Raw genomic sequence first — 114922 nt, forward strand, 5'->3', positions numbered from 1 at the left:
TAAAGGCCTTCCAGATGCGCGCAGGCGCGTCGCCGCCCGACAGGCCGGTGCGGTCCTTGTCATCCGCCTCGGCATAGACCCACACGCCCGCGACGATGCCGCCGGCCCAGCCGACGAATACGGCATTGCGGTTTTGCTGGCTGGTGCCTGTCTTGCCGAAATTCGGGATGCCCAGCCGCGCCGCCTTGCCCGTGCCGTCGTTCACTGCCGCGCGCAGCATATCGGCCATCTGGGTGCGCACCCGCGGGTCCAGCCGGTATTTGCCCGAATGGTCGATCCACTGCCCGTCGGCATCGACGACCGCATAGGGCACCACCGGATATTCCCCCCGCGCCACGCCCGCATAGGCCGCCGTCAGTTCCAGCAGCGACACATCCGCCGTGCCCAGCGGGATCGAGGTATCGTTGGGGTCCATCTGCGCCGAAATGCCGAAGCGCTGCGCCAGATCGACGACTGCATCGCCGCCGATCCCTTCATAAAGGCGCGTTGCCGCCACATTGCTCGATTTCGCAAAGGCGCGTTCCAGCGTGATATTGCCTTCGTAATGCTCGCCCGAATTGCGCGGGCCACCGGCCAGCGGCGTATCGGCCACGACGGTTTCCGGCGTCATCCCCGATTCCAGCGCGGCGAGCCAGACGAATATCTTGAAGGTCGACCCCGGCTGACGCCCTGCCAGCGCATGGTTGAACTGGTTCGAATTATAATCCTTGGACCCCACCATCGCCAGCACCGCGCCATCGGGCCGCATGGCCACGATGGCGACTTGCGCATCGCCCACATTCACCGATTTCACCGCCGCTTCCGCCGCGCGCTGGATATCGACGTCGAGCGTCGTGGGGATGATCCGCGCATCGGGGTCATAGCCTTGCTTGGCCGCCTCTTGCCGGATCCAGTTGGTGAAATGGGCATAGCGCGGCAGATCGCGCTCACGCGTAAGGCGGAACTGCGCGGGGCCGATGGCGCGCGCCTCGGCAGGGGTCAGATAGCCTGCGTCGACCATGGCCTGCTTTACAACCGCCGCGCGTTTCCTGGCCGCTTCGGGGTGAAAGCTGGGCGCGTAATTGCTCGGCGCCTTGGGCAGCCCTGCCAGCACCATGGCTTCGGCCGGGGTCAGCGCTTCGGGCGCCTTGTCGAAATAGCGCAGGGATGCGGCGCGAATGCCATAGGAACGGTCGCCGAAATAAATCTTCGACAGGTAACGTTCGAGAATCTCGTCCTTGGTCAGCCATGCTTCCAGCCACAGCGCCGTCGGTATTTCCAGCAGCTTGCGGCCCATGGTCTGGTCGTGCGTGAAATAGGTCACCTTGGCCAGCTGCATGGTGATCGTCGAACCGCCCTGCCGCGTGCCCGAAAACAGGTTCGACACGAAAGCGCGCGCCATGCCGCGCGGATCGATGCCCCAATGCGACCAGAACCGGCGATCCTCGGTCGCGATAAAGGCGTTCACCACGTGATCGGGCAGCAACTCCGCCTCTACCGGCGCAAGCACGACATCGCCGCCCCGCGCAATCGGTTCGCCCTTCTGGCTGACCAGCACATAGGGATCGCCATGCGGCTCCAGCGTGCGTTCCACCGGCTTGGTCAGCGCAAGCCAGCCGACCAGCGCCAGCACCGCCACCGCCGCGCCGATCGCCAACCATTTGATGAACAGATAGGCCAGCCTGAACGGAAGGACGAGCAGCCACAGGCACCCCCTGGCCGTGCGCCCGGCCAGCGACCGCCCCCTCGGTTCGGGCGGAACGGCATCGCCGTCCAGTCCGTCGAGGTCGTAATCTGCCTCGGTCCTGTAGAATTCCTCGTCCAGCGAATCGGGTTCCGCCCCGCGATGGCGGCGCGAACTGGCGATAAGGTCCCGTGCCTGAGAGAGGAGATCGCGGTTCTTCACGCTGGCGAACTAGCAGCCGCAATCTTTCGCGGCGATGAGCGGTGGCCGGTAGTCGACAGCTTGTTGAAAGCAAATTGGCATCACGCGCCCAAGGCTAAACCCCTGCGCGTGCTGCACAAGTGCCGTTTATCGAGCCATATGGGCCGTTGATTGGCCCGAACGCACGCGTTTCAGGCGCGCCCGACCACGCTTTCGGGCAGATCCACGCCGAACACGCGCTGGTAATATTCGGCCACCAGCATACGCTCCGTCTCGTCACATTTGTTGAGGAACGAGAGGCGGAAGGCGAAACCGATATCGCCGAAGATTTCCGCGTTCTGCGCCCAGCTGATCACCGTGCGCGGGCTCATCACCGTGGAGATGTCGCCATTGATGAAGCCCTGCCGCGTCAGATCGGCCGTGCGCACCATCTTGGCGAGCGTTTCCTTTGGCGTATTCGGCACCTTGGTGGACACGATGTTCACCTCGGTATCCTCCGGCAGATAGTTCAGCCCGACGACGATGTTCCAGCGGTCCATCTGGCCTTGGTTGATCGCCTGCGTACCGTGATAAAGCCCGCTGGTATCGCCCAGCCCCACCGTGTTGGCGGTGGCGAACAGGCGGAAATACGGGTTCGGCCGGATCACGCGGTTCTGGTCCAGCAGCGTCAGCTTGCCCGCGGTTTCCAGCACGCGCTGGATCACGAACATCACGTCAGGACGGCCCGCATCATATTCGTCGAACACCAGTGCGGTCGGCGTCTGCAGCGCCCATGGCAGCAGGCCTTCGCGGAATTCGGTCACCTGCAGACCGTCACGCAGAACGATGGCATCGCGGCCGACAAGGTCGATACGGCTGATATGCGCGTCGAGATTGATACGAACGCAGGGCCAGTTCAACCGCGCCGCAACCTGTTCGATATGGGTCGATTTACCCGTGCCGTGATAGCCCTGGACCATCACGCGGCGGTTAAAGGCAAAGCCCGCAAGAATCGCCAGAGTTGTGTCCGGATCGAAGACATAAGCGTCGTCCGTGTCGGGCACCCGTTCATCCGCACGGGAAAAGGCAGGCACTTTCATATCGATGTCGATCCCGAACGTCTCGCGGACGTCAAGCTCGATATCGGGGGCCTGCAGCAGGGTTTCGTGGCTGTTGGTGTTCTGGATCAGTTCGTTCATCGCGGGCACGGGTTATACGCGCCGATGCTGGCGGGCAAGGGGCTTGCTGCAACCGCGTTTATCGCATTGCGGTATCGTCAGGCGGCGCGATCTTGGGCGGCAGGGAGAAAACGGCGGCAAAGCGCAGCGCGGCGTCGCGGTCGCCATGGATCGACAGGCCGGTCGTGGCGGCCACTTCATCGGGATCGCGCTTGCCATAGAATAGCGGCAGGATCGCGCCTGCGGCAGGCGCGCGGAAAAGCGCATCGACCCCTGCCAAATCCTCGGCGCGGCGTATGGCCAGCTTGCCATGGGCCAGTTCGGCGATGAAACGATCGGCTCCAAAATCGAACCCGATCCGCGCCGCCAGCCCCGCCGCTTTTGCCGGATCGAACATGGTGCGCAGCGACAGCATCGCCGACACCGACGTCAGCGGCAGGGTCGGATCGTGCAAAGGCGAACGGACCGACCAGCGGCCCAGTTCCTGCATGAAGGACTCTGCCATATAGCCCCATTCGGTCAGCTTATAGACCTGGCTGGCGGCGGGCGGCGGCAGTTTCCGGCGGATCAGCACGCCCAGTTCCTCCAGCCGCGTCAGACGCTCTGTCAGCACCTTGGCACTGATTCCGGGCAATGCGGCGCGAATATCGGAAAAACGGCGCGCGCCCAGCATCAGTTCGCGCATGACATGCATCGACCAGCGTTCGCCGATCAGTTCGAACGCAAAGCTGGCAGCGCAGGCATCAGCATACCAGCGGCCATGTGCCGAAGGGGCCGTAGCTGTAACGGGTTCGGCCTGCCGCGCATTACTTTCATTTTGAAACTTCATGGTTGCTTTTTGTAACTCATGACCGCACGACTCGCAAGCAGAGGGCGCTGCGGCGATTCGTGCGCAGGCCCGAAAACAGCGGATAGAGGAGCCTGCATGCCCGTCACGCCCGACGCCGATATCGAGATCACCGGCTATAACTGGGTGCCGCCCTTTGCCGCCGGTTTCGTTCGCGATCTGCGCGCACGCTGGTTCTGCGAAGAGGTCGGCCTTCCCTATCGCCAGCGGCTTATCAGCGTGATGGACAAGCCTGCCGACTGGCGTAGCGAGCAGCCGTTCGGCCAGGTGCCCGTCCTGCGCGATGGCGAAATCCATCTGTTCGAAAGCGGCGCGATCCTGCTGCATCTGGCGGAAAAGACGGGCCGGCTGCTGCCCGCGGCAGGTCAGGCGCGGGCCGATGTGCTGTCGTGGCTGTTCTCCGCCTATAACAGCGTGGAGCCGGTGCAGTTCGAATTGACGGCGATAGAGGTGTTCAATTCCGACAAGGAATGGGCAAGGCTGCGCCGCCCCGAGGTGCAAAAGAACCTGCACAAGCGACACAAGGCGTTGGGAGAGGCCTTGGCCCACCGCGACTGGCTGGGGGGCGATTTCTCTATCGCGGACATCGCCATGGTTTCGGTCCTGCGGTCGAGCGCGCCGCTGGACGCGCTTGGTAATCACCCGACACTGACCGCCTATGTCGAACGCGGCACGGCGCGACCTGCATTCCAACGCGCACTGGCCGACCAGATGGCCGGTTTCGACGACCGGTTCGCACCGAAGAGGGAGAAAGCGTGATGTATATTCAGGGCTTTGTGATTCCCGTACCCGCTGAGAAGAAGGGCGCCTATCTCGCGGTTGCCGACCGGTTCGACAGCTGGCTGATGGAACACGGCGCGACCGAAGTGGTCGAGGCATGGGAAGAGCGGGTGGAGGACGGCAAGCAGACCGATTTCCGCCGTGCCGTCGCTGCGGTGGAGGGTGAAAAGATCGTCTTCTCATGGGTAATCTGGCCCGACCGCGAAACGGCCGAAGCCGCCGAAAAGGCGATGGAAGGCGATCCGATCATGGCCGAAATGGGCGATATGCCGTTCGACGGAAAGCGCATGATCTGGGGCTGCTTTACCCCTATTCTCGAACGGGGTCGCTGAAACCCCGATCCGAAGCGGGAGAGAGCAAATGGGCAACCGCCATGGAGAGCCGGTCTGGTACGAGCTGATGTGCCGCGACCTTTCTGTCACCGAGCCGTTCTATGCCGCCGTCGTGGGCTGGACTTTCGCCGATACGGGCATGGATAACGCGCCGGGCTATCGCTTTATCAAACATGGCGCGGGCGATTACGACGCCATGGGCGGTGCGCTGGCCCTCACCGACGACATGCTGGCGGGCGGGGCAAGGCCGATGTGGGCGGTCTATTTCGCGGTTGAGGATGTCGATGCGAGCGTCGCCGCCATCACCGCACGGGGCGGCAGCGTGCTGATGCCCGCCTTCGATCTGGAGCATGTGGGCCGCATGGCCTTCGTCGCCGATCCGCAAGGCAATCCGTTCTATGTGATGCGCGGTTTTTCCGACATGGAAAGCAGGGTTTTCGGAGAAACCGGCGCGGATACCGGCCTGTGCGGCTGGAACGAGCTGATCACTCCCGAAATCGAACCGACGCTGGGCTTTTACCGCGATATCCTGCGTTTCGACACCGACTAACGCATGCCGATGGGCCCGGAAATGGGCGATTACGTGTTCCTGAAAACGGGTGAGAGCATGATCGGCGCGGCCATGATGAAAACGCCCGACAGCCCCGCAGGCTGGCGCTTCTATTTGGTGATTATATATTTTGCAAACAGAGGGTGATTGTCACAGCGGCGGCGATAATCGCTAAAATTGCCGTAGTGACAACATCGAACCAGAATAGAATCGGATTGTTGGTCCGTGAACTATCGACAAAATATTCAAAAGTGGCCTCGCCGCTCTTGATCGCTTGATATGCAAACCAAGTGAGCACAACCGTTGCAGCGGCCCCAAGCAGCCCCCAGCCCAAATCACTCACTGTCAGAATGATCCGGCTTGCGCTTCGAAACCTTCTCTAGCTGCTTATCCCAATGAGCCTCGTTCTCGTCGCATTCGAGTTCGCGGGCGAGTTCTTTGAATTTGTCGGATTGACTCTTTCCGTCTGATTTCGTTGCTTCTGACATATGCATCTCGTCTATATTGATGATTCTTACGAAAAGCCTCGGCAAATCTATTCTGCGGTAGCCATTCCAGCGAACCGTTGGGGTGCTTGCTTTGAAGAAATTAAAGCTTGGCGCAGAAAACTCAAAGCGAGTGACGGGATACTTATCACCAAGGAGTTCCACGCCACCAGCTTTTGTGCTGGCCGTGGAAGGCTTGGCCCAGAAATTGTCGGGAAACACAGGCGATCCAGAATTTTCCGCGAGGCCCTTACCCTCTTAAACGGGATGGAAGGCGTCAAGGTTTTCAACGCCTGCCGCTCGATTAATCTAGACTGGACTATGGAGCGCCTTCTCACTCGAATAAACAAAACGATGCAGGCATGGGATAGTCACGCGGTTTTGATGTTCGACGAAGGCAAGGAAGCGGAGATTACCCGTCTGCTGCGGCGCATGGGGGCATTCAATCCGGTTCCCGTCTATGTAGCGCCTGGCGTCACCGAACTTCGCAATTTGAAACTGGACCGTATTCTGGAAGACCCAGTGTTCAAGGATTCGTCTCGCTCATATTTCGTGCAAATGGCTGATTTTGTAGCCTATGCGCTTCTCCGGAAGGAGCAACCGCTCGCTTCGAAGAATGCCTACGGATATCATGAATGCTTCGACCTTATCGCTGATGTCGTAGCCAAAGAGGCGAGCCTGTCGGATCCGATGGGGGTGATAAGGTAAGGGCGATCCCAAAGGATCGCCCTAGAGAAGCAGGGCCTACACCGGCCGCTAAAGAACGGTTCAGTCCTGCGATTTCATCGTAGCAATAGGCAAGGGTAACTCAAGCTGAACCTCATCAGCCTGACTCGTTTCCGATTCAATTCGCCGCAACAGGCCCCCCATAAGTGAGGCGCTTGCCGACGATGCCCCGAAGGGCACTCCCAGCACGATCAGTATCGTTGAAGCCCAGCTTCGCACGGTTGTTATAACGGAACTCGTATTCGGCCAGATAGCGGTGCAGATGCTGCTCTCCGCAGTGATGGTAGATACCCTTCATGCCGCGCTTGAAGATGCTGAAATAGCCTTCGACCGTGTTGCTGTGGATGCTGCGATCCTCAAGGTTCACGTATTCGCCGCGACCATGGCTGGTAGTGCCGTGGGCCGCGAAAAACTTGCCAGCGTCACGATAGCCGCTGTGCTCGTCCGTCATGATACGCGCTTCGCGTTCCACGTTGGCAATCACCAGCGGCATCAGAGTTTCAGCGCGAACGTCGTCGATGACCATCGTGCGGGCCTTGCCGGTTTCACGATCCACCAGCGCCAGAACCTTCATCTTGTGGTGAAAGGCGCGGCGCTTCTCCATGCCCTTCTTGCGACCAATGAACGTCTCGTCCACTTCGACCGTGCCGCCATTGCCGCCCATCAGGGTCGTGTCGCCATCACGCATCGCTTCACGAATGCGGTGCAGGAGAAACCACGCGCTCTTGTAGGTGATTTCCAGCGTCCGGTGCAGTTGGTGGGCGCTGATACCCTTCTTGCTGCTCGTGACGAGGTAGACGGCCTGCAACGCCTTATGGAGCGGCAAGCGCATATGCTCAAACACCGTGCCGATCTTCACCGTGAACTGCTTTTTGCAGTCGCCGCAGCGGTGGAGGCCGTGACGGATGCGCTTGGCCGGGTTGGCCTTTACGCTCGTGATGCGATCGGTGCCGCCACAGTGCGGGCACACCGGCTCTCCGGCCCAGATGATCCGCTCTAGATGGGCAAAGGCCGCATCTTCGCTGTGGAACTCGGGGCGGGAAAGAGCAGACATTTCAATAACTCCGTTGATGCAATCCTTATAGCATCAAGCGGTGTGTTTGCAAAGTATATAATCGCCTTCTATTTCCGCATTGCCGATATCGAGGCTGGCAAGGCCGCGGTCGAAGCCAATGGCGGGACCGTGGTTTTCGGGCCGATGGAAGTGCCGGGCGATGAAATGATCGTCATCGCGCTCGACCCCGAAGGCACGATCTTCGGTCTTGTCGCACCGAAGAAGGACTGACCCATGGCCGACATCAGTTTCTTCCATAATCCGATGAGTCGGGGCCAGATCGCCCATTGGGCCCTGCACGAGGCGGGGATCGATTTCGACATCGTGCCGGTGGAGTGGGACGCCAAGCCCGAAACTTTGCTGGCCGCCAACCCGATGGGCAAGATCCCGACCATCGTCCACCACACGCCGTCCCGCGACATCGCCGTGACCGAAGCGCCCGCGATCTGCCATTATCTGGCCGTAATCGCCCCCGACAAAGGCCTGCTGCCGCGCGAGGAAGAAAGCGGCGACTACTTTCGCTGGATGTTCTTTGCAGCGGGACCGCTGGAACAAGCCGTCATCGCCAAAAGCATGGGTTGGGATGTGCCCGATGGCCGCGCCGGCATGGTCGGTTTCGGCAGCTATGACCTGACGGTCGCCACGCTGGAAGACTGGCTGGCAACGCATGATTACGTCTGCGGCACGCGTTTCACCATGGCCGATGTCTATGTCGGTTCCGCTGTCGACTGGGGGCTGGCATTCGGCACATTGCCCGACCGCCCCGCCTTTGCCGCCTATGCCGAACGGCTGCGCGCCCGCGACGCCTATCGCGCAGCCAAGGCAAAGGACAATGCCGCCATCGCGGAGAAGCAGAATGGCTGACATCGCCCACGATCCGGCCAGCGCCAGCGCGACCGTGTGCCTCTGGTTCGATGGCGAGGCAGAGGCCGCCGCGCATTTCTATGCCGCCACCTTCCCCGACAGCGCGATGGGCAGCATCCAGCGCGCGTCTGCCGATTTCCCGGGCGGCAAGGAGGGCGATGTGCTGGTGGTCACGCTGAAAATCTGCGGCCTGTCGTTCCTGCTGCTGAATGGCGGGCCTGCCTTTCGACCCAATGAAAGTTTCTCGCTGCAGGTCCACACCGACACGCAGGAGGAGACCGACCGGCTGTGGACTGCGATCACCGGCTTTGGCGGGCAGGAAAGTGCCTGCGGCTGGTGCAAGGACCGGTGGGGATACAGCTGGCAGATTACGCCCCGCGCACTGACCCGCGGCATGGCCGACCCCGACCCCGCCGCCGCGAAACGCGTGATGGAAGCGATGATGACTATGGGCAAGATCGACATTGCCGCGATCGAGTCTGCCCGGCGCGGTTAACGGGGGCCCGAGGTCGTCGCAGACAGACGGAGATACGCCATGCACGAGCTGACAATCACCCGCCACATCGCCGCGCCGCCCGAAACCGTCTGGGCGGTGATGGCCGACCGGCAGGAGGAGTGGTGGTGCCCCAAGCCGTGGTCGATCACCATGATCGCGCAGGAACGCCGCGCTGGTGGGCGCAGTGCGATGGTGATGCACGGCCCCGATGGCGAGGAAATGCCACAGGAAGGCGTGATGCTTGAATGGGTCGATGGCGTGCGCTTTACCACCACCGATGCGCTGCGGATCGATCCTGCAACGGGCGGCTTCGTTCCGGCGGACCCGTTCATGATCGGTTGCTGGGAAATCGCGCCCGACGGGGCGGGCACGGCCTATACCGCCAGCGCGCGGCACTGGAGCGCGGAAGCGATGGAGAGCCACCGCGATATGGGGTTCGAGGACGGCTGGCGCGCCTGCGCCGACCAGCTTGCCGCCATTTGCGAGGCCGAGAGCGCCCGCAGCTAGGCGAAATGACGCGCCTTGCGCAAATGCTGATAGGCATCGACCACGCCCTGCAGCCGCTGTTCATGGCTGCGGTCGCCGCCATTGCGGTCCGGGTGATAGCGGCGCACCAGTTCGGAATAGCGGCGGCGCAGCGCCGGCCGGTCGGCATCGTATGACAGGCCCAGCACATCCATGGCTTCGCGGTCGGCACCCGACAAGCCCGAACCGCGCGCTTTTTCGGCCCGCTCCCAATCCTGCCGCGCCCGGCTTTTGATATTGCGCGCGCGGGCGGAGATCGCATCGAGCGGATCGTCGAAATCGGCCCAGCGCGGCATGCCGTCGATGCCGGCGGTGGCGGAAAAGGCGCTGCGACCGCGCGATCCCCCTGCCGCCCAGCCATAGGCGGGCGATTGGGCGTCGAGTATCTCGTCCGCGCTCATCCCGTCGAAAAAATCATAGCCCGCATTGAACGCGCGCACGTGATCGAGACAGAACCAGCGCCACTCGCCCGGCCCGTCGAATCCCGACGGGCGCGAACCCGGCGCGCGGAATTCGCCTGCCTCTTCGCAACCCGGCGCATCGCAGCCGCGCCCCTTATTCTCGAATCGCCCGTGGAACCTGTCTTGCTTCATCGCCCTTGAGATGAGGGCGCGAGCACCCAAATGGAAGCCCCCGAAGCCGACACGAAAGCCAATCCATGCCCGAAACCGGACCGATCGAAGGCGAGATCCGCCAGCTTTTGACCGATGCCTTTACTCCCGAAACGCTGATCGTTTCGAACGACAGCGCGATGCATTCGGGCCATGCGGGCGACGATGGCAGCGGGGAATCGCATTTCTCGGTCCTGATCCGTGCCGCCGCTTTTGACGGTGTGGGCCGCTTGCAGCGCCAGCGCATGGTGCTGGCCGCGCTGGGCGATATTCCCGGCCAGCGGGTCCATGCCTTCGCCATCAGGGCGCTTGCACCTGCCGAGCCGCTACCCGCCTGATTCGCGCCATTCCCAACCGCGCGGCGCAGGCGTATCGTGCCGCCTTATCCGGCAGACCGATCAGGAGCAGGCCGAGTCATGAGCGAATTGTCACCCGAAACCGCCATCGCCCTGCAAGTCGATCCGGTCGGCCACGATCTGGGCGCGTTCGACGTGCGCCAGGCCGTGCCGCAGCCGAAATGCCGCATGGTCGGGCCGTTCGTGTTCATCGACCAGTTCGGCCCGGCGCAATATGACATCGGCAAGGGCATGGATGTACGTCCGCATCCGCATATCGGTCTGTCGACCGTGACCTATCTGATGCAGGGCGCCATCGATCACCGCGATTCGCTGGGCAGTTTCGCCACGATCCGCCCCGGCGCGGTCAATCTGATGACGGCGGGCAGCGGCATCGTGCATTCCGAACGATCCCCCCAATCAGAGCGCGATGCGGGCGGCAAAATCTATGGCACGCAGACATGGCTGGCCCTGCCCGAAGCGCTGGAGGAAACCGCCCCTGCCTTCGAAAGCGTGGCTGCAGGCGATCTGCCGGTGGTCGAGGATACATGCGCCAAGGCCCGCGTGATCATGGGCAGCCTGTGGGGCGTGACAGCGCCCACCACCTGCCACGCCGCCACGGTCAATGCCGACATCATCCTTGGCGCGGGCGGCGCGATGCCGATCGATGCCGATGCCGACGAACGTGCCCTGCTGCTGGTCGAGGGTGAGGCGGAAGTCGATGGCGAACCGCTGGCCCTTTTCACGCTGGCCGTCTTGCGCCCGGGCCGCGCCATGGTCCTGCGATCGGGCAGCGGCGCGCGTGTCGTGCTGATGGGCGGAGAGGCGATGACCCGCCGCCACGTCTGGTGGAACTTCGTGTCGTCGTCGCGCGATCGGATCAATCAGGCCAAGGACGACTGGCGCGCGGGCAGGTTCCCCAAGGTGCCGGGCGACGAGGAAGAGTTCATCCCCCTGCCCGATGTGCCGAAAACCGTCAGCTATCCGTAACGCCCGTTCGCGACATACCCATTCGATTGCGCATTTCCGCCGCATTGCGTAGAGGGCGGCCATCATGACCCAGCCGCTGACTTTCGCCGTGCCCAAGGGCCGTATCCTCGACGAAGCGCTCCCTTTGATGGCGCGTGCCGGAATCGTGCCCGAGGCGGGGTTTCACGACAAGAAGAACCGGTCGCTGTCCTTCGCCTGCGAAGACCCGTCGATGCGGCTGATCCGCGTGCGCGCATTCGATGTCGCCACCTTTGTCGCCCATGGCGCGGCGCAGGCGGGGATCGTGGGCTCCGACGTGATCGAGGAATTCGACTATCCCGATCTTTACGCGCCGGTCGATCTGTCGATCGGTCATTGCCGCCTGTCCATCGCGGAACCCAGGGATGCGGCCCCGACCGAATTGCGCAATGCCAGCCATTTGCGCGTCGCGACGAAATACCCGAACCTGACCCGCCGCTGGTTCGAAGCGCGCGGCATTCAGGCAGAATGCGTCAAGCTGAACGGGGCGATGGAGCTGGCGCCGATGCTGGGCCTTGCCAACCGGATCGTCGATCTGGTCTCCACAGGCACCACACTGCGCGAAAACGGGCTGGTCGAAACCGCCGAGCTGCTGCCGGTTTCGGCACGACTGATCGTCAATCGTGCGGCGCTAAAAACCGATAGCGCGCGTCTGGGCCCGCTGATCGAGAAATTCCGCGCACTGGCCGCACAGCCGCTGGAAGCCGCGTAAATGAAGCGTCTGAAATCCAGCGATCCCGATTTCGCCAAGGCCTTTGCGCGCATCGTCGCCGACCGGCGCGAAGCGGATGACGATGTCAGCCGCGATGTCGCCAATATCATCGACCGCGTGAAAGCCGATGGCGATGCGGCGCTGGCCGATTACACGACCCGATTTGACCGGTGGACCCCCGCCAGCGATGACGACTGGCGCATTTCGAAAGAGGCTTGCGAAGCCGCTTTTCACGCGCTGGCGCCCGGACTGCGCGGCGCGCTGGAAACCGCGGCGACCCGCATCGCTGCCTATCACCGCGAACAATTGCCCGCGCGCCGCGATTACCGCGACGATCAGGGTGTCCGGCTGGGCGCGATCTGGCGGCCGGTGGATGCGGCAGGCTTGTATGTCCCCGGCGGGCGCGCGGCCTATCCCTCATCCTTGCTGATGAATGCGATCCCCGCCAAGGTCGCCGGTGTCGAACGGCTGGTGATCGCAACGCCGACGCCCGGCGGACAGGTCAACGATCTTGTGCTGGCCGCCGCGCATCTGGCCAGCGTGGACGAGATCTGGCGCATCGGCGGCGCACAGGCGATCGCCGCGCTGGCCCACGGCACGAAACGCATCGCCCCCGTCGATGTCGTCACCGGCCCCGGCAATGCATGGGTGGCAGAGGCGAAGCGCCAGCTTTACGGCACGGTCGGCATCGACATGGTCGCAGGGCCCAGCGAAATCCTTGTCATCGCGGACAAGGATAATCGCGCGCGCCACATCGCTGCCGATCTGTTGAGCCAGGCTGAACACGATCCGATGGCGCAATCGATCCTGATCACCGACGACAATGATTTTGCCGACCGCGTGGCCGATGCCGTCGGCGTGGAACTGGCGCAGCTGGCCACCCGCCGCGTGGCCGAAGCGAGCTGGCGCGACCATGGCGTTATTATCGAGGTCGCCTCGCTCGACGAAGCGCCCGCGCTTGCCAATGCGCTGGCGGCAGAACATGTCGAGTTGGCAGTGGCGAACCCCGAACCCATGCTGGAATCGATCCGCCATGCAGGCAGTGTGTTCATCGGCCGCCACGCACCCGAAGCAGTGGGCGATTATGTCGCAGGCCCCAACCACGTGCTGCCCACGGGCCGTCGCGCGCGTTTCGCCAGCGGGCTGTCCGTGCTCGATTTCATGAAACGCACCAGCTTTATCGAACTGGATGAAGGCGCGCTGGCCGCCATCGGCCCCGCCGCCGTCGCACTGGCCGAGGCAGAGGGACTGCCCGCGCATGCCCGATCGGTCGCCCTGCGTCTGGAAGGAGCTAAGAAATGAGCCTGTCGCTACACGCCGCCACTATTCCCGCCTTCGTGCGCATGCTGGCCAATATGGACCATCTCATCGGCAAAGCCGAGGCATGGTGCGAGGCGAACGGCAAGACCGAAGCCGATATCTGCGCCGCACGGCTGGCCGAGGATATGCTGGATTTTGCCTATCAGGTGAAATCGACCGTGGTGCATTCGGTGAAAAGCATCGACGGCATTCGCGCAGGCGTTTTTTCGCCCGATCTGAGCGAGCCGCCCAAGGATTTCGCAGGGCTTCGCGCAATGTTGGCCGAGGCCCGCGAACAGCTTGCCGCGTTGACCGTGGAGGAGATGGACGCCATTGGCGCGGCCGATATGGAATTCCGCATCGGCGACCGGCTGGTGGTGCCCTTTACGGGGCAGGAATTCCTGCTGTCGTTCTCCATCCCCAATTTCTATTTTCACGCGACAACCGCCTATGACATTTTGCGCCAGATCGGCGTTCCCATCGGCAAGCGCGACTATCTGGGACCGGACTGGACCAAGAAATGAATGCCAAATCGCAATCCCGCTCTGCCGCCCGCCTTGCCGCGGTGCAGGCGCTGTATCAGATCGATATGGAAGCAACGCCGCTTGCCCGCCTGCTCGACGAATTCCACCAGCACCGTCTGGGAAAGGAGATCGAGGACGAGCAATATGCCGATGCCGAGGTCGCGTTCTTCGACGATATCGTAAAAGGCGTCGATGCGCGGCGTGAGGAGATTGACGGACTCATTGCGGGGAAACTGGCCGAGGGCTGGTCGCTGGGCCGGCTGGACAAGACCATGGTGCAGATCCTGCGCTGCGGCACCTATGAACTTCTGGCGCGGCCCGATGTGCCCAAGGCGGCGGCGATCACCGAATATGTCGATGTCGCCCATGCCTTTTTCGAAGCGCGCGAAGCGAAATTCGTGAACGGCCTGCTCGACGCCATCGGCAAGGACGTGCGGGCCTGAGCGGTTCCGACATATCCGGCGAGGAAGCGTTCATCGCCGCCCTGCGCGAACTGGCGCATGATCCGGCGGCGCGCGGGCTGATCGACGATGCGGCGGTGCTGGATGGCACCGGCCCCATGGTCGCCACCCATGACACCATGGTCGAAGGGGTTCACTGGCTGGCAGGGCAGGACCCTGCGGATGTGGCGTGGAAACTCGTCGCTGCGAACCTGTCCGACCTTGCCGCCAAATGCTGCCGTCCGGCGGGCCTGCTGCTCAGCTTCATGCTGGGCGATGCGCATTGGAACAGCCGTTTTCTGGCCGGTCTGGGCGATGCGCTGGCCGCATTCGATGCGCTGCTGCTGGGCGGCGATACGGTATCGCCCCCTGCGCCCGATGCGCCCAAGGTGATCGGGCTGACCGCACTTGGCCGCCCCATACGCGATCCGCCGCCGTCGCGCGCCGATGCGCAGGCTGGCCAATCCCTGTGGCTTACCGGCCGGTGCGGTGCGGCGCTCGCGGGGTTCGAGGCTTTGCGCGCGGGCAGCAGCGACGATGCGCTGACTGCCCCCTTTCGCCGCCCTGTGCCGCGATTGGCCGCGGGGCAGGCGCTGGCCGCAGCGGTCTGCGCGATGATGGATGTGTCCGACGGTCTGCTGCTCGATGCGCAGCGCATGGCCGATGCCAGCGGCGTGACCATCGCCATCGAAACCCGCCTTGTCCCCGTCCACCCCGCCCTTGCCCGCCGCAAGCGCGAGGCGATGGCATGGGGCGACGATTACGAACTGCTGTTCACCCTGCCCCGGGACGCGCACTGCCCCGTGGCCGACGATCCGGTCGGTGCCACCCGCATCGGCACGATCCTGCCGCGCGGCGCGCATAGTCTTTTGCTCGACGGATCACCTCCGCCTGCGGGGCTGTCGCTGGGTTACCGGCACGGCGAATGATGAATGTGCGCTTGCGCAAGATCGTTTAGCGTGTAGCTTTCCCCGCCACGACGCCCGCAAAAGGGCGCGATAAACATAGGAGGGGATGCGAAGTGAACCTTGTCACGATCGCGATTGCACTCGGCCTTTTGGCCGTCATCTATGGATTCGTCACCAGCAGACAGGTCCTGGGCGCGGACGCAGGGTCCGCGCGCATGCAGGAAATCGCCGCCGCCGTGCAGGAAGGGGCGCAGGCCTATCTGAAGCGACAATATACCACCATCGCGATTGTCGGCGTGGTGGTTGCGGTGATCGTCGGCGTGTTCCTCGGGCCGGTCAGCGCGACAGGCTTCGTCATCGGCGCGGTCCTGTCGGGCGTAGCGGGCTTTATCGGGATGAACATCTCGGTCCGGTCGAACGTGCGAACCGCCGCTGCCGCGCAAAAGGGGCTGCAGAACGGGCTGACACTGGCGTTTCGCGCGGGAGCGATCACCGGCATGCTGGTCGCGGGCCTTGCCCTGCTGGCGATTGCGGTATTCTACTACTATCTGACCGCCATTGCCGGTTTCGGTGTGGGCACAGAAGACCGCACCGTCGTCGACGCGCTGGTCGCGCTGGCCTTCGGCGCGTCGCTGATTTCGATCTTCGCGCGACTGGGCGGGGGCATTTTCACCAAGGCAGCCGATGTCGGCGCCGATCTTGTCGGCAAGGTCGAGGCGGGCATCCCCGAAGACGACCCGCGCAATCCCGCGGTTATCGCCGATAATGTCGGCGACAATGTCGGCGATTGCGCGGGCATGGCGGCCGATCTGTTCGAAACCTATGTCGTCACTGTCGGTGCGACCATGGTGCTGACGGCATTGTTGCTGGCCGATACGGCGGGTGCCTTGCTGGGCAATCTGATGGTGCTGCCCCTGCTGATCGGCGGGGCCTGTATCCTGACTTCCATCGTCGGCACCTATTTCGTGCGGCTGGGAGGCGGGACCAATATCATGGGCGCCATGTACAAGGGTTTTCTTGTCACCGCAGTGCTGTCGATCCCCGCCATCTGGTTTGTGATGCAAATGGCTCTGGGCGACATGAACAATGTCATCGGCGGTCAGACCATCAGCGAAGCCATGCTGGTGGTCGAGGACGGCAATATCGCCGAAGAAGGCCTGTCGGCGCAGGTCGCGGGCTTTACCGGATGGGACCTGTTCTGGTGTTCGATGCTGGGCCTTGTGATCACGGGGCTGATCATATGGATCACCGAGTATTACACCGGCACCAATTATCGCCCTGTGAAAAGCATCGCCAAGGCATCGGAAACGGGACACGGAACCAATGTCATCCAGGGGCTGGCCATCAGCCTTGAATCCACCGCGCTGCCCACCATCGTGATCGTGGCGGGCATCATCATCGCCTATCAGCTCGCGGGCCTGATCGGCATTGCCTATGGCGCGACCGCGATGCTGGCACTGGCGGGGATGGTCGTGGCGCTGGATGCCTATGGCCCCGTAACCGACAATGCGGGCGGCATCGCCGAGATGGCGGGGCTGGACGATGATGTGCGGGCCAAGACCGACGCGCTGGACGCGGTGGGCAACACCACCAAGGCCGTGACCAAGGGCTATGCCATCGGATCGGCGGGGCTTGCCGCGCTGGTGCTGTTCGCGGCCTATACGACCGACCTTGCCCATTTCTTCCCGAACCTCGACGTCGATTTCAGCCTTGAAAACCCCTATGTCATCGTCGGCCTGCTGCTGGGCGCGTTGCTGCCCTATCTGTTCGGCGCGATGGGGATGACCGCCGTGGGCCGCGCGGCGGGCGATGTGGTCAAGGATGTGCGCGACCAGTTCGCGGCAGACCCCGGCATCATGGCGGGAACGTCAAAGCCCGATTATGCCAGAACGGTCGATCTGGTGACCAAGGCCGCGATCAAGGAGATGATCGTGCCCTCGCTGCTGCCGGTGCTGGCGCCGGTTGCGGTCTATTTCGTGATCACGCTGGTCGCAGGCGCGCAGAACGGCTTTGCCGCGCTGGGCGCGCTGCTGCTGGGCGTGATCGTGGGCGGCCTGTTCGTCGCGCTGTCGATGACGAGCGGCGGCGGCGCGTGGGACAATGCCAAGAAATATATCGAAGACGGCAATCACGGCGGCAAGGGGAGCGAGGCCCACAAGGCCGCGGTGACCGGCGACACCGTGGGCGATCCATACAAGGACACGGCGGGGCCCGCCGTGAACCCGATGATCAAGATCACCAATATCGTCGCCCTGCTGCTGCTGGCGGCACTGGCGGCCTGATCGCGCCGCAAGGCAAGGGAGCCCCCGTCCGGCGCGGTCCGGGCGGGGGTTCTTCTTTGCACGGGCGATTGACGGAAACATCATGCGGGGCCATGCGCAATCTATGGAAGACGACGACAATCCCATGCCCGATACGATGAGCGAGGCGGAAAAGACCGCCGCCATCGTTCGCCTGCTGACATTGGACAAGCAGACCGACAACCATTTCCTCGGCCATCGCAAGCCGGGGGGCGTCGGTCGCATCTTTGGCGGACAGGTGGTCGCGCAGGCCATGGCCGCCGCGCAAAGCACGGTCGATCCCGCGCGCCGCCCCCATTCGCTCCACGCCTATTTCCTGCGCGGCGGGGACGAGGATTATCGCATCGAATTTTCGGTCGAACGCGATTTCGACGGCGGCAGCTTTTCCAATCGCCGCGTGATCGCGGCGCAGAACGGCGTGCCGATCCTGAACCTGACGGCATCGTTCCACCGGCACGAGGACGGGCTGTCGCACCAGATGCCGATGCCCGACGTGCGCATGCCCGAAGAGCTTGAGACCGAGGAAGAGGTGATGGCGCGGCTGGCGCGCCCGATCAAGGAGATGATCGCCTTTCGCCGCAACCGCGCCTATGAAATCCGCATGCCGCCCATCACGGCAGAAGGGACATTGCACGACCGCGACCATGCCTATTTCTGGTTCCGGATCAAATCGCCCCTGCCAGACGATATGGCAATGCACCGGCTGGTGCTGGCCTATTTGTCCGATTACGGCCTGCTGTCCGCGCCGATGACGGTGCACGGGCGGGCATGGTGGCGCGGCGGGTTTCGCGGTGCCAGCCTCGATCATGCGGTCTGGTTCCATTCCGACGCGCGGATGGACGACTGGGTGCTCTATGCGATGGATTCGCCGTGGTCGGGGAATGCGCGGGGTTTCGGGCGCGGCATGTTCTTTACCCGCGACGGTCAGCTGATCGCGTCGACCGCACAGGAAGGGCTGATGCGCGTGGTCGAACCCAAAAGCGCATGAAAAAAGGGCGCTGCCTTTCCGGCCGCGCCCTTTCTCTCGAGGAAGTCCTCAATCCTTAGTCGATCTTGGCCAGACGCGCCTTGTTCGTGCTGTTGCTGCCATTCGCCTGCGCGATCGGGATACAGCCATTGCCCCTCGCCTTCACGGCCGAGCACATGGCATTCGCGCCCTGACGGTCGAAACCGCCTGCGGCCACGCGCCAGTAATCCTTGCCGTCGACAGTCGCCTTGGTGATCACCGGCTCTGCACCGCGCAGATTGGCATAGCGCGACTGGAACACTTTCCATCCGGCATTGGCCTGCTCGACACTGGCGTAAGAGCCAAGCTGCGCAATATGCGTGCCGCTGGCGGCGGGCGTTGGAAGCTGCGGCTTGGGTGCGGGTTTCGGAGCCGCCTTGGGAGCGGGTTTCGGCTGGGCCGCGGGCTTGGCCTGCAGAGCGGGCGCAGCCGCCACACGAACCGGTTCCGGCGCGGAATTGGCCACGGGCGCCGCTTTTGGCGCGGCTTCGGATGTCGCTGCCGAACTTGCGGGCAGCGAGGCGACCACTACCGGCTTCGGCGCATTGCGCGACGAAGGGACCGCTGCGGGAGCGGGCTTGGGCGCTTCGACCGGTGCGGGCTGCACCACTGCCAGCGAAACCGTCGACGGCTGGGCCGGAACGGCAGGCTTGGGATCTGCCTTTACGGGCGGCAATTCGGCATCGACCGGTTCGGCCGCGGCGACCATCACCGGCTTTGCCGCCGGAGCGGGCGCAGCCGCCATTTGCGGGGCCGGAGCCGCCTGCGGCATCGCGGGCGCCGAATTCGACAGCGCCAGATGCTGCGGCATGCCGGTATCGGCCACGGCCTCTGCCCCCATCAGCGCGGCGACGCGCTGGGCATAAAGGTCGGGACGGGCTGTGCTGGCCCATTCGGTCATGCGGTCGCCCAGCTCCCCTGCGGGCACATCCTGTGCCGCCATGGCGCGCGCCTCGCGCCAGCGCCCGTCGAGAGCGAAGGCATAGGCCAGATTCTGCCGCGACTTGGGCGTGTTATTGCCCGCGCGGATATCGGCAGAGATAATCTCCACGCCGCGTGCGGTTTCACCCGCCAGCGCCAGCGCCAGACCGCGATCGGCCGCGGGAATGGCGCTGCCCTGCATATTGATGGTGCCGACAGCCAGCCGGTTCTCGCCCGAACCCGCTTGCGCCAGCGCCAGCATCAGCGCGGTGCGCGGCGAGGCATCGCCGAGTTCCACCGCTGCCGCCAGCGAATCGCGGGCCGACACCATGCGACCGGCCTTGAGATAGGCCTGCCCCAGCAGCACGCGCATTTCGGGGTCGCGCGGGCTCTCTACCACGGCGCGCTCGGCATAGGACACGGCCTTGTCGGCGTTTTCCTTGGCCAGCGCGGCCTCTGCCTTTTCGGCATTGTCGCGCGCGACGGCACCCATGGGGAGCGCCATGGCAGTCGCGCCAGCCAGCGCGATGATCAGGGCGTTGCGGCGGATACGGGTCTTCATGATAAAGTCCTTACCTATCGCTGGCGGTCAGGCATTGCCCATCACGTGCGACGACGTGAAACCGCTTTTGGGCGTGGTGTCGACATAGCGCAGGATCGCACGCTCGGCGATCTCCACATCGCTGCATCCTTCGCGGGCGGCAGCATTGGCGATCTTTTCGCGCATGGCATGATCGGGATGCACCACCAGAACGGGGCCGCGACCGAAGATCATGGCGAACAGATGCACGAACATGGCGCGCACATGGCCCAGCAGTCCGACGGGCGATTCGATTTCTTCCGCCACCGGTTCGGGCCGCGTGAAGGCAGGCTGTTCAAAGCTGGCCGTTGCGCCATTTGCAAAGGCGGGTTTCGGCGCAGGCGCCGCCGCCTCGCGCAGGCGGTTCTGCATCGCGCCGACAGGATTGGGCGCGGCGACCGGCGCGGGCGTCCAGCCCGGTTCTGCGCGCTGGTCCTCGTCATAACCCTCGGCTTCGTCCCAATCGTCTCCGTTGGAATGGAGATAGAGCGAATCGGCCTTGTCGCTAACAGGCGTCAGCCCGATGACGCCATGGCTCTGGCCGGGCGCGTTGGCAGGCGTGTCGCCCATGTCGTTCCAGCCGCAATCGTCCTCGGCACCCGTCAGCCAGCCCGAAAGCCCGGCCATATTGCCGCTGCCGAAACCGGCCTGCTGAACCTGCGACTGGCGGCGCATGGCGGGTTTCGCCGCGCCTTTCTTGGCCAGCAAACCTGCGGGCATGGCGTCCATGGTCACTCCGTTCATCATCGCCCCCCGATCACGAACCGGCCGCGCGGCGACCGAAACCGCCACCCGTGCGCGGCGTCCCGATCGCCGGGGCAGCGCCCTGCTGGCCGGCGAACACATTGCGGCGGAAATTCTTTTCCAGACGCTCGGCAAGGAAGGCCCAGAGTTGTTCCATCTCCTGCGCCGAACGGCCGTGCGGATCGATTTCCATCACGGTGCGGCCATCGATCATCGAAGCGGCGAAATCGGTGCGGTGATGCAGCACCACCGGCGCGACCGTACCGTATTGCGCCAATGCGGCGGCGGCTTCCGAGGTGATCCGCGCCTTTGACAGGGCAGAGTTCACGACGAACACCAGCGGCTTGTTCGCACGGGCGCAAATATCGACCGTGGCGCCCACGGCGCGCAGGTCATGCGGGCTGGGACGGGTCGGAACGACGACCAGTTCCGCGACCGAGATCACCGACTGGATCGCCATGGTGATCGCGGGCGGCGTGTCGATAACAGCCAGCTTGAACCCCTGTTGGCGCAGCGTCGCCAGATCGTTTGCAAGGCGGGCCACGGCGGTCTGGGCGAATGCGGGGAATTCATCCTCGCGCTCGTTCCACCAGTCTGCCAGCGATCCCTGGGGATCGATGTCGATAAGCACGACCGGACCGGCGCCGGCGCGCTGGGCCTGAACGGCCAGATGGCCGGACAGTGTGGTCTTGCCAGAGCCACCCTTCTGTGAAGCCAATGCGAGAACGCGCACCAAGAATCCCCCTGAACATTGCGGTCGAACGCCAATCTTGCCGTTCAAACCTAATTTTGGGTTAACCGATGGCAATATTCCCCAAGTTCCGATGTAAAAAGTGAGTCACAAGGGGGCCGCGCGGGCATGGAAATGTCGATTCCGGACGTGCTGTTGCAATTCACTCGCAGAGGTCTTGCTTTTGATATCCACTCGCATTAGTAAGGGATTCGAGAACAGCGAGAGGGTCCTATTCCACGATGATCATCTGCATCTGCAATGCCGTTCGTGAAGGCGATCTACGGGCTGCCGCACGCAGCTGTTCGGGCGATGCGGAAGCGGTCTATCGCTGCATGGGTGTCGAGCCGCAGTGCCGCCAGTGCCTGGACGAGGCTGCCGATATCTGTATGGAAGAGCGCGTCTGCGCGGCGTAATCCTTCCCCACCCTATCCAAAACCCGCGGAAATCCTGCTAATTCGAACGTCTCGCAACAGGCGTTTATGCTTGCATGCCCGCCCCGCCTTGCGCGATTAGAGGCGTGACGCGGCCGGTCCGACCGGCCATGCAATGCCATCGAATGCAAGGAATACGGCCATGAAAAGCGATCCCAAAGTCGTCGAGTACCTGAACAAGGCGCTCACCAACGAGCTGACGGCGATCAACCAGTACTGGCTGCATTATCGCACGCTGCACCATTGGGGCATGCGCAAGCTGGCCGATTACGAACGCCACGAATCGATCGACGAGATGAAGCACGCTGACGTTCTGGCCGAACGCGTGCTGTTCCTTGACGGGCTTCCCAATTTCCAGGCGATCCACAAGCTGAAAGTGGGCGAAACGGTCGAGGAAATCCTGAAGGCAGATCTCGCGCTGGAAATGGAGGCGATCCCGCTGCTGCGCGACGCCATCGAATATTGCGAAAAAGTGCGCGACTATGTCAGCCGCGAGATTTTCGAACGCATCCTTGAGAGCGAGGAGGAGCATGTCGATTTCCTCGAAACGCAGTTCGACATGATCGAACGCATGGGCCTGCAGAACTATGTCCAGCTGCAAAGCCAGCCCGCTGGCGACGGCGAGGCATAAGAGGTTCTTGTGACCGCAACGGGGGCAATGTGACATCGATCGGCGAGCCGCTGAGAAAGCAGCGGCAAAGCCGGTTCAAGGGTGCGATGATCCTCGCCATGGTGCTGCTGGCGATTACAGTGCTGGCCGCGATCTGGCTGGCGATCGCCGCCGATGCCCCCACGATCGTCGAAACAGACCCCGAAACCGGCACGCTGGTCATTTCCGGCCCCGAACAGGAATTCGTGGGCCGCGTGGACGGACGTTATCAGGGCCAGAACGTGTCGGTCATCGGCCTGCCAGCCTATGGCGAGCTGATCGAAAATGCCGAGGCATTGGCGGCAATCTGCGCATTGCGCTCCGATCCCACCGCGCAATGGTCCGAAAACAGCGAGTCCCTGCGCGTCCATCTCAACGGGCCCGAACTCGACCGCTATTGCGTTACGGGGCCTTAGCTCGCGGCTATCAACGGCCCCGAATACGCCCTGCTGGCGCCTGCCATTCCCGAAGACCACGCGCGCATTTCCTCTCCCGAAGATATGCTGCGCCGCTTTGCCGCCCCGACCCCGCGGCTTCTGGACCTTAGTTGCGGTGACGGCCGCGCATTGGATGTCCTGCCCACGATTGCGCCGGGTCTGGATTATACCGGCGTCGACATTGAAACCTCGCCAGAGGTGGACAGCCGGACACGCAGCGATGCCCGCTTCGTAACCTATGACGGCGTGGCGCTACCCTTTGCCGACTCCAGCTTCGACACGGTCTATTCCAGACAGGTTTTCGAACATATCCGCCACCCCGACAAAGTCGCGGCCGAAGTTCTGCGCGTGCTGAAACCCGGCGGCTGTTTTGTCGGATCGCTGTCTTATCTGGAACCCTACCACTCGTTCTCCATCTTCAATTTCACCCCTTGGGGCGTGCATTGCCTGCTGATCGATAATGGCTTTGAACTTCTGGAAATCCGCCCTGGAGCCGAAGGGTTGGGCATGATCATGCGTCAGATCACCAATCGAAGGCTGTCCGGGTTGAAACTGCCCTATCCGATGATCGACATGGCCGCGCGCGTGAAGGGCTGGACCGCGAAGGAGCGCAACTATCTGAAGCTGAGGCTGGCGGGCCACATCGTTTTTGCCGCGCGCAAGCCTGCCTAGTCCTTGTTGGCGTAAGGGTTCTTTGCGCTGCGCAGCATCAGACGCACCGGCACGGCGCCAAAGCCCAGTTCGCGGCGGATGCCATTGACCAGATAGCGGCGGTAGCTTTCGGGTACATCGTCAAGCCGCGTGCCAAAAATCACGAAGCGCGGCGGGCGGGCGCCGACCTGCGTGATATAACGCATCTTGATCCGCTTGCCGCCGGGCGCGGGTGGCGGATTGGCGGCAAGGGCATCGTCAAACCAGCGGTTCAGCGCCGCCGTCGGCACACGCCGGTTCCACTGGTCGCGAATGTCAAAGGCCGCCTGCAGCAACTGGTCGGTACCCTTGCCGGTCTTGGCCGATACAGCCACCAATGGCACGCCGCGCACCTGCGCCAGCCCTTCGTCCAGCGCGGCGCGGATGCCGTTGAACAAGGCCGACGGCTCTGCCGCCACGTCCCATTTGTTGATGGCGACGATCAGTGCGCGCCCTTCCTCGACCGCATGGGCCGCGATTTTCAGGTCCTGATGCTCCAGCCCCAGGGTCGCATCCAGCAGCAGCACCACGACTTCGGCGAAATCGACCGCGTGGCGCGCATCGGCCACCGCCATGCGCTCCAGCTTGTCGGTCACGCGGGCACGTTTGCGCATGCCGGCGGTGTCGATCAGCTTCACGTCGCGGATCTCACCATCGCGCGGATCGGTCCAGTGCCAGTCGATGGTGATCGAATCGCGCGTAATTCCAGCCTCGGGACCCGTCAGCAGCCGGTCTTCCTGCAGCAGCCGGTTGATCAACGTGGACTTGCCCGCATTGGGGCGGCCCACAATGGCCAGCTTCAACGGGCCCAGCGGCTTTTCCTCACCGTCATCTTCAACCGGAAATGCTTCTTTCGGTTGCAGCGGGTCGAGGATCGGCAATATCGCTTCGAACAGATCGGCCACGCCTTCGCCGTGCTCGGCCGACATCGCCACCGGATCGCCAAAGCCCAATGCGAAGCTTTCATACAGGCCCGCATCGCCCGCGCTGCCCTCGGCCTTGTTGGCGACCAGCACCACCGGCACGCTCTGACCGCGCAGCCAGCGGGCGATTTCCTCGTCCAGCGGTGTCAGTCCCGCGCGCGAATCGATCACGAACAGCGCCAGCGCTGCGCCGACCAGCGCCGCCTCGGTCTGCTTACGCATCCGTCCGGGCAGCGTTTCGGCCTCGTCATCCTCCCAACCGGCGGTATCGACGATCTGGAATTTCAGGCCCAGCAGCTCCGCATCGCCGAAACGGCGGTCGCGCGTCACTCCCGGCTGGTCGTCGACCAGCGCGAGCTTCTTGCCGACGAGCCTGTTCCACAGGGTCGACTTGCCCACATTGGGGCGTCCGATAATGACGACTTCAGGGAGCACGGGGGACAGCATGATGCGAGAGGTGGCGTTTATCGCGCCACCTTGCAACTCAATTGCACGGCAGCGCCGATGTTCAGCCGGCTTTCGCGACCGGAGCGTCTTCGCCCAGATCCTCGAACCAGGCCTCGACCGGGCCGTTCAGCTTGATCGTCAGCGGGCGACCCTTGCGGTCCATGGTCTTGCCCGCCTGCACGCGGACCCAGCCCTCGGAAATGCAATATTCCTCGATATTGGTGCGCACGGCGCCCTTGAAGCGGATGCCCACGCCGCGACGCAGCACATCGCCATCGAAATGCGGGCTGCGCGGATCGATCGCCAGATGGTCGGGCGGCACGTCGGGCCCGGTGGTGGCCGTTGCGGCTTCGGGCGCGGAATCGGGAGTGGTGTTGTCTTCGGTCATGTCGGTTCGGGCCTCTAGCGGTAACGGGGTGCTTGTCAACGACTTCACGCTCTGGCAAAGGCGCGCCTCTGCCGACGCAAGGGTGATTCTTCTCGCCCCTTATGACCGTCAGCGGGCGCGTAGCTCAGTGGTAGAGCACACCCTTCACACGGGTGGGGTCGCAAGTTCAATCCTTGCCGCGCCCACCATCTTTTCAATGACTTAGAAGAGATGGGCAGCGTTTCCATGAAAAAAACATGAAAAACTTGGGTGGACATCCGCGAACATCGGCGGGGACCTCGGCGCGATGAGACTTCAAGCAATTGCCGGATCGATCGACCTGCATAGCCGCAGCGAACCAGAGGGTTACCGCATTTTCACGATTGGCTGACAAACATGCCCCGTCAAACTCGAGAGAAAGCATGTCAGCCCATCAACCAGTCCTTCCGGCCAAGGCCATTGAGCTCGTTAAGTCCAGAAATCTCGAAAAAGCTGATGATTTGTTAGCCGATTTCGCCGCGGCCGGTCTGATCAAAACCTATGCTCTCGTGCGAGAAATAAGACCCGCTGGGGGTCCGACCAAGGTAGTGCGCGATGCTCAGATTCCGGCTCAAGATTGGGAGAGGATTGTAGCATCGGATAAGATTCAAGCCGCCCTAAACGGTGGAACGGTTCGGCTAGAAGGCTCGCCTCTGCAGGGAGGCGCGCCGTCAGTCCTCATAACCGGAATCAGCTTTTCCGAAGCTGCGCTCGTCAAAGTTCTTGATAGGTATTGCGTGGGTTTACCTGCCGGTGCGTCAGAGCAAGCTAGCGGCTGCGATGCGCGCGCTACGACGAAAAACATCGTTCCATGCATTGAAGCTTCCGAGCCAAAGAAGGAAGACGTGCAACCGATCAGGCCTGGGGACCTTACCGCGTCGGTCGCTCAGACTGAACAGGCGACTGGGTTGGGTCGGACGACAATCGACAAGCTTATGCGAGATGGCACGCTGGTCAGGAAAAAAGTCGGCAGACGAACTCTGATCACGGTCGAAAGCATCGAGCGTTTGGTCGGTGCAAAGGTGGCCTGACAACTAAATGCGATAGTTCTCAAGTCCGCTTTGCGCCCCATTATCGGACGTTAAGCAACTCAGCGTTTATTCGCAAAAGCTGCCATTGCGCGTGCCGCATCATTCGACCGATCTTGCGTCAGTCGCCGTGCGCGTTGCCAAAAGCCATGGAAAAAAGATTCCGTGTCAGAAAGCCTGAGATTCTTATCTCTTGTGGCTAAGGAGATGGCTCAAAGCTTTGCTAACTCAGCAACTTACTCGTAGCGCGCGTTTCGATCGACAATTTTTTGCCGATCGCTGGAATTGCGACTTCATGGATATCCTTTCGACGTTATAAAAGCTCTTCGCGGAGATCGGCAATGGCTGCCGGACCCGAAGAGGTTAGCAGGCCGGCATGGCAATACGGATCGACATCACTCCGAATGGACGGATGACCCTTCCCGCCGAAGTCCGCGACCGCCCCGGTCTGTCCGTGGGCGGAACGGTCTATCTCAGCCAAACCGACGATGGTGTCGTGCTACGAACTCTGGCCCAATCGGTCGCTCCTGCACAAGCGCTTGCCCAGATGTACACCGGTAAGAAACCCGGCAGTTCCGTCGATGATTTCCTAGTCCGACGTCGCAGTGAGAGCGGCGACTGACAGAGGAGCTCCCTTCGCGATTTGCTTTTGGATTGCAGTCAGCCCGGCAAAAGCGCATCGACGAGCCGTTCGACGGTCTCGGCCACTCCATCCTCATTCAGGGCCATCCGGACGAACGCGCGTTTCGTCGTGAAATAGGCTTCCTCGGGCAAATTTACGCGCGCCGCGACCTCCGCTGCATGTAAGGCAGCGTCGGCAAGCTCGCGATGAATGTTGTCTTCAGCGTCGTATTCCGGGATCGGCAGGGTCCAGACCAGATTGTCGAAGTCGCGGGGATCGCGTTGTCCGACGGGCTGCAGATCCTTGACCCGCTCGAGGACAAGAGCGCTGTTCAGGACCGCGGTCACGTAGGCTGCTTCATCGAGACTTCTCGCGGCTGCCCAATACGCTTTGTGATCGACCACGGCTTCGTTATTCTCGATCCAGCACGCACTCAATCGGGTGCCCGCCTTTGTATAAAGAATGCGGATACCAGCGAGTTCGCCTTGCGACCTCAGACCGCCCATCGCGTCGCTGCGTTGCTCCAGCGTCATTCGCGGTGAGCCGTCGACGTTCTTGTTGCTGTGTTCGTTCCACTTGTTTTCTGCGTCCCTCAACCATCCCGCCAGACCCCGATGACCGGCGGCGTCGGCCTCAATTGACGAAAGCACGCCGTTCGGTCCGAGTGGAACGACCGCGGTGACGAAGGAAAGCGTCCGATACGGTGCGACGGTCTCCCCTAGAGCGACAGTTCGCACAAATTGACGCTCGACCGGACCCTCCGGGGGATCGAGGGTGTTCCAAGGCGCGCGATCCAGATTGCCAATCCGACCACGCAGGCGCGGTGCATCCCTGCGGCTGCGCAGGCGTCCGCCCTCGACCGGCTCGGCCAGGAAGAACCGACGCGGCGTCAACGTCGCACCTTGCCGGAAGCGCTGGCGATACGGCGAAGCGGCGAGGAGGGTTCGCGCACGGGGCCAGTTTGTCCGCGAATGCACGAGTACGGCGTCGGCTTCTGCCTCGCTGGCGTCCCGGCGAGGAAGGACGCCGACCCAGCGATCGATCTCAATCGGCATGGCCGCGTCACTGTCGCGCGTGCCGAACAGCACGCAGGTGCTCGTCGTGCTCGAGCCCGACTGAGCACCAAAGATCGGCCAAACGCGTTCGAGGCCCCATCCCCCGGTAACTGCTACCCTGACGTTGGCGAGGCTTCCATTCCGAATGGCAGCGAATACCGGTGCGTTGGTCAGCGCATAGGGAAGCACCATCGCGATCCGACCGTCATCGGCGAGATAGCGCTCGGCACCGCGCGCCCAAAATAGCGCGCACATGTCCTGATGCGTCGCGAGACTGCCGCCGACCCAAAGGTTGTAGCTCGCGAGCGCGTCACGCAGCCGGTCCTTCATCGCCGCGCTGAGGTGGCGGTAGACGATCCACGGCGGATTCCCGATCAGAACGTTCGCTCGGTTGTTCGGATGCGATAGCCAGACAGGTCGCAGGAGGTTACGGAGCACGAAGGTCCAGATGCCGTTGCGTCCGCTGACATAGAGATCCTTCAATTGCGCGAACGTCTCCGCCAGCAGCGCCGCGTCGGCGTCGTCCGCTCCGGCGCGGGCGATGGCCTGCCCGACCTGGTCGGGCTCGGCGAGCGCCTGCAGCCCGCGATTTAGCTCGTCGAGCGCCGCCTCGAACAGATATTGGTCGCTGGCGACGCCGGCGGGAATACGCAGCGGCGGTCCGTCGGGCACCTCGACCAGAACTTCCGTCGAGCGCCCGAGCGGCCGCAGGTTCCACTGCATCGCGTCACCCATGAACACCGGAACGCTGAGCGAGGCCGGGCGATGTTCGAGGAGCTCGCCGAGCGCGAGCAGCCAGGTTACCCGCGCTAGGGTGACCGCGACCGGATGGACGTCGAGCCCGAACACCTTGTCGGCTGCCGCCGCGACGATGTCGGCGGGAGCCATGTCGGCGGTCCGAGCGGTCGTGACGAGATGCCGAAGGGCTTGGAACAGGAAGGTCCCCGAGCCGCAGGAAGGGTCTAGGACACGTTCGGCTAGCGGGTCGTCGACGGCGGCCCGGACGACGCGCGCCGCGAGCCAGTCCGGGGTGTAGTACTCGCCGAGATCATGGCGCTCGTCGGGATCGATCAGGCTCTCGTAGAGGCTCTTGAGCACGTCGATCTCGACGTCGCGAAGCCGGAAGCGGACGGTCTCCGAGGCGAGCGAGCGAACGAGGTCGGCGCCGCCCTCCGCGAGCAACGGCCAGTCGAAGAAGTCCGCTTCCACCGCGCCGACGATGCCCTCGTCTGCCAGCAACCGGCCCGACAGCACGGCAGGCGCATCGTCCACGGGCAGGTCGAGGACGCGCGCGGCGATCGCCTTAACTAGTATGGTCAGATAGGTGTGCTGGAGGAACAGCGCGTCGCTGCCTACGTCGTCGCCGTAAACTTGGCGCAAGAGACCGTCCCACAGATCGCGCTTGAGGCGTACTTCCGGGTGGTCAGACAGCTCCTCCCACAGTGCCGCCAAACGGTTGCGCGCGCGCCCAAAAGCTAGGCTATGACGGCCGAAGGCGAGCGTGATCGCCATCGGCGTCGGCCGGACATCCGGCTGTGGCGCAATCAGCGGTTCGAGCCAGCCCAGCAGCCGCTCGGGGTGTTCCGGATCGACTTTGTAGCGGCCGAGCGGAAGAAAAGCGCCGTCTTCGAGCGTGTAGGCGAGAATGTCGGCGCCGTCGGTCGCGAGCCCGACCGGCGCGTGATCTGACCCGCTGCGGCTCGCCGCATCCTCCAGATAGGCCGGCATCCGCGCGAGGACGTCGCGCTCCTCGTTGCGCAGGTCGGACTTCAACTCGATTACGGTGACACCCCAGGCGACGTCTACACGGCCGCGATTGTCAATCAGGTAGCGTTCGTGCTCGAGTTCGGCGAAGCGCGCGTCGAACCCGTCGCGAAGCAGCTCGGTGATGAGGCCGCGTAGCGCTTCATGGCGCGGGCGCGAGGCCATGGCCGAAACGATCTCGGGTAGCCGGATTTGGCGCCAGCTATTGGGCATAAGCTCTCACAGTCATTGCGCTTTCATTGCACAGCGCAGAGCGAAAGCGTAGAAGATGGGGATGGCACACGCACAGGCAGACATGTTCGAGGACGCTCCGCGCGCACGCGAAGCGGTGCCGCCAGCTGTCGCCACGCGAGTGCGAGAGCGTTTGACCGCGACGTTGGCGCGCCTCGAGGCCGAGACAGTGTTTCCCTGGGCCGACGAACTCGCGGCGATCCATGAGGAAAATGGTTTTCGGGAAGCCTCGAAGTCGCTGGGCACTGAAGGAGAAGCTCTTTGGCAACGGTTCGACGCCGAGATGGACCGCCTCTACGCTACGATCAAAACGTAGCATCTCGCGCCATCCAGTCAGCCTGATCGGTTCGCTAGGGATCACTGCGCCGCGAACCTGTCGAAGGTATCTTCAATTGGTTCTTCGTCATTTTGCCAGACGGACTGCCGCTCGAAATGCAGCAGCGTAAGTTCCTGATCGTAACGATCCGAACGCAGGCACATCTCGACGACCGGCTCAGGAAACCAGGTTCCGCTCTCCTGTGGAATACCAACCTTCGCTTCCTCGGAAAACGAGCGCGTCACCGCAGTGGCCAGCGCAGGCAACTGACAAACCTCGTTCTTCGTGCGCAGGAAGCGCCCCGAACGGAATGCCGCCTTGCTCGATTTCGCCCAATGCGCGAAACCTTCGTTCGAGACCACGAGCATCGCACGGGTCTCGGTGTATTCGAGCCAACGCAGGATAACGGCGGTTAGAGAGACTCCATAACGCTGGGCTAGTTCGCTCAGAGCCGCAAAATTCGGTTGCGCCCTTGCAGGCATCTGTAACCGGAAATCGTGCAATGGCATCAGAATGTCCGCTGCAAAGATATCCGCTTCCTCTTCTATGCCGCTACCACCGCGTTGAACGACCGCTTCTTCATCGCAGTAAATCGCATGATCGAATTCCGGATCGTTCTCAATCGCAGTTCGGTGAAGCACAAAATGACCAAATTCGTGCCCAATGGTAAAGGCGCGCCTGCCTTCCGATTGTCCGCGATTATACATGATGGCCCACTGACGGGGGGCACTGTCGCTACAAACAAGCGCACCGACGCATCCCGCGATATCGGCCTCTTCTACACAATGAATGGGGCCGTCCGGCGCGACGTTTCGAGAGTACTCCATCGCGAGCTCAGCGACATCCACGGGAGCGCGATCGAACCTATCCTCGCCCAGGACGGCGTCGAGCATCTTCGTGATCCGCGCCGCTTCTTTATGAGGACGCGCCGGGGCCGCGCTCTTCATGTGTTTTTCTTCGCTCCGAGAATTTTGGCCATATCCCGCAGCTGTCGGCGGGTTTCGGGAGGCAGTCCGCTATAAGATCGGAAAAAGGCCTTGTCCTCTGCCGTCTGGAGTGTCTGCTCGTCGCTCCCAAGCAGGTAATCCACCGTGACTCCTAGCGCTTGGGCAATGACGGCCAATTTCTCTGCCGATGGGCGGGGCGGATTCTTGTTTTCCAGTTCCCAGATGTAACTTTTCGATGATGATGTAGCCTGCGCGAGCTCGTCAAGCGTCAGGTCGAGGGCGAGCCGGCGCTCCTTGATCCGGTCGCCGAACTTGATTGCCATGCTGGATCCTTGGGCTGTTCGGAGTAGCATAACACTACAGCCCTTGACACCGAATAGCAAGACACCTAGCTATGTTCGGAGTAGCGATACATAGCGTATCTGCGACGAGAACATGGATTGCTACAACCCGGAGGTTTCAGTGAACGCACCAGTCCAGCTGCAAGGACGCAACCCCTTCGACGATCCGCTCGATCGCATTCTAGCGGAAATCGCCCTGAGCGCTCAACTTCCGCCCTCGCTCCATCGGCAAGCGGGAGGTCGCTATGGGGCCGTTCGCAAGCATCTGGAAGCGGACCCCGGGTTTGAGGGTCATATAGAGCACTTCTATCCGCAAGGTTCGATGGCGATCGACGCGACAATCTCGAACCGCGGGACTGATGACGAGTACGACCTCGATATCATCTCCCAACTCGGCGGTCGTTTCCGGACCATGGATCCGCTGTCCATTTTGCTCGAACTCGAACGAGCTCTTTCTGATTACCCCGTGCAGAAAGTGGTGCGCCAGACGCGTTGCGTCACGCTTTACTACGCCGACCGGATGCATCTCGATGTCACTCCGGCGTTGCGGGTCTACGGCGCCCTAGATCGAGAGAGCTTGATCACCCATGCCAAAGGCCCTCGGATGTCTGCCGACGACCGCTTCGTCGACATGAATGCCTTCGGCTTCGCGCAGTGGTACTGCGCTCGCACGCCGCTAGAACTTCGCATGGCGAAGGCGATGCACGAGCACTGGCTTCGTCTCGAGAAGAACGCGGTGCAGGCCGATGCCGAGGTCGACGAGGTTCCCGATCAATGCGATTTCATCGTCAAGAATACAGCGACACTGGCGCTGCAGTTGCTGAAGCGGTTCCGCAATATCCGCTACGCCAACTATGATGGCCGCATACCGCCGTCGGTGATGCTTTCCTATTACGCTGGCATGGCCGCTAAGCCCGACATGACCCTGTCGGACATGCTCATCCGCCAAGCCAAGTGGATCATCGGCGAGATCGAAGACGCGAGTCGCTACTCTCGCAAGCTCCATGTTTCGAATCCGGTCTGCGAAGACGACGTCTTTACGGATCGTTGGCCCGCCACCATCGCACAACAGGATGAGTTCGCAGGACATCTCAAGGAACTCGTCGCCGGACTGGAATCCGTTAAGCGCGGCGACCTTTTCGCCGATCGACTTATGGAATGGCTGCGAGACCGATTTGGCGATCGGGTGGTGACCAAGGCAGCGGATCGGATGGCCGACGAGATTGGTGGCGGCGTCCAGGCGGCCGAGCAGCGTTATACCAGGAAAGGGGGTTTGCTTCTGCCGACAGCGGGGGTCACGGCTGCGGTCGCCAGTCCTGCCATCGCTAGCGCCAAGCCGCACCACTTCTACGGCACGCTGATCTGATGAATGATCGTGTGCTCACCATTGACGAGCAACGTGATCGCATGAAGGCGGCATGGCCCATGTTCGCTGTCCGCGCTCTTGACCGGACGACTCAATCGGCGCGCTGGGTCGGTGAAGTACGTCCGCAATTTGCGCGGTTCACATTGGAGTTTCGCTACCGGCTGGGCAGTTTTCCTGACGTGCGCGTGCTCAAACCGGCTTTGGTTCGCCTTCCCGACAATGTCGAAGGCCAGCTCCCGCACGTTTATCCGCCTGCGGATGATCCTACTCTTTGTCTCTTCGATCCGGCGCTCGATCAGTGGGGTCCGGCGATGGCTCTTTCCGAAACGACGGTACCGTGGGCATTCGACTGGATCGCCTGTTACGAGATGTGGCTGATGACCGGACGCTGGACCGGAGGCGGACGGCACGGCAGCGCGGTTCCCGATCTGGATGTGGCCTGATGTACGTCCCACCTCGCAGGTCGGAAGGGACGATAGAGCATACGCGGCTCAAGCAGCCTTGGCCGAAGGACCGCCTCTTTCGTATCCTTTCGATCGACGGAGGGGGGATCCGGGGCGTATTCCCTGCTGCCTACCTCGCCGAGCTCGAACGGCGGTTCTTGGGTGGTAAGCCGGTCGGTCGCCATTTCGATATGGTGGCAGGAACGTCCACTGGCGGCATCATAGCCCTTGCTCTAGCCAGCGGCATGAGCGCGGCCCAAGCACTTCAAGTCTACGTCGAGCGCGGTGAACGAATCTTCCCGACGCTCTCGGGCTGGCGCAGTTGGAGAAGGATGCTCCGCTGGATTTGGCGTCCCAAGCACGACCCCACAGTCCTGAAAACTGAATTGCTCAAGGTGTTCGGTGATAAGCTCATCGATGACGCAGGCATCAGGCTGGTAGTCCCGAGCTTCGAAGGGCGGCACGGCGAACCATTTCTCTACAAAACGCCGCATCATCCGGATTATCAGAAGGATCGCCACCGCAAGTTCGCGCACGTGGCCCTCCATACTACTGCGGCGCCCTCCTACTATCCCGGCGTAGAGGATGACGGCTACGTCATGATCGACGGCGGGGTTTGGGCGAACAATCCGGTTATGAACGCCGTGATTGATGTCCTGGCCTGCTACGACGTGCCCAGAGAGAATATTCGGGTTCTGAGCATCGGGACCGGCGATGGTACCTTCACGGTGCCGGACGCAGTGCGCAATGGCGGGGCTCGGCATTGGGCGGTGTTGCGGGCATTCACCGCCGCTGCACGCGCGCAATCGCTTAACGCGCTCGGGCAATGCTATCTGCTGATTGGTAAGCCGAATGTCGTCAGGATCGATCCGCCGGAATCGGAACGACCTATTCCCCTCGATGACGTCCCACGCGCCCTCCAGGAATTACCCCATGTTGCGCGCAGCTTGGCCGAAGGCTCTGGAAGACATGTGACCAAGGTGTTCTTTCGCGATGTCGCGGATCCTTTTATCCGAGCCCCATCACCAGCAAGCCCCGAATAGAGAGCCGTTGCGGTGCGCTAGTTCGGTCGTCGGCCGAAGCGGCAATTGAGAGGGTCGGCCGATCAGCAGGATCGCTGGCTCGGCCGACCCAGCGTTTTATTGGACCTCGTCGGGCCAATCGTCATAGCTGTCCGGCAGATGGCTCAGATCCTCGGGTGGCTTAGCGAATGATTCCCACTCTTCCGCCGTCATCATGTCGGTCCGAACGCTCTTCTGCAGCTGATCGTCCCACTCGGTAATGGCAGAGATGCGGACCAACATCACCTCGACCTCGCCCCTGTCGAATATTTCGAATGTCCGCGTTTTCGCCAACTTGATGTAGTGGCCGAGATCTTGCGCGAGCTCGTCCACCGAAATGCGGAAACATGCATGTGGTTTCATGGGATCAGAACCGTTCGATTGTGTACAACAATCCCGCCGACCGCGGAGCCGCGTGGGCGATGCAGTCGGGCAGGCGAAAGGTTCGTGAGAGTGATAGCCAATCGGGCATGGAAAGAAAGCCCCCCTCGCAGCTTGCGATGAAAGCGCGCGCGCTCTTCTAGCGTTCGAGCTGCCGGATCAAATATGCGGCACCAGTGGGTGTGACATCGACCGCGATCGCCAGCTTGCGACGGGTGAGCGACGGCAGCGCCATGCGCAACTCGGCCGCTTCGGCGAGCCGACTGCGTTTGGTTCGCTGGAAGCGCGTGCGCAGATCGCCCAAATCCCGCTCCATCCGACAAAGCGACCGATAGGCGGCGGGCGCTTGTTCGGCGATGCAGTCCGCGACCGCCGCGGTCCATTCCTTCGCCGAGCCGCACAAGAACTTCTGCCGCGGCACGAGCGAGGGAAGCGTATGCGCCGACAGTCCTGACCGCCGCAACATGGTCGGGACCAAGAGGTAGGCGAGCCAGGCCTTGGGATGGTCGTGGTCGAAAGAGATCTCGCGCCCGTCCGACAGCCAGGCGACCAAGCGGGTGTGATCGTCGGACTTGTCGATCAGTCGGCCCATCTCGTTCATGCGCGCGCCGATTGATGCTAGCGACGGCTCGAGACCAGACTCCTCCGCCATCCGTCGCAGCGCCCGCCACAGCGGGCCGTAGTGCACGAGATCGGCATTCGCCCAGATCGACGCTTCGCGCTCCGGATCGATTAGCGAACCGAGCAGACGGCGGACTTGCCGGGCATGTGGGCCACGGTCGGGTTCGAGACTCTCAAGGAAATAATGGACGATCGCGACGACGCTGAATGGATCGTTGCGCCCGTCACCGCTACGCGGCGGTAGCCCCGAACCGGCGACCCAGGCTTCGAGGTGGTTCGCGTCGATCGGCACGCCGGCGTTGCAGGCGGATATGGCGGCGCCCTCGAACCGCGCATGTATGGTCCAGGCGATCCGCGCAGGGCTATGGGCGAGGCGTCCATCGAGTCGTCCGAGGGCCAGAAGAGGGTCTTGCCGTTCCATATCCACGTCGTCGAATATCCAACGATTCTAGGCGCGTATGGATTCCGCAGGAAAGCAAAAAGCGATGTTGCTTTCCCTTGCCCATACGGTTCGCAAGTGGACATGTGATAAAGAGTACTTATCACATGTTGCGGGGTGTGCTGTTTGAGTTAGTTTTATGCCGGCATGTCCGATATCTCGCCCCCCTCCGCGTTGCCCGGTAGCGCTCTCGCCGCGCTCGAAACCGACCTCGCGCTCGCGCTACGCGCGCCGAATGTCGCCGTCGATCGCGAACTGCTCGCCGCTTACGTCGATGCGGCCTCGCCGAATTCGATCCGCGCGCTGCGGCAGGATGTCGAGGCGTTCGACCTGTGGTGCCGCCGCAGCGACGCTCGCGCGTTTCCGGCAACGCCCGGGATGGTCGCGGACTGGCTGAAGCATCGGGCGAGCGAGGGTGCCGCGCCCGCCTCGCTGGTGCGGTACAAAGCATCGATCGCCAAGACGCACCGGCTGCTCGACCTCGACGATCCCACCAAGCACGAGATCTGCCGGCTCGCGATCGCGGCGCATCGCCGCAATGTCGGCTCACGGCAATAGCAGGCGCGGCCGCTGCGATTTCGCGGCGCGGTCAAAGATCCGGTGCAGGCCACACCGCGCGGCATCCATATCCGCGCGATCCTCGGGGCCTGCGATAATACACCCCGGGCTGCGCAATCGCGCGCTGCTCTCGGTCGCCTACGATACCGGCCTGCGCGCGAGCGAGTTGGTCGCCGTCGCAGTCGAGGATATCGTCGAGGCGCTCGATCCCGATGCACGTCTACTGCGGATCGGGCGGCACAAGGGCGACCATGAGGGTGAAGGCTCGACCGCCTACCTCTCGCCGCGCAGCGTACAGGCGCTCCAAGCTTGGCTGCATGCCGCCGACATCAGCGAGGGTCCGGTGTTCCGGCGCGTGATTGTGCGGCGCTACGCCGATCGGCCAGCGCGCAGGCGAATCGATCCAAATACAATCTCAGGGCGCGCGATCTGGGATCCGCGCAAGTTCGCGGCGAAGGCAGCGGTTGCGGCGCGGACCGAATACAATGTGGGCGAGAAGGCACTGCACCCCGGCTCGGTCACGCCAATCGTGCGTGGCATGATCGCTAGCGCAATCGATGCGGGCGCGTTCGGCGATCTCGACAAAGAACAGGCGAGGAAATTGGTCGCAGGATTCAGTGCGCATTCGACGCGGGTCGGGTTGAACCAAGATCTGTTCGCGATCGGCGAAACGCTCGCCGGGATCATGGATGCGCTGCGGTGGAAGTCGCCAAAGATGCCGCTAGCATACAACCGCAATCTTGCTGCCGAAGCTGGCGCAGCAGGTCGGCTACTATCGAAGCTAGATTAGGTCGTTCGGCGAGCGGTGTTTCGCAGCTGACACCGGCAGCTTTGCGCCCCCATTCCAGACGTAGACGTCCCAGATATCGCCTCCTGAAAACAGACATCCCCGGCGTCATTCCGGCAAACAGCAATGAAAGCTACTTGCTCGCAATTTGGTCCCGCGTTGTTTGGTTTGGCAAACGACAACGATCCAGCGGGCTGTGGCCTTTTCGAGCACAGGGTCGGAGATTAATTCAATTTGTAGAGTGGCGCTAGGATCCCCAAGCCTGAAATCCGTCGCCCGCTTGCGAGACGTGCAAGAACGGGAAGATGCTGGTTGCACACGCTTTTATTTTCTCTACTCTCCGATCTGGGCGCTTAGCACATCAACTGAGGATCAGTCCGACCGCACCGCTGCCGACAAAAGCGGTCATGGGGCGAGGTCTTTCTTGCGGGGATGAGGGAAGTAGACATCTACAATGCGCGATGACGCTAAACTCCCCACCAAACTCTCACCTGATGGCCTGCTGATCGGCTATTCGCTCGAGGCGGATAAACATCGTCCGGTTATGGGTTTTCAGTTTGGTGAGGCGATCGAGGACGAAGATCGCGACGATGACATGCTCGAACCGGTCTTGCATACTGGAGACGGTCATCTGATCACGCTCGCTCGGACCGGAGCGGGCAAAGGCGTGGGCTGTATCATTCCTGCTCTTTTAAGATATCCCGGACCGGCCATCGTCATCGACCCCAAAGGCGAGAACTATCAGGTCACCGCACGTCGTCGCCGCGAGCTGGGGCAGAAAGTGCTCTTGCTCGATCCCTTTGGAGTGACGGGAGAAGAAACAGGGGCGCTTAATCCGCTCGACCTGATCGATCACCGCTCTCCAGAGGCGGTCGACAGTGCCGCGCAACTTGCCGAGCTGATAGTGACCAAGCAGCACACGCAGGACCCGTTTTGGGACAGCCGAGCTTATTCACTCATTACGACCATGCTACTCTTCGTGGCCTCCGGAAGGCCGCCTGTTCTGCGCAACCTGCAAGAGATGCACTACCTGCTCAATCAGACAAACGAAGATATGGACTTCACTTTCAAGGAGATCCTAAAGAGCCCGCTTCCCGCTGTCCGGCAGGGCGGTTCAATCAAATCGACCGCCGAGGCAAAGGTTTGGGCCTCGATCTTGTCGACCGCGCAATCGCACACCGATTTCCTGCGTAGCGCCGGGGCGCAAGCTACGCTTGGCCGCTCGACGATTGATCTTCAGGCGATCACTCGTGGCGATCCAATTTCCATCTATGTTGTGGTTCCGCCCGAAAAGCTCGAAAGCCACGGCAAACTCCTCCGCCTATGGATCGGAGTCATGATGGCGGCCATAACCCAGCGCTCGCGGCGTCCCGAATTGCCGACATTGTTCATCCTCGATGAAGCCGCGCAACTCGGCCCGCTCAAGCAACTTCGTCAGGCGATCACGCTGCTTCGGGGGTATGGCTTGAGAACCTGGAGCTTCTGGCAGGATCTCAGCCAGCTGCAAATGCTGTACCCGCACGATTGGAAGACTATGATCAACAACTGCGAGGTGTTGCAGGCCTTCGGGTTCGCCAATGCGCGCGTCGCCCGCGATGGTGCCGAGCTGACAGGTTACGAGGATTGGCGCGTCCTTCAGGATCTCGAATTTCCTGAAATGGTTCTTGCAATAGCAGGGGACAAGCCAGTCATCGCGCGCAAGCCCAACTATCTCGAAGACCCCGCATTCGTGAGCCAGTTCGACGATAACCTGTTCTACAGCAAGACCCCGCAGGACCGGCGGGAGACGAGGGCGCCCACCCAGCCCGCGAAACGTGGAAGCCTGGCTGAGCTGAAGCGGCAACGGGCTCGCGAGAAGGCCGAAGCGGCGCTGGGGCGACAGCCTTCCGCAAGCGAGGTGCTGGACGCCAAATTCGACCTGTCAGGCCCAGAATTCACGCCCCCGGAAGACATCCCTGACCCCTTCGCCATGCCGGACGATGACGGTCCCCATAATGGCACCGATGATGATGATCGCATCGGGGAGGACGACGGGAAGCGCGGTGCCCCGGACGACGATGCCAGCGATGGTGCGAAACCTTGATCGACAAGGAAGAGAACCCGGTCGCGGTGGGCTTTATCGACGGACAGAACCTTTTCATGCAGGCGAAGCGTCTGTTCGGCTATCGCACACCCAATTTCGATCCGTTCACGCTCCATCGCGAGATCTGCGAAGTCGCGGGTTTCGTGCCCGGAGCGGTGCGCTTCTACACCGGCATGCCGTCGGCGCGGCGCCAGCCCCGCTGGCACGCCTTCTGGTGCAACAAGACGCAGGCGATGGAGCGCATCGGCGTGAATGTGACTACGCGCCCCCTGCGCTACCGCAAACGAAGCATCTTCGATGACGACGGCGATGTCGAGTTCATGGTTCAGGCAGAGGAAAAGGGGATCGATATCCGCATCGCGCTCGACCTTGTGCGGATGGCGAGGCGGGCCTGTCTGACTGACGGACCACAGTGAGGAGAAAACATGCAAGTTGATCGTATCTTCCTCAGTTCGACCTTCCTCGACTTCGCTTGGGAACGCGAGTTCCTCAACACCGAGCTGGTGCCGGCACTGAACGAGGAGTTGCGGAGTGAGGGACGGGAGATTGACCTGCTGGACCTGCGCTGGGGCGTGTCGCGCGATGCCGGCCTAGATAATCATGCGGTCGATATCTGCATGGCCGAGATCCGCCGCAGTCGCGCGTCGGGCGCACGACCCTATTTCCTCTATCTCGGCAGCGACCGGCCCGGCTGGATCCCCCTGCCCCGCCTGCTCGGCGAAGCGGATCATAGCGCCATCCTCTCAATCCTCGGCGAAGAGGATGACGAGGCCGTCAGGCTGTTCGATGAGCTCTACCGCGCCGACGCCAATTTCATCCAGCCCACCCGCATCCTGCGTAATCGCGAGACTTTCGAGGATATGCAGGGCCTCAACTGGACGCAGGCGGAGGAGCGCATCCGCAGCGTAATCGATGCGCATCTCGATCGCCTGTCGCCCGACCTGGCGCAACGCCTGTCGACGCCGGTCACGATGCAGGAACTCGCGCTCGGGCTCAGTCTCGTCGACGGGGATGCCGAACGGATCGGCGCGATGTGGCGAAGCGAAAAAAGCTCGCTGTTCGGACGCATGGCTAAGGCGAAGTCTCCGCACGATGGCCGCTGGCGCCAGCGCGTCGAGCGCATGTTCGCCGACAAGGGCGCGCGCATCGAGAATCTTGAGCGCTCGGGCGACGGCGACAAAGCCTATCGCGCCGCGTTCGAACAATGGGCGCGCAAGGTTCTGCTGCATGCCTCCAGCGGACACGATGCCGCCGAGAGCGCAGTTGATCCGACTGCGGGACCGGCGGCGCTCATCGAGCGTAAATGCGTAGCGCCACTGGCTGAGCGTCTCGGCCAAACGACCGGACAGCCATTGCTGGTGTTCGGGTCCAGCGGCTGTGGCAAGAGCATCGTCGTCGATCAGCTCGTCGAGCGAATGCCGGACGCCATCGTCTTGCGTCCGGGTCGCGAAAGGCAACGGCTCGACGGCGATGGCTTCGCCCGGCTGATGGGCAGCGCTGTCGGCGACGGCGTCGACCAAAGCGGCGAAGCGTCCGAGGCTTTGGCGGCGCTGCGGCGGCGGCTCGAGCGACCTTTCTCGAGCAATGTGCTACTGGTCGTCGACGGGCTCGACGAATGCGACTGGCGCGATGTCGGCGAAGCCGTTTCGTGGATCCCGGCCGAACCGGGCGAGCGTCTCACCCTCGCCATCACAACCAGCGACGAGGGTATTCGCGACGCCTTTGCCGACATTTTCCCGCACGACGCCGTGATCCCGCTCGCCGAATTCGACGAGGAGGAAACGCGGCAGGCGATCGAGAGCTTTTTGGGAGCCGACGGGCGGCAACTGCAGCCGGGGCAATTTGCGACCCTGTTCGAAGGTCTGGGAGACATGCCCGCCAAGGCCGTCGCGACACGCATCGCCTCGACAATCGCGCGCTCGCTCTCCGACGAGGATCTGCTCCAGCCGACCGATGCGCGGCTGGAGGCATGGGTCGCCAGCTGGATCGAGCATCTCGTCGATCGCGAGGGCCACGGGCGGCGACTTGCCGAGACGGTTCTCGCATTGTTGGCGGCGGCGCGCCGAAGCGTTGCCGAAGCAACGCTGTTCGAGGCGGTCCGCGACGATGCCGCGATCATGGATTGGTTGCGCCGATCCTTCCCCGACGGAATCGCGCTGGACACGCTACCGAGAACCGCGTTTAGCAGGCTGGTCGGATCGCTTTCTCCGCTGCTGGAGATGACCGAGCGGGGTGGCGAACTGCATTACGCGTTCGTGCACCAGGCGCTGAAGCGGGCCGTCTGGGAGCGCGTTGGTGAATCGTGCGGTCAGTGGGCTCACGAGCGGCTTTTCAACCTCGCCGCCGACCGGATCGAACTGTCGAGAACAGAAGGATACGAGGAACCCTACAGCCTTTCCGAAATCGTATTCCAGGCCGCCGCCCTCGGCACGCCGTCGCGTGAAAGACTCGAAAAACAACTGCTTGATCCGCACTTCATGGCGGCCAAGACGGGGCGGGCGATGCTCGCCGATACGCTGGCCGAACTCGATGCCTTGCGCGCCGCCGACTGGCTCGGCTCGCCCGTAATCCGCCAATATGCCGAGATGATCGGCGAGGAACGGCATAATCTTGTTCGGCTCGAGGATGCCAGCGAACGAGCCCTCTACCTGCGCCAGCGCGTCGGGCGCGATTTCGCTTCGAACCCGCTGCGCGGCCATTTCCGCGAGGACGAGAGCGTCGCGCGGCTATGCTTCCAATCTCCGCGCATTCCGGGTGTGCGGGTGGCGGACGCCGTTTCGCCGCGTCATGTGTCAACGGCGGCGTAAAAGTCGTCCATTGGGCGGAGCAAAACCAGGCCACTTGATCCGGGTGTTGGCGAGCGCCGGGAGGGCGTAGCCCGAGCGGGGGTCGCCAACACCCGGATTGCCGTTTCTGTCAGGGGTTGGGACGTGCTTTGCGTGCCTGGCTCTGGGCCAGGCGATAGCTCTCGCCGTTCATCTCGAGGATGCTGACGTGGTGGGTGAGCCGGTCGAGGAGCGCGCCTGTCAGGCGCTCGGAACCGAACGTCTCGGTCCATTCGTCGAACGGCAGGTTGCTGGTGATCAGCGTCGAGCCGCGTTCGTAGCGCTGTGAGATCAGCTCGAACAGCAGTTCCGCGCCGGTTTTGGAGAGGGGCACGAACCCCAGCTCATCGATGATGAGAAGCTTATAGCCGGTCATCTGCTTGTGTAAGCGCAGTAGGCGGCGTTCGTCGCGTGCCTCCATCATCTCGCTGACCAGCGCGGAAGCAGTGATGAACCCGACCGTCAGGCCCTTCTGGCAGGCCGCCAGGCCAAGACCGATCGCGACATGGGTCTTGCCGGTCCCCGACGGGCCAAGGGCGATGACGTTCTCGCGACGGGTAATCCAGTCACAACGCGCCAGTTCGAGCACCTGCATCTTGTTGAGCTTCGGAATGGCGGCAAAGTCGAAGCTGTCGAGGCTCTTGGCGGCCGGGAACCGCGCGGCCTTGATCCGGCGCTCGACCATCCGGCGTTCCCGGTCGATCAGTTCCAGTTCGACAAGCCGAGCAAGGTAGCGGACATGATCTACGCCCTCTGCTGCGCATTGCCGGGCCAGCTTGTCATGCTCGCGCAGGAAGGTTGGCAGCTTGAGCGTCTTGAGGTGGCTGGCGAGCAGCAGTTCGGGAGCTTGGCTGCTCATGCCGCTGCTCCGCCGGTCAACAGCCGCATGTACGAGCGCGCCGATGTTGTCTCCACTCTGGCCCTGGGCAGGTAGGGATAGATCGCCATGTCCAGTCGGGGCGGGCGGCGCTCCACCCGGCATAACAGGAGATGCTTCACCGCATCGAAGCCGATCGCGCCCATATCAAGGGCCTGCTTCACCGCGCCATGCAGATCGGCCAGAGCGAAGCTCTCCAGCAGGCGCAGTACCTGCACATATTCGCGCCGGCCATGCTTGCCCATGCGCGTCTCCATCAGCCGGCGCAGCGTTGTAAATACCTCGGGCAGGTCCCAGCCCTGCAATGGTGCGGCCTGATCGAGGGCATTGATCTTCTGTTCGATCAGGGGAAGGTAATGGATCGGATCGAAGATCACATCCTCGCGCTCGTAGCTGCGCACATGGCGGGCAATGATCTCGCCCCGGCAACCGATCACCACCTCGTCGACATAGCCCCTGATCCACACCTCCTGGTGGCCGAAGCGCACCGGCACCGAGTAATCGTTGGTCCGGTAACGCACCAGCGCCTGCGATGAGACCTGGCCGCTGGTCTGGTCACAGGCCTCGAAGGGGGAAGCCGGCAGTTCCTGCATCGCCGCCAGATCGCGCCGCAGCCTCTCGCCAATCGTCTCACTCTCGCCCCGCAGCCGGTCGTTCTGCCGTTTGCGGCATTGCTCCTCGAGCCACAGGTTGAACGCCTCCCATGTCGGGAACCGGGGGATCGGCACCATGAAGTTGCGCCGGCAATAGCCGACAAGGCCTTCAACGCCGCCCTTATCGTTACCCTTGCCGGGGCGGCCGTAACGATCACGGATCAGGTAGTGCGACAGGAAGGCGCTGAACAGCCTCGCGCGCAGCCGCGTCCCGTCAGGCAGGATCTTCGAGACCAGGCAGCGGTCGTTGTCGTAGACGATCGACAGCGGCACCGCGCCGAAGAACGCAAAGGCGTGGACATGGCCGTCCATCCAGGCCTCGGCAACGGCAGCCGGATAGGCGCGTACGTAGCAGGCGTCGCTGTGCGGCAGATCGAGCACGAAGAAGTGCGCCTTCTGCTCCACCCCGCCGATCTCGACCAGAGCTTCTCCAAAATCTGCCTGCCCATGGCCGGGTGCGTGTGCCAGCGGCACGAACATCTCCCGGCTGCGCTGATCCCGATCCCGGATGTAATCCTTGATGATCGTGTAGCCTCCGGTGAAGCCATGCTCTTCGCGAAGGCGATCGAACACACGCTTCGCCGTATGGCGCTGCTTGCGCGGGACCGACCGGTCCCCATCCAGCCAGCCGTCGATGATCGGTATGAACGCTTCCAGCTTCGGTCGCCGCACCGGGGCGCTGCGACGGTAACCGGGCGGCTCGGAATACGACAGCATCTTGCGGACCGTGTCGCGCGATATGTTGAAATGCTTCGCTGCCGCCCGGGCGCTCATGCCGCCCGCGCAGGCAAGACGAACCTTCAGGTAAAGTTCCACGGTGTAAATCCCTCATCCCTCCTCGCCAGCATCGCGAAAAGGGAAAAAGTGGACGACTTTTACGCCGCCCGCAGCAGCACTTCGCCGCCGCTACCGTGGTCTAATTTTGCACCGCCGTTCTCAAACCCCTGGTACGCGAACGTTGTGGCGGCTGCCTGCGCGGCCCGCTCACCCACTGCATCATTATCCTTCGCGATGATGATGTGGCGCACGAAATCCGGCAGGACGACATGGCGAAAGTTCGCTGCACCCAGCACTGCCCATACCGGTTCGCCGAGCGCCATCGTGAGAGCGAGGCCATCTTCGATGCCCTCGCACAGGATGAGCTGATCTTGTGCCTCACGCAGGCGCACCGCGCCGCCGGCAAGGCGGCCAAGCGCCATACGCGGATGCGCGATTTCAGCCTTTGTGTTCCCGGTAGGGGCGAGGAAGGTCCGCATGACGGCCTGAAGCGAACCATCTGCTCCTTGGACGCGCGCCACCATGCAGGGGTGGAATGCCCCTTCAGCCTTCAGGCGTGCGAAACGCAGGTTAAGGCCGCAGATATCGGGGTCGAGACCACGACTGCGAAGGTAGCGTTCCGCCGGCGTTCCGGCGATGGGGGTGCTGCGCAACCAGGTCTTCTGAGCGAAAACCTGGTTGGGATTAGCGTTATCGGCTTCGGCCGCGAAACCTCTTTCGTCACCATTGTCACTTTTGTCACGGCGGTGCGCATCGTGGTCGCTAGATGTGCCTCTACTCGTTTTCATCGTTGGTCCTTTCTGCCGCCATTGGCGCGGCAGAAGACCAGGTAGAGGTCAGAAAATCGCAATAAAACAACAATGAAACGGCTATGGAAATAGCAACTTCGGGTTTTCGTTTTCTTCAATCATTGCAAGGGGCGGCGCCCCCGTTTTGCGCGCACCGGATCATCTGCAATGGCCTTACGCCAAGCTTGATCGAAGCCGAATGGGTTAAGCTTGTCCTGGAAATGGAGGAGTGCATCATCGCGGAAATCGCGTTTCTTTTTTCGCCTTTCAGGATCTTGGGCGAAGGCCTCCTTGAGCCAGTTGGCACACTGGTCCGAGATGCCCACTTTGTTATCGATGCGCCCAGGAGCGCGGGGGCTGATGGCATCGTTTGCCGCAATCGGCTCGAGTTGCAGGTGCCGCACCATTTCGGCTTCGTGAATCTTCAGCTCGAAGAGCTCGACCTTCCAGAGTTCCACAAAGGGCTCCGTGCGCGCTTCGACAGGCGGAGCGAACTCGTCAATGACCGCGAAGAAGCGGTCTTCACCAAGAAGCAGCCGCCCCGTCCTGAGCCGCCATACCCATTTAGGCACTGGCCAGTTGTAACGAATCTTTTCGCCTGAGGCACAATGAAAGTGGGCCGTGCGAGCTTGTACGCGGACCAGATCGGCCTGGAAACCAATCAATAGTCGCGCTTGGGGATCCTCGATCCGGGAAGCAGGAACGCTCGATAAAAGCTTCAGCGCCTCCAGCGAGCGGATCCACGGAACTTGACTTTTCGCAATCACCTTTCGCGTCTCCCGATCGGTACTTTCCCATGCAGAAGCAGTTTGCCTAGCTGAAGATGCATAACCCTTTACTATTGCCCGGGCCCTCATGGCGAAACGCGGGACAATAGTGACAATAGTGACAATAGTGACAATAGGGGACAGAGGCCACCGGTGTCGGGCGAAGTCAGAACCAAGTTCGCGTTTGTTCAGAAACCTCTCCGGCGACGAGGTTCCGACGCCTAGTCACCCGTCTGGCGTTTCATCCTCTCGAAGCGCGCGAGGACCTTGTGCGCGTTATCATTGGACGTCCGCATAGGTTCGATATGCTCGATGCTGCGCTGAATTTCCTGTTCCAGATTGCTGTTATCATCCACTTGGGCATACAGCATGTCCATGAGGCAAGCGGCTCGCTGCGTGTGCAATATGGTCCGGTAGATCGCGTCCATATTCCATCTCAGGGCCCGATCAATCACGTCGACAGCGACCGCCGGGTCATCAAGATCGCGCAAGCATTTCGCGCATTCGATAGCCAGCACCGGATCGAGCGGTACGTCGTCAGGCATCAGTCCGACCCAGTGAACGAAAAGCGCGCGCCGCCCCTCATCCGACGGTAGATCACGCACCCGCCTGATAATCTCCTTGCGATCTTTTGCGTCAGGGACGCGCATCGAACGAAAAGCATTCGCGAGGAGCGCTGCACCAGCGCGGGTGCCGATCCCCGAGATGCCCCGGGTTGCAAGCAGATCAGCGTCTCCAGGAACCGGGCGATCAGCCGATGCAAGAACCTGCAGCAGGTCCTCGCTGGCATCAACACTCCCTCGCGCGACACTCACAGCGCGCTTGATACCGTTGGCATCTACCAGCAAATTGTCCCGCTGGTTCGCGTCCGTCCCGGTGATCTCGAACGCCTTCTCGCTACCATCCGGCACGAATTCACAGCCCACGAGCGCTTGGCACACCGCCGGCGCGTGACTTGAATCCAAAGCCGCCTGAATTGTGATACCGCTGATTTCACTCATGAATTTAGCACCCTGTCTTCTAGCTCTGTGTTATCCGGCGAGGGCAAAGGATGTGTTAATCATGCGACCAAAATTTATCGCACCGGCATGAAACCGATCAACAGGAGAGCGGCGCAGCTTATCGCGCTAAGCAAGGCTTTGAGGCGATGCAGACATTACGTACTCTGGGATTACTTGCTCTTTAGGAACATCGCCTCAGGACAAACGCCCTGGATCCGGCCCATCACTGGCGAAGAGCCACCTTCTTTTGTTCTTAAGAAATTTACCTTGATTAAGCGCAGGGGGTGCTCGGTCCGTCGCGCTGCGGTCGCTCCCGCCGAGGCTTGCGAGCGGCACGGCTGTCAGGGCGCCCAACACAAGGTTCTAGCCACCGCGGCGACACCATCGTCTTAGCGATGCTTGCACATCACTCCGATGACGGGAGCAGCGAGTGCCAAAATGATCTTGGCCGTGTCACGGTGCATGGGATCTTTCCACCCCTGCATCTCGCTTGGCGCCTCCAGATAACCGCGACTGGCGAGATTCTGGACGATCTCCTGGCTGTCCGTGCTGTGTATGTAACATTGCGGTGCTTCCACGCGGGCATCGGCGAGCAACACGGACAATTCGGCTACCGGGCGGTCGACAGTATCAATCTCGTCCGGCGATCTTGTCAGTGACCAAAGCATGACCTTGAGAGCCCCCAGGACACGTTCAAAGTCCTTCGGAGTCGCAACGCCTTCAGCCACCCTCGCCTCAATGATGGATTCTAACAGATTGCCGAGCGTGTCGAGTGTTTTATCGAGTTCCATGAGTCCTTGTAGGATGGGCTGTGCGCTCGACCAACCTCTTTACCGCAGCGCATGACAATCGAATTTGTTACATCGATAGAGTGCGCGATAAAATTGGTTCCCTTACAACAACCGGATGGTCTCAATAAGCCGTCGCGCTCGTTCAGAGGCGCGGTCATACATAAGGTTCAGCCTGGGCGCTTCATCTAAAGTAATCTTCAATGTTACCCATCAGCGCCTATGGCGCAGGTTTGAGGTTGTAAATTAGGGAAGGTTCGGGCTTCGTCGCAGTAACGAAGGAACGAAGACTATGCCCAAATCCTCGGATGCAAAATCCCTTGCCTAGAAGGTGGTAGAGGACATCCGCCGCAAGACCCGCCGACACTTCTCTGCTGAAGACAAGCCTAGGATCATGCTTGAAGTCTTAAGTGGAGACGACTCCATTGCCCAGCTTTGCCGCAAGGAAGGTATTGCCCAGCCTGTACTACACCCGGTCGAAAGAGTTCATGGAGGCTGGTATGCGTCGCCTTGCGGGTGACATCGCCCGTGCCGCCACCACGGATGGGGTGAAGGATTTGCGCCGCGAGACCCGCGATCTGACGGAATGTGTGGCTGACCTCACTCTTGAGAAGCGTCTGCTCCAAATAAAAGCATGATCGCGGATGGGTGAGACGACGATCGAAGAATTCCCTGTGACGTGACCCCCAGCTTTCCCCCAGCTGGGATTAGAGCCTAGCCGCGTTGTTGCGCATGAGCGCGGTTGAAGCAATGGGCTGCGTAGCGGAGCCCGAAGGGCGTAGCGAAGCAGGCCATTGCTTATCCAGTTCGGCGGCGAACGCCGCCGGTGTTGCGTAGCCAAGGGATGAGTGTGGTCGCTCCCGATTGTAGTCATCCACCCAGGCCGCGATCTCGACACGGGCATGGGCCATGCTCAGGAACAGCGTCTCGTTGAGTAGCTCGTCGCGCATGCGACCGTTGAAGCTCTCGACATAGCCGTTCTGCATCGGCCTGCCTGGGGCGATGTAATGCCACTCCACGCCGATCTCACCACACCATGCCAGCACGGCATTGCTCGTGAGCTCTGTCCCATTGTCGCTGACGATCATGCCCGGCTTGCCCCGCTGTGCGATCAGCTCGGTCAGTTCACGCACCACGCGGCGACCGGAGATCGAGGTGTCCGGCACCGCTGCCAGGCACTCCCTGGTCACATCATCGACCACGTTGAGCACCCGGAACCGCCTGCCTGACGCCATCTGGTCGTGCACAAAGTCGAGGCTCCAGCGCTGGTTCGGCAGCGCCAGCACCGGAGCTGGTGCCCTCGTGCCAACAGCACGCCTGCGGCTTCGTCGTCGCCTGACCGCCAGCCCTTCCTCCTTGTAGAGCCTCTGGGTCTTCTTCCGGTTGATCATGATCCCCTCCCGACGCAGCAGGATATGTAGACGCCGATAGCCGAACCGCCGACGCTGGTTGGCCAGCTCGCGCAGCTTCTCGCGCAACTCGGCATCGTCGTCCCGCGTGGAACGGTAACGCACGCTCTTGCGATCGGCATCAATGACACTGCACGCCCGCCGTTCGCTCATCCCGTGGCACGCCTGGAGATGAGCGACAGCTTCCCGCTTCACGGCGGGCGTCAGAACTTTTTTGCCAGGAGATCCTTCAGCGCGGCCTTGTCCAGCATCGCATCGGCCAGCAACCGCTTGAGCTTCGCGTTCTCGCTCTCGAGTTCCTTCAGTCGGCGGGCATCGGATACCTCCAGCCCGCCATACTTCGACTTCCAGTTGTAGATCGTCGCTTCCGACACTCCGTATCGACGGGCCAGGTCGGCGGTCTTCGCACCCGCCTCCGCTTCCTTCAGCACGCCAATGATCTGTTCCTCGGTAAACCTCTTGTGCTTCATCGTCCGTCCTTCTGTCAGGGCCGGACTCTAATCATACTTGGAGGAAAATCAGGGGGTCACGTCACCTGCTCTACCTTCCCAATGAATATTCAGCCGCGCAGGCACTGGCATCGCAGCTGCGTGCCGCTAACTCCGACGGGATCATCTATCAAAGTGTTCGAGATAATCGGGGCGAATGCGTTGCCGTTTTTCGGCCACGGCTACTCTCAAACTGCCGCCAAGAGCGAAATCTTTTCTACGTTTGGGACGGCAAGGGGATTTCGAAGCTCTTTGAAAAAAGCAAATTTACCGAGGCTGCTCGTTTCTCGATTAAGCCCCCCCCCACAGCCTTCAGGATTGTGCAGCCGGTTGGGACCGCATGCTGCAACAACGGCCCATGCGAGATCAGGCCAATCAACTTCAACGCGTTTTCCAACGATTTGCTTGCCTCTCTACGGCAGCAAGCTTCGTCGCCGGCCATCCAAGGGTCAGTAGAAAACTGTCAAGAAGCTCTGTAGGCTCTTCAGCCTCGAGAGCGCGGGCGTTGTTCCAACGCGTCATGTCATCGGGGGCCAGTTCGCAAACCTCGGCCTCCAGCGCTAGGAGCTGGGTCTTCCCATATCCACGCAATGGAATTGCCACTGCGGCGCAGTGACTACGGATAAAAAGACGACGGAGCTCCTTCGATATTGGTCCATCGGCGGGGCAGGTCCCTGTATCCTTGCGACTATGGAACATGCGCCCAGCATTGTAGACCGTCGAGAACTTGTGGCTGTTCCCATCCCCGGCGGCATGCCGTCTGAAGATGCGGTCGTTCAGGCACTTTGCAGTGATCCCTATGTATCGCGGTCGTCCTGAATGATCATAAAGCGCATAGATCCCAGGTCCGGCCGGGACATCTGCAAGGCAAACTGGCGCTGCGTTCATTAGCGTGTCGAGGCATTTCGAGCCATCCCAACTGCGGGCAACTTGCCTAACCAAATCCGCTGACATCAAGCAGCTCTCCTTTCAATTCTGCTGCCACCAACGCCCTTGAGGATCGTGAAGCCTGTTGGCACGGCCTGCTGAACCAGTGGCACATGCGAGATCAGACCCACGGCGCGGCTGGCGCCGACAATGTCCTGGAGAACCTGTAGGACGCGGTCCAAAGTGCCGGTATCGTTCTCCGTATCGAGACTGCCGAACCCCTCATCAATAAAGATGGTGTCGAGGCGAATGGCCCCGTGGCTTGCTTCGACGATGTCGGAAAGCCCAAGGGCAAGCGACAAAGCGGCAATAAAGGTCTCACCACCAGAAAGTGTCGTCAAATCGCGAGCTCGACCCGTCTCAATGTCATGTACGCGAATATCGAGCCCGCGTTTCGAACGACCGCCTGCCGATTCCACATCGCGCTCGAGACGATAGCGGCCTGATGTCATCGGCTCGAGACGCAGATTGGCAGCCTCGAGCACTTGGTCGAACATTGCGCCAATGGCAAAGCTCTCCAGCGTTGTGTTCATTTCATTCTGCCCTGAGAAGGCGTCAGCGAGCGCGCGAAGCGGACCCGTCTCCTCTTCCAAGCGGCGGAGACGTGCCAACTCTTCCGCGAGCACATTCTTGAGGCTCTCCAACTTCTCGAGATTCGCCCTCATAGTGGCTGCGAAATCCACGGCCTCGTTCGCTGCCGTACGCGCTGCATCGCGCGAACCTTCGGCTGATGCGAGATCAGGGCGCTCAATTCCGGCGATCGCATCCGCTGCCTGCTTTGCAGCGCCCGTCGCCTCGCGCAGCGAGGTTTCGAAGTCCTCGACGGTTGCTGTCAGATCGTCGATTTCAGGGATGTGCGCAGCAAATTGCGCGTATTGTTCCGGTGACAGTCCTAGCTCAGCGAGCCTGGTCGCAAACTCATCCCGGGCGACTTTGCACCGCTTCTCGGCATCGATCTTCGTTTTCTCGGCGTTCCTCAGGTTGGCATTCGCAGTGGCGACAAGCTCACGCGCTGCCTGGGCATTGGCTTCAGCATCCGCCAAGGCCTGCTGTCGTTCCGCTATGGTTTCGACCATCACATCGCGAGCCGCATTCAAGCCGGCCTCATCGCGGTATTGCTCCGGCACACCAGCGATCTGATCCTCATAGGACCGACATGCAACTGCCTCAGCCGTTGTGGCAGACTGAAGCTTCTGCTGAGCCTCGGACAAGGCCTTGGCCGCGAGCTCCAATTGCTCTTTTGCCTCATCCATGGCCAGCTGAAGCTTCTGGATTTCGCCCGCCTCGCCCAGCCCGCTCAGTTCGGCATCAATCACTTCGAGCTCACGCTCAAGAGATGCGACGTCCGCTTCCGGCACTTCAATTTCCGAGAGAGCCTTCTCCCTGTCGGCTACCCGGCTCCGCGCAGAGCCGTGCGCAACCCTTGCCTCTTGGAGGTCGCCCGTGGCGCTCGAAAGCGTCTCGCGCGCACTCGCCAGCTCTTCATCGAGAGCATCGGGGTCGCCTTCCCCCAGAGCGGGGTGCGGGTGTTCGTCCGCGCCGCACACCGGACAGGGTTCTCCATCGACGAGGCGATGCGCCAGAATGCTCGCCTGCGCCGAGAAATATGCCGTCTCGGCACGGGCATAGCTCTCGCTGGCGGCGGTATGCGCGTCTTCCGCAGTTGCCAAATGCTTGGCGGCATTCCCTGCGCTCGCTTGCGCGGTTTTCAAAGCGTCCGCGGCTTTTTGGTATGCTTTCGCATGCCGCAGACCGGCATCGAGCGTAACCCGCTCACTTCGAAGCGCTAAACGCCTCAATTCGCTCTGCCTTGCTTGACCGAGGGTTGCCTCGCTTTCCTTATGGAGAGTGGTCAACCGGTCTACTTCAAGTGAGGCTGTATCACGCGCCTGCTCAGCCGCGACCTTTTCAGCAACCGCCTCTTCCATTTTGTCCCGCAGGTCCGACGCATCGGCCAAGGCTTTCTCGTACCGGTCAAGCTCGGCCTTCTGCCGCTGCAGACTGTCAATTTCTCCCGATCGATTTCGCTCGGCTAGCAGCGCAGCCTCGGCTTGTTTCAATCTGTCGGCTGCTTCAGCCGCTGCCGAAGAAACGCCTACCTCATCTTGCACGGCTTCGTTCAGCCGATCACTGGCCTCAGCTATTGCCTGCGCCTTGTCTGCGGCACGCTGAGCCTTCCGCGCGTTGTCTCTGCGAAGACGTATTTCGGCAATCTCGGCCTCCCGGCCCTCAAGAACCGTCAGCTGTTCCTTCGCGCGATTCGCTTCGACAAACCGCGCGTCAATGGCTTGGGCAGCGGCGTACGCCTGGTCGGCACTTGCAGCCGCCTTCTCCTTTTCCGCGCTTTCGCACGCCGCCTCTCGGCTCCTGGCCTGCGCCGCCTCAATCCCTTCGTCGAGCTCGTCGGAACTGTTAAAGCCCTCCGCCACCAACCGGCGTGCATGGACGCTGTAGCCATCCCGCACCTCGCGCTTCGCAGCGCTGGCCTCTTCCTTGAGGCGATCGGTGATCGATCGATACAGGCTGACATCGAACAGTTCGCGAAGGATCTTCAGCCGTTCGCTGCTGTCGGAGGTCAGAAACTTCTCAAATCGGCCCTGCGGGAGCAGGACGATCTGCCGAAACTGGTCGGCTCCATAGCCAAGGAGCGCGCTGACCTGGTCGGCGACCTGTCCGACCTTCTTCTCGGCAAGGATTACCCCGCAACCATCAAGGTTGATCATGTCGACCTCAATACCGGTCACATCGAAGAGCCATGCTGCATGTGCCTGGCTGGTCTCGCCTTCACCCCGCATCTTGGGCCGGGATTGTTCCGGCTGGCGGCGCACCAGATAGCGTTTGTCACCAAGCTCGAAGACGAAAGCGACCTCAGTTGGCATCTCTGCCGATGCATGCGCCGAGCGCAGCGTGGCTGTCGGCTGCTCCTTCTTGGCTGCCTCTCCAAACAGCGCGAAGGTCATAGCACTGAATATCGAGGATTTGCCCGATCCCGTGGGCCCGTAGATGCCAAACAGACCGGCATCGGTCGCGTCGCGGAAATCAATCGTCTGTGTTCCGGCGTAGGGCCCGAACGCATCCATTTTCAGCTTGATCGGCCTCACGCTGCGCTCTCCTCATGGTCCGCATCAACCAGGAATTGGTCGATCAAATGCTGTTCGGCATCCCCGGGTGCCTCATCGCGCACAAACTGAAGAAAATCGGCAATGATCGACTTGGGGTCGGTCAGCACCGGCTCGCTTTCGCTCCGCTCCTGCTGCTCCCGCTCACTGTTCCGATCGTAGGTCAGCTTGACCGCATTCGGGAATTTCTCCCGGATCCGCTTCATCGGATCGATCTGCGGCGTCTCGTCCGTGAGCACGACACCGGTGAAGTCGTGACAAATTTCAGGTGTCTCGATCAGCTCCAACAGTTTGCCTCGCACGGTCCTCACCGTGCGCGAGGGATTGAGCGGCAGGAGGTCGATTGTGACCGAGCCATCGGCTGCAAGGTCGATCAGCGTCATCGATTTTCCATCTCCTTCCTCATCAAGGCCAAAGGCAAGCGGCGCGCCCGAATAGCGGATATGGGTCGCCCCCACCTTCTGAGGTCGATGAAGGTGGCCCAGCGCCACATAATGCGCGCCATCGAAGGCTGATGAAGGAACGGTCTCGATGCCGCCCACGGTGCGCGACAACGGACGTTCACCTTCACTCGCTGAGGCTCCCTCGACAAAGGCATGCGCAACAATAACCCACCTGGCACCATCGGGGAGGTGGCGGCGGGCGCTTTCCACCTGCGCCCGCAGGACATCAGCAGGGCAGGCGATGGCCTCATCCTCGAAGCAGGCGCGGGCCGCGAACTCGTAGCAGAAGGGTAGAGCGGAGATCGCAACAGGCCCATGCTCGTCCTCGATGATAAGGGGACGCTCTTCAGCATCGACCGGACCTCGCACGAGGGCCCTTCCACCGGTCGGCAGGACGCCAAGCATGCCGATCTGTGCCGCTGAATCGTGATTTCCGGCGATTGCGACCACCGCCAAATCATTGTCCTGGGTGACGCGCTTGATGAAGTCGCCGAACCGCGTCAGTGCGCTTTGCGGCGGGCTGACGCGATCGAATATGTCACCAGCGATAATGAGGACATCGGGCTTCTTCTGCTCGATGGCCTTAGCGATCTGGTCGAGAATGACATCGTGGTCCTCGTCAAGCGGCAGTCCGTGGAACTGTCGCCCCAGGTGCCAGTCGCTGGTGTGAAGTATGCGCATCGTTGCTTCAATCCTCGCGTACGGTTGTGTGCGGGCTTGCCTTGCCGTGCTTAGTCGTCACGTAGCGGCCACTGATTGTGCTGCGGTAATGCGGGCCGGAGCTCCCGCTCCTGCCAGCTGCCTCGCGCACCGTCGTTCGCGGGTTCGACTTGCATTGAGCTTCCGAAACGTAGCGCCCCGTCTTTGCGCTGCGATAACTGCCACCCTTTGCCATCTGACGCCTCCTTCATGCCTATGCTGTCTCTCTTCCCGAACCGACTCGGCCCGAGACCCAAACTATGCGCGCAAGGGGTGACAAAAATAGTCACCCGCATGAATTCCTGGTGGGCAGCTCTAATGGAGCAAGCCGGATGGGAGCTGGAGCAACTGGTTGATCCTTTTCACAATCATCTGAATTGTGCGCGCGCCCTGCATGTCGCCCTCCGACATCTGCTTGTCGGCACGCATGGCCGCGATGATCAGCGCATCCTCACCATGCTCTGCGCAGGCCCAGATTTCCCAGTCAGAGATCACGAACAGCGATGGCCAGCCCAGTAGCGGTCCCAGCGCAAGGCTGTGCCACTTGCTACCATAGCGCAGGATAGATCGCCGCCACGCGGCGACATGCACCAAGCGGCGGTGCGATCGCCGCCTCCATTGCCGACCGAAACACAGGTCATAGTTGGTCCCCGGACAAGGACATGGCCGTTCGGCCCTCGCCCATAAGGCTCGCCAACCAGAGCAACGAGCGTGTCGCGCGCTTCCTCGGCAGACGCAGAAGGACAAGGCTGGTTGGAACGGCAGGTGCCATCGATCTCACGAGCAGCGATCCCGGAAAGTCTGACGCGAGGACCTTCAGCACACCAAACGGGGCCGTCACCATCCCAGACATGTGTAGGCGTACAGGCAAAGGTTTCACCGGCTGGGACCACCAAGACAGTCGTTAGAAGAATGCTCAGCATAACGGCGCGATCACCCCAACTTCCACAGCACCCTATCGAGCGAGACAATGAGGAAAAACGACCAAAAGGCGAGTGCGCCGCCCCACGGGAGGAGTGATTTAGTCTTCATGATAAGATTTTAGCTGGCCAACGGGTGCTTCGACAAGCCGAAGTAGCTGACTTTCTAAACGCCACATCCGCCAACCGAACGTATTCACCTTACGGCACCTGAGCGAACATAGGTAATGTCGGGCAGAACGGTCTCCCACTCGTCTCGCACGATAGCTTCCCGATACTCTTCAGCATTGTCCGAACGACGCCAGCGAACGACGGCTCCGACCTCGCCGTGGGCTATTTCATACCTGGCCGGAGGCGCGAAGGATCGGCTCATTCTGCCAATGATTTGGCCAGCTGCGTCCTTGATCATCCAGGCCTTCTCGCCTCTTTCCAAACTCACCCGATCACCCACCTGGCATTGCGCAATGGCCGCAAGGGAAGGATTGTAAGACTTCAATCGACCGGCAAATGAAAGATCCACCAAAGCCATGTCCGGCGGCTGGTAACTTCTTTCATCGAGCGGACCTTGGGCCGGATCGGACTGGACCGTTCTCTCAAGTATCGCGTCGGTCTCACCAGCTACGAAAGGGTGTGCGCCTTGTGTCACGATTGAGAGGCTGCGCCTTGCCCGTGTCATCGCCACATAAAACAGCCTCCGGGGCGCATCACGATCTTCATTCCTAGATTTACTTTGCCAGTCGCCATCGAGGATCACAACATCGTCGAATTCAAGCCCCTTCGCTCGGTGCGCCGTCAACAAAAGCAGCCCCTGCTGCTCACCCCGTGTTTCATAGGACCACTCCGCAATCCATTCGACCAAATCTGGCACCGCCATGCGACTGGCGCCAATCTCCCGACTGAGTGCATCGACGCCCCTTTCGAGAAGCCGGGTCCAACGATTGGCGGGCAAGCGAGCAAGAAACGCAGCCAAGTCGTCCGCGCTCAGTTTGAAACCCAAAAGTCCCCAGACTGATCTTGCCCCCGCGGCGATCTACGGGAGGGCAGGGAAATCGCCCCTTCTGAAAGGGTGGACCATGTCCCTGAGCGATTTAGGCTCCAAGACTTCGACCGCGTCGCCCCAGGCATAAAGATGCCACGCCATCTCCAGATGGCCTGAAGCATCGAATGTCACGATCAGCGAACCATCTTTAGAGCGGTTTTCGACCGATTTGAATCGATGAGGGATTCCCACCAGGTGTGATTTCTGATTCAGAATCCGTGCTGGTGAAGGAGGCCAGCATGGATGGGCCAACCTCTTTCGATGGATTTGCGTTCTCGGCTTCTGGCGGCAGTGGATGGCGGTATGAGTTGCCGCGCTGCTGCGGCCCGGTTTGGCGTTGCGCCTTCGACGGCGATCCGCTGGCGGGTGCAGCGGCGCGAGACGGGCGCCTTCGCGCCGAAGCCGCAGGGTGGCGACATGCGATCTCGCCGGGTCGAAGAGCGTGCGGGGGACATCCTCGCCATCTGGGAAGAGCGTAAGGACATCTCGCTTGAGGAACTTCGCCTGGCGCTGACCGAAGTTGGCCTGACCGTCTCCGTGGCCGGGCTGCATCGCTTCTTCGCGCGCAGGGGGATAACGCGCAAAAAAAGACTGGCCATGCAATCGAGCAGGACCGGCCCGACGTCCTGAAGCAGCGCCGGGAATGGTTCGAGAGCCAGATCGATCTGGAACCCGAACGCCTCGTGTTCATCGACGAGACGTGGACCGCCACCAACATGACCCGCAGCCATGGCCGCTGCCCGAAAGGCGAACGGCTGCGGATGGGTTTCCCGCACGGCCACCGCAAGACCACGACGCTCGTCGCCGGTCTACGCTTGACCGGCATGGTCGCGCCGATGGTGCTGGACGGTCCGATCAATGGCGACTGGTTCGAAGCCTATGTCACTCAGGTGCTCATTCCCGAACTGCGTCCCGGCGACATCGTCGTCATGGACAACCTGTCGAGCCACAAACGTGCGGCGGTGCGGGAAAAGATCGAGGCGGCAGGCGCGACACTGCGCTTCCTCCCGCCCTACAGCCCGGACTTCAATCCGATCGAGAAGGCCTTCTCACGCCTCAAGGCCATGCTCCGCAAAATCGGCGAGCGAACCGTCAGTGGCCTCTGGGACCTGATCGGCAAACTCGTCGATATCTTCCAGCCCGGCGAATGCGCCAACTACTTCAGCTCGTGCGGTTATGACCCGGAATGATCGAAAACCGCTCTAAGAAGCTCAGTGCGCTGCGAAGGATGAAATTGGAAACGCTGCGCCCGATCGACAGCTCGCGGCGCGAACTTCCAGACAACCTCGCCATATTCGGGATCGAAATGATAAGATCCAAACGCCCTCTGGGCATACTCGCGAATCTGAAAGTCAAGCGGGTATTTGAAGGAAGTGTCGGTCACTTCAGCCGAAACGATGTCTTCGACACGGTAATGACGATTGCGCCCGTCGCGCTTGGCCGTATCCACCGCCACCAGATAGCGCCGTGCTCCCAAAAGAATTCCCAGGGGTTCGATCAGTCGTTCGCTCGGAGCTGCATCACCCCGCGACTGATAGGCGATCCTAAGCAGAAACGGACCTTTCAGGGCCAGACTGATCGCGCGATCCACTTCCTCGAGCGAAGCAGGACCCGGTCCAGGTCGGGCCGCATACCCCATCGCCTCAAGCAGCGTCTCTTCATCCACTGCCAGCCGCGATCCGCTTCCAGACGGCAGAAGGGCGCGCACCTTGCGCTCTAGCGATGCCAGATTCCGTGCTTCTGGACCCATCCCTGCGCGCTCGAGCTGGGTAACCCCTGAGGTGAGCGCAACCAGTTCGTCCGCGCTTGGCGAGAGCAGCTGAGCAATCGCGCGCGCCGGAACGCGCCAGCGCGGCCTGCCAGCCTCGTCGATCTCGCGCTCCGTGGCCGGAAAGACCTCTTCCAGCGCCGCAGTCATGCGCTGCGCCGTCCTGCGCACCACAGCAAATTCCTGCTCGATCTCCGACAGGCAGACGCCCCGACTGCCCGTCGCCATCATCGCCAGCCGCAGCAGATCGACTGCCTTTCCAAAGGACATGCATTACCCCCATGACCGATTCTGTCGCCCCCACTGGCTACATCGAATGGACCAAACAAGGAAAGGACCGAATCGATGTACACCGCTCACGCTCAGACCCGCCTTCAGCAGCGCGGCATTCCGGGAGAAGCCGTTGATGCCCTGCTCGCCTACGGCAACACGCGCCGCCATCATGGCGCCGACATCTACTTTCTCGACAAGCAGGCTCGCTCCCGTGCCAGGGCCGCACTTGGCCAACGCACGTTCTGCCGCCTCGAAAAGGCGCTCGACGCCTATTTGGTCGTCGGAGACGATGGCACTGTGATTACTGCAGCGCACCGCCTGCAGCGGCTCAAATTCTGACACTGCGGCAGTATCGTCTTGACCAATTCACAATTACTTACAACACATTGCACCCCGCAAAGGGCGGAGTTTGGGGGCTTCATGTTTGCAGCAGGCGACCGGGTTCGGTTCAAGGACGATCCGTCGGTCATTGGAGTGGTCACAGGCGAGCGCGACTTTGAGCGTGCCGGTCGCCGCTTTATTGAAATCGAGCTTCCCTCAGGCCGCACCGCCTGTCCCGTCAACCAGCTCGAGGCAGTGATCGCAGCGCCTGACGCCCTGGCCGATCTCAAGTCCGGCAAGCTTTCCGCTCCTGCCGATCTCAGGCGAGCGCTTACCCATCTGCGCATGACCGGGCGGCTGGCCGACATGATCTACAGTATGGGGGCGACCAATACCGAATTTCACGCCTACCAGTTTAAACCAGTCCTAAAGCTATTAAACTCGCCGTCGCGCGGTCTCCTGATTGCCGACGAAGTTGGCCTCGGTAAGACCATCGAAGCAGGTCTGATCTGGACCGAGCTTGTCGCACGCTTCGACAGCCGCCGCCTGCTCGTTATCTGCCCCAAGGCCCTGGTTCAGAAATGGCGCGACGAGCTGCGCAACAAGTTCAATGTTAACGCGCCCGTCTGCAACGCGGCAGAGCTGCTTGAGATTCTCAAGGATGATCAGGTTCGCCGCGAGGGCTTCACCGCCATCGCTTCGCTGTCTTCACTGCGTCCACCGAGGAAATGGAACGACCCCAACGAGCCGGCCAAGGGTGCGCGCGCCGATCTGGCAACCTTCCTCGCAGATGCCGAAGACGACCTCTTCGATCTTACGATCATCGATGAAGCCCACCATCTGCGCAACACCGACACGACCAACCACCGCCTCGGGCAACTGATCTCCAATGTATCGGACTATTCGCTCTTCCTTTCAGCCACGCCGATCAATCTTCGCGCCAATGATCTGCGCGCACTTCTGAAGCTGATCGATCCTGATACCTTCGAGCGCGAGTGGCTCTTCGACGTTCTACAGGACGAGAACGCGCCGCTCATCAAGGCTTGGGAAGCAGCCCGCGACCGCCGTGTGCCTCTGAGCGAAATCGCTGAGATCATTGCCGACCTCCCCGAGGGCCAGGTACTCAAGACCGGCAAACGGCTGGAACGCCTGCGCGCCGAACTTACCAAGGGGATGGAAGATACGCCTTCAAACCGCGTGCGCCTTGCCGCGCGGATTGAAGAGATGTCGCTCCTGGGCTCGATCATCAATCGCACCCGCCGCCGCGACGTTGCCGAATTCAAAGTGCTGCGCAAACCACAGACCGCCGCGTGGGAGATGTCCAAGGCCGAGCGCGACTTCTACGATTTGGCCACCCAGCAGATTGAAGCCTATGCCTATGCGCACGACATCAACGAGCGTTTCCTCCTTGCCCAGACCCAGCGCCTGCTCGCCTCGAGCCTTGCTACAGCCTACCGCCACTGGGGCGGGCGCAGCGGTTTCCTCGAGCTCGACGAGGAAGAGGACGATGCCAGCCGCAATAAGATGCCAGGGCCGCTCATCGCCACACTCGGCGAGATTTGCGACGATCCGTTGGTGCTCGCCGAGCTCGAACGTCAGGATTCGAAAATCGACCGACTGACTGGCTGGCTCAAGACCATCCGCGAACGCGATCCCGACGAACGGATCATTATCTTCTCGAGCTTCCGCAAGACCATCGACTATCTCGCCAAGCGTCTCGGCGATGCCGGTTATTCAGTCATGGAGCTGCACGGCGGTATCAAGGCCGACCGCCAGGAAACCATTGCCCGCTTCGCCGAATCTCCCAGCGGCACGATCCTGTTGACCTCCGAGGTCGGGGGCGAAGGCCTCGACCTTCAGTTCTGCCGCATACTCTTCAATTGGGATCTGCCCTGGAACCCGATGAAGGTCGAACAGCGTATTGGCCGTATCGACCGCATTGGCCAGCAGTCGCCATCGATCGACATCATCAATCTGATCGCCGAGGATACGATCGAGCAGCATGTCTACGACCGCCTTTATCTGCGGCTTGGCATCATCCAGCAGACGCTCGGCGATTTCGAACCCATCCTCGGTGAGATCATCCGTGACATCGAGCTTGTTCTTACTGATCCCGAGCTTACGCAGGAGCAGCGCGACGCGAGGCTCGACCAATCAATCCTCGCTGCCGCCGAGCGCAAAGCGCAGGCCGAAGAACTCGAGCGCGAAGCCCCAGGGCTCGTCGCTCACGGCGACAGCATCCTCCAGCGCATCAATGACGCCCAGGCTCCCTTCAGGCGACTGACGGGTGATGATCTCAAGGATTACGTTGCCACCGCGCTCGTCAATCTCTTCGAGGGCTCCCGCGTCCAGCCGACCAGCGAGACCGATATCGAAGCTTACGAGATCAGGCTATCGCCCACCGCGCAGGCGCAGTTCTCCCTATATCGCACGTCGCAGGCGCGGCGCTATCCGACCCGATTTGCGCGCGAAGGGAATACAGGCGTCAAGTCCGTCTTTGGCAGCAACCCTGATCCGGTGAAGTTTCGCGCCATCGAAGCCATTCCCATGACGCATCCACTCGCCCGCTTTTGTGCAGGGCTGATCGAAGAGCGGCAATCGGGCATTACACCCCGTCCTGTCACAGCCATTCGCACGCCCGACCGTCCCGAGTGGGAGGTTGCACCAGGGCGCTACGCCATCTGCATCGAGAAGTGGTCGATGGAAGGCATCATCCCCATCGACCGGCTCGCCTTTGTCGGCGCGAGCCTGGAGGGCGGAGCGATCCTTCCCGAGGACATGGCGGAGCAAATTCTGATGGAAGCTCTGATCGAGGAGCCCGAGCTAAGGCCTCTGGGCGATGGGGAACAAGCCGCCACCGTTGCTCTGGTGGAGTCCACCATCCTGCCATCGCTTAACAGCCGCCGAACCGACTTCGAAGACGCGGAAGCCGCCCGCCATTTCGACCTTGTCGATACCCAGCTGGCGCTGATCCATGAGCATAAGGAGCGTGAGACGCGGCGCGCCGAAGAGCAGATCCACGATCACCGGCTTTCCGGGAGCGATCGGCGCATGAACCTGTCCTACGCCGTCAAAGCCAAGCTCGACAAATTCCTAGCCCGGATGGACCTGAAGCTCGCCGAGGTATCCAAGCGAACCCTGCATTTCCCCGCTCACTCCCTAGTCGGCATTGCCGTCGTCGAGATCGTTGGAGATGGCAAATGAGCAACAAAAAGCGCGGTTTTCAGTCCCTCAGCGATGCCGCCGACATGCTGAAGAAGGCTTTTGCCGATCAAGGCAAGGAAGCCAAGCCTGCATCCCCGGAGCCTAAGACTGCCACCACGAGTGCCGCCAAGAGCGAAGCGAACGGCTTTGCCGACATCGAGCAGGCCCTGCGCAGGAAGGCCAAAACTGAAGAGCGCAATCGCAAGAAGCAGCGAGCTGCGCAGAACAACGGCCAAGCGAAGGCTAAGGGAAAGAAGAAGCGCGGCAAGGCCGGCGGGATCAAGACGATCCTTAAGTTTCCTGGTGCCAAGGCGCTTCTTCGCCAGCTCAAAGAAGAGGAGCAGAACGCACGAGAGGGCGATAAGACGCCCGCGTCGGAACCCGCCCTGGATCCGGCTGAAGCACACAGGAAAGCCTTCAAGCGCATTCGCGAGATCGTCGGCTCCCGCTCACCTTCCATCGAGCCAAGGCCGAAGGCCATATCGGCGCATACCGCCCAGCAGATCGAAGCGCGCATCACGCGCGGCGCCGCCGACTTTGCAGCCCACCCGGAACCCGATCTCGACAACGGCTTCATCGTCGGCTTCGATTTCGGAACGAGCTCTCTGAAGCTCGCTGTGCGGCAACCCTACAAGGTCGGACCCAACATCGCGTTCCTGTCGGTACCTGACGAACTGCGGTCGGGCAGTCACAGCCTCCTATGGCAGACCGCGCTCTGGTTTGATCCTGAAAGCGAGACCTTTTCACTTTTCCCACAATCCGGGATGGCAGTGCTCGAAGGGTTCAAGACCGGCATTATCGGCGGACATGGGGGAGCGCGTGTGCATAATGACCTTCCGGTCACGCGCGCAGAAGCTGCCATTGCCTATATTGCACTTCAGATGGCCCATTTCTTTGGCTGGTACGCAGAGACACGCCCGCTCGCGTCGGGAGGCGAGCGCTTTCTGTCGATCAATATCGGCATTCCGGTTGCGGCGCATGACGACGAAAGGGCTTTCAAATCCTTCAGGCACATCGTCTCCGCTGCGCGCGAGCTTGTCCCATTTGCTGAGCAGCTGGCGCTCGCCGATGTCCGCAAGACGCACCAATCGTCGAGCGGCAGCCTGCCTGCAGGATGGGAACTCATTCCCGAACTGACCGCTGCCATTGCCGGATACACTTCCGAGCCGACCTCGCTCGATGGCGCACACGTCCTGATCGACGTCGGCGCATCAACCGTCGACATCGTGGCCTTCAATCACGTTCGCCGAGAGCGCAACGCCGTGATCAGTGCAGGCGTCGAACTTCTAGGAGCCGCAGCGCTCGAAGCCGCTCTTGCGGAAAACATAACCAATGAGGATTTCCGCTGGGCCTGTGATCGCCAGTTCAATTCCGTTTTTGGCGATGCCTGTCGTCCATCGCGCGGAAGCAATGGCTTCAGCCCCGTACTTCGCTCGCGCGAAGTGCAGCTCATTACGACCGGAGGAGGATGCGCGAGCACGCTGCACAGTACCTTTATTGAAGACAAGAATGATCCCAAGATTTTGGGATCGCTCCCGATCATGCGGCCGGAACCACCAGCTTTCAGCATCACCGGTGTTGCCGATCCATCGCGACTGCTCCTTGCCTACGGTCTGACCCGAGACATCCCCGAACTCCTCGAGCTCAAATTGCCTTCGCAGGTTCCGGATATAGAGCCGCGGCAGGGAGCGACGCAGCCCTACATTTCAAAGGACTACGTCTAGGTGACAGACTGTGTCATCTGATGCGACCCCAAGGCCTACGTAAAAGTATAAAACAAACTGTTTTTGTAAATTGGCGCAAGAACCTTCCTAATCCTACATCACTGCCATCGAAAAAAATTCTATCATTTTTATTACATCTGACGAAATTGATTTCTCGAAAAGTTTTCTAACAGAAATCTTCTAAAACCTCAAAATTGCAAGTGACGAGGAATAATGGCGCATCTTCTGGAAAAAGTTCTTACACAATATGATGACACGCTATCGTCTGATTCATACATTGATCCAGTCGGCACACTTATTATCTGGTCAGCATTCGGCAGGCAGGTATTTCGCAACAGGATAAACTCCATCTCGAACGATGTTCGAAATTTTACGCTAAATCTGTTCAACCACTACTTGGTGAAAAAGCTGGTTGAAGATGACGGTGACGGCGCTCGTCTCAGTCACGCGCTGGCGCGGCGATATCAGAGCAAGGACAGTCTGAATTTCAAGCAGGCGTGCCTGCTTTTCCTCGAAAATGTTTTCGTCTTCTCGATCCTGCGTCATGAGAAATCGCAAGATGTAGAATCGACAGGAATACTTGGGATCTCCAACGCGCGGCGACTTTGGGGGAATGAAGATCGCCCTCCCGCACTCATCTTCACTCATGAATCTGCCGGACAAATCCTGGTCCGGCAGCTCGGGCTCGGGGTCAGTGGTCGTTACAAGACTCCGTTAATGGAAATGGGCTTCTTCGATGGCAATTATCACTATCACAAACCAGCATTTCAAAGTCGGTGGGCTGATGCCGAACGGCTCATAATCGGCCAACCGAAGAGCTTGCTCAGCAAGGTTGCACGCAAGGCATACGACTTTCTCAAGGAATGCGTCTCCCAACCGATCCAAGGCGGGAAACTTCCATTTGCCGATGTCCCAGCAGATTTGACCCGAGCATACGCTCGAGCATTTGCCTCACCTCAGGCAGTCGGAAGTTACGCAAAGGACTTTTGGCTTTTACAGACAGAGCTCAATCAAGGTGCGGCCGGCGCAATTTTCGATGTTCTCGAAAAAACAGACGATCTCTCGCCGCAGGGGGCAATCGAGCAGGCACTTTCGTATGATCTAGCGCCCGAAGAAAAGGCCAAGCTCGAGCATATTGTGCACTTGGAGCCGTTCTTGGCGGATTGCTCGCTGCTTTTCACTCTCATGGCATCTCGGCGAACCCAATCAACCGCTGACGTAGCGAACGCGTGGGCAAACTTCGGCAGGGACGCAACGCGATTGCCAGGCGTATCGTCTGCGGTTTCTGACTATGCGGATCTGCCAGCCATTAAGGGCACGGAGGGGGCAAAGCGTCTCAAGCAGCTTTTGAAAGCTGCAAACGCGAACAGTCTCGACGATCAAATTCGCGAAATGGCGAATTACCATGGCTCAGTGATGCAATCCCGCGGTCAGGTTTCATGGCTTAATGTCAGCAGCGGCGGCGCCATCAATGTTCACGCGCGAACTGTCTTTCTGCCCGAGCCTGACAGCCGTGCGCCGGGTTCATGGCTCAACAGCTATTATCTCCCCCAGTTCAGCAGCTTCGTGAACGGCCTGCGTGGGGCGGTCGTATGAAGCTCCTGCAGGAATTGAAGCGTAAGGTGACCGGCATGGGTCCCTTGCGCCGAGCATGGTTCACCACTTTCAACTTGGACATCGAGTTTCTCGAGACATTTGTCCTGCCTGCGGTGGTAGGTGCCGAGCCTCCACGAAGCCGGATCGAGTTCGAGCAGTTACAGCAAGAACTTACGGATCAAGGCATTGATGTCAGAGTCTTTTGCGATCCGCGGTTCATCGACACCAACCGCATCAAGAGGACATGCGTTCCCATACACCCAGTCCGTCCCGACCGCTTGTCGGAGCGGTTCGGCGAACGCAGTCTTTTTCATCCCAAAGTCATCTACCTTGAGGACAACAAAGGTCGGCGCATCATCGGCGCAGGTAGCGCCAATCTAACGCTGTCCGGCTGGGGCCGAAATCTGGAAGCATTCGTATTCCGTGAGGTTGAAAGCCTAAATAACTATCGAGAAATCCGCAGGTTTTTCGACCGGCTTTGGGATGCCAGCGACATTCATGACGGTGGCGGCAAACTCCCCGAGCGCCGAAAGTTTGCCAAGACCGAGGAAAAATGGCGATTTGTCCATAGCCTCCAGAGCCAATCTTTCGTAGCGCAACTATTCGACGGATCGGCGGCATCAGACATCGTCGTCTGGTCGCCATATCTGCCTCGTAACCTCGCAAACTTTATCGGCAAGCTGCAAACTTCGACGGCGATCAGTGACCTGCGTGTCCATTTGGTGGCTGATCGGATCCAGAACAAATTCCTCAGAACTCAATGGAGCGAGGAACTAGGGCAGTTGATCGCGCGCGGGCAACTGACGTTCTATGATATTCCAGTCGAACGCGACCACAGAACTGATTTATGTCATGCGAAGATCTGGAAGGTCGGCAAGGCATTGGCTGTTGGCTCGTGGAACTTCACTGCCCCCGGCTCCAACAGCCTTTGCGACGACTGGGGAAAATGGAGCCAAGACAACAACATTGAAGCAGGCATCATCATCGAAGATGCGAATGACTGCCGGCTGATGCATGGCAAAGCACTGGCGCTGAGCGATGGGGATTGCGCGTCGGATGAGCTCTTGGCCGAGGAAGCACTTAATCCCGCCGATCTGCCACCCTTTGATCTGCACGTGACCTTCGATTGGCATGCACAAGTCTACACGTTTTCGGGTGCGTGGATGGGAAATGGAGGACGCGAGGGATTCTCTGTCCGACTGCCCGGTGTAGATGCGCTTTTGCGATTGAAGTGGGCCCGCAGCGGTGAGCCCGTGCAACCGGCGCAAATCCGTGTGAATGATAGCGTGCTGCTTAGAGATCGGATCTTTCGTGTGCACCACGACGGGAAAGAGGTTCATCGCGGCATCGTCGGTGAAACCAACCTGAAGTCCCGCAGGGCTCAGATCTTCAACAACTTGAGTGATCTCCTGGAAGCCTTGTTGCTTGGGGATGACCCGGGATCGCTTACTGACCTTCCCCTTCGAGGTCCTGACGACAGCGACAGCTTTCCTGACGACACTCCCGCTCAACCGGACTTGGGCTGGGAGCTACTCCAACGAGAAATTTCCGAGCACAGTTCGATTAGCTATTTCCGTCTTTTCAAAGCCATGCATGATTATCGCGAACGGTATTCTGCAGTGGACAAACTGGAGCAGTTGGAAAAGCAGGTCTTCGTAGCGCCTGGATGTCTACTCGAATTGGTCGAAAAGGCCGGCGAAACCATCCAAACCGAGGATCGCTCAGTGTTCAATTGGTTCCTCGCGAATGAAGTCGCGACCGTTTGCGCCTTGGCTCAAGACCGGCGCCGCAAGCTACTTCACGGCTACAAACGTCGCGAGCCAAACTATACCCCGGCGCCCAAATCACGATGGAACAGCATAGCAATGTCGGTGCCCAAATCCCCGAACGGGGTCTCCGCAGAATATGTCACACTGGTAAGGGCGCAGGCAGCATATGAGTGAGTTCTGGCGACGCTTGAAACCAATGGAGGTCGCGAAGTGGATCAACTTCGGCGGGGTCAGCGGGGAATGGACTTATGCGCCTGACCAACCGACAGGAATGGCCGCGCTTCAGACCGAAGGCGTCGCTCATTTGTGGAACGTGCTTTCAAGAAGTCCGGTTGCGCTCCTGGCCGATGAAGTCGGCATGGGCAAAACCTTTGAAGCACTGGGCGTAGCAGCACTTCTGTGGCGAAAGAAGCCCGACGCAAAGATTCTGGTGATCGCGCCAAACCGCGACATATGCGCGCATTGGCAACGTGAGTTCTCGTCCTTTACTCGAGACCTCTACGTAAAGGCCGATGGCTTCGTTAAGAGCAAGATGGACGGAAAACCCGTGCCGCCTATCGGAGTCCACTATCGCCTACCGGAATTGACCGAGGCAATTGAACAGCGGTCCAAAGATGACGCGCCGGCCCAATTTTACATCACAACAATCCATGCCCTCAGCGGCCTTCTCGATAGCGCCGACGCATCCAACGACAAGGCTCGAGCTGCGGGGAAGGTAGCCAGAAAGCTCCAGCAACGAATTCTGGCCGCGACAGGCGGGACTGGGTTCGATCTGATGGTCGTCGATGAGGCGCATTATTTCCGCAATCGCCGCGGTGGATCGCAGCGCGTCGCTGCCGCCGAAGAATTTTTCGGCAAGCCTGAGAGTCAAATTGCTCGGCGCACCTTACTCCTGACGGCAACGCCGAGCCATACTCGCCTTGGTGATGTGGCGAACATCCTGTCCTACTTTGTCGACCAGGTCTCACTTGAAGGGAAGGAAGTCGATGAGCTGATGGGCACCTACGCGCTTCGCCGGTTTCGGCGCATGGAGGGTCAGGGCACTAGCTATACAAAGCACCAATACCGCCGGGAAATCGCAACTCCGTGCAGATTTGGAGACAACCCTCAGGATGAGATGTTTTTTGCGCTCTACCAGAAGCGCCTGATCGAAGACTGCGGTGTGGCGGATGAAAAGAGGCGGGCTCTCTATGGTTATCTAGAAGGTTTCGAATCCGCAGGCCATCGTGATCTGGCCCGTGACGCGCAGAGCGAGAACGAAGGATCGGATGACGAGCGCTCGAAGGACTTCAGGGCTGCTGCGGACACACAGCTCCTGCAAGACATGAGCGGCGATTTTCGCGGCCTTTTCGGCTCGGCTCCCGATCACCCCAAATACGATGGCATCGTCAATCTCTGTACGCCATCAGAACTGTTCGAAATGACCACAGATCGCTGCCTGCATGAAGATAAGCACCTCGTCTTTGTGCGCCGTATCCCGTCGGTCCGAGAGCTCACGAAGCGCATCAATGAGCGTTACGACGAATTGCTCGCAAAGCACATTGCGGACACCCACGGCTGGGATGAAGAAGCTCGTCTTCGATGGCAGAAAAGCAATTGGTCGCGTGAGGTGTTCAACGAAATCACAGGTGCAAGCAATCGCCGCGACATCGATAGCGACGACGACCAGATGGACGAGATCGAAGGCGAGAGCGAAAGTGTCGACGAACACGACTATCTTCGCTCTAGGGTTGCAGACCTGTTTGTGACAAAGAAGGCGGCTGATGGCAGACCGCCTGCACCACCGACAGACTGCTCCCGCTTCAGCCTCAATCTGCGCAAAACAACCGGCATCTTCTCGATGCTCCTGGAACCCGCCTCTGACTATCAATCAGGTGCCTATCATTGGCACTACCACTTCGTGCAGGGGGGCAAGCAGCGCATGGATTTTGCCAAGGCTGCACAGATGCAACGAATGGAGACACGGCCCGAGTTTCCCCGAGACGCGTTGGATGCATTGCGCCCTCACGACGGAGATCAGCGCGAATACGATGCGCCGATCGAAACGATCTGGGGTCGGGTATTCGATCACCTGCCCGCGCCACAGCGGGATAGACTTGTTGATTGGGCAACCGCTCAGCCGCGCATTGCCGAAAACTTTGCCAACTACATCAAAGCCGGATTTCTCTTCGCCAGCCCCGTTATCGTCGAACTCTATGGCTGGTATGTGACCTTCGAGCGGCGTCTTGCCGACGAGGAAAAGCACGCCAATGTCCAGCGGCGCTACCGGAAATTCTTGGAATTTGCAGACCTGCAAATTCCAGATTCCCTGTTGCTGAAATACTTTACTTCAGCCATCGCAACCTTCGAGCAGCTCTGCACGAAGATCATCGATCACGAAGTCGACGCTTGGAACAAGGGGTGGCGAACACTCACAACACTTTCCAGCCCGGCGTGGTATGCAAGCGGCGAATCCAGCCACCGGCAACACCTGATCCTCGGCTTCAACAGCCCCTTTTATCCGAACACACTGATGGCAACTTCGGTTTTCCAGGAGGGGGTAAATCTGCACCTGCAATGCAGAAAAGTTCATCATTACGGTATCGCATGGACACCGGGCGATAACGAGCAGCGTGTGGGCCGCGTCGATCGTCTCTTTGGGAAGGTGAACAGCCTCTTGCAGCAGCAGGGTCCCGACACGAGCGCCTTGGAAATAAATTATCCCTATCTCAAGGACAGCTTCGACGAAGATCAGGTCGGCTCCTTCATCGAGCGAAAATATGAAGTCGAAGACAAAATGGATCGATGTACGCAAGGGGACTTCGACAGGGAAATCCACTTGAACCGATCTGGCTGGGAGGTCTTCTTGAGAAAACCTATGCCGGACGCAATGTTATCCGACCCCTACCCTGCGTTGTTTAGCCGAAGATGACCGTCGGCAGACAAGCGCGCGATCACACGGACCTTACAAGCATGAGGAGCTCCTTGAACTCCTCGTTGTCGCTTGCCCCTTTCCAGAAGTTTATGAAGCGGCAAACGATTTGGATATTCCCCCGAACGTAATGCCCGCTGCTGTCGATTCTGTCAGGAGACGGCAAGAGGTTGCTATCGGTGTCAGGGCCGTAAAAGTGGAAAGGAATGCCGGTCAGCGCGCAGCGGTTTCCCTGAAGTTCAAGCAATTCGGCGAGAAGAGCTTCGAGCTCTTGGGCGGAATGGCCTGATTCCTTGTTCTTGATCCTGCGTTCGATGCTCTGGCCGTTCGATTTCCTCACCGTATCCTCGATCGACAGACGCATGGCAATGATAGACTTTTCTTGGCCGCCGACCACGCGGCCCGCGTCTTTGCCTAACGCGGTTTGACCAATTGAACCCTCAGCCTCCAATTTCAGAAGATGGGCATATATCCAGCAAAATGAGTGAGCATCTATCGGCCTGACATTATGGATGCCGGCAGCAGCCTCGATCAGCGGGACGAGCTGCAACAGAATCTCATTGAACCTCCTGTAGTTGTCCCAGGAACACTGCTGTCGTGTCGAAAACCCGAGGCTCATGGCCGCAAAGGCGCGATCGAAGCCCGTTGGCTGGATCGGCATGAAGCGGGTCATATCCTTCAGAAAGTAGAGATAGGCGATCAGCGGGTATTTGTGCCCGGTGAGTTCGGCCAGTTCTTCGAAGACCACGCCCTCTTGACGATCTCCCCGGTAGAGATCGAACAGCAGAGCATCGAGTGCGTGCTTCAAACTGCGGTTCGTACGGGCTTCAAGCAAGATGCGGTGATCCCGATTGGCGTGCCCGAAGCGGTTTTGCCAGAAGACAAGGTTGTTGACGAAATTGGCCTTGTTGTCCTGTATCTCGATGCTGTCGATGGCATGCTCAATAATTGAGCCCGACCCGATGCTTTCGCGAGACCATGTATCGGGGGAAAGCCGTGCAAGGGCAGCCTGACGCAGCGTTGGCTTGTAGCCTTCCCATGCGGCGATTTTGCCCTCCGTGAAATTGATAAACGAGTGCCCCTTGCTTTCGGCAGTAATGAGCTCCTGAAACCGATCAAAGTGTGGCTGAAAATCGGATGCGCTGATTATTGTCATGACTTCTCAAACAACCCGTTCGCAGTTCAATCTTCATGCACTCGGCTGGTGACCGCGTCCGATTGTCAGCTCGCCGGTTTCCGTCCAAAAAATAGCCGCACCATCAACAGCCTTTGCCCCTTTAGTGCCGACTGCATCGATGTAAGCTGCCAGTTGCGGCCAGTAGCGTTCGAAGCGCAGCGCATGATCTGTGACTGCCCCGCTCTTGTGATCGATGATCATGAAGCCATTGGGACTTTCAGCGATGAGATCCAGGATGATGCTCTGGCTCCCACCATCTGAAAGAGGAACCTCGATCGGTTGCTCAACATGCAGTCGCGGATAGCCAAGGTCCGCGAGAGCCTGGCGTAGGGCATCTGCCTGCTGCGATAGAAATTCGACCTCGGCATCGAGAATGCGGCAATGCGCCTGAACCCTGTGGCGTAGATCAGGGCGGCAGAGGAGAATGCGCAGCGCTTCGTGGATCGCCGTGCCCTTATCGGTCGCCTGCAGGAGATCAGGTCCGGCCAGCTTTACACCTGGTGCGATCACACGCGTCTCGATGTGAGATGGAAGCGGGCGTGACGTAGCAATTGCCTGCGAGGGGCTTACCACAGATGTCATTGCGTCGATCGGGCGCCGCTCCAGGGCAAATCGCAGCTCGCGGTCGGACGCGTCGAGATGAACCTTGTTCTCAGCCTCGAACGAGGCTGGCAACTCCTTGCTGCAGATCGTCATGCGGGCAGGAAAATCCTCATTGCCGACGCTGATCTGGTTACCCTGAAATCTGATGCCGCAGACATCGTTCAGAAGGCGGCGGCCAGTGATCGGCAGAGGCGGATCAAGCTTGCCATCGTCCTGCGGCCATTCGATAATCAGGCGGTCCCGCGCACGGGTCAGGGCCACGTAAAGCAGCCGCCTCGCTGTTTCTTCGGACACCGGATGGAGTTCATGAAGAAAGCGATCGGTCGCTTCAGGCGCGGCAAATTCGGGTGCATAGGCGAGCGTTGCTCCCTCGATCACATGATCGAGATCATCGAACCCCGGAAATTTGGTGCTGAATGTCCCAGCACGGGGGTCGAGCTTGTGGTCGAGTCCGCAGACAACGACAATTGGCCATTCACGTCCCTTGGATGCGTGCCAGGTAACGATTTCGATGCCATCGGCTTCACTGCCCGAAGGGTTAGGCCGCAGATCTTCACCTTTGAGACCGACCTTATTTTCAAGCCAGCCGAGAAAGACGTTAGCGCTCTGCCCATAAAAGCCGGATGCTTCGCGCATGTCGCGGTGAGCATCCATGAATGCTGCCGCTTCTGCCTCGAACCGGAGCAGGTCTGCTCTCATCTGGGGTGGGTCATCGAGCCTGTCGCACCAGTCGCGAAGCCCCGACACCTCGATGACCTGGTGCACCAGACGGTCTACCGGGGTCGCAAGCGATTCGGGCCAAAGTGTCTGCAGCGCAGACAATTCAGGCGTGTCGATGCAGCCTTGCTCGGCAAGCGCCCTGATCGCGTCCGGAAGTGCTGTGGCTCCAGGACCAAGCGCGGCCGTACAAATCGCGGCATGGCTGTCTGCAGGATCGACGGCAAACCGCAGGGCAAAGCACGCGGCCTGGACGATCTTGCTCTGCCACCAGCCACCCTCAGCCACGCGAACCGGCAGGCCGAGGGACCGCAGCGCGCTGGCATAGCTCGAGCAATGGCTATGGGTGGGGCACAGAACCGCGATGTCTCTGGGCTCCAACGGCCGCAAAGTCTTCGTATGCCTGTCGATGATCATCACATGATCGTCGGACAGCAGGGAGAGAAGGCGATCCGCGACGAAATGCTGGGGCTTCCCTCCCGAGCGCGCGCCGCGCTTGTTCGCCAGTTCTATGACCTCAAGCGCCGTTTCATGCCCGGTGGGATTTTGCGCGGTGAGCGAAGTGTAGTCATCGCCAAAAAGGCAAGGGCCGAGCGCGTTGACGCAATCCATGATCCGTGGATCGGAACGCCAGTTCCGGTTGAGCGGGCTGGTTTCGAATTGCTTCGTAAGCGCGACCGTCAGCCTCGGGTCTGCGCCTTGAAAGCCCATGATCGCCTGCTTGGTATCGCCGACGACGAGTGAGCGCTTCGCTTGCCGCGCCAAGGCCCATAGGAACGTGAACTGGATCGGATTGGTGTCCTGGAACTCGTCGACAATGACGCAGTCCACCTCGTCCATGATCGCAGCAAGCACGCCGGGCTGCTCGTCGAGTATCCGCGCGGCGTTGGTGACCATGTCGCTGAAGTCGATGACGCCGAGTTCCCGCTTGCGGATCTCGTAGTCTGACATAGCTGATTGCGCGCCTTCCACGAGCGCGCGAGCATGGGATACCGCATCTTCGAGCGGGCCTGGATGATAGACCAGTGTATCGGCCGCCGCCATGACTGCAGCGGCCAGGTCATCGTAACCATCGGGTGTCGGACTTCCGCGCTTGGACTGGCGGAGATCACGCAGCCGCTGCCAGAGCTTCCAGTCCTTTCCGCCGGTCGAGAGGAGTTGTTCGGCTTGCTTCAAGGCGCGGAAATTATCCCGAAACGCCGTCTTGGCCGCGGCACTTCCAGCGTCGTCCGCCAGCGATCTCGGAAAGGCGAGAAGCAGCGCGTCGACAGCCTGTTTCAAGCCAGCCGCCAGGGCCACTGGCGTCCCGACCGGCTGGCGATATCCCTGCCTGATCGACGCATCGACAAAGTCGGCCATCGCCGGATCACCGCCCCGCGGTCCAAGCGTTCGCAGCAGTGCGATCACGCCGAGCAACGTCTTGCGGAAGCTGTCTTCAGCCGTGTCGTCCGAGGTGAAACTTCCCCGGTAGCCATAGGCCCCGAGGTTACGGGAGAGCTCGCTTAGCGCCTGGTTCTCCTCGATCGAGCGGCGGATGAGCAGGTCCTGCTCGTCCTCGGCGATGAGACGTTGCTGCGGCGAAGAGCCTGCCGCAAAGGCGTGCTCGATCAGCAATCGGCGTCCAAGGCCATGGATTGTGGAAACATAGGCTCGCTCAACGGCCAAAGCCGCTTGCAGATTGCCGTCGGCAATCAGTGCTCCACGGATCCTCTGGCGAAGTTCCCCAGCCGCGGCCTCCGTGAAAGTGACCGCCAGTATCCGCTCGGGCCGAACTTTGCCGTCGCGCACCCACTGGGTGAGGGTTTCCTGGATGTGATGGGTCTTGCCAGCCCCTGCACCGGCTGGAACGATCGAAAGCTCAGTCATCTTCATTGTCAGTAAGGGCCACCGAGGGGTTAATGTCGTCGCGCATGAAAGCGGCGATCAACGGACTGTCTTCCAGCGCATAAGTGCCGAGCGCGGCAGAGCGCTGGAAGAACTTCTCATCGGCTGTAGTGTTGGTATCGAGGCGTCCTGCCTTGAGGGCATCGAAACGCGCCGAAATGAGCGCCAGCGCATGCTCGGCAATATCGCCCGCAACAAGTTCGACCTCAGCGCTATCGAACTCGTCGATCCCGTTGAGCAGGACATTCTCGTCATTGAGCGTGTGATAGGCGACTGCCGGGAGCTTCGACCACCCGTTCAACGCCTCGGCAATACGGACCACGCCTTCGTTGCTGCGCTCGTCGAGCCGAACGCTCATGCGCCGGTAGAGATCGACCTGTAGATCCCATCCCTTCTGGAGGCGCTGACGCCGCGTGCCGGAACTGCTCTTCTTGTAATCCACGACGATCGGCTGCCCATCGGAAAGCCGCAGCAAGCAATCGGCTTTGCCGTGCACGGGATGACCGAACAGCTCTCCCGACAGCCAGAACTCATTGCCCACGATCTCGGCGTCCAGAGATTTGAGGACCAACGACCAATGCTTCGCGGACTTGGTGATTTCTGCCTCAAGCGTGTTGCGCTCGACCGCCCATGCCGACGTCTGGAGAAACGGCGCCAATGCGCGAATGCGATCGAGCAGTAGGTCGGGGACCTTGGCTTCGATCTCTTCGTTGGACGGATGCGTCTTGCCCGGCACAAACAGGCGCTCGAAAACCTCGTGCGCGAGGGATCCGCGAAGCATGACGTCAAGCGCCTCGGGCTGCCAGGAAACATGTTCGGCGCCCAGCTCAGCGAGGAGCCAGGCCAGGGGACTGACCAGAAGCTTTTCGAGCCGGCTCGGGCTCTGCGCTCGCACACTGCCGTCTTGCTTCTGGCGCAGCCCCAGAAGATTGAAGTCGAACGCATAGTGCGGCGGCACCTCCGGCATCAGCGCCGGTTCAATCACTGGTCTGGGCTTCCACGCCACCAGCCTGTCCCAGATCGTTCCCTCGCTATGGTTCAAAGGCACGATCAGATTCTCTGGGTCCTCCATCCCTTCCACAAGCCGCGAGATCAGCGGCAGGCTCGACGACGCCGAAAGCGAGCTACCACTGCGATCACGCTCTGACAGGATGAGGATAACCTGCTCGCTCGCTGCACCAATCTGGCGCGTGAAGAGCTCGAGCGCGGCAGCGAGTTGCTGCGCCTGCGATGGCAGCTGGATGCCCGTCACATCGGCAATCGATGCGACTTCGCTGTCGAGGAAAAACGGATTGCCCGCGGGCGGTGACGGATAGGCACCGTCATTGAAGCCCAGGACGAGAAGCTTGCGAAACGGCCGCTTCGGTGTTTCGTGGGCCATCATCACCGAGATGCCACCGAGGAAGTAAGCTCCTCTCGCCGGTGGCGCAGCTTGGTAGGCCGCTGCCATCTGGATGGCTTTCTCCAGTTCCGCTTCTGCCGCGTCATTGGCATTGCCAAGGGCAGCGATCAGGCGCGATGCCTGTTGCTTCGCTTCAGCGACATCCTCAGCGAGCGCCTCGTTGTCGCTGAGCAGCCTCTGGAAAGATCGAACCTGCTCCTTGAGCTGGCCGTTGGTCGAAGGCGAATTCGAGCGGATCAGGGCGAATAGAGCGGCCTGTCTGCCTGTGAAGTCACGAACATCCCTTGGCTGAAAATCGCCGTCCATGACGGCAGCCGCCAGGGCCGTCCCCACTTTTTCGGGCCAGCACAGGACTGGTGAACAGTAGAGCGATGCGAGCGCCATGGCGGGAGCTGGCCGACGTCGGCATTGAAGGAAATGCAGAAGAGCCTCTCCGCCAATGTTCCTCCGCTGACCAAACCCAGGAAGCGATGAGGCAACCAAACCAGCGTGGGCGAAGGTCTCTGCCAGATAATGACCATATTCCGCCCCCTGCGGGACGATGATGCCAATGTCGCTGGCTGCGAGAGTTGCATCATCAGTCAGCAATCGCTGCACGATGGCCGCCGCGGCCTCGCATTCGGTCAGGGAGTCTCGGACGGACAGTATGGCCAGGCTGTCGTCGAGCGGCATGACCGGTACATCCGGATCCAGAAGATGGCGTTGTACATGGCCTGCCAGACACGATCCGGTTGCCCGCGCCAGCTTCCGGTCAGAAATCAGACGGACGACGTCATTATCGTCCGCGCTCAGCTGGCCATGATGGGTTTCGATGTGCTCGATCACCGCTCGCTCCAGCGGGGTCAGCTGAACGCAGTCTCGATCCCAGACAACCTGCAACGGCTGCAGAGCATCATCTGCGTTACTTGCAAGGAAAGCCTTGAGCGTCGCAAGATCGGACGGAACAAGGGTATCGCTGATGATCCAGAGGTTGCGCAGCGCTTCCAAATGAAGGCGCGCCCTTCCCTCGCCAGGCAGCACATCAATCTCGATCGACGCCGGATCGAGATCACGCGTCGCCATCATCATGTGGCGGAGCATCGCCCCCACGGCACCAGTGGTCTGCTCAGGCGCTACCGCGAAGCTTTCTGCCCAAGGGACGCTGTCACCCAAGGCATCAAGGGCCTCGCGCAGCGGCTTCTCGGTGGACTGAGGTAAGGCATAAAGGCTTCCCAGGAGCTGCGCGCTGAGGGGCATGCAGCTCGTAAAGGGCGCTTCGCCGATCCGAAGATGGCAGTTTTCAAACATTCAAGATTACCCCTCAGAATTCGCCCTGCACCACAGTGTCACCCCTTACCTGCAAATTACGACAAATCTGGTCGCAGCATTGTCTGCGCGGCAGCGATGCGCTTCTCCATTATTTCCTTGAGTGCGTCAGGGCCGTCGATCACCAGTTCGCCGGCCCATTCGAACAAGTGATTGGCGAGTTCAAACAAGCCGCCTGATTGGAAACGAACAAGCAGCTCGTCGCCAACTTCTTCAAACTGTTGATGGGGATGGAACCGCCAAGCCCGCGCCCGATCAACCGCCGGGGCTAGCACTCGCAGAACGATCTCATGACCTGCCTCGTGCCAGATGCCGAAGCTGCGGGCCATCCATGCATCGAGATCCCAATCCTCGGGAGGGCATCCGACAATCCCGCTGTCCCGAACATTGGTCATGCGGTCCAGGCGGAAGGTACACGGCGGATCGTCCCGGTCAGGCATCTTGCCCACGAGGTAGGTGATCGGTCCATGGATCAGACCATGGGGTATAACCCTCCGCCACGACGGCTCATCCGCCCAATCAGGCTGATAATCGAAGTCGACACAATGGGATGCGAGGATGGCAGACTGGATCGTCGTCAGATCTTCGGGCGAGGCAATGACGGCAGGCCCCGCTGCGACACGCGACCGTTGTAGGCGGGTGAGCAGATCGAGGTCGTTGTCCAGCCGACGCCTTTCCGCGCTATCGAAGGCAATCTTGATCTTGGAAAGCAACTTCTCAAGCGCTTCGGTGTTGACCGTACCTTCGCGGCGTCCGGCATCAACCACGGACTGAAGTGCAGCAACCTCCGAAGAACTCGGCCTTGCGTAGGCACGTCCCGGGCTGTCCTTGATCCGAAATCGCTTGACCCGACCATCGATTGTTTCTTCGAGATCAAAATGAATCAGAATGACGTTCCGCAAGCGCTCGACTGTTCGCCGGTTGACCTCAAGCAAGGCCGCCATTTCGTCAAGAGTGAGACCTTCGATGCTCTGCGTAAGCACATGCACCAGCTTCATTGTGCGGTCGAGATTGCTAAGGCGCTTGGTCATCGCAGAATGATTTTCCCAAGATCATTTTTCGCGCTTTTATCGAAAATCACGCAATTAGCACATCAATCCGCACATTGGTCTCGCAGAATTTTTTTGGCGATCCGAACTAAAACGGGTTTCGACTTAGCCTAGCTTTCTGTCGCCATTATCAAGCCGTCGGCCATGCGGGTAAGATGATCGCGCCACGCCAGTTTGATCAACCAATCAGCAGGAATGCCATTCTCGCCGACCAGAGCGCCCATTAATTGCCCAGTAATCGCGGCAGTGGTGTCGGCGTCGTCCCCCAAATTGGCCGCGCGAAGGATTACCTCTCGGAAATCACCACCTTGGCCGACGCACCATAACGCTGCCTCAAGCGAGTGCGCGACATAACCGCTACTGCAGATTTCATCGCGAACTTTCCCGCGCCAGGATCCGCGCACGATTGCCGAGATAGGCTCGACAAGATCGAGGTCGGTCGCAGCCCTCATCGCATGTTCCGACGATGCTCCACTGATCGCTTCATAAACGATGACGCTCCACGCCTCGCAGGCATCGAGGCAGGCCCGCGTTGCGTGGGTAGTCGCACTCTGTATCCGCGCAGCATTCCGCATGACAGCAACTCCCGCGGACAAGCCATATATCGCCACGGGAGCCAAGCGCATCAGCGAGCCATTGCCCGCTGCATCGGGCGAGCGGGAGCCGGCTAAGGGATCGCCCGTTTGCTCGAACCGCGCGAGCGCAGATCGCGTCGTAATGCCAATGTCGAAACAGTCACCAGTCGGACTGTACTTGCCCTGCCGCCACCATCGCACGAAGCGCTCCATCAGATCGACCGGATCTAGCGCGCCCCGCTCAGTAATGCTGTTGGCGAGTGCCAAGGCCATGCTGGTGTCGTCGGTCCAGACGCCGGGGGCCAAGCGGAAGGGTCCGCCACCGATCATATCGGTCAACGGCGCACAACTGTCGCGCAACTTGAATTCCAGGGTGGTGCCGACAGCGTCACCCACTGCCAGTCCGAGAAGCGCACCGCGCGCTCTATCCCGAACGCTGTCGTCGATCATGCTGCGAACCCCATTATTTTCCGACCGCATCCTCGCGCCTCTGCCTCGGCACGCAGCCACCTTGCAAGGATGTGCGGGTCGCGTTCGTCCAGCAACTTGCGTCGCGCGTCAATGACCGCGAAATCGCCGGGGGTCTGCCCAAACAAGATAATCGCCTTTGGTAGCGGCAAGCTGAACCAGCTTGAAAATAGCTCAGCTGCCCGCTGCGGGTCGAGAGCGCGGAATTCCGCATGCATTGTAAAGCGCCGCCGGGTCGAGCCGGTCAGCGAGATTCGTGGTCGCTACGAATGGCGCTGCCAAGCCGTCCATCTGGCGCAGCATCTCGTTGACCATGCTGCGCTCCCACCCACGCTGAGCATCGCGGCGATCCGAGAGAAAATCGTCGGCTTCGTCGATCAGCAGCATTGCCCCTGCGCGCGACGCCTCTGCAAAGGCCTGCGCGAGCTGCATTTCCGTCTGGCCGACGAACATACCAAGCAGGTCGGAACCCCGCTTTTCGATAATCTCGATGCCCAGCCGCTCAGCGAGATGGCGAGCGTAGGCGCTTTTTCCCGTTCCACTTGGGCCGGAAAGCAGCAATGACCAGTTTCGGGCAGCCGACGCTGCGAGTCTGGTCGCCAAGCCTCCAAGGTCCTGATCCGCCAATGACAGGTCCGGATCATAAGCCACGGGAAGAGAGAACGGCTCGGGAGGGCGGCCCTGGATTACCGTCACAAGTCCCTCGCCGATCGCCTGGGCGTCCCCGGCGCTCCCGCGCGCCATGCTGGCTCCACGAATGGCGGAGGCGAGAATGGCTGGTGCTGCCGGCAGCGCGGCAAGGCGAGCGAGGTCCTGTTCGGACATGTCGATGCCGACAGCCTTGGCGTGCTTTCCAACGATGTTCCGGCGCACGTGAAGCGGAGGGCGAGGAAATTCGAGCGCGAGGCTCATGCGCCGGATAATCGATTCCTCGAGCATCCTTGGCTCGTTGACGATCCAGATCGTCGGACGCTTGCCATCCTCGATCAGCCGGTTGAGCCACAATTTCGATCGATGCTCGCGGTCGCCGGGGTCTTGCAGCACGAGGATGTCGTCTGCCTCGTCCATAACGACAATCCTGCTGGCATCATTGAGGGTAAGCGCGCGCAGGATCGTAAGATGCGCGATCCGTTCACGCCGTGAGGGTTCGCCTCCACGGTCATCCGAAAGTCCGGCGAAAACTGCTTTGCGACCAAGTCTTGACGCAAGCAGCCGGGCGAACTCGCTTTTGCCGGTTCCGGGCGGACCATACAGCAGGATCGCGACCCCCTCATTACTCGCCATGAGGCGCTTCGCAAGCTCGCGCTGGGGGCCCAGATGATCGAAGTCGCTCCACGTCAACGAGGACGGCGAAGCCGAGGGCATTAGGAGGCTTGGCAGGCTTGAAGGCCCCGATCGGACACCCGCGATGAAGCTTAGCAATGCGTTGGCATTGGTCGATCCGTCATGCGATTGATCGATCAAGCCGGTGCTCCACAACCGCGAGCCTGTCGCCAGCCGCGCCTCCACCCGCGCGGGCGAGAGCCCGCTGGCGAAGGCGATGCGTCCGATACTGCAATTCGAGTTGCGTCCGGGCAGCGCATCAATGAAATTTTCCCAGCATTCGAAAAGCGCGTATCGTGCGACGCTGGCGACGATTGTCTTTTCTATGTCATCGAGCCCGAGCGTTGCGCCCAGCCAAGAAATGCGGCGGTCGAGAGGTGCCGGGCCGGGCTTTTTGAGCAGGGCGTGTTTGTCGGCGAGACTGCGGAGAAGCGGCACGTAGCTCTGTGTCGTCAGCTTATCGAAATCCTCCGGATCGTCCATGACATGATCGGGATCGTCGATATGATCGTGCCAGACCTCGAGCATGTCTTTCCCGCGCCCACGCAACTGGCGCGATGTCATCCGATCGATTGCCGAGCACCAGGCGTGGAGGAATACCCGATGCTCGGCGGCAGTTATGGATGATGCGGCGGCGGAAGCGTAGGAACTATTGCGGCGCCGTCGTGGGCGAAGAGCGGAGTAGATCGTCATGTGATCCGTCTGACGCACGCATACGACAGGAATGGTCGTGGGACATCGGTCCTCGGCACTGCCTCTCTTGCTCCGACTATCTTAGGTGAGCTAACCAATCTGCTTATTGAAAGGGTCACAACATGAATAAGTTTGACGCCGTCGTATCCTCTATTCCTGACGAGTTTCTCGGTCGATCCAGATCAATTTTTTAATCCGCTCCACCGGCATTCGAGGGTCAGCGCGGCGTGCGCATCCTGCAGTGTTGCCATCTGATCCTTGTCCAGGTTTAGCGATCGAATAAACTTTCCCAGAAGGGAGTTTTTTGTGTCTTCGTCTAGCGGACATTTCGCTGACGCTGAGGCTTCGCTAAGTCGTCACCCCTCACCGTGTCCCTGCGCGTCATTCTTCAGCCATCCTTGCAGACGTGCAGGTGTTGTGACGCTTACCCGTTCACACGCCGATTTCGCGGCGCGCGAATTTGCGGTTTTCCGGGGTGGGGGTTCAGGGGGGGCAGATAAAGGGGGCTCGTAGCCTCTCTCCCATGCAAATTTGTTGATGCTGTCTGGAAGCTTCTTGGCCGACCAATTGCTAGAGGACTAAGGTCGCCAGCGCGTCTTCGGCATCGTCGCGCACAAGATGGCCATAATGTTTCTCGATCATCGCGACACTTGTCCCTGACAATTGGGCAACGGTCAGGATCGGCAAGCGCACGCGTACAAGGTCCGTGATTACGCTATGGCGTAAGGTGTAAGCCGACACGGCATCTGGCAAGCTGGCTTCCTTTACAGCATCCTTGATCGGATGCTTCCAAGTATCCTTGTTCCAAGCGGCGCCCGAGTGCCGAGCAAAGACGGGCGCGGTTGGCAATTTGCCCTTCGCCTGAACGGCAAGGAAATTGGCGATCACTTGTGGTAACGAAATCTGCCGCGGGCTGCCGTTCTTGTCCTTGCCAACTGTAAGTGTGCGGGTGCGCTCATCAAAGTCACGTGCGACAAGGCTTGCAAGCGAGCCGGGACGCAATGGCAGGAGACATAGCGCCCTAAGGAACGGCCGCACCTCCGCGCGGGCGGTATCGATCAGTCTCTTGCGCTCAGCCTTGTCCAAATAGAGTTCTCGGCGCTTGTCAGCGCCCTTGAAGGGCTTGAGCGCCTCTTGCCAAGCTGCATCGGTATTGGGGGAGCCGGCCGTGAGAACACGCCCCAGCGCTGCGCGCAATGGCACCATGTCGCGGTTCACTGTCGATTTCGCTCGTTCCTTCCAACGCTTCTCACCTTCCTTGGTCCGGGACAACAAGGCGGGCGCCTTTTCCAGCCGCTTGCGCCAGCTGCGCAAGTGGTGCCGCCGAAGCTTGTCGAGCTTCACCTTGGCGATGGGATCGTCGTAGACATGTCTCCGGAACACACCTTCAGCGATGGAATTGGGCTTTTCCTCCAGATAAGCGAAACAGGCATCCTTCACCGTCTCCATATCACGGGCGAGTTCGCCGCCGGTCTCCACAATTGCCGCCCAGGCCTCAGCATCGGTCTTGGCCTGCTTGAAGACATCATGTCCGGTCAGCGTGCCGTAATCGCCAAGCCGCTTGCGCTTGTTGCGATTGGTGTCCGCGTCGTAGAATCGAGCAAACCACGTGCCGCCGTCCGTCTTCTTCGATGGCCTATAACCAAGGTAGACGCCTTGGCGCAGGCGATGCCAATGCGGTTCATCACCCGCCTTTGGCTTCAACTTTTCACGATCCCCGATGCGGCTCAAATCTGGCATTCGAAACCGCTATCCCAAAATCCATGAAAAAAACATGAAAAACTTGGGTGGGCAGCGGCGAACACCAGCGGGATTCACACATTGTTTTTATTGTCTTTTTCTATTTTTAAGAACCGCAGATTCCCGTTATTCCCATCCTTCACACGGGTGGGGTCGCAGGTTCAATCCCTGCCGCGCCCACCACGGATTGGGCGCTGCCCATAATTCGCTCACATTTGCCTGCTTCGCTATGGGCTGTTGTCCGTCCTGCATTTGGCTGTACGGACGGACGGATATCCATGCGCCTTATACACAAGCACTTCCTGTTCTTCTCGCTCACCGCGATGCTGGCCGCCCTGCTGATGGCGGGGGTGCTGGCGTGGAACCTTGATCGCGGCTTCGACCGCTATCTCGACGCGCGCGACGCCGAATTGCTTGAAGGATTCGCGGGGGATTTCGAGACTTTTTTGCAGGAGAAGGATGCCGCAGGGGATTTCGCGCCCGATCCGGCCAGCCTGAAGGCTGCCGTCCGGCAAATGGCGGACGAGGGGCGCATTCGCGGCTTTCCGCCGCAATTCCTGCGCGAACGGCTGGAACAGGAAGGGCGTCCGTTTCGACCGTTGTTTCAAAAAAACGGTCCGCCCGAGCCGAAGGGTGAGGAACCTCGCCCGAAAGGTCCCGGCGGCCCGCCGCGCATGGGCCCGCCACCGCCCGACATGTTCGCCCGCCGCCTGCAGCTTTACGATACCGGCGGCAGGCTGATCTTTAGCGGCGCGACCAATGCCACGCCGGAATCCCCTTCATCCGCCTCTTCCGGCCAGTCCGAACCCATCCGTTTCGACGGCAAGCCGGTTGCCACCGCACGGCTTGCCCCGCGCGGCCCTGCCCCGCGCTCGATCGAATTCGTGTTTTTGCGCGGCCAGTTCCGCGGGGTGATCATCGTTACTGGCTTGCTTTTGCTGCTGTCGGGCCTGTTCGCATGGTTCCTTGCCCGCGCCACGGTGCGCAAGATCGCGGCGGTGCAACAGGCGACCGATGCTATCGCCAGCGGCGATTTCGCCGCGCGGGTCGAAACGCGCGGCAGCGACGAGATTGCGCTTATGGGCCAGAACATCAACGCCATGGCCCAAGGGCTTGCGCGCTTGGAAAGCGCAAGGCGGCGCTGGCTGGCCGAGATCAGCCATGAATTGCGCACGCCGCTGACCGTGCTGCGCGGCGAGCTGAACGCGCTGGAAGACGGCATCCGCCCCATCGATATGAAGGCAGTAAAATCTCTGTCCGAGGAAGCGCAACGGCTGAACCTGCTGATCGAGGATTTGCACTTCATGGCCGTCAGCGATCTGGGTGCGCCCTCGCAATGTCTTGCGGAGACCGATGCGGTGCTGCTGGTCGAGGGGATCACCGCCCGCTTCGGCACCGCTTTGGACGAGGCGGGTCTGGATATCGAAACCGACAGCCGCCCCGACCTTGCCTTGCCCGTCATTTGGGACCGGCAGCGAATTGAACAATTGCTGGGCAATGTGATCACCAATGCCATCCGCTATACCAACGCGCCCGGCATGGTGCGGGTGACGCTGGCATCGGACGGGGAAGCGGTGTCGATCACGGTGGAGGACACCGCCCCCGGCGTGCCTGCCGACCAGCTGGAGCAGATGTTCGAACCGCTCCACCGGCTGGAGGAAGCGCGCGACCGGATTTCGGGCGGAAGCGGCATGGGGCTGGCAGTGGCGCGCGCCATTGCGGCGGCGCATGGCGGCACCATTGCTGCGGGTCCATCGGATCTTGGCGGGGTGAAAATCGCGATCACCCTGCCCGTCGATGCACGGACGCAAAGCGCATGAGCACTGCAAGATCCATCTTTGTCGTCGAAGACGATGCCAAGATTGCGCAGATCGTGGCCGATTATCTGGCAGGGCACGGCCACCGTCCGCGCATATTCCCCGATGCCCGTTCGGTGGTCGATTGCGCGCGCCGCGAACCGCCCGCCGCAATCATCCTCGACGTGATGCTGCCTGCGGGCAACGGCGTCGATCTGTGCCGCCAGCTGCGCGAGTTTTTTCCCGCTCCGATCCTGATGCTGACCGCGCGGGTGGAAGAGCGCGACAAGCTGGAAGCACTGGACATCGGTGCCGACGATTATGTGACCAAGCCCTTCAGCCCCGCCGAAGTGGTCGCGCGCATCAACGCGCTGATCCGCCGGTCGGAAGGGCGCATGACCCGCAATCCCGAAGCGCAAGCGTTTCTGGTGGACGAAGATGGCCAGCGCATCGCGTGGCATGGCGCATGGCTGGATCTGTCCCCTTCGGAATTTCGCCTGTTGGGTGCGATGATGAAATATCCCGGCCGCGTCTATTCGCGCGCGCAATTGCTGGACCAGCTTGGCGAACATGCGCTGGAAAGCGGGGACCGCGCCATCGACAGCCATGTAAAGAATATCCGCCGCAAGATGGCGGCGGTGAACGCGGATGCGGGCGGGATCGGTTCGGTTTACGGGTCCGGCTATCGCTTCGAACCGACGCGACCCGCGCGCAAGCCGCGCTGACCGGCATTTCGCCGGTCAGCCGTCCCGACATATCAATCGGCGTTGTCGTCGGGCGTGCTGCGGGGACCGCCCTGGCGTCCGGGCGGCGGCCCCATGCCTTCGGGCAGGCAGGCAGGCGCCTTACCCTTGGGCGCGCGGCAGGTGCCCGCAACCTCGGTTCCGTCCGCATTGGCAACGCTGCATGCATCAGCCTCCTGCTTGCCGCTGCATGCCGCCAGCATCGCCTCGCTCGGCCCACGACCGCCTTCGGGTCGCTCGGGCCGCTGCTGTGCCGCGGCGGGGCTGACCGTCTGCGCCCAAATGGCCGTGCCGAACAGCACCGGTGCCAACATCGATATACCGATCCGTCGAGTTTTCATTTCCGTTCCTTTTTTCCGCGCCAAGGTTGCGGCGGCAAGACGGTTTCGGCGCGCAATATGGACACATTATGGACGCATTCTTGCTGCACTAACGCGCCGTCGGATTCTGCACCGGCACAGGCACAAAAGCGGTTTGAACACCGCCCGATCGGGCCTTCGTCCGAAGCTCTCCGCAACGGCTCGTCGCACAAGCCGGTCAAGCGGACCACTCAACTCGTCGTCCTGCAAAAGCTGTTCATCTGACAGCAAGGTTAAGGTGAACAGTCAGCACTGGCGTTCTGGTGCGGCAGCGATGTCGCATGAGTTTTTCAAGTGGGGTGAGAGATCTGACAGTCGGACACGCATCACGGGGGGAAGCGGGGCAGAGCGGCCCGCATTCAACGCGATGATCGGCTGATCGAACTGAAGGAGTGACCTGTATGAATGCCCTTTCCAAACGTTCCAAGGCAATGTTGCTGCTGGCCGCGATGGCCCTGCCCGTGACGGGCGGCGTTGCCGCGCATGCGCAGGATCAGGCCAGCGGCGATGTGCTGACCAGCTCGTATGGCTCGCAGATGCCTGCCTTGTCGCAAATGACCGATGGCCCCGACATCGAAGGCATGATCACTGCGCGCAGCGGCAATCAGATGCAAATCACGGCGGAAGACGGCACCAAGACCGTGATCACCGTGACCGACGAGACCAAGATCAAGTCGAGCGGCGGCTTTCTGGGCCTGAACAAGGACCGTCTGGCATCGAACCAGCTGCTGAACGGCCTGCCCGTTTCGGTCGAGACGCTGCAGTGGAGCGGCGGACTTGTCGCAGGTGAAATCGATCTGAAGTCCAAGGACCTGAAGACCGCCGAAATGATCGCAAACGGCACGGGCCAGCGTTTCGCCGAAAATGAACTGGCGATCGAAAAGAACGCCGCCGCGACCGAGGCCCTGCGTGGTCGGTTCGGTGATATCGACCAGTATAATGTGAAGGCGGTCACCAACGTCAATTTTGCCAGCGGCAAGTTCAACCTGACCGAAGAAGCGAAGCAGGCGCTGTGCAACACCGCGACCCAGGCCGAAGGCATGGATAACGCCCTGATGCTGGTGGTCGGTTACACCGATTCCGACGGCAGCCAGGAATTTAACCAGGTGCTGAGTGAGAAGCGCGCGGGCCGCGTGGTGAACCATCTGCAGCAGGCCTGCGGCTGGAAACCCTATCGCATGCTGACCCCAACCGGCATGTCGGAAGCCGACCCGACGGCCGATAACTCCACGCCCGAAGGCAAGGCACAGAACCGCCGCGTTGCGGTGAACGTGCTGGTCAGCAAGGCCGTGGACGATATGTAGTCTTTGCGAGGAGGCGGGGTTTCGGCCCCGCCTCTTTCCTTCTGGCCGTAATGGCAATCTCGCGACCCTATGAAGGGATCGCCACCAACCGGCCCGCGCCGGTTTTTTTACGCCAGCCCGATCCTTTATTGCAAATGCGAGCGAATCGCATTACTAGCCAAAACCGGTCTCGTCGGCACTAGCGCAAGCGCGGGTTCTGAGCACGCGCAATCGCTTTGGCACCGGCGGCGGGAAGGCAATCGGGGGATGGCCTTCCCGCATAACTCGGCCGCGCAAGGGCCAAAGCCTGCATAACACCGCCATGGGCAGCCGGTCAGCTAATCGTCCCTTCAATGGAAGATGCAACGCGTCCTAAGCCGACGCGACAATTCGTGAGCGTGCACCTTCGATGCGTTCGCTGGCAAGAAACGCAGAACTTCGAGGAGGTCGCGGCATTGAGCCCGCGAAATTGAAGCCAGCGACACATCCCCCCCTCCCACAATGGAAACGGCGAGCTTTCGGCTCGTCTCATACGCTTCCCTCGTGCTGGCGCTCCACTCGCGCGTCGGATCGTCAATGTAGCTGCGGTATGCTTCGGCGAGCGTGATTCTCCTAGCACCCTCAAGCGCTGACACGGGCGATGGCTGCGAAATAGGAGCAGGCACAGACACGACGGCAGAGGACGCGACCAGATCGTCTTTCGACGGTCGAAGCAGCGTCGCATCAACCGACAGGCCAGCCGTCGAACGAGCCTGCTCAATCAGAGATTCAATTCCAGCGATCACGCTGGGCAATCGACGCAACGCTACACTGAGACTGTCCGTCCGCAACGACCGCCAGATTTCCAGCCGATTCAACAGCCGCTGAGCGTCAATCGGAACCATGTGGCGGTAATAGAGATTCCGTCCTCTTCGACGCACGCCTTTCGGGAAATCTCGTAGCAGATTCTCGTAGCAGCCATTCTTGCCAGAACTGACGCTTTTCTGAGGGTTTACACCAGGCGATGGGCCACAATCTCGTAGCAAACCATCGTAGCAAACACGCTTTTGGGACCGTCTGTTCGACGATTTCTCTATATTTTCAGCATGTTGAGAAGTGATGGTGCCAGAAGAGGCATCACATTCGAAATAATTTTTTACGTCTTATCAGATAGCTAGGAATTCGGTCGTCTCCAAAAAGCCCTCAAAAGGCCCTCAAAAGCCGTCTAATGCATTGGTTCGATGCCTTTTTCGGGACTCCAAATTCAATTTCTCCCTATGCGAGTTGGGCGATATCAATGTCAGCTTTACGCCCGTATTGTGTTGAAAAAGTCGGCCCCGCCGCGCCGGAGGTTAATTTCGGGCAACAAAAATTCAGAGTGAGCTTGCCGCTTGAATCATTGTTACACTACGAGGCGTGCCAAAGTTCTAGTGTTACCGACCAAAACGGGTGGCAGAGTTTTTCAACACAATACGCCCGGATTCTGGACGTAGCCCGCGCATAGCAAGGTGCCCGAAAGCGGACCGCTTGCTTTTCTGCTCTGGCAGGCTGAGTCAATTGTGAGTGTTGGATGGAACGTTGGTCCGTAGCTTGGATCTGCTGGATTAGCCTTCGCCGGCTAAGCTTTCCAATACCGGGCACCGATCATCACTGGTAGTGCCACACTGCCTGATCAATTTTGTCAGAGCAGTTTCCATGCGCGCGAGGTCCGCCAGCTTGGCGCGGACGTTCCCGAGATGCTGTTCCGCGATTGATTGCACTTGATCGCAATGCACATCGGGCCCCGGTGTGAGGTCGAGCAGCGCCCGCACCTCTTCAAGGGAGAAGCCGAGTTCGCGCGCACGCCGAACGAAACGCAGCCGCTCGATGTCCCGAGGACCGTAGTCGCGGTAAGCGCCCCTTCGTGGAGGCGGGTCGATGACTCCTATCCGCTCATAATATCGGATTGTCTCGATTTTGCATCCGGTCTGTTTCGATACATCACCGATTTTCACACGAAACCCCTTGAGTCTGTAGTTGCTACAGACTGTAAATAATTGCGGGAATCGGGTTTTGGAAAGGGACGACTGGTGCGCAGCTTCAGCACATGGTGGAACGGATTAGCGGCGGGCAGCGGTGTCTTTGCTGCCTTCGGAGCAGCTGCTTGCTGTGCACTCCCATTGACGCTTACGTCAGTTGGTGTGGGTTCCGCGTGGCTTGGCAGCATCTCGCCTGTCGTAGCCCCCTATCGCCTCCCCCTGCTGACCCTCGCGTCGGCTCTTCTCCTCGCTGCGACCCTCCGTTTGCTCTGGCAGTTTAGGCAGGCACAAACATGCCCGGCGGACAGTGCATGCGGATCACCGACCTATCGAGCGCTGACCGCCATAGGGATTGCCATCGGTGCTGCGCTGCTGACAGGTGCCTTCCTCTATGGCTGATCCGATCCTGATCTCGCGCTTGCGCTGCCCCGAATGCGGTCATGAAGAAGACATGGAAATGCCGACCAACGCCTGCATGTTCTTCTACACTTGCACGGGCTGCGGCGTGCGTCTCAAGCCGCTCCACGGCGATTGCTGCGTGTTCTGCTCCTACGGCACAGTTCGCTGTCCTCCGATACAGGAAGGGGACTGCTGCAATGGCTGAGGCTTTCGATTTCATTGCGATCGGATCGGGAACGGCTGCGCAGGTCGCGGTCCACCAGATGGCCGACGCCGGGAAGCGTTGCGCGGTTATCGATTACAGGCCCTACGGTGGCACATGCGCGCTCCGAGGGTGCGATCCGAAAAAGATGATGGTGAGTGGAGAGGAAGCGCTCGCTGCACACAGGCGATTGAAGGGGAAGGGTATCGAAGGTTCTGTTTCGATTGACTGGGGTGACCTCCAGGCATTCAAGCGCAGCTTCACCGACCCCGTCCCTGAAAAGCAGGAAGCTCGCTACGAGCGAAAGGGCGTCGCGACCTTCCACGGCACGGCTCGCTTCGCTGGCCCCGGCCGGATCGTGATAGGCGAGACGGAACTGTGTTTTTCCCACGCTCTTATCGCGACGGGGGCGGAGCCTCGATCACTTGGCATCGAAGGCGAGCCGTTGCTGACCCACAGCGATGCATTCCTAGAACTCGAAACCCTTCCAGATCGGATCGTATTCGTCGGCGGTGGATACATAGCTGCGGAATTTGCCCACCTCGCGGCGCGGGCAGGTGCAAAGGTGACCATCATCCAACGAGGCCGCATTCTGAAAGCCTTCGACCCTGACACGGTCGATTGGCTCATGCCGAGTTTCGACGATCTCGGCATTGAAATCGTGGACGCCGAGGTGAACAGCGTAGCGAAGAGAGGCGGCGTTCTGACCGTCCATGCTGGCGACCGCAGGATCGAAGGGGACTTGGTGGTGCACGCTGCCGGAAGAGTCCCTGCGATCGGTTCGCTCGATCTGGGGGCGGGAGACGTCGCCTGTGACGAGGGTCGCTTGGTGCTTACCGCTCAACTACGAAGCCAAAGCAACCCCAAAGTCTTCGCGGCGGGTGACGCTGCTGCAAATGGTCCGCCACTGACTCCGGTCTCCAGTCATGATGCCAAAGTGGTTCTTGAGAACATACTCGAAGATAGCGGCCGAGCTCCGAACTATTGTGGGGTTCCTAGTGCACTTTTCACGGAGCCGCCGGCGGCGCGGGTCGGAATGCTGGAAAGCGAGGCGCACGAGGCAGGTTTGGATTTCACGGTGAATGCTGGATCGCACCCAGGTTGGTTTTCGGCAAGGCGGCTGAACGAAGAGATCTACGGCCACAAGGTGCTGGTCGAAACTGGAACAGGACGCATCCTTGGGGCTCACCTGGTCGGCCCTGACGCTGACGAACTGATCAATATCTTCGGCTTAGCCATCCGACATGGGCTTAATGCGGACGATATTAAATCGACTATGTTTGCTTACCCTACAGCTGCCTCCGACGCCGGATCTATGTTGGGTTGAGCAGCACCCGATCGCCGGAGTTCTCTCCATTCCAACCCAACGACTGCTTTCACACAGCGGTGTAATGCGACCAATGTCCGCTCACGGGTCGCAAGCCGAATGTCCGCTATCTGCGCCTTGTCGACCAGGACCGGACTGACCACTAGCGGCCCCATCGCAGCCCAACTTAGAAGTCGGCAGAGATGCTGGCTTTGATTGTGCGCGGGGTTCCTTGCAGCAGTGCGGCAGAAAAGACGTCGAACGCGCTGGCCCAGTACTTTTCGTTCGTGATATTATCGGCCGAAAGGCGGAGCGTGACCGGCGTGTCGTCCGCCGCGAAGACGTAGCGCGCACCGAGATCGATACGCGTCCAGCTATCGAGTTCGAGCGTGTTGGCGGCATCGACCCACTGCGGACCCGTGTGCACTGCACGCGCTGTGATCGTCGCGCCAGGCACAAAGCCCAAGTCCCACTCCAAGTCTGCATTGGCGGTGTATTCGGAAACGCCAGGTACCTCGTTGCCGCTGACGAGCTTCGCATCGGTCAGAGCTGCGCCGCCGATCAGCCTCAGGCTGGGTGTCAGATCGCCGTTGACCGTGAACTCGATGCCTTGGTGCGTCTGATCCCCGAGGTATCCGAAGCTGCCGTCGGCAAGCACACCCTCTCCCGGTCGCTCAAGGCGGTAGGCGCCGAGACCGACGAAGACATCGCCCAGTGCCAGCTTGCCTCCAACCTCGTACTGCAGCGACTTGCGCGGGGCGAGAACCTCGCCCGGATTGTTTACGAGTGCCGGATCGAGCGGCGCTGTCGGGCCTTGCTGGAGTGCTTCGATCCGGTTGCCGTATAGCGATAGGCCATCGAACGGCTTCAGGACCACGCCGATCACGGGCGTAACCGCACTATCATCATATTCCGTCGCGAGGTCGCCGCCGAAGTAGCTGTAGCTCTTCACATTGATGGATTGCAGGCGCAGACCCGCTGTGACCTGCAATCGATCTTCGATCATCCCCATCGTGTCCGATGCGAAAGCGCTCCACAGTCGCGTCCGCGCAATCGGGAATGGATCAACCAAGTCGCCGCCGACGAGGGTCGAAGAAGGCAGGTCCACTTGTGGGGTGTCGTAGATATTGGTGGCGTAGCCGGCAAAACCCGGTCCGTAGCGAAAATCGTAGGCGTTGCGGTTCACCTGCCAGCTGGCATTGCCGCCGAAATTGAACTCGTGGGTGATCGCTTCGCCCAGCTTCGCGCGGATGCCAGCTTCGAGCGCTTCGTTGTTGTCGGTCCGCGGGACGAACAGCGCCGTGCCGTTCGCAGCACCGCTGGCGGCATCGAGAACGGTTATGCCGCCGTAAATACCCTCCTCGCGCCCGTCGCGCGCACCGGCCCTGAAGTATGCCAATGCATTGTCGGCAAGATCGTATTCCACGGCCAGCGCGCCGAAAACATCGCGCAGTTCGGTGTAGGTGAAATCCTGCGCATAGTTCGCATCGCCATCGGGAACGGCGGGGATCGTTGCGCTTCCGACGGTGACCTTCGGCCGCAAGGCGTCGATCCGGACATTCTGGAACGCCAGGTCGAGAGCTGCCCGTAGCGGGCCACTGTCATAATCGATCGCACCGCCCACGACCTGAGTGCGGCGATCTTCACGGTCGATCGACGTTTCGCCGTCACGATAGGCTGCATTCAGGCGAACGCCCCATTCGCCGTTCTGGCCAAAGCGGCGAGCGACATCGAAGCTGCCGCCGAAGTGGGCATTCTCGCTGGCTGAAACGGTTACGCGATTGAGGTCGGTGTCTCCGGCCCTCTTGAGCTGCAGATTGACGCTTCCGCCAAGTCCCGATCCGCCCGGTGCTGCACCGTTCAGGAAGGCGCTGGCGCCGTTGAGGACCTGGACGCTTTCAAACAGTTTTGGAGGGCGGTGCGCTTCTGCTCGTCGATATCCGTACAAGTGCCGATCCAGCGCTGTATCTCACCCTGCTCGTTGAGGATCGGCAGCGCACGACCGATCATCCAGCGATAATCACCGCTGTGATGCCTCAGGCGATATTCAACCTCGTACGGTTCGCCGGTAGCGAGGCTGTGGTTCCATTTATTCCATGCATCGGCCTGGTCATCCTCATGAAACATCCCGGCCCATCCTTCGCCGTCGGTTGATCCGACAGGGACACCCGAGAATTCATACCAGCGCGCATTGTAATAATCGTGGGAGCCGTCGGGAAGAGTCGACCAAACCATCTGCGGCATGGTGTCGGCGAGCGCATGGAAAGCAGCTCCGGCGGATTGCAGCGCATGCTCTGTAGCCAAGGGCAAGACATCCGGCGCCGAGGAGGATTCGCGGCTGCCAAGCTGGAAATTCGTGATGACTTTTGCATTCATGGCCAGCTTGTGACCTTCCCGGGATGAACAGAATCGGACCGATAGGATACCTGTCGTATCTTGTTGATTTTCAAACGCTGACGCTCATCGCACAGGTAGGATTGAGAGTAAATGCAGCGGATATCACGAGAAGTGAGGTCCTACTTTTCGCAATACCAGATTCTCGGTCTGACTGACGGGAAGGAATTACTAGGTCCGAAATTCACCTCGGTCTCGGAGTCGAAAGCTCCATTCAGGTTTCGCCCTTCCGTAATACCGATTATCAGCCTCGCATGCACCACGCCGACTCTAAACCGCTCGCCCATGATCACAACTTTCTGAGCGCTTCGCACGACGCGCATGAGCAGCGCACGCGCTATGTTGTCGCTTTGACCGCCGCGATGATGGTGATCGAAATTGTTGCGGGGCTGTGGACTGGATCGATGGCGCTTCTCGCCGATGGTATCCACATGGCGACCCATGCAGGTGCCTTGGGCGTCGCGGCCTTCGCCTACTGGTTTGCCAGGCGCCATGCGAACAACCCGCGTTTCACATTCGGTACCGGCAAGGTGGGCGACCTCGCCGGCTTCGCGAGCGCGCTTGTCCTCGCCATCTTCGCAATCGGGATCGCGGTTGAATCGGCTCAAAGGTTCGTCAGTCCGCTCACGATTGCCTATACCGAGGCTATCTGGATCGCCGTGCTCGGCCTCGTGGTGAACCTCGCGAGTGCCTGGCTGCTTGGTGCCGATCATCACCATGGGCATGATCACGACCATCATCATCACCACGACCATGCGCATGCCGATAACAATCTGCGCTCCGCCTATTTCCACGTGCTTGCCGATGCCCTGACTTCGGTCCTGGCTATCGTGGCCCTTCTCGCCGGCATGTACCTCGGCTGGGCTTGGATGGACGCGGTAATGGGGTTGGTGGGTGCAATCGTGATCGGGCGCTGGTCGTGGTCACTGCTGCGCGATACGGCTGCCGTGCTTGTCGACGCCGAAGCGGCCTCTGAACGGTACACAGAGGTGCGCGAGGCGCTCGAGGACCGGGACGCCGCGATCGGCGATCTGCACATCTGGCGGATCGGTCCTGGCAAGTATGCAGTCATCGCCTCGCTCATCGCCGATGATCCGCTCGCGCCCGACAATTATGCCAGCCGACTTTCAGAGCATGCAGAATATGTGCACGTCACGATCGAAGTTCATCGCTGCGAGCATCCGCATCCCGAGCTTCGCGCGGCCTGATCGCGCCGTTCTAAAAGACCGAAACAGTATTCGAGGACTGTTATACTGTAACAAAAGACTTATACTTCATCGTGTTGCGGAACTTGCAATCTTGATGCGGTTTGCTATGAGCCATTGGAATCCATGACTACAAGCTATCGTCGCCTTGTCCTGCACCCTTTCGTCGTCCTGCTCATGCTGGTCGCGATGGTGTTCGTGACGGCGGCGGATGCTGCTGCTTGCGGTGCCGAAGTGGCGCCCGGAAGCACGCCCGTTCTGGCTTCGCTCGATAGCGCTTCTGCGTCATCCGCAGCCGCCGACGAAGTGCCGGGCGATCCGGATGCGCCGGCCGAGCAACACGGCGTGTGTGGACACGGCCATTGCCATCACGGGGCGAGCTTTGCCGGCACCGTGCAGAAGGATTCGGTCCCTCACTTGGTCGTGGTTCCCGATGCGCCTCCCGCCGAAGCGCTCGCTTCCGAAATTGCCGACCGACTGAAGCGCCCCCCTCGCGCCTGACGACCGTCACCGCGCTGCATGCCGCAGCGCAGTTCGGATCGTCAGCAGAGGAATTTTCGAAAAATGTCAGCCATTCATTGGCGAGGGGTCCTCCTTGGAGGGCTGTTCCTCGCCGCTCAAGCCACGACCGTGGCGGCGCAGGAGCGTGAGCTTCTGACGCTTGATGCTGCGCTCGCTCGTGCGGGCATCGTCGACAGCGCAGATGAGCCCCCAGATAATCCGCGCCTGATCGGACCGCGGGCCGAAGCCGACGCGGCGCGGGCACTCGTCGACCAGGCGCGGCTGCGGCCCAACCCCGAAATTGCTTTCGAAGCCGAAAACATTGCCGGAAGCGGCGCATTTTCGGGATTGCAGGCCACCGAGTACACTTTGTCCCTGAGCCAGCGGCTCGAATTGGGCGGCAAACGGGGAGCGCGCGTCCGCGCCGCCCAGGCGGAAGCGCGCGTCGCGGCCCTTTCAGGAGCGCTCTCGGTTGCTCAGCTAGGGCGATCGGTACGCGAACGCTATGTCGAAGCCGTCTCCGCGGCAGCCCGATTGGAACTCGCGCGGGACATAGTCGAGCGCAATCGCGAGCTTGCCAGGATCGCAGGCGTACTGGTCGATGTCGGACGGGAGCCTCCCCTGCGCTCGCTTCGTGCCGAAGCGGCACTTGCGGAGGCGCTCGCGGAGCTTGAAGCGGCCCTGGCCGCCGACAGTGCGGCGAGGACTGCGCTCGCCGCGCTTTGGGGCGAGGCAACACCTGCTACGGACGTGCCTTCGGTGTTCCCCGAGATCGAACCTCCGGCGACGCTGCTCGCCTCGCCTTCGGCCTTACGTCTTCAGGTCGCCCGTGCCGAACGCGAGGCTGCAGATGCCGCGATCGCCCGGGAACGCTCTTTAGGCATTCCGGATCCGGCGATATCCGCCGGTGTCCGACGGTTCGAGGAAAGCAGAGACCAGGCGTTCCTCGTAGGCGTTTCGATCCCGTTTCCGTTCAGTAATCGCAACCAAGGAAACATCGCTGCTGCCGAGGCGCGGCTTCGCGCCGCGACGGCACGGGAGGCGATTGCCCGCACCGATTTCGAACTCGAGGTCACGCAGGCCCGCGGACAATTTCTGGCAGCCGAAGCGCGGGTCGAGACCCTCGCGGAGACGTCCTTGCCCCAAGCCGAAGAAGCCTTGCGCCTCGTTCGGATTGGCTACCGCAACGGCAGATTTCCGCTGATCGAAGTTCTGGCTGCGGCCGAAGCGCGCGACACCATCCGTGAAGCATTGATTCAAGCCCAGGAAGATCGTGGCCGCCTGGCGGCGACGCTGATCTGGCTCGGCGCACAATGAGGTATTTCCAAATGAACCGTAGACGTCTGGCCGTTTTTATCGGCGTGATCGTTTCAATCGCCGCTGCAGTGTTTATGCTGTGGCCAAGTGGCAGTGCCGACCAGCACATTGAGGAAACGAGCGAGGAGGCCGAGCTTCCCGAAGGGCTTGTCCTGCTTGGCGCCGAACAAATCGAAGCGTCCCAGATAGAGGTCGAAACCGTCGGTCAGGGATCGGCGGTCGAGCTGGTCTTTCCGGCCACCGTCGCGGCAAGCCCGACGGCAAGTGCCCGCATCGATGCCCGCGCAGCGGGCGTAGTCCGCAGTGTCGGCAAAACGCTGGGTGATTACGTGAGGCAGGGCGAGACGATTGCCCGCATCGAGAGCGCCGACGCCGCTGCTCTTGCGGCGCAACTCAGCGCAGCGGGCGCGCGGGTCAACGAATTGTCTGCTGCCTACGATCGGGAGCGCCGCCTTTTCGAAGCCAATGTCACCGCGCGGCAGGATCTCGAGGCCGCCCGAGCCAATCTGCAGGTTGCTCAATCGGAACTTGCACGCGCCCAGGCGGCAGTCTCCGCGGCGGGTGTTAGCGGCGACGGGCGCTCCCTTGCGGTTACGAGCCCGCTCGCGGGCCGAGTGACCTCGGCGCCTATCGTTCTCGGCTCCTTCGTCGATGCCGGGGAAGAACTCTATCAGGTCGTGAATCCGAGCGGCATGCAGGTCGAGGTTGCCCTCCCGTCGGCTGAAGCAAGCCGCATCCAGCCTGGCGACGAGGCTACGCTGGAAATCGCGGACAACCGGGAAGTGGGTGCGCGCGTGCGATCCGTCACTCCCTCGCTCGATCCCGAAAGCCGCAGCGCTACGGCGGTCCTGTCGCTCGCAAGGCCGATCCCCGGCCTGCAACCCGGGGCCTTCCTGCAGGCACGTATCCGCCCCTCGGGTGAGGTCGACACAGGCCGCATATCGGTGCCGGAAAGTGCTGTCCAGACAATCGATGGCGCAGAAGTGGTCTTCGTTCGCACGCGCCGCGGGTTTCAAGCCCGTCCGGTGGTCACCGGTGCGCGTTCGGGAGGACGGGTGGTCATCGAGTCCGGTCTCGAAGCGCAGTGGCGGATCGCCACCGCCAATGCCTTTTTGCTGAAGGCTGAACTCGAGAAGGAGGAGGCCGAGCATGGACACTGATCACATGCAGGACGCTGATCGCTCCCACCGCCATGGCCTGATCGGCATGATCCTCGACGTCGCCGTGCGCTTTCGCTGGGCAATGGTCGTGCTGACGCTCGGTGTGGCAATCTATGGCGTGGTGAATTTGCTGCGCCTGCCCATCGATGCCGTACCCGATATCACCAACGTACAGGTGCAGATCAACACCGAGGCACCAGCCTTGTCGCCCTCGCAAGTCGAGACGCAGGTCACCTATCCTGTCGAGACCGGGCTTGCCGGTATCGAGGGTCTGGAGATGACCCGCTCGATATCGCGCAACGGGTTCAGCCAGGTGACCGCGATTTTCGAGGAAGGGACCGACATCTATTTCGCGCGTCAGCAGGTCAACGAACGGCTGACGCCCATAAGCGCCTCCCTACCCGAGGGTGCCGAACCGGTGATGGGACCCATCTCGACCGGCTTGGGCGAAGTGCTCATGTATACCATCGAGTTCGAGTTTCCTGACGGCAAGGAAGCACCGCTGGGCGGAGCGGTCGGTTGGCAGTCCGACGGGAGCTTTGTGACCGAACGTGGCGACCGGCTCGACAGCGATGTTGCCAAGGCTGCCTATCTGCGAACCATCCAGGACTGGGTGGTTGCCCCCCTCATGCGGTCGGTCGACGGTGTGGCAGGTGTCGACTCGATTGGCGGCTTCGAAAAGCAATACCTCGTTCAACCCGATCCCGTGCGATTGACCGGTTACGGTTTATCGTTCGACGAGGTGATCGACGCGCTGGAAGCGGCCAATCTCGCCGAAGGCGCCAATTTCGTCGAGCGGGCCGGTGAAGCCCTTCTCGCCCGGGTCGATGCGCGCCTCGGCAGTGTTGAGGATATCGAGCAGGCGGTCGTTTCCACCCGCGAGGGGGTCCCCATTCGCGTAGGTGACGTCGCCACGGTCAGCATCGGTGGCGACCTGCGAACGGGCGCGGCGTCGCTGAACGGCGATGAAGCGGTCGTGGGCACCGTGCTCATGCGCGCGGGCGAGAACAGCCGCACCGTGTCGGCCGAGGCGGCCGAACGGCTCGAGGAAGTTCGCAGCTCCCTGCCGGAAGGAATTGTCGCGGAGATCGTCTACAACCGGTCTTCCCTGGTCGATGCGACGATCGCGACCGTCGAGAAGAACCTTGTCGAGGGCGCGCTTCTGGTCATTGCAATCCTGTTCTTGCTGCTGGGCAACATCCGGGCAGCGATCATCGCGGCGCTGGTCATCCCCTTTTCCATGCTGATGGCATCGATCGGAATGAACCGGCTCGGCGTTTCGGGCAATCTCATGAGCCTGGGTGCGCTGGACTTCGGCCTGATCGTCGATGGTGCCGTCATCATCGTCGAGAACAGCGTCGCGAGGCTCGCGGCTCGACAGGAACACGAAGGCCGACTTCTTACACTTGGTGAGAGGTTGACGGAAACGCGGCTTGCCGCGCAGGAAATGATCAAGCCGACCGTGTACGGCCAGGCGATCATTCTTCTCGTCTTCGCACCGCTTCTCACCTTTACCGGCGTCGAAGGCAAAACCTTTTCACCCATGGCGATCACGGTCATGCTCGCGCTCGCCTCGGCGTTCGTGTTGTCGCTGACCTTCGTCCCGGCAATGATCGCCATCCTGCTCAACAAGAAGCTGACGGAAAAGGAGGTCAAGCCGATCCGGATCGCCAAGGAGCGATACGGACCCCTGGTCCGCAAGGCGATCACCCGCCCCTGGCCGGTCATCGGCATGGGCGTCGGCATCTTCGCCTTTGCGGCCTTCGTGTTCAGCTTCCTCGGGAGCGAGTTCACACCGCAATTGGACGAGCGCGACATCGCCGTGCAATCGCTGCGTATTCCTTCGACATCGCTCGAACGTTCGCTCGCGATGCAAAGGCGGGTAGAGGACCGGCTCGAGCAATTTCCGCAAGTCGAGCTTGTCTTTTCGCGGACGGGCACGGCGGAAGTGGCCAGTGACCCGATGCCGCCGAACGCTTCCGATGCGTACGTGATCCTCAAACCCCGTGAGGAATGGCCCGATCCCGACCTCGCCAAGGACGAGTTGGTCGCGCAAATGGAGAGCGCCCTCAGCAGTCTCGTCGGCAACCTTTACGAGTTCAGCCAACCGATCGAATTGCGGTTCAACGAATTGATCGCAGGCGTTCGCGGAGATGTTGCCGTCAAGATCTACGGAGACGATCTCAGCGCCATGACCTCGGCGGCGAACGAGGTTGCGGGCGTGCTGCGCAATGTCGACGGCGCCGCGGACGTCAAGGTCCAGCAAGTGACCGGGTTCCCCACCCTCGATATTGCCTTCGATCGGCCAGCGATTGCCCGTTACGGGCTGAAGGTCGAAGACGTTGCGCAATCGGTGGCGATCGCACTGGGCGGTCGGCCTGCGGGCCTCGTTTTCGAAGGCGATCGCCGCTTCGATGTGGTTGTGCGGTTGTCGGACGCGACCCGCGACGATTTCGACCAGCTCGGTGCTTTGCCGGTGCTGCTCCCGAACGGGGCAACCATACCGCTACGCTCGGTTGCCGAGTTCCGTGTGGTGGATGGTCTCGCGGAGGTTCGCCGGGAACAGGGACGCAGACTGGTGATCGTTTCGTCCAACGTGCGAGAACGCGACCTCGGGTCTTTTGTAGAAGAGGCCCAGGAAAGGGTTGCGGCGCAGGTCGAACTGCCCGCTGCCGCGTTTATCGAGTGGGGCGGTCAATACCAGAACCTCCAGGCTGCTCAGGAAAGACTTCAGATAGTCATTCCTATCGCTTTCGCGGTCATTCTCTTGCTGCTTTACATGGCGGTTGGGGGCTGGGTGCCGGCGCTCGCCGTATTCAGCGCGATCCCGTTGGCCCTGGCAGGCGGGATTTTCTCCTTGGCTCTACGCGGGATGCCATTCTCGGTATCTGCGGCGGTAGGCTTTATCGCCCTGTCGGGTGTGGCGACCTTGAATGGCCTCGTGATGGTGACTGCGATCCGTCAGCGGCTCGACAGGGGCATGGCGCTCGATGACGCCATCGTCGATGGTGGATTGGCGCGCCTAAGGCCGGTTCTCATGACCGCGCTCGTTGCATCGCTCGGCTTCGTGCCGATGGCCATTGCGACCGGGACCGGCGCGGAAGTGCAACGTCCCTTGGCGACAGTCGTCATTGGAGGATTGATCACGGCCACCGCGCTCACCCTCTTCGTCTTGCCCGCAATCTTGAAGCTGGTTTTCGGGACCAGAGAAGATGACCGGACCTGGCGACAGCGTTGGTGGGACAGGCTGCGGCGCAATGTGACGCCTGAAGAGCGCGAGGAGCTTCAAAATGTGACCTAGTGGCGAAGCTATATGGCGGGACAGCGTCCTTTCTCGCAAGCGCGCGGAGGAGTGGCAGCGCTGGCCCGCCAAGCTATCGAATGACCGGCTCGTTCGATCCATGAAGGCTCGGGTGCCGCGAATTCCGGCACGGCTCAATTGCGTTCGACGGTTTCTTCAAAGGAGAAAGGCAAATTGGCACGTACTATTCAAATCGAAGTGTCAGCTCTCGTGCCCGAAGCAACGAGCGATGATCCGTGTATCGGAAGACTTCAGGCGCTGCTGCGTGGACAGACAGGTGTTCACGACGTCACCGTGGAAGAGCAGCCGGGCCAATCTGCAGCGCGGCTTAACATCTCTTATGATCCAGACCGGCTCTCCGTCGCGCGCATCAAGGAGCTTGCGCATGTGGCCGGGGCAGAGATCTCCAGTCGGTACGGCCACCTGACCTATGACGTCGATGGCGTGAACTCCACACGGCGCGCCCGGACCGTTGCCGATCTTATCGCTCGGCAAACCGGGGTGCTCGAAGCCTATGCCGATGCGGCGGGGACGTTCGTGATCGAGTTCGACCGCCAACGGACCGACGAGCAGAAAATTGTCGCAGCGCTAAAACGATTTGGCGCTACGCGACGAGCGAAAACTTCCGGCAATGTTTCCCACTCTTCACGCGAACGGCATGCCCACGATGGAGGTGGCGAGCACGATCATAAGCATGGCGGCATTCTTGGTGCCAATACGGAGCTCTATTTTTCCCTGGCGTCGGGGGGCTTGCTCGCAACGGGCTTCGGCATTGAAAAACTATGGGGGAACTACCCCCAGTTCGTGCCTCTTCTCTGCTACGTTACGGCATATTTTTTCGGTGGGTTCTACACACTCAGAGAGGCCTGGGACAATCTCCGGCTCCGCCGGTTCGAGATCGACAGTCTTATGCTTGTGGCGGCTGCGGGCGCTGCGATCCTCGGCGAATGGGCGGAGGGCGCGTTGCTGCTTTTTCTGTTCAGCTTCGGCCACGCCCTTGAGCGCTATGCAATGGGTCGCGCGAAAAGAGCGATCGAAGCGCTCGCCGAGCTCGCTCCCGAAACAGCTCGCGTGAAGCGCGGCGAGGCTGTCGAGGAGATACGCGTCGAGGAACTCGTGGTAGGCGATGTTGTGGTCGTCCGCCCGAATGAGCGCTTGCCTGCCGATGGCTTTGTGTCTGAAGGGGCGAGCGCCATTAACCAGGCCTCGGTCACGGGCGAAAGCGTGCCCGTCGACAAGAGCGCGGTATCGGATATCGCTTCCGCGCGGAAGACTCCCGACAGGCTGGCAGACACCCACCGGGTTTTCGCCGGCACAATAAATGGCTCGGGGGCTCTCGAAGTCGTGGTGACCCGCCGGTCGAGCGAAACCACTCTTTCGAAAGTGGTGCAGATGGTGAGTGCCGCCGAAGCGCAGCAATCGCCAACCCAGCGTTTCACGCAGCGCTTCGAGCGCATTTTCGTGCCTGCCGTGCTCGCGCTTGCGGGGCTTTTGCTCTTCTCCTGGGTCATCATAGACGAGCCGTTCCGCGATAGCTTCTACCGCGCCATGGCAGTGTTGGTCGCTGCCAGCCCCTGCGCACTCGCTATTGCGACGCCTAGCGCGGTCCTGTCCGGGGTCGCGCGAGCTGCGCGAGGCGGCGTCCTCGTAAAAGGCGGCGCACCCCTCGAAGATTTAGGTGCATTGAAGGCCATCGCATTCGACAAGACGGGCACGCTGACTGAAGGTGAGCCCCGAATAACCGATATCGAGACAGCGACCGGCGTGTCCGAGCGCGAATTGCTGAGAATCGCGTCGGCAGCGGAGAGTTTGAGCGACCATCCGCTGGCCCAAGCCATCGTCAGGGATAGTGCCGAGCGAAATGGTGAAGAAGCGTTGCCGGCGGCGACCGACCTCGAAAGTTTCACGGGCAAGGGCATTACCGCGATCGTCGGAGGTGAAAAAGTCTGGATCGGCAAACTCGAGATGTTCGGTGTCGACGGGGTCCCTCCGCTTGGCCCTGAATTGACGAGCGCAATCGAGGTTTTGCGCGAGCGTGGGCGGACCACGATGGCTATCCGTTCGCGGACGCGCGATCTTGGAGCCATTGGGCTATTGGACACACCGCGCGCGGCAGCAAGAACGACGCTTAACGCGCTGCGCGAACTCGGAATCACGAGAATGATCATGATCTCCGGCGATGATCAGAGGGTCGCCGACGCTGTCGGAGAGGATGTTGGTCTCGATGAGGCATGGGGCAATCTAATGCCTGATGACAAAGTCGAAGCTATCCGCAAGCTCGCCGGTCAGGACAAAGTGGCAATGGTCGGAGACGGGGTGAACGATGCTCCTGCCATGGCAAATGCAACCGTCGGGATAGCAATGGGCGCAGCCGGGTCCGACGTCGCATTGGAAACCGCCGATGTCGCACTTATGGCAGATGACCTCGCCAAGCTGCCGTTCGCGGTCGACCTCAGCCGCAAGACCCGTTCCATCATTCGCCAGAACATGGTGGTGAGCCTCGGGATTGTCGCAGTGCTCATTCCGGCGACCATCTTCGGTCTCGGCATTGGTCCCGCAGTTGCTGTGCATGAGGGCTCTACACTGATTGTCGTTGCCAATGCTCTACGGCTTCTCGCCTATCGCGAGAAACGTTCTAGCGACAATGGGCCTCCATCCCACCATAGCAGTGAGCAGGCTTTGGCAAATGTCGGCGCTTGAACTTTCCCACGTCCCCATGCCGACGGCCCGCGCTGAACGAACTTCAAGTGTACCAACTTTGGAGGGAGCTGTGTTGAATTTGTCGGAAGAGGATGGACTGAACCTGGTCGAGGCCGCCCGAACGGTGCAAACATCAGATTGCGATACCTTCGTGGCCGTTTTCGAACGTAGCGCGCGGCGCAGAAACGATACGGTTCCGATGCTGCTCGCACTCGCACCAAACTTTTCGGGAGGTCTTTGGCGTGACCTTAAGTTCGACATCCGGCCCAAGGACAGCTTCGGGCGGATTGCTATCGTCGACGACCAGAAACCGGAAAAGCGGGGCACTCGAATATTTGACCGCCTGTTCCGCGCGGAGTTGCAGGTCTTTCCGTTTTCCAAACGCAAGCAGGCGGAGAATTGGGCTCAAGCCCGAGGTGTCAACGCATGAGCGGCGAAGGGGATCTGCAACTCGATACAACTGCCAAGCGGAAAACGCTTTCGATTGTTCTGTGGCTCAACGTGGCGATTGCCATCGGGTTTTTCGCCGTCGGCTATCTGGCCGATTCCAACGCCCTCCTGGCTAACGGCCTCGATAATTCTTCGGACGCCATTGTCTATGCGCTCAGCCTGCTCGCCTTGACCCGATCACGGAAATGGAAGCGCGGAGCCGCTCGCTTTTCAGGGATCATGCTGCTGGTCTTCGCTGCCGGGGTCATTGCCGATGCCATAAGGCGCTTCGTGGAGGGTTCCGATCCCGGCGGAGTAATGATGATGGCGATGGCTGCAGTGGCAGCTGTCGTGAATCTGATCTGTCTACGAATGCTGCAGAACATGCAGGAGAAGGACGTCAATCTCCGCGCCGCCACAACCTTCAGCTTTAACGATTTCATCTCCAATGGTGGCATCATAATTGCCGCCATTATCGTCATGCTGACAGGTGCCAACTGGCCCGATCTCGTCGTTGGCGTCGCCGTTGCGGCAATTGCCATATATGGCGGGATCGACATTCTGCGCGACACCCACAAGGATCGGCATGACGAACGCGGAACCGTGCATGGCGACAAGCGCGAATGACGCTTATTCATGAAATATTCGCCACCGAGGATGCCTCGCGGGTTCTAGGCATGGCCATGATGGCGAGCCTAGGTCTCGGGATCGGTGCAATCTGGGAAGAACGGAACGGATCCTCGCACGCCGTAGAGCGACTCTGGGGCGCTATAATTTCCGGTGTGTTCGTCATGCTCGCGTTCATTATGGCCGAGCAGTCGGGCGGTTTTATAGCGGGAAGCTTGGGGTCCGTCGTCTTGTTTCCTGCGGGCGGTGCCCTCTATCTTCTATCGACGAAGGTCGTAGAAGGGATCTACCGGCGCTGGGGACCCAAGCGCGGGCCGAAAGTAGGCATTCTGTGTGCATCCGGCATCGCGCTGGCATGCGGTGGGCTCGTTTTAGGAGCTGCATCGGCCATCTCTGTCTACGCTGGCTTGGCTGCCACATTTGGAGTCGGCCTATCCGCTCTCTTGGTCGCAAGAAGAACCACCGCCAGTCTGCTCGAAGAGATCGTGAACCCCATGGATCGCGGCGCGGTCCATGTCATTCTCGCGCTTGTCTTCGTCGCCTGGGTTGTCGGGGCTTTCTGGCTTTTGCACGGGAGAAACAGCAACGTCGATGGCGCGATGGCGATACTGCTCGCGGGCTATTTTCTCTTGGCCTCTGTTCACTTGATTGCCCGGCCCTTTGTCAAGCGATGCCGAATGAACGTGAAGGCGCTGGTGGCATTTATATGCGGCATGGCGGGATTCGGCCTGCTCGCCGCCGGTCTCGACGCCGTGCTCCAAGCGACAGGGGTTTCCGATGCCATCCTCCAGCATCCGAGCGCAACCGATAGTAAACTTTCTAAAGAAGGAGCGCGATGATGGCGCACGCCCACGGCCATGCAGGACACAGCCACGGTGAGGAAAACCTGAGCGATCGCCAGCTTGTGTTTGCTGTCGCCATCAATGTTCTCCTGACGTTGGCCCAGATCATCGGCGGCATCGTTTCGGGCTCGCTGGCACTAATCGCGGATGCGTTGCACAATTTCAGCGACGCGGCTTCCCTGGGCCTTGCATGGTTTGCGCGCCGGATGGGTCGACGTCCGGCCGACAAGCTGATGACCTTCGGGTACGCCCAGGGAGAAGTGGTCGCCGCGCTCATCAATTTGACGACCTTGCTCATTATCGGATTCTATCTGATCGTCGAGGCAGTCAACCGTTTCGCCGAGCCGCAGCCGGTCGAGGGATGGACGGTGATCTGGGTGGCGGGCATCGCTCTGATCATCGATCTCGTGACCGCCTTTATCGTCTATCGCGGCGCGCATGACAGCATCAATATGAAGGCAGCCTTCCTGCATAACGTCTCGGACGCGTTGGCATCGGTTGGCGTGATTGTAGCCGGCGTACTCATCCTTCTCTACGATCTTACCATCGCCGACCTTGTGATTACGCTGATCATCGCAGGTTATGTGATCTGGCAGGGTGTTACGCTTCTTCCGCGAACTGTGCGACTATTGATGGGAGCTGTTCCCGACGAGCTGGAATTCGACCGGATCGTCGCCTTTCTTGAAAGCCAGCAAGGCATCGAAAGCGTGCACCACGTCCATATTTGGAATCTCGGCGAACACCATCGCGCTCTCGAAACGCACATTGTTCTCTCGTCGGGATCACTCGATGATTTTGAAACCTTAAAAATGTCCGTGAAAGAGCAACTCGCTCAGCGGTTCGAAATTGCGCATGCGACGCTCGAGGCTTGCAAAGCGCACGATTGCAACACCGACCTGGTTCCGCCTCATCACTCTTCTCGGTGAGGTAGCTGTTTGAGCGTCCCGCCAAGTCTCTAGCACCCACCTTTCGCCTCCTCGCAAACGCAGGACATCGGCATATATCACTATTGCGAATCAATAGCAGAATGGTTATTAGGGCGTCGAACGGATTTGAAAGGATTGAATATGTACCGTGCAACTGTCTCTCTTCTGGCATTGGCGCTCTCCAGTCCGGCGGTCGCGCAGTCGGTTGATGCCAAAAGCGGTTCAGGCGCGCAGGGCGGCATGCCTCCGCAATCCGAATCGATCATCGTCACCGGCGGGCGAGTTGATGAGGGCGACGTCGCCGGGTCGGCGGACATTGTCGGCCCCGAGGACCTTCGCGAATTTGAGTATGGCGACGTCAATAGGGTCTTGCGGCAGGTGCCGGGGGTCAATCTTCAAGAAGAGGACGGGTTCGGACTTTTTCCCAATATCGGATTGCGCGGTACTCCGGTGGAACGTTCGAGCAATATCACGCTGATGGAAGACGGGGTGCTCATTGCGCCAGCCCCCTACGCGGCCCCCGCAGCCTACTATTTTCCGGCGGTTGGCCGAATGGCGGCTGTCGAAGTCGTCAAGGGAGCTAGGGCTGTGGCTTACGGACCCCGCACGATCGGCGGGGCCGTGAACTTTCGCTCGACGCCGATCCCCGTCGCGGGCTTCGCCGGTTCGGCTTCAGGCCAATACGGATCGCGCGGCTACTACCAGGGACATGGCTGGGTCGGTGGCGAGACAGATAATGTGGGTGCGCTGCTCGAGACCTTTCAGCAGGGGAGCGACGGGTTCAAGACGATTGACGGGTTCCCGAATGCCGACACCGGCTTTGATCGTCAGGATTACCGCGGGCGGTTTGCCGTGCATTCAAGCCCTGACGCGCCCACCGACGCTCGCCTCGAGCTTGTCTATGGAAGATCCGAGCTGGACGCGAACGAGACCTATCTCGGGCTTGTTGATACAGACTTTGCCGCCGACCCTTATCGACGTTATGCGGCAAGCCAACGCGACCGCTTTACCGGTGAGCATGACCAATACCGGATAACAGGCAGTCTCCGCCTCATCGATGATACGAAGATCGCCGCGACGCTCTATCGCAACGATTTCGCTCGAAGCTGGTCAAAATTGCAGGATATCGACTTCGATGGCGATGGCCGCTTTGAGGCCATTCAGCCCGTGTTTGATGATCCTAATGCAAACCCTGAAGCCTTGGCCATTCTTCGTGGAGCGGACAGCGCCGCGGGAGCGCTTCGGGTCCGTAACAACAATCGCGTGTACCGCAGTCAAGGGTTGCAGGTGTCGTTGGAAAAGCCTTTCGATACGGGATCGCTTCGACACAATCTTACTGTATCGGCGCGCATCCATGAGGATGAAGAGGACCGTCTGCAAAATGAGGACTTTTATTCGCAAACAGCCGGCGATCTTGTTTTTGTCCGTCAGACGGCGCTCGGAGCACAAGCCAATCGCGAGGCCAAAGCTGATGCCATCGCCTTTTACTTCGAGGACAGGATTGAGTTTGGAAGGCTCACACTCACACCTGGCATTCGCTACGAGGGCATCACGTTGACCAGGCTGGATTATGATCGGGACGATCCCGAGCGACTGGCTGGTCCGACACGCACGCGCAAAACGAACATCGATGAATGGCTCCCAGCGCTCGGTGCCACATACGATCTCGGGAATGTTCGGCTGATTGCAGGAGTCTCACGCGGCTTCTCCCCTCCCGGCCCGGGCAATCCGGACGCCCGTGCGGAGAAAAGCTGGAATTACGAAGCTGGCGCCAGGTTCCAAAACAATCTGGTAAGCGCCTCTGCAATTGCGTTCTACTCCGATTATTCCAACCTGCTCGGAAATTGCACGCAGTCGGTCGGGTGCAGCGTGGGAGACATCGGCGATCAGTTCAATGGTGGGGCCGTTACGGCCAAAGGTGTTGAGCTCTCCGCCTCGGCGACACCGACGATCGGCGAGGCGATTTCATTTCCCATCTCAGTTGCGTACACGTTTACCGACGCACAGTTCGACAGCAATTTTGAGAGCGAATTTTTCGGTTCCGTTTCCGCCGGCGATGCCCTGCCGTATCTCGCCCGCCATCAGCTGTATGCCGAGACGGGCGTTGTTTACGGTCCTGTATCCATGACGCTAGGTGCCAATTATGTATCAAAGGTGCGAACCGAAGCCGGCAGCGGCCCCATTCCGGTTGCCGAGCGGGTGGACGACAGGATCATTTTTGATCTTGCTGGACGATTTGCCGTAACCGACGAGGTATCACTCTTCGCGCGTATCGATAATCTGCTCGACGAAACATATGCTGTCGCACGCCAGCCAACCGGCCTGAGACCGGGTGCGCCGCGCCGATTCGTGGGAGGAGCTAGTTTGCGCTTCTAGAGGCGCCTCCGATTTATCTATCGCGCACGGCAAGAGTGTCTATGATCCTACACTCACTGATCGTGTCCTGTTCGCACTTCGCGATCATGCGCGAGAGTTCGTCGCGCATGACCTGCAGGGCGGCAATCTTACGCTCTACCTGACCAAGATGCGCGCGCGCCAATGAATCAACCTCTGCGCAGGATCGATCATCCTCTTCCGAGAGCTCGAGCAGTTCGCGGATATCCGGCATCGAAAAGCCGAGATCGCGCGCGCGGCGAATGAAGATCAATCTCGCCGCTTCGGCAGGTCCGTAATCGCGATAGTTCGATCGGGTTCGGGATGGGGCGGTTAAAATGCCTACGCGCTCGTAAAAGCGGATCGTCTCGGCTTTGACGCCGGTCTTCCGCGCGACCTCACCAATTCTCATACCATCATCCCCAATCGCTTGACCTTGTAGTGGCTACAAGGTGCATAGGCGGTCTTGAAACCAGGAGTCGAGTAGATGGCGAAGAATTGTTGCGATGCTGCCGATGTCGGCGATGTCCATAACGATCCGAGATGGCGCAAGGTCCTGTGGGTGGCCCTTGGTCTCAACGCCATCATGTTTGCAGTCGAAATCGTGGCCGGGATTGCCGCCGATTCGCGCGCGCTACAGGCCGATGCACTCGATTTTCTGGGCGATTCGGCCAATTATGCCATCAGTCTCGGAGTTGCCGGAATGGCGATTGCATGGCGGGCGCGCGCGGCGCTCGCGAAGGCGGCGACCATGCTGGGCTTTGGTCTTTGGGTCCTGGGCTCGGCGATCTGGGGCCTCTTCGCCGGCGCATCTCCGGATGCCGGAACGATGGGCATCGTCGGTTTCCTGGCGCTCGCAGTAAATCTCGCGGTCGCGGCGATGCTCTTTCGGTATCGAACCGGGGACGCGAATATGCGCTCGGTATGGATCTGTTCGCGCAACGACGCGATCGGAAACGTCGCGGTGCTAGCGGCCGCGGTCGGTGTTTTCGGGACGGGGGCGGCATGGCCTGATCTTGCTGTTGCCGGAATCCTGGCAAGCTTGGCGATCTGGGGAAGTGCCGACGTGTTCGTCCAAGCGAGGCGCGAGCTCAGGGCAGCATGAACGGTCTAAAGCACAGCCGCCGGTTGCGTCGGACATGAGAAGTAGTTTATTTGATATTGCGACTTAATTGCATAGCCTGAGAAGGGTTCGGATGTCTGTTTCCATTCCATCGCCGCACATGGTGCTAAGGGTCTTCATCATCTCCCTCCTTCTAAGCCTGTCCGGCGTAGCGCGCGCGGAGGGCGCAGAGGTGCGCACGACCTGGCGCCTTCTCGACTACATTGCTGTCGATTACTCCGCAGCGGTGTCGAACGGGCAGGTCATCGACGATTTCGAATACAGCGAAATGGTCGAATTTTCTTCGACCGTCGGCGAACAAGTAGCCGCGCTTCCCGATGCTTCGGCCAAGCCCGGTCTCTTCGCGATGTCTGTCGAGCTGCGCCAGGCGATTGAGAAGAAAGCCCCGGTCGAGCGCGTTTCCCGGCTGGCCCGTGCCTTGGGGGGATCGCTGTTGGAGGCGTACCCGGTTCCGCTGGCTCCCCGAAGCCCGCCGGATCTGTCTCGCGCAGCGGCGCTCTTTGCGCAAAACTGCGCCTCGTGTCACGGTGCTTCGGGCAGTTCCCCTCCGGCAGCCAGCATGACGCTCGAGCCTCCACCGATCGATTTTACCGATGATAACCGCGCGCGCCAGCGCAGCCTCTTCGGTCTCTATCAGGTTATAACTCAGGGCCTTGAGGGCACGTCGATGCCCAGCTTCGCCACACTTCCGGAAGCCGATCGTTGGGCCCTCGCATTTCATGCAGGCGGCATCGCATTCGAGGATCTCGAACGCGGGGAGAAAATCTGGCGCGAAGATGACCGGGTGCGGCGTCTGATACCCGATCTCGAGACACTTGCGGCCATCACGCCCGCAGAGCTCGCCGACGCGATCGGAGAGAACCGGGCATTGGCCGTCATGGCATACCTGCGATCAAATCCCGGAGTTGTCAGCCAGAGAAGCGAGAACGGCTCGCTCGATCTTGCGCGGCAGACCCTGCAGCAAAGTCTCGCCGCCTACGAGCGGGGCGAACGCGCAGAGGCGCGCCGACTAGCTCTGTCGGCCTATCTTGACGGCTTCGAACCGGTCGAGGGTATTCTCGCGACGCGCGATGGTGATCTCATGCGGCAGATCGAGCAAGCGCTCAGCCAATATCGTTCAGATATCGAGCGCAACGTGCCTGTCTCGCGATTGCGCGAACGACACGCTTTCGCCGCGAGCCTGCTTGAGCAAGCGGATGTCGCTCTCGCGCCCGAAGCAGCCAGCGACATCTCCACTTTTCTGGGTGCCTTCACGATCCTGCTGCGCGAGGGGATAGAGGCACTTCTCGTGGTGATTGCCATGATCGCCTTCGTTCGCAAATCGGATCGCGGCGAAGTAATCGCCTACGTTCATGGCGGCTGGATCGCCGCGCTGCTGGCAGGCGTCGCCACCTGGGTGGCCGCGACCTACTTCGTCGCTATTAGCGGAGCGAGCCGCGAGCTCACCGAAGGATTCGGTGCGCTGTTGGCGGCGGTCATCCTCATTTCCGTCGGGATCTGGATGCACGGCAAGAGCCAGGCAGATGAATGGCGACGCTATATTCAGCAGAAGATGGGGAAGGCTCTCTCCAGGCGATCGGCATGGTTTCTCTTCGGGCTCGCCTTTGTCGTCGTCTATCGCGAAGCCTTTGAAACGATCCTGTTCTATGCTGCCCTCTGGACCCCTGATAGCAGTTCGGTGATACTTGCAGGGGCCGTGTCGGCTCTCGCCGTCCTGTCGGCTCTTGCATGGTTTATGCTGCGCTACAGCCGCAAGCTTCCGATCACGCAATTTTTCAAGTACAGCGCGATCCTGATCGCAGCGCTCGCGATCATCCTGACCGGCAAGGGTGTGGGCGCGTTCCAGGATTCCGGACTTCTTTCCGCCACCTTCATTTCCGGCTTGCCGCGCCTCGCCGAACTCGGCTTTTTTCCGACTGTGGAGACGACCGGCGCGCAGTTGATCACGTTGCTGACACTGATTGTCGGATTTCGCGCACGCCGGGCTTCTTCCACCCCGGCCCCGGCAAACATCAAGGGATAAGCGGTCCCGGTTACACAGTGTCCTCGGTCTGGACGCGGGGCGGGCCTGCGAATGAACATCCTACGCTTCAGAGCAAGCATAAAGCTACGCCGAAAAAGGATCATGCAGATATGTAATATCTCGCTGACTGATGCGTCAGTCATATCGAGGTGTTCAAATGGCCGATGATATCGCCGGAAAATTGAAAGCTGCCGCGGCCGAGCTGTTCACTCAGCACGGATTTACGGCGACCCGCGTCGCCGACATCGTCGCGAATGCGGGCGTAGCGCAGGGGACCTTTTACCTGCATTTTGAAAACAAGCCATCGCTGTTTGTCGCGCTTATCGATGAATTCTTTGCAGGACTGATTGAGGAGACCATTGCCCGCCATCCCGCCAAGCGGCTGCAAACCGGAGAGCATCTATCAGCCGAGGTTGAGGAGATCTGGATGACCATCATTCGGTATGGCCGCAAGCATGATATTCTGACCAGGCTGGTCTTGCGTGAGGCCTATGCGCTTCCGCCCGAGCAGCGCGCTCATATCAATCGACATTTCGAGCAAGGTGCTGACGCGCTCGCGCGGTATCTCGAAGATGCCCAACAGCTCGGCCTGGTGAAGAATCTCCCGGCGCGACTCATTGCTTGGCTTCTTGTCGGAATGATCGAGCGGGCAATGCACTACGCCGTTTTTGTCGCGCCGAACGCACCGAGCGTGTCGCTGGCAGGGCATTGCACCGAGTTCGAACTCCTGGGCCTGCTGGAACCTAGTGCCGCTAGGACCGGAGGCGAATCATGAGATCCAGACAGAAGGTCTACATCGGCATTGGCCTGCTCGTATTGCTAGCCGCTTCGGCAGCGACAATCTGGCTGATGCAGCCTGATCGGCATGAGCGAGAAGGTCATCTGGTACTCAATGGAAATGTCGATATTCGGCAGGTCAATCTGGCGTTCAAGGTTCCAGGCAGGATCGACCGATTGGCGTTCGATGAGGGAGATAGGGTTGAAGCTGGCGATCTTTTGGCCTCGCTTGAACCTCAGGATTATAAGAACGAGATCGCGCTTGCCGAAGCGCGTGCCAGCCAACGCTCCGCAGCGCTCGCCGCTCTCGAATCGGGCAGCAGGCCGGAGGAGATCGAGTGGGCGAGAGCGCGGGTTGCAGAAGCGGAGTCCGCGCTGAGCGTTGCCCAGGCAACCCTGGACAGGGTCGAACACCTCGCCGGGAAGGGCTTTGCCTCACGGCAGACCCGGGACGAGGCGCGCTCTCAGCGCGATCGCGCGGCCGCTCAGCGGCAGGCGGCACTCGAAGAACTCTCGCTTGTCCGCGAGGGACCCCGACGCGAAGAAATCCGGCAAGGACGCGCGGCGCTTGGAGCCGAGCGAGCTGCCGCTGCACTCGCCCGGCAACGCCTAGTAGACGCGAACCTTTACGCGCCCGCTGACGGGATCATCCTGACGCGCGCACGCGAGGCTGGAGCCATCGTGGGGCCGGGCGAAACCGTATTCACACTCGCACACACCTCGCCCATGTGGATCCGGGCCTATATCGAGGAACCCGACCTCGAGCGCGTCGAGATCGGTACCCCCGCGACAGTGTTGACCGAGGCTGGCCGCGAATTTCCCGGCCGCATTGCCTACATCTCACCGACAGCCGAGTTTACACCCAAGTCCGTTGAGACCCGCGAACAACGCACCAGCCTTGTCTACCGGGTGCGTGTGCGTACCGAAGATCAAGACGGAATCCTGAAGCAGGGCATGCCGGTCTCCGTGATCGTCCGTCCCGTCGCCCGCGGGCGTTGACGGGTGGTGGCCCTGGTAACCATCGAAGGCCTGACCAAACGGTTCCCCAAGCAAGCCGAACCGGCATTGCGCAGTGTTAGTACACAGATCAGATCGGGCCACATCGTCGGGCTGGTGGGGCCCGATGGCTCGGGGAAGACAACCTTCTTGCGCTTGATCGCCGGACTGCTGCGCGCCGATGAAGGCGGGATCGACGTGGGAGGTTTAGATCCCGTCGCCAACGCGAAGGAGGTGCGCGCGCGCATTGCCTATATGCCGCAACGTTTCGGCCTCTACGAGGATCTGAGCGTG

The 114922-nt window shown here is 60.7% G+C and carries 103 protein-coding genes, 1 tRNA gene and 3 pseudogenes (2 of these 107 running past the window's edge); 63 read left to right on the forward strand and 44 right to left on the reverse strand.

The window, feature by feature from the left end; genetic code table 11:
- From LOZ77_RS10335 to LOZ77_RS10345, 3 genes are all read right to left on the reverse strand, one after another.
- Nucleotides 1-1885, reverse strand: partial view of a transglycosylase domain-containing protein gene (locus LOZ77_RS10335; RefSeq protein WP_230279087.1) — the 5' portion only. 26 nt of this gene lie to the left of the window's left edge; 1885 of the gene's 1911 nt are visible here — the first part of the coding sequence; the start codon lies at nucleotides 1883-1885; its stop codon lies beyond the left edge, outside the window.
- Nucleotides 1886-2055: 170 nt separating this feature from the next.
- The gene (cobS, locus tag LOZ77_RS10340; RefSeq protein WP_230279088.1) at nucleotides 2056-3042 is read right to left on the reverse strand and encodes a cobaltochelatase subunit CobS; all 987 of its coding nucleotides are present in this window, start codon (nucleotides 3040-3042) and stop codon (nucleotides 2056-2058) included.
- Nucleotides 3043-3100: 58 nt separating this feature from the next.
- The gene (locus tag LOZ77_RS10345) at nucleotides 3101-3850 is read right to left on the reverse strand and encodes a winged helix-turn-helix transcriptional regulator (protein WP_230279089.1); all 750 of its coding nucleotides are present in this window, start codon (nucleotides 3848-3850) and stop codon (nucleotides 3101-3103) included.
- Nucleotides 3851-3946: 96 nt separating this feature from the next.
- On the opposite strand from LOZ77_RS10345, the gene LOZ77_RS10350 reads away from it, so the two are divergent.
- From LOZ77_RS10350 to LOZ77_RS10360, 3 genes are read left to right on the forward strand one after another with little or no spacing between them, the layout of a single operon-like run.
- Nucleotides 3947-4627 carry a glutathione S-transferase family protein gene (locus LOZ77_RS10350; protein WP_230279090.1) on the forward strand — a complete coding sequence of 227 codons (681 nt, stop codon included), beginning with the start codon at nucleotides 3947-3949 and terminating at the stop codon, nucleotides 4625-4627.
- Nucleotides 4627-4980, forward strand: coding sequence for a DUF1428 domain-containing protein (locus LOZ77_RS10355; RefSeq protein ID WP_230281845.1), 354 nt, complete (start codon nucleotides 4627-4629; stop codon nucleotides 4978-4980). The genes LOZ77_RS10350 and LOZ77_RS10355 overlap by 1 nt, the downstream gene beginning before the upstream one ends.
- A 28-nt stretch (nucleotides 4981-5008) precedes the next feature.
- Nucleotides 5009-5530: a VOC family protein gene (locus LOZ77_RS10360; protein WP_230279091.1), complete on the forward strand. Its 522-nt coding sequence runs from the start codon at nucleotides 5009-5011 to the stop codon at nucleotides 5528-5530.
- Nucleotides 5531-5651: 121 nt separating this feature from the next.
- Here LOZ77_RS10360 and LOZ77_RS10365 read toward each other — a convergent pair whose 3' ends face one another.
- The gene (locus LOZ77_RS10365) at nucleotides 5652-5873 is read right to left on the reverse strand and encodes a hypothetical protein (protein WP_230279092.1); all 222 of its coding nucleotides are present in this window, start codon (nucleotides 5871-5873) and stop codon (nucleotides 5652-5654) included.
- On the reverse strand, nucleotides 5866-6024 hold the full coding sequence (locus LOZ77_RS10370) for a hypothetical protein (RefSeq protein WP_230279093.1): 159 nt from the start codon (nucleotides 6022-6024) through the stop codon (nucleotides 5866-5868). Before LOZ77_RS10370 ends, LOZ77_RS10365 begins: the two co-directional genes overlap by 8 nt.
- Here LOZ77_RS10370 and LOZ77_RS10375 point away from each other — a divergent pair.
- Nucleotides 6019-6723, forward strand: a complete 705-nt coding sequence (locus LOZ77_RS10375) for a DUF3800 domain-containing protein (RefSeq protein WP_230279094.1) — start codon at nucleotides 6019-6021, stop codon at nucleotides 6721-6723. The two genes, LOZ77_RS10370 and LOZ77_RS10375, sit on opposite strands and share 6 nt — an antisense overlap.
- A 136-nt stretch (nucleotides 6724-6859) precedes the next feature.
- Here LOZ77_RS10375 and LOZ77_RS10380 read toward each other — a convergent pair whose 3' ends face one another.
- On the reverse strand, nucleotides 6860-7795 hold the full coding sequence (locus tag LOZ77_RS10380; protein ID WP_230279095.1) for an IS1595 family transposase: 936 nt from the start codon (nucleotides 7793-7795) through the stop codon (nucleotides 6860-6862).
- Nucleotides 7796-7837: 42 nt separating this feature from the next.
- Here LOZ77_RS10380 and LOZ77_RS10385 point away from each other — a divergent pair, with 42 nt between their 5' ends.
- From LOZ77_RS10385 to LOZ77_RS10400, 4 genes are read left to right on the forward strand one after another with little or no spacing between them, the layout of a single operon-like run.
- Nucleotides 7838-8026 (forward strand): VOC family protein, encoded by a 189-nt coding sequence (locus LOZ77_RS10385; RefSeq protein WP_230279096.1) that lies wholly within the window; start codon nucleotides 7838-7840, stop codon nucleotides 8024-8026.
- A gap of 3 nt (nucleotides 8027-8029) precedes the next feature.
- Nucleotides 8030-8659, forward strand: a complete 630-nt coding sequence (locus tag LOZ77_RS10390; protein ID WP_230279097.1) for a glutathione S-transferase family protein — start codon at nucleotides 8030-8032, stop codon at nucleotides 8657-8659.
- Complete coding sequence (locus LOZ77_RS10395) at nucleotides 8652-9155, forward strand: VOC family protein (protein ID WP_230279098.1); 504 nt, start codon at nucleotides 8652-8654, stop codon at nucleotides 9153-9155. Before LOZ77_RS10390 ends, LOZ77_RS10395 begins: the two co-directional genes overlap by 8 nt.
- Nucleotides 9156-9194: 39 nt before the next feature.
- Complete coding sequence (locus LOZ77_RS10400; protein WP_230279099.1) at nucleotides 9195-9662, forward strand: SRPBCC domain-containing protein; 468 nt, start codon at nucleotides 9195-9197, stop codon at nucleotides 9660-9662.
- Here the strand turns inward: LOZ77_RS10400 and LOZ77_RS10405 are convergent.
- The gene (locus LOZ77_RS10405; protein ID WP_230279100.1) at nucleotides 9659-10273 is read right to left on the reverse strand and encodes a J domain-containing protein; all 615 of its coding nucleotides are present in this window, start codon (nucleotides 10271-10273) and stop codon (nucleotides 9659-9661) included. The two genes, LOZ77_RS10400 and LOZ77_RS10405, sit on opposite strands and share 4 nt — an antisense overlap.
- A 65-nt stretch (nucleotides 10274-10338) precedes the next feature.
- On the opposite strand from LOZ77_RS10405, the gene LOZ77_RS10410 reads away from it, so the two are divergent.
- From LOZ77_RS10410 to LOZ77_RS10450, 9 genes are all read left to right on the forward strand, one after another.
- On the forward strand, nucleotides 10339-10629 hold the full coding sequence (locus LOZ77_RS10410; RefSeq protein WP_230279101.1) for a BolA family transcriptional regulator: 291 nt from the start codon (nucleotides 10339-10341) through the stop codon (nucleotides 10627-10629).
- Between the two features lie 78 nt (nucleotides 10630-10707).
- Nucleotides 10708-11616 (forward strand): pirin family protein, encoded by a 909-nt coding sequence (locus LOZ77_RS10415; protein WP_230279102.1) that lies wholly within the window; start codon nucleotides 10708-10710, stop codon nucleotides 11614-11616.
- 64 nt (nucleotides 11617-11680) lie between these two features.
- Nucleotides 11681-12346: an ATP phosphoribosyltransferase gene (hisG, locus tag LOZ77_RS10420; RefSeq protein WP_230279103.1), complete on the forward strand. Its 666-nt coding sequence runs from the start codon at nucleotides 11681-11683 to the stop codon at nucleotides 12344-12346.
- A complete protein-coding gene (hisD, locus tag LOZ77_RS10425; protein ID WP_230279104.1) occupies nucleotides 12347-13648 on the forward strand; it encodes a histidinol dehydrogenase in 1302 nt (433 codons plus the stop codon).
- Nucleotides 13645-14169: a DUF1993 family protein gene (locus LOZ77_RS10430; protein ID WP_230279105.1), complete on the forward strand. Its 525-nt coding sequence runs from the start codon at nucleotides 13645-13647 to the stop codon at nucleotides 14167-14169. The genes hisD and LOZ77_RS10430 overlap by 4 nt, the downstream gene beginning before the upstream one ends.
- The gene (gene nusB, locus LOZ77_RS10435) at nucleotides 14166-14612 is read left to right on the forward strand and encodes a transcription antitermination factor NusB (protein WP_230279106.1); all 447 of its coding nucleotides are present in this window, start codon (nucleotides 14166-14168) and stop codon (nucleotides 14610-14612) included. The genes LOZ77_RS10430 and nusB overlap by 4 nt, the downstream gene beginning before the upstream one ends.
- Nucleotides 14613-14623: 11 nt before the next feature.
- Entirely contained in the window at nucleotides 14624-15538 is a 915-nt protein-coding gene (gene thiL, locus LOZ77_RS10440) for a thiamine-phosphate kinase (RefSeq protein WP_230281846.1), read from the forward strand.
- Between the two features lie 92 nt (nucleotides 15539-15630).
- Nucleotides 15631-17799 carry a sodium-translocating pyrophosphatase gene (locus tag LOZ77_RS10445; protein WP_230279107.1) on the forward strand — a complete coding sequence of 723 codons (2169 nt, stop codon included), beginning with the start codon at nucleotides 15631-15633 and terminating at the stop codon, nucleotides 17797-17799.
- A 103-nt stretch (nucleotides 17800-17902) separates the two neighbouring features.
- The gene (locus tag LOZ77_RS10450) at nucleotides 17903-18805 is read left to right on the forward strand and encodes an acyl-CoA thioesterase II (protein WP_230279108.1); all 903 of its coding nucleotides are present in this window, start codon (nucleotides 17903-17905) and stop codon (nucleotides 18803-18805) included.
- Nucleotides 18806-18860: 55 nt separating this feature from the next.
- On the opposite strand, the gene LOZ77_RS10455 is transcribed toward LOZ77_RS10450, so the two are convergent.
- From LOZ77_RS10455 to LOZ77_RS10465, 3 genes are read right to left on the reverse strand one after another with little or no spacing between them, the layout of a single operon-like run.
- Complete coding sequence (locus tag LOZ77_RS10455; RefSeq protein WP_230279109.1) at nucleotides 18861-20306, reverse strand: SPOR domain-containing protein; 1446 nt, start codon at nucleotides 20304-20306, stop codon at nucleotides 18861-18863.
- 27 nt (nucleotides 20307-20333) lie between these two features.
- On the reverse strand, nucleotides 20334-21053 hold the full coding sequence (locus LOZ77_RS10460) for a hypothetical protein (protein ID WP_230279110.1): 720 nt from the start codon (nucleotides 21051-21053) through the stop codon (nucleotides 20334-20336).
- A 28-nt stretch (nucleotides 21054-21081) separates the two neighbouring features.
- Entirely contained in the window at nucleotides 21082-21801 is a 720-nt protein-coding gene (locus LOZ77_RS10465; protein ID WP_230281847.1) for a ParA family protein, read from the reverse strand.
- A 239-nt stretch (nucleotides 21802-22040) separates the two neighbouring features.
- On the opposite strand from LOZ77_RS10465, the gene LOZ77_RS10470 reads away from it, so the two are divergent.
- From LOZ77_RS10470 to LOZ77_RS10485, 4 genes are all read left to right on the forward strand, one after another.
- The gene (locus tag LOZ77_RS10470) at nucleotides 22041-22214 is read left to right on the forward strand and encodes a bacterioferritin-associated ferredoxin (RefSeq protein ID WP_230279111.1); all 174 of its coding nucleotides are present in this window, start codon (nucleotides 22041-22043) and stop codon (nucleotides 22212-22214) included.
- A 160-nt stretch (nucleotides 22215-22374) separates the two neighbouring features.
- Complete coding sequence (gene bfr, locus LOZ77_RS10475) at nucleotides 22375-22863, forward strand: bacterioferritin (RefSeq protein WP_230279112.1); 489 nt, start codon at nucleotides 22375-22377, stop codon at nucleotides 22861-22863.
- 29 nt (nucleotides 22864-22892) lie between these two features.
- A complete protein-coding gene (locus tag LOZ77_RS10480) occupies nucleotides 22893-23297 on the forward strand; it encodes a hypothetical protein (protein ID WP_230279113.1) in 405 nt (134 codons plus the stop codon).
- An 84-nt stretch (nucleotides 23298-23381) separates the two neighbouring features.
- On the forward strand, nucleotides 23382-23990 hold the full coding sequence (locus tag LOZ77_RS10485; RefSeq protein WP_230279114.1) for a class I SAM-dependent methyltransferase: 609 nt from the start codon (nucleotides 23382-23384) through the stop codon (nucleotides 23988-23990).
- On the opposite strand, the gene der is transcribed toward LOZ77_RS10485, so the two are convergent.
- Both der and LOZ77_RS10495 read right to left on the reverse strand, forming a co-directional pair.
- The gene (gene der, locus LOZ77_RS10490; RefSeq protein ID WP_230279115.1) at nucleotides 23987-25378 is read right to left on the reverse strand and encodes a ribosome biogenesis GTPase Der; all 1392 of its coding nucleotides are present in this window, start codon (nucleotides 25376-25378) and stop codon (nucleotides 23987-23989) included. The two genes, LOZ77_RS10485 and der, sit on opposite strands and share 4 nt — an antisense overlap.
- 61 nt (nucleotides 25379-25439) lie before the next feature.
- The gene (locus LOZ77_RS10495) at nucleotides 25440-25766 is read right to left on the reverse strand and encodes a DUF3297 family protein (protein WP_230279116.1); all 327 of its coding nucleotides are present in this window, start codon (nucleotides 25764-25766) and stop codon (nucleotides 25440-25442) included.
- Between the two features lie 113 nt (nucleotides 25767-25879).
- On the opposite strand from LOZ77_RS10495, the gene LOZ77_RS10500 reads away from it, so the two are divergent.
- The 3 genes from LOZ77_RS10500 (at nucleotide 25880) to LOZ77_RS10510 (ending at nucleotide 27434) form a co-directional block, all read left to right on the forward strand.
- Nucleotides 25880-25954, forward strand: a tRNA-Val gene (locus LOZ77_RS10500).
- 213 nt (nucleotides 25955-26167) lie between these two features.
- Nucleotides 26168-26815 carry a hypothetical protein gene (locus LOZ77_RS10505; RefSeq protein ID WP_230279117.1) on the forward strand — a complete coding sequence of 216 codons (648 nt, stop codon included), beginning with the start codon at nucleotides 26168-26170 and terminating at the stop codon, nucleotides 26813-26815.
- Nucleotides 26816-27188: 373 nt separating this feature from the next.
- Nucleotides 27189-27434, forward strand: a complete 246-nt coding sequence (locus LOZ77_RS10510; RefSeq protein ID WP_230279118.1) for an AbrB/MazE/SpoVT family DNA-binding domain-containing protein — start codon at nucleotides 27189-27191, stop codon at nucleotides 27432-27434.
- 38 nt (nucleotides 27435-27472) lie between these two features.
- On the opposite strand, the gene LOZ77_RS10515 is transcribed toward LOZ77_RS10510, so the two are convergent.
- A complete protein-coding gene (locus tag LOZ77_RS10515; RefSeq protein WP_230279119.1) occupies nucleotides 27473-30466 on the reverse strand; it encodes an N-6 DNA methylase in 2994 nt (997 codons plus the stop codon).
- Between the two features lie 61 nt (nucleotides 30467-30527).
- Here LOZ77_RS10515 and LOZ77_RS10520 point away from each other — a divergent pair, with 61 nt between their 5' ends.
- Entirely contained in the window at nucleotides 30528-30800 is a 273-nt protein-coding gene (locus tag LOZ77_RS10520) for a hypothetical protein (protein WP_230279120.1), read from the forward strand.
- 41 nt (nucleotides 30801-30841) lie between these two features.
- Here LOZ77_RS10520 and LOZ77_RS10525 read toward each other — a convergent pair whose 3' ends face one another.
- Nucleotides 30842-31747, reverse strand: a complete 906-nt coding sequence (locus LOZ77_RS10525; protein WP_230279121.1) for an ImmA/IrrE family metallo-endopeptidase — start codon at nucleotides 31745-31747, stop codon at nucleotides 30842-30844.
- Nucleotides 31744-32070, reverse strand: coding sequence for a helix-turn-helix domain-containing protein (locus LOZ77_RS10530; RefSeq protein WP_230279122.1), 327 nt, complete (start codon nucleotides 32068-32070; stop codon nucleotides 31744-31746). Before LOZ77_RS10530 ends, LOZ77_RS10525 begins: the two co-directional genes overlap by 4 nt.
- Nucleotides 32071-32209: 139 nt before the next feature.
- Here LOZ77_RS10530 and LOZ77_RS10535 point away from each other — a divergent pair, with 139 nt between their 5' ends.
- From LOZ77_RS10535 to LOZ77_RS10545, 3 genes are read left to right on the forward strand one after another with little or no spacing between them, the layout of a single operon-like run.
- A complete protein-coding gene (locus tag LOZ77_RS10535; protein WP_230279123.1) occupies nucleotides 32210-33454 on the forward strand; it encodes a nucleotidyltransferase in 1245 nt (414 codons plus the stop codon).
- Nucleotides 33454-33897, forward strand: coding sequence for a hypothetical protein (locus LOZ77_RS10540; RefSeq protein WP_230279124.1), 444 nt, complete (start codon nucleotides 33454-33456; stop codon nucleotides 33895-33897). Before LOZ77_RS10535 ends, LOZ77_RS10540 begins: the two co-directional genes overlap by 1 nt.
- Nucleotides 33897-34940: a CBASS cGAMP-activated phospholipase gene (locus LOZ77_RS10545; protein WP_230279125.1), complete on the forward strand. Its 1044-nt coding sequence runs from the start codon at nucleotides 33897-33899 to the stop codon at nucleotides 34938-34940. The genes LOZ77_RS10540 and LOZ77_RS10545 overlap by 1 nt, the downstream gene beginning before the upstream one ends.
- A gap of 96 nt (nucleotides 34941-35036) precedes the next feature.
- Here the strand turns inward: LOZ77_RS10545 and LOZ77_RS10550 are convergent, their stop codons facing one another.
- A complete protein-coding gene (locus LOZ77_RS10550) occupies nucleotides 35037-35321 on the reverse strand; it encodes a hypothetical protein (protein ID WP_230279126.1) in 285 nt (94 codons plus the stop codon).
- 157 nt (nucleotides 35322-35478) lie between these two features.
- Nucleotides 35479-36381 (reverse strand): hypothetical protein, encoded by a 903-nt coding sequence (locus LOZ77_RS10555; protein WP_230279127.1) that lies wholly within the window; start codon nucleotides 36379-36381, stop codon nucleotides 35479-35481.
- A 165-nt stretch (nucleotides 36382-36546) separates the two neighbouring features.
- Here LOZ77_RS10555 and LOZ77_RS10560 point away from each other — a divergent pair.
- From LOZ77_RS10560 to LOZ77_RS10575, 4 genes and pseudogenes are all read left to right on the forward strand, one after another.
- Nucleotides 36547-37747, forward strand: a pseudogene (locus LOZ77_RS10560) (tyrosine-type recombinase/integrase).
- Nucleotides 37748-38198: 451 nt separating this feature from the next.
- A complete protein-coding gene (locus tag LOZ77_RS10565; RefSeq protein ID WP_230279128.1) occupies nucleotides 38199-39827 on the forward strand; it encodes a type IV secretory system conjugative DNA transfer family protein in 1629 nt (542 codons plus the stop codon).
- A complete protein-coding gene (locus LOZ77_RS10570; protein WP_230279129.1) occupies nucleotides 39824-40243 on the forward strand; it encodes an NYN domain-containing protein in 420 nt (139 codons plus the stop codon). Before LOZ77_RS10565 ends, LOZ77_RS10570 begins: the two co-directional genes overlap by 4 nt.
- Nucleotides 40244-40330: 87 nt before the next feature.
- A complete protein-coding gene (locus LOZ77_RS10575; RefSeq protein WP_230279130.1) occupies nucleotides 40331-42634 on the forward strand; it encodes a hypothetical protein in 2304 nt (767 codons plus the stop codon).
- Nucleotides 42635-42743: 109 nt separating this feature from the next.
- On the opposite strand, the gene istB is transcribed toward LOZ77_RS10575, so the two are convergent.
- From istB to LOZ77_RS10605, 6 genes are all read right to left on the reverse strand, one after another.
- Entirely contained in the window at nucleotides 42744-43511 is a 768-nt protein-coding gene (istB, locus tag LOZ77_RS10580; protein ID WP_048578302.1) for an IS21-like element helper ATPase IstB, read from the reverse strand.
- Nucleotides 43508-44998 (reverse strand): IS21 family transposase, encoded by a 1491-nt coding sequence (gene istA, locus LOZ77_RS10585; RefSeq protein ID WP_081261070.1) that lies wholly within the window; start codon nucleotides 44996-44998, stop codon nucleotides 43508-43510. Before istA ends, istB begins: the two co-directional genes overlap by 4 nt.
- Nucleotides 44999-45057: 59 nt before the next feature.
- Entirely contained in the window at nucleotides 45058-45747 is a 690-nt protein-coding gene (locus LOZ77_RS10590) for a toprim domain-containing protein (protein ID WP_230279131.1), read from the reverse strand.
- A gap of 119 nt (nucleotides 45748-45866) precedes the next feature.
- Nucleotides 45867-46514, reverse strand: coding sequence for a hypothetical protein (locus LOZ77_RS10595; protein ID WP_230279132.1), 648 nt, complete (start codon nucleotides 46512-46514; stop codon nucleotides 45867-45869).
- Between the two features lie 221 nt (nucleotides 46515-46735).
- Entirely contained in the window at nucleotides 46736-47515 is a 780-nt protein-coding gene (locus LOZ77_RS10600) for a hypothetical protein (protein WP_230279133.1), read from the reverse strand.
- Between the two features lie 389 nt (nucleotides 47516-47904).
- A complete protein-coding gene (locus LOZ77_RS10605; RefSeq protein ID WP_230279134.1) occupies nucleotides 47905-48306 on the reverse strand; it encodes a hypothetical protein in 402 nt (133 codons plus the stop codon).
- A gap of 328 nt (nucleotides 48307-48634) precedes the next feature.
- On the opposite strand from LOZ77_RS10605, the pseudogene LOZ77_RS10610 reads away from it, so the two are divergent.
- A pseudogene (locus LOZ77_RS10610) lies at nucleotides 48635-48960 on the forward strand (transposase); the annotation flags it as partial.
- Nucleotides 48961-49010: 50 nt separating this feature from the next.
- Here LOZ77_RS10610 and LOZ77_RS10615 read toward each other — a convergent pair.
- Nucleotides 49011-50182, reverse strand: a protein-coding gene (locus tag LOZ77_RS10615; RefSeq protein ID WP_230279135.1) for an IS3 family transposase whose coding sequence is annotated in 2 segments (ribosomal slippage) — nucleotides 49011-49930 and nucleotides 49930-50182 — 1173 coding nt in all. Because the reading frame shifts where the segments join, the coding sequence is not laid out codon by codon here.
- 65 nt (nucleotides 50183-50247) lie between these two features.
- Between LOZ77_RS10615 and LOZ77_RS10620 the strand changes: the two genes are divergently transcribed.
- A complete protein-coding gene (locus LOZ77_RS10620) occupies nucleotides 50248-50679 on the forward strand; it encodes an RES family NAD+ phosphorylase (RefSeq protein ID WP_255671258.1) in 432 nt (143 codons plus the stop codon).
- A gap of 474 nt (nucleotides 50680-51153) precedes the next feature.
- Here the strand turns inward: LOZ77_RS10620 and LOZ77_RS10625 are convergent, their stop codons facing one another.
- The 6 genes from LOZ77_RS10625 to LOZ77_RS10650 form a co-directional block, all read right to left on the reverse strand.
- Nucleotides 51154-54228, reverse strand: a complete 3075-nt coding sequence (locus tag LOZ77_RS10625; protein WP_230279136.1) for an AAA family ATPase — start codon at nucleotides 54226-54228, stop codon at nucleotides 51154-51156.
- The gene (locus tag LOZ77_RS10630) at nucleotides 54225-55370 is read right to left on the reverse strand and encodes an exonuclease SbcCD subunit D (protein WP_230279137.1); all 1146 of its coding nucleotides are present in this window, start codon (nucleotides 55368-55370) and stop codon (nucleotides 54225-54227) included. Before LOZ77_RS10630 ends, LOZ77_RS10625 begins: the two co-directional genes overlap by 4 nt.
- A 333-nt stretch (nucleotides 55371-55703) precedes the next feature.
- Nucleotides 55704-55982: a hypothetical protein gene (locus LOZ77_RS10635; protein WP_230281957.1), complete on the reverse strand. Its 279-nt coding sequence runs from the start codon at nucleotides 55980-55982 to the stop codon at nucleotides 55704-55706.
- Nucleotides 55880-56311, reverse strand: coding sequence for a thermonuclease family protein (locus LOZ77_RS10640; RefSeq protein ID WP_230279138.1), 432 nt, complete (start codon nucleotides 56309-56311; stop codon nucleotides 55880-55882). The genes LOZ77_RS10635 and LOZ77_RS10640 overlap by 103 nt, the downstream gene beginning before the upstream one ends.
- 193 nt (nucleotides 56312-56504) lie before the next feature.
- Complete coding sequence (locus LOZ77_RS10645; RefSeq protein ID WP_230279139.1) at nucleotides 56505-57305, reverse strand: 3'-5' exonuclease; 801 nt, start codon at nucleotides 57303-57305, stop codon at nucleotides 56505-56507.
- Nucleotides 57306-57338: 33 nt separating this feature from the next.
- Complete coding sequence (locus LOZ77_RS10650) at nucleotides 57339-57539, reverse strand: WYL domain-containing protein (RefSeq protein WP_230279140.1); 201 nt, start codon at nucleotides 57537-57539, stop codon at nucleotides 57339-57341.
- A gap of 51 nt (nucleotides 57540-57590) precedes the next feature.
- Between LOZ77_RS10650 and LOZ77_RS10655 the strand changes: the two genes are divergently transcribed.
- Nucleotides 57591-58537, forward strand: a protein-coding gene (locus LOZ77_RS10655; RefSeq protein WP_230279141.1) for an IS630 family transposase whose coding sequence is annotated in 2 segments (ribosomal slippage) — nucleotides 57591-57927 and nucleotides 57927-58537 — 948 coding nt in all. Because the reading frame shifts where the segments join, the coding sequence is not laid out codon by codon here.
- Here LOZ77_RS10655 and LOZ77_RS10660 read toward each other — a convergent pair.
- Nucleotides 58522-59385, reverse strand: coding sequence for a YafY family protein (locus tag LOZ77_RS10660; RefSeq protein WP_230279142.1), 864 nt, complete (start codon nucleotides 59383-59385; stop codon nucleotides 58522-58524). The two genes, LOZ77_RS10655 and LOZ77_RS10660, sit on opposite strands and share 16 nt — an antisense overlap.
- Nucleotides 59386-59460: 75 nt before the next feature.
- On the opposite strand from LOZ77_RS10660, the gene LOZ77_RS10665 reads away from it, so the two are divergent.
- The 6 genes from LOZ77_RS10665 to LOZ77_RS10690 all read left to right on the forward strand — a co-directional run bounded on the left by LOZ77_RS10665 (nucleotide 59461) and on the right by LOZ77_RS10690 (nucleotide 70913).
- Nucleotides 59461-59727 (forward strand): DUF4258 domain-containing protein, encoded by a 267-nt coding sequence (locus LOZ77_RS10665; RefSeq protein ID WP_230279143.1) that lies wholly within the window; start codon nucleotides 59461-59463, stop codon nucleotides 59725-59727.
- Between the two features lie 81 nt (nucleotides 59728-59808).
- Nucleotides 59809-62913 (forward strand): SNF2-related protein, encoded by a 3105-nt coding sequence (locus LOZ77_RS10670; protein WP_230279144.1) that lies wholly within the window; start codon nucleotides 59809-59811, stop codon nucleotides 62911-62913.
- Nucleotides 62910-64637 carry a hypothetical protein gene (locus tag LOZ77_RS10675; RefSeq protein ID WP_230279145.1) on the forward strand — a complete coding sequence of 576 codons (1728 nt, stop codon included), beginning with the start codon at nucleotides 62910-62912 and terminating at the stop codon, nucleotides 64635-64637. The genes LOZ77_RS10670 and LOZ77_RS10675 overlap by 4 nt, the downstream gene beginning before the upstream one ends.
- A 213-nt stretch (nucleotides 64638-64850) precedes the next feature.
- Nucleotides 64851-66233, forward strand: coding sequence for a hypothetical protein (locus LOZ77_RS10680; protein WP_230279146.1), 1383 nt, complete (start codon nucleotides 64851-64853; stop codon nucleotides 66231-66233).
- Entirely contained in the window at nucleotides 66230-68176 is a 1947-nt protein-coding gene (locus LOZ77_RS10685) for a phospholipase D-like domain-containing protein (protein ID WP_230279147.1), read from the forward strand. Before LOZ77_RS10680 ends, LOZ77_RS10685 begins: the two co-directional genes overlap by 4 nt.
- Entirely contained in the window at nucleotides 68169-70913 is a 2745-nt protein-coding gene (locus LOZ77_RS10690; protein WP_230279148.1) for a DEAD/DEAH box helicase family protein, read from the forward strand. The genes LOZ77_RS10685 and LOZ77_RS10690 overlap by 8 nt, the downstream gene beginning before the upstream one ends.
- A 22-nt stretch (nucleotides 70914-70935) precedes the next feature.
- On the opposite strand, the gene LOZ77_RS10695 is transcribed toward LOZ77_RS10690, so the two are convergent.
- From LOZ77_RS10695 to LOZ77_RS10725, 7 genes are all read right to left on the reverse strand, one after another.
- Nucleotides 70936-72069: a hypothetical protein gene (locus LOZ77_RS10695; protein WP_230279149.1), complete on the reverse strand. Its 1134-nt coding sequence runs from the start codon at nucleotides 72067-72069 to the stop codon at nucleotides 70936-70938.
- Nucleotides 72070-72102: 33 nt separating this feature from the next.
- Nucleotides 72103-75276: an exodeoxyribonuclease V subunit beta gene (locus LOZ77_RS10700; RefSeq protein ID WP_230279150.1), complete on the reverse strand. Its 3174-nt coding sequence runs from the start codon at nucleotides 75274-75276 to the stop codon at nucleotides 72103-72105.
- Nucleotides 75269-77983, reverse strand: coding sequence for a PD-(D/E)XK nuclease family protein (locus LOZ77_RS10705; RefSeq protein ID WP_230279151.1), 2715 nt, complete (start codon nucleotides 77981-77983; stop codon nucleotides 75269-75271). Before LOZ77_RS10705 ends, LOZ77_RS10700 begins: the two co-directional genes overlap by 8 nt.
- Before the next feature lie 56 nt (nucleotides 77984-78039).
- Nucleotides 78040-79032, reverse strand: coding sequence for a YafY family protein (locus LOZ77_RS10710; protein WP_230279152.1), 993 nt, complete (start codon nucleotides 79030-79032; stop codon nucleotides 78040-78042).
- 128 nt (nucleotides 79033-79160) lie between these two features.
- Nucleotides 79161-80075, reverse strand: coding sequence for an ADP-ribosylglycohydrolase family protein (locus LOZ77_RS10715; protein ID WP_230279153.1), 915 nt, complete (start codon nucleotides 80073-80075; stop codon nucleotides 79161-79163).
- Between the two features lie 192 nt (nucleotides 80076-80267).
- A complete protein-coding gene (locus LOZ77_RS10720) occupies nucleotides 80268-82109 on the reverse strand; it encodes an AAA family ATPase (protein ID WP_230279154.1) in 1842 nt (613 codons plus the stop codon).
- A gap of 570 nt (nucleotides 82110-82679) precedes the next feature.
- Nucleotides 82680-83849: a tyrosine-type recombinase/integrase gene (locus tag LOZ77_RS10725; protein WP_230279155.1), complete on the reverse strand. Its 1170-nt coding sequence runs from the start codon at nucleotides 83847-83849 to the stop codon at nucleotides 82680-82682.
- Between the two features lie 278 nt (nucleotides 83850-84127).
- Between LOZ77_RS10725 and LOZ77_RS10730 the strand changes: the two genes are divergently transcribed.
- Nucleotides 84128-85669 (forward strand): ATP-binding protein, encoded by a 1542-nt coding sequence (locus tag LOZ77_RS10730; protein ID WP_230279156.1) that lies wholly within the window; start codon nucleotides 84128-84130, stop codon nucleotides 85667-85669.
- Nucleotides 85666-86370 carry a response regulator gene (locus tag LOZ77_RS10735; RefSeq protein WP_230279157.1) on the forward strand — a complete coding sequence of 235 codons (705 nt, stop codon included), beginning with the start codon at nucleotides 85666-85668 and terminating at the stop codon, nucleotides 86368-86370. Before LOZ77_RS10730 ends, LOZ77_RS10735 begins: the two co-directional genes overlap by 4 nt.
- A 32-nt stretch (nucleotides 86371-86402) precedes the next feature.
- Here LOZ77_RS10735 and LOZ77_RS10740 read toward each other — a convergent pair whose 3' ends face one another.
- Nucleotides 86403-86729: a hypothetical protein gene (locus LOZ77_RS10740; protein WP_230279158.1), complete on the reverse strand. Its 327-nt coding sequence runs from the start codon at nucleotides 86727-86729 to the stop codon at nucleotides 86403-86405.
- A 419-nt stretch (nucleotides 86730-87148) separates the two neighbouring features.
- On the opposite strand from LOZ77_RS10740, the gene LOZ77_RS10745 reads away from it, so the two are divergent.
- Nucleotides 87149-88051 (forward strand): OmpA family protein, encoded by a 903-nt coding sequence (locus tag LOZ77_RS10745; protein ID WP_230279159.1) that lies wholly within the window; start codon nucleotides 87149-87151, stop codon nucleotides 88049-88051.
- A 329-nt stretch (nucleotides 88052-88380) separates the two neighbouring features.
- On the opposite strand, the gene LOZ77_RS17955 is transcribed toward LOZ77_RS10745, so the two are convergent.
- Both LOZ77_RS17955 and LOZ77_RS10750 read right to left on the reverse strand, forming a co-directional pair.
- Complete coding sequence (locus LOZ77_RS17955) at nucleotides 88381-88950, reverse strand: DUF6538 domain-containing protein (RefSeq protein WP_370638000.1); 570 nt, start codon at nucleotides 88948-88950, stop codon at nucleotides 88381-88383.
- Nucleotides 88951-89613: 663 nt separating this feature from the next.
- Complete coding sequence (locus LOZ77_RS10750; protein ID WP_046903606.1) at nucleotides 89614-90003, reverse strand: helix-turn-helix domain-containing protein; 390 nt, start codon at nucleotides 90001-90003, stop codon at nucleotides 89614-89616.
- A gap of 75 nt (nucleotides 90004-90078) precedes the next feature.
- On the opposite strand from LOZ77_RS10750, the gene LOZ77_RS10755 reads away from it, so the two are divergent.
- The 3 genes from LOZ77_RS10755 to LOZ77_RS10765 are packed head-to-tail and all read left to right on the forward strand — an operon-like array spanning nucleotide 90079 to nucleotide 91955.
- Nucleotides 90079-90426 carry a mercuric transporter MerT family protein gene (locus LOZ77_RS10755; protein ID WP_082347936.1) on the forward strand — a complete coding sequence of 116 codons (348 nt, stop codon included), beginning with the start codon at nucleotides 90079-90081 and terminating at the stop codon, nucleotides 90424-90426.
- Nucleotides 90419-90631, forward strand: coding sequence for a GDCCVxC domain-containing (seleno)protein (locus LOZ77_RS10760; protein ID WP_053833516.1), 213 nt, complete (start codon nucleotides 90419-90421; stop codon nucleotides 90629-90631). The genes LOZ77_RS10755 and LOZ77_RS10760 overlap by 8 nt, the downstream gene beginning before the upstream one ends.
- On the forward strand, nucleotides 90624-91955 hold the full coding sequence (locus LOZ77_RS10765; protein ID WP_046903607.1) for an NAD(P)/FAD-dependent oxidoreductase: 1332 nt from the start codon (nucleotides 90624-90626) through the stop codon (nucleotides 91953-91955). Before LOZ77_RS10760 ends, LOZ77_RS10765 begins: the two co-directional genes overlap by 8 nt.
- Nucleotides 91956-92121: 166 nt before the next feature.
- Here the strand turns inward: LOZ77_RS10765 and LOZ77_RS10770 are convergent, their stop codons facing one another.
- Both LOZ77_RS10770 and LOZ77_RS10775 read right to left on the reverse strand, forming a co-directional pair.
- Complete coding sequence (locus LOZ77_RS10770; RefSeq protein ID WP_230279160.1) at nucleotides 92122-93882, reverse strand: TonB-dependent siderophore receptor; 1761 nt, start codon at nucleotides 93880-93882, stop codon at nucleotides 92122-92124.
- A pseudogene (locus tag LOZ77_RS10775) lies at nucleotides 93858-94199 on the reverse strand (PAS domain-containing protein); the annotation flags it as partial. The gene LOZ77_RS10770 and the pseudogene LOZ77_RS10775, both read right to left, overlap by 25 nt.
- A gap of 383 nt (nucleotides 94200-94582) precedes the next feature.
- Here LOZ77_RS10775 and dmeF point away from each other — a divergent pair.
- From dmeF to LOZ77_RS10830, 11 genes are all read left to right on the forward strand, one after another.
- Entirely contained in the window at nucleotides 94583-95536 is a 954-nt protein-coding gene (gene dmeF / locus LOZ77_RS10780; RefSeq protein ID WP_230279161.1) for a CDF family Co(II)/Ni(II) efflux transporter DmeF, read from the forward strand.
- Between the two features lie 123 nt (nucleotides 95537-95659).
- Nucleotides 95660-96034, forward strand: coding sequence for a hypothetical protein (locus tag LOZ77_RS10785; RefSeq protein WP_230279162.1), 375 nt, complete (start codon nucleotides 95660-95662; stop codon nucleotides 96032-96034).
- Between the two features lie 63 nt (nucleotides 96035-96097).
- Nucleotides 96098-97351, forward strand: a complete 1254-nt coding sequence (locus LOZ77_RS10790; protein WP_230279163.1) for a TolC family protein — start codon at nucleotides 96098-96100, stop codon at nucleotides 97349-97351.
- 11 nt (nucleotides 97352-97362) lie between these two features.
- Nucleotides 97363-98511, forward strand: a complete 1149-nt coding sequence (locus LOZ77_RS10795) for an efflux RND transporter periplasmic adaptor subunit (protein WP_230279164.1) — start codon at nucleotides 97363-97365, stop codon at nucleotides 98509-98511.
- Nucleotides 98512-98548: 37 nt separating this feature from the next.
- Nucleotides 98549-101812, forward strand: a complete 3264-nt coding sequence (locus LOZ77_RS10800) for an efflux RND transporter permease subunit (RefSeq protein ID WP_230281849.1) — start codon at nucleotides 98549-98551, stop codon at nucleotides 101810-101812.
- 174 nt (nucleotides 101813-101986) lie between these two features.
- Nucleotides 101987-104512, forward strand: coding sequence for a heavy metal translocating P-type ATPase (locus LOZ77_RS10805; RefSeq protein ID WP_230279165.1), 2526 nt, complete (start codon nucleotides 101987-101989; stop codon nucleotides 104510-104512).
- A 73-nt stretch (nucleotides 104513-104585) separates the two neighbouring features.
- Nucleotides 104586-104942, forward strand: coding sequence for an STAS/SEC14 domain-containing protein (locus LOZ77_RS10810; RefSeq protein WP_053059190.1), 357 nt, complete (start codon nucleotides 104586-104588; stop codon nucleotides 104940-104942).
- On the forward strand, nucleotides 104939-105568 hold the full coding sequence (locus tag LOZ77_RS10815; protein ID WP_047822049.1) for a cation diffusion facilitator family transporter: 630 nt from the start codon (nucleotides 104939-104941) through the stop codon (nucleotides 105566-105568). Before LOZ77_RS10810 ends, LOZ77_RS10815 begins: the two co-directional genes overlap by 4 nt.
- On the forward strand, nucleotides 105565-106407 hold the full coding sequence (locus LOZ77_RS10820; protein ID WP_047822051.1) for a hypothetical protein: 843 nt from the start codon (nucleotides 105565-105567) through the stop codon (nucleotides 106405-106407). Before LOZ77_RS10815 ends, LOZ77_RS10820 begins: the two co-directional genes overlap by 4 nt.
- Entirely contained in the window at nucleotides 106404-107336 is a 933-nt protein-coding gene (locus tag LOZ77_RS10825) for a cation diffusion facilitator family transporter (protein WP_230279166.1), read from the forward strand. Before LOZ77_RS10820 ends, LOZ77_RS10825 begins: the two co-directional genes overlap by 4 nt.
- Before the next feature lie 126 nt (nucleotides 107337-107462).
- On the forward strand, nucleotides 107463-109712 hold the full coding sequence (locus tag LOZ77_RS10830; protein ID WP_230279167.1) for a TonB-dependent receptor domain-containing protein: 2250 nt from the start codon (nucleotides 107463-107465) through the stop codon (nucleotides 109710-109712).
- Nucleotides 109713-109725: 13 nt separating this feature from the next.
- On the opposite strand, the gene LOZ77_RS10835 is transcribed toward LOZ77_RS10830, so the two are convergent.
- Nucleotides 109726-110121 (reverse strand): helix-turn-helix domain-containing protein, encoded by a 396-nt coding sequence (locus tag LOZ77_RS10835; RefSeq protein ID WP_047822055.1) that lies wholly within the window; start codon nucleotides 110119-110121, stop codon nucleotides 109726-109728.
- 75 nt (nucleotides 110122-110196) lie between these two features.
- On the opposite strand from LOZ77_RS10835, the gene LOZ77_RS10840 reads away from it, so the two are divergent.
- From LOZ77_RS10840 to LOZ77_RS10860, 5 genes are all read left to right on the forward strand, one after another.
- Nucleotides 110197-110814: a cation transporter gene (locus tag LOZ77_RS10840; RefSeq protein WP_047822057.1), complete on the forward strand. Its 618-nt coding sequence runs from the start codon at nucleotides 110197-110199 to the stop codon at nucleotides 110812-110814.
- A gap of 91 nt (nucleotides 110815-110905) precedes the next feature.
- Nucleotides 110906-112855, forward strand: a complete 1950-nt coding sequence (locus LOZ77_RS10845) for an FTR1 family protein (RefSeq protein ID WP_230279168.1) — start codon at nucleotides 110906-110908, stop codon at nucleotides 112853-112855.
- A gap of 157 nt (nucleotides 112856-113012) precedes the next feature.
- Entirely contained in the window at nucleotides 113013-113630 is a 618-nt protein-coding gene (locus tag LOZ77_RS10850; protein ID WP_230279169.1) for a TetR/AcrR family transcriptional regulator, read from the forward strand.
- Nucleotides 113627-114631, forward strand: coding sequence for an efflux RND transporter periplasmic adaptor subunit (locus LOZ77_RS10855; protein ID WP_120108382.1), 1005 nt, complete (start codon nucleotides 113627-113629; stop codon nucleotides 114629-114631). The genes LOZ77_RS10850 and LOZ77_RS10855 overlap by 4 nt, the downstream gene beginning before the upstream one ends.
- A gap of 6 nt (nucleotides 114632-114637) precedes the next feature.
- A protein-coding gene (locus tag LOZ77_RS10860; RefSeq protein WP_230279170.1) for an ATP-binding cassette domain-containing protein crosses the window boundary here: on the forward strand, nucleotides 114638-114922 show its 5' end (the start). The gene runs 1437 nt beyond the window's last position; only the first 285 of its 1722 coding nucleotides appear in the window; the start codon lies at nucleotides 114638-114640; its stop codon lies off the right edge, out of view.

The sequence above is a fragment of the Croceicoccus sp. Ery15 genome (assembly GCF_020985305.1).
Lineage (GTDB): Bacteria > Pseudomonadota > Alphaproteobacteria > Sphingomonadales > Sphingomonadaceae > Croceicoccus.

What these genes read in the sequence shown, in the direction of transcription:
- cobS (WP_230279088.1), bottom strand. Translation starts at nt 3,042, where the DNA reads ATGAACGAACTGATCCAGAACACCAACAGCCACGAAACCCTGCTGCAG.
- LOZ77_RS10345 (WP_230279089.1), bottom strand. Translation starts at nt 3,850, where the DNA reads ATGAAGTTTCAAAATGAAAGTAATGCGCGGCAGGCCGAACCCGTTACA.
- LOZ77_RS10350 (WP_230279090.1), top strand. Translation starts at nt 3,947, where the DNA reads ATGCCCGTCACGCCCGACGCCGATATCGAGATCACCGGCTATAACTGG.
- LOZ77_RS10355 (WP_230281845.1), top strand. Translation starts at nt 4,627, where the DNA reads ATGTATATTCAGGGCTTTGTGATTCCCGTACCCGCTGAGAAGAAGGGC.
- LOZ77_RS10360 (WP_230279091.1), top strand. Translation starts at nt 5,009, where the DNA reads ATGGGCAACCGCCATGGAGAGCCGGTCTGGTACGAGCTGATGTGCCGC.
- LOZ77_RS10375 (WP_230279094.1), top strand. Translation starts at nt 6,019, where the DNA reads ATGCATCTCGTCTATATTGATGATTCTTACGAAAAGCCTCGGCAAATC.
- LOZ77_RS10370 (WP_230279093.1), bottom strand. Translation starts at nt 6,024, where the DNA reads ATGCATATGTCAGAAGCAACGAAATCAGACGGAAAGAGTCAATCCGAC.
- LOZ77_RS10380 (WP_230279095.1), bottom strand. Translation starts at nt 7,795, where the DNA reads ATGTCTGCTCTTTCCCGCCCCGAGTTCCACAGCGAAGATGCGGCCTTT.
- LOZ77_RS10390 (WP_230279097.1), top strand. Translation starts at nt 8,030, where the DNA reads ATGGCCGACATCAGTTTCTTCCATAATCCGATGAGTCGGGGCCAGATC.
- LOZ77_RS10395 (WP_230279098.1), top strand. Translation starts at nt 8,652, where the DNA reads ATGGCTGACATCGCCCACGATCCGGCCAGCGCCAGCGCGACCGTGTGC.
- LOZ77_RS10400 (WP_230279099.1), top strand. Translation starts at nt 9,195, where the DNA reads ATGCACGAGCTGACAATCACCCGCCACATCGCCGCGCCGCCCGAAACC.
- LOZ77_RS10405 (WP_230279100.1), bottom strand. Translation starts at nt 10,273, where the DNA reads ATGAAGCAAGACAGGTTCCACGGGCGATTCGAGAATAAGGGGCGCGGC.
- LOZ77_RS10410 (WP_230279101.1), top strand. Translation starts at nt 10,339, where the DNA reads ATGCCCGAAACCGGACCGATCGAAGGCGAGATCCGCCAGCTTTTGACC.
- LOZ77_RS10415 (WP_230279102.1), top strand. Translation starts at nt 10,708, where the DNA reads ATGAGCGAATTGTCACCCGAAACCGCCATCGCCCTGCAAGTCGATCCG.
- hisG (WP_230279103.1), top strand. Translation starts at nt 11,681, where the DNA reads ATGACCCAGCCGCTGACTTTCGCCGTGCCCAAGGGCCGTATCCTCGAC.
- hisD (WP_230279104.1), top strand. Translation starts at nt 12,347, where the DNA reads ATGAAGCGTCTGAAATCCAGCGATCCCGATTTCGCCAAGGCCTTTGCG.
- LOZ77_RS10430 (WP_230279105.1), top strand. Translation starts at nt 13,645, where the DNA reads ATGAGCCTGTCGCTACACGCCGCCACTATTCCCGCCTTCGTGCGCATG.
- nusB (WP_230279106.1), top strand. Translation starts at nt 14,166, where the DNA reads ATGAATGCCAAATCGCAATCCCGCTCTGCCGCCCGCCTTGCCGCGGTG.
- LOZ77_RS10450 (WP_230279108.1), top strand. Translation starts at nt 17,903, where the DNA reads ATGGAAGACGACGACAATCCCATGCCCGATACGATGAGCGAGGCGGAA.
- LOZ77_RS10455 (WP_230279109.1), bottom strand. Translation starts at nt 20,306, where the DNA reads ATGAAGACCCGTATCCGCCGCAACGCCCTGATCATCGCGCTGGCTGGC.
- LOZ77_RS10460 (WP_230279110.1), bottom strand. Translation starts at nt 21,053, where the DNA reads ATGGACGCCATGCCCGCAGGTTTGCTGGCCAAGAAAGGCGCGGCGAAA.
- LOZ77_RS10470 (WP_230279111.1), top strand. Translation starts at nt 22,041, where the DNA reads ATGATCATCTGCATCTGCAATGCCGTTCGTGAAGGCGATCTACGGGCT.
- bfr (WP_230279112.1), top strand. Translation starts at nt 22,375, where the DNA reads ATGAAAAGCGATCCCAAAGTCGTCGAGTACCTGAACAAGGCGCTCACC.
- LOZ77_RS10485 (WP_230279114.1), top strand. Translation starts at nt 23,382, where the DNA reads ATGCTGCGCCGCTTTGCCGCCCCGACCCCGCGGCTTCTGGACCTTAGT.
- der (WP_230279115.1), bottom strand. Translation starts at nt 25,378, where the DNA reads ATGCTGTCCCCCGTGCTCCCTGAAGTCGTCATTATCGGACGCCCCAAT.
- LOZ77_RS10495 (WP_230279116.1), bottom strand. Translation starts at nt 25,766, where the DNA reads ATGACCGAAGACAACACCACTCCCGATTCCGCGCCCGAAGCCGCAACG.
- LOZ77_RS10505 (WP_230279117.1), top strand. Translation starts at nt 26,168, where the DNA reads ATGTCAGCCCATCAACCAGTCCTTCCGGCCAAGGCCATTGAGCTCGTT.
- LOZ77_RS10510 (WP_230279118.1), top strand. Translation starts at nt 27,189, where the DNA reads ATGGCAATACGGATCGACATCACTCCGAATGGACGGATGACCCTTCCC.
- LOZ77_RS10515 (WP_230279119.1), bottom strand. Translation starts at nt 30,466, where the DNA reads ATGCCCAATAGCTGGCGCCAAATCCGGCTACCCGAGATCGTTTCGGCC.
- LOZ77_RS10520 (WP_230279120.1), top strand. Translation starts at nt 30,528, where the DNA reads ATGGCACACGCACAGGCAGACATGTTCGAGGACGCTCCGCGCGCACGC.
- LOZ77_RS10525 (WP_230279121.1), bottom strand. Translation starts at nt 31,747, where the DNA reads ATGAAGAGCGCGGCCCCGGCGCGTCCTCATAAAGAAGCGGCGCGGATC.
- LOZ77_RS10530 (WP_230279122.1), bottom strand. Translation starts at nt 32,070, where the DNA reads ATGGCAATCAAGTTCGGCGACCGGATCAAGGAGCGCCGGCTCGCCCTC.
- LOZ77_RS10540 (WP_230279124.1), top strand. Translation starts at nt 33,454, where the DNA reads ATGAATGATCGTGTGCTCACCATTGACGAGCAACGTGATCGCATGAAG.
- LOZ77_RS10545 (WP_230279125.1), top strand. Translation starts at nt 33,897, where the DNA reads ATGTACGTCCCACCTCGCAGGTCGGAAGGGACGATAGAGCATACGCGG.
- LOZ77_RS10550 (WP_230279126.1), bottom strand. Translation starts at nt 35,321, where the DNA reads ATGAAACCACATGCATGTTTCCGCATTTCGGTGGACGAGCTCGCGCAA.
- LOZ77_RS10555 (WP_230279127.1), bottom strand. Translation starts at nt 36,381, where the DNA reads ATGGAACGGCAAGACCCTCTTCTGGCCCTCGGACGACTCGATGGACGC.
- LOZ77_RS10565 (WP_230279128.1), top strand. Translation starts at nt 38,199, where the DNA reads ATGCGCGATGACGCTAAACTCCCCACCAAACTCTCACCTGATGGCCTG.
- istB (WP_048578302.1), bottom strand. Translation starts at nt 43,511, where the DNA reads ATGAGCAGCCAAGCTCCCGAACTGCTGCTCGCCAGCCACCTCAAGACG.
- LOZ77_RS10590 (WP_230279131.1), bottom strand. Translation starts at nt 45,747, where the DNA reads ATGAAAACGAGTAGAGGCACATCTAGCGACCACGATGCGCACCGCCGT.
- LOZ77_RS10600 (WP_230279133.1), bottom strand. Translation starts at nt 47,515, where the DNA reads ATGAGTGAAATCAGCGGTATCACAATTCAGGCGGCTTTGGATTCAAGT.
- LOZ77_RS10605 (WP_230279134.1), bottom strand. Translation starts at nt 48,306, where the DNA reads ATGGAACTCGATAAAACACTCGACACGCTCGGCAATCTGTTAGAATCC.
- LOZ77_RS10630 (WP_230279137.1), bottom strand. Translation starts at nt 55,370, where the DNA reads ATGCGCATACTTCACACCAGCGACTGGCACCTGGGGCGACAGTTCCAC.
- LOZ77_RS10640 (WP_230279138.1), bottom strand. Translation starts at nt 56,311, where the DNA reads ATGCTGAGCATTCTTCTAACGACTGTCTTGGTGGTCCCAGCCGGTGAA.
- LOZ77_RS10660 (WP_230279142.1), bottom strand. Translation starts at nt 59,385, where the DNA reads ATGTCCTTTGGAAAGGCAGTCGATCTGCTGCGGCTGGCGATGATGGCG.
- LOZ77_RS10665 (WP_230279143.1), top strand. Translation starts at nt 59,461, where the DNA reads ATGTACACCGCTCACGCTCAGACCCGCCTTCAGCAGCGCGGCATTCCG.
- LOZ77_RS10670 (WP_230279144.1), top strand. Translation starts at nt 59,809, where the DNA reads ATGTTTGCAGCAGGCGACCGGGTTCGGTTCAAGGACGATCCGTCGGTC.
- LOZ77_RS10675 (WP_230279145.1), top strand. Translation starts at nt 62,910, where the DNA reads ATGAGCAACAAAAAGCGCGGTTTTCAGTCCCTCAGCGATGCCGCCGAC.
- LOZ77_RS10680 (WP_230279146.1), top strand. Translation starts at nt 64,851, where the DNA reads ATGGCGCATCTTCTGGAAAAAGTTCTTACACAATATGATGACACGCTA.
- LOZ77_RS10685 (WP_230279147.1), top strand. Translation starts at nt 66,230, where the DNA reads ATGAAGCTCCTGCAGGAATTGAAGCGTAAGGTGACCGGCATGGGTCCC.
- LOZ77_RS10690 (WP_230279148.1), top strand. Translation starts at nt 68,169, where the DNA reads ATGAGTGAGTTCTGGCGACGCTTGAAACCAATGGAGGTCGCGAAGTGG.
- LOZ77_RS10695 (WP_230279149.1), bottom strand. Translation starts at nt 72,069, where the DNA reads ATGACAATAATCAGCGCATCCGATTTTCAGCCACACTTTGATCGGTTT.
- LOZ77_RS10700 (WP_230279150.1), bottom strand. Translation starts at nt 75,276, where the DNA reads ATGACTGAGCTTTCGATCGTTCCAGCCGGTGCAGGGGCTGGCAAGACC.
- LOZ77_RS10705 (WP_230279151.1), bottom strand. Translation starts at nt 77,983, where the DNA reads ATGTTTGAAAACTGCCATCTTCGGATCGGCGAAGCGCCCTTTACGAGC.
- LOZ77_RS10710 (WP_230279152.1), bottom strand. Translation starts at nt 79,032, where the DNA reads ATGACCAAGCGCCTTAGCAATCTCGACCGCACAATGAAGCTGGTGCAT.
- LOZ77_RS10715 (WP_230279153.1), bottom strand. Translation starts at nt 80,075, where the DNA reads ATGATCGACGACAGCGTTCGGGATAGAGCGCGCGGTGCGCTTCTCGGA.
- LOZ77_RS10720 (WP_230279154.1), bottom strand. Translation starts at nt 82,109, where the DNA reads ATGACGATCTACTCCGCTCTTCGCCCACGACGGCGCCGCAATAGTTCC.
- LOZ77_RS10725 (WP_230279155.1), bottom strand. Translation starts at nt 83,849, where the DNA reads ATGCCAGATTTGAGCCGCATCGGGGATCGTGAAAAGTTGAAGCCAAAG.
- LOZ77_RS10730 (WP_230279156.1), top strand. Translation starts at nt 84,128, where the DNA reads ATGCGCCTTATACACAAGCACTTCCTGTTCTTCTCGCTCACCGCGATG.
- LOZ77_RS10735 (WP_230279157.1), top strand. Translation starts at nt 85,666, where the DNA reads ATGAGCACTGCAAGATCCATCTTTGTCGTCGAAGACGATGCCAAGATT.
- LOZ77_RS10740 (WP_230279158.1), bottom strand. Translation starts at nt 86,729, where the DNA reads ATGAAAACTCGACGGATCGGTATATCGATGTTGGCACCGGTGCTGTTC.
- LOZ77_RS10745 (WP_230279159.1), top strand. Translation starts at nt 87,149, where the DNA reads ATGAATGCCCTTTCCAAACGTTCCAAGGCAATGTTGCTGCTGGCCGCG.
- LOZ77_RS10760 (WP_053833516.1), top strand. Translation starts at nt 90,419, where the DNA reads ATGGCTGATCCGATCCTGATCTCGCGCTTGCGCTGCCCCGAATGCGGT.
- LOZ77_RS10765 (WP_046903607.1), top strand. Translation starts at nt 90,624, where the DNA reads ATGGCTGAGGCTTTCGATTTCATTGCGATCGGATCGGGAACGGCTGCG.
- dmeF (WP_230279161.1), top strand. Translation starts at nt 94,583, where the DNA reads ATGCACCACGCCGACTCTAAACCGCTCGCCCATGATCACAACTTTCTG.
- LOZ77_RS10785 (WP_230279162.1), top strand. Translation starts at nt 95,660, where the DNA reads ATGACTACAAGCTATCGTCGCCTTGTCCTGCACCCTTTCGTCGTCCTG.
- LOZ77_RS10790 (WP_230279163.1), top strand. Translation starts at nt 96,098, where the DNA reads ATGTCAGCCATTCATTGGCGAGGGGTCCTCCTTGGAGGGCTGTTCCTC.
- LOZ77_RS10795 (WP_230279164.1), top strand. Translation starts at nt 97,363, where the DNA reads ATGAACCGTAGACGTCTGGCCGTTTTTATCGGCGTGATCGTTTCAATC.
- LOZ77_RS10815 (WP_047822049.1), top strand. Translation starts at nt 104,939, where the DNA reads ATGAGCGGCGAAGGGGATCTGCAACTCGATACAACTGCCAAGCGGAAA.
- LOZ77_RS10820 (WP_047822051.1), top strand. Translation starts at nt 105,565, where the DNA reads ATGACGCTTATTCATGAAATATTCGCCACCGAGGATGCCTCGCGGGTT.
- LOZ77_RS10825 (WP_230279166.1), top strand. Translation starts at nt 106,404, where the DNA reads ATGATGGCGCACGCCCACGGCCATGCAGGACACAGCCACGGTGAGGAA.
- LOZ77_RS10835 (WP_047822055.1), bottom strand. Translation starts at nt 110,121, where the DNA reads ATGAGAATTGGTGAGGTCGCGCGGAAGACCGGCGTCAAAGCCGAGACG.
- LOZ77_RS10840 (WP_047822057.1), top strand. Translation starts at nt 110,197, where the DNA reads ATGGCGAAGAATTGTTGCGATGCTGCCGATGTCGGCGATGTCCATAAC.
- LOZ77_RS10845 (WP_230279168.1), top strand. Translation starts at nt 110,906, where the DNA reads ATGTCTGTTTCCATTCCATCGCCGCACATGGTGCTAAGGGTCTTCATC.
- LOZ77_RS10850 (WP_230279169.1), top strand. Translation starts at nt 113,013, where the DNA reads ATGGCCGATGATATCGCCGGAAAATTGAAAGCTGCCGCGGCCGAGCTG.
- LOZ77_RS10855 (WP_120108382.1), top strand. Translation starts at nt 113,627, where the DNA reads ATGAGATCCAGACAGAAGGTCTACATCGGCATTGGCCTGCTCGTATTG.